Annotated in this window: 146 protein-coding genes and 7 pseudogenes (1 of these 153 running past the window's edge); 64 read left to right on the top strand and 89 right to left on the bottom strand. The window is 46.8% G+C overall.

The window, feature by feature from the left end:
- Positions 1-987 precede the first annotated feature (987 nt).
- Positions 988-1335 (top strand): helix-turn-helix domain-containing protein, encoded by a 348-nt coding sequence (locus RS881_RS25655; RefSeq protein ID WP_315823695.1) that lies wholly within the window; start codon positions 988-990, stop codon positions 1333-1335.
- Between the two features lie 258 nt (positions 1336-1593).
- On the opposite strand, the gene RS881_RS25650 is transcribed toward RS881_RS25655, so the two are convergent.
- Positions 1594-1893 (bottom strand): hypothetical protein, encoded by a 300-nt coding sequence (locus RS881_RS25650; protein WP_315823694.1) that lies wholly within the window; start codon positions 1891-1893, stop codon positions 1594-1596.
- Between the two features lie 131 nt (positions 1894-2024).
- Positions 2025-2195, bottom strand: coding sequence for a hypothetical protein (locus tag RS881_RS25645; RefSeq protein WP_315823693.1), 171 nt, complete (start codon positions 2193-2195; stop codon positions 2025-2027).
- Between the two features lie 575 nt (positions 2196-2770).
- On the opposite strand from RS881_RS25645, the gene RS881_RS60005 reads away from it, so the two are divergent.
- The 4 genes and pseudogenes from RS881_RS60005 to istB all read left to right on the top strand — a co-directional run bounded on the left by RS881_RS60005 (position 2771) and on the right by istB (position 5268).
- Positions 2771-2920 (top strand): helix-turn-helix domain-containing protein, encoded by a 150-nt coding sequence (locus RS881_RS60005; protein WP_350340250.1) that lies wholly within the window; start codon positions 2771-2773, stop codon positions 2918-2920.
- On the top strand, positions 2881-3741 hold the full coding sequence (istA, locus tag RS881_RS25640) for an IS21 family transposase (protein WP_315824615.1): 861 nt from the start codon (positions 2881-2883) through the stop codon (positions 3739-3741). The genes RS881_RS60005 and istA overlap by 40 nt, the downstream gene beginning before the upstream one ends.
- A gap of 19 nt (positions 3742-3760) precedes the next feature.
- Complete coding sequence (locus tag RS881_RS25635) at positions 3761-4321, top strand: Mu transposase domain-containing protein (RefSeq protein ID WP_315814182.1); 561 nt, start codon at positions 3761-3763, stop codon at positions 4319-4321.
- Between the two features lie 177 nt (positions 4322-4498).
- Positions 4499-5268, top strand: a pseudogene (istB, locus tag RS881_RS25630) (IS21-like element helper ATPase IstB).
- 412 nt (positions 5269-5680) lie between these two features.
- Here istB and RS881_RS25625 read toward each other — a convergent pair.
- From RS881_RS25625 to RS881_RS25580, 10 genes are all read right to left on the bottom strand, one after another.
- Positions 5681-6058 carry an immunity protein Imm33 domain-containing protein gene (locus tag RS881_RS25625; RefSeq protein WP_315823692.1) on the bottom strand — a complete coding sequence of 126 codons (378 nt, stop codon included), beginning with the start codon at positions 6056-6058 and terminating at the stop codon, positions 5681-5683.
- A 75-nt stretch (positions 6059-6133) separates the two neighbouring features.
- Positions 6134-8491, bottom strand: coding sequence for an RHS repeat-associated core domain-containing protein (locus RS881_RS25620; RefSeq protein ID WP_315823691.1), 2358 nt, complete (start codon positions 8489-8491; stop codon positions 6134-6136).
- A 38-nt stretch (positions 8492-8529) separates the two neighbouring features.
- Positions 8530-8691, bottom strand: a complete 162-nt coding sequence (locus tag RS881_RS25615) for a hypothetical protein (protein WP_315823690.1) — start codon at positions 8689-8691, stop codon at positions 8530-8532.
- A gap of 20 nt (positions 8692-8711) precedes the next feature.
- Positions 8712-9077 carry a hypothetical protein gene (locus RS881_RS25610; protein WP_315823689.1) on the bottom strand — a complete coding sequence of 122 codons (366 nt, stop codon included), beginning with the start codon at positions 9075-9077 and terminating at the stop codon, positions 8712-8714.
- Positions 9078-9083: 6 nt separating this feature from the next.
- Positions 9084-9215 carry a hypothetical protein gene (locus tag RS881_RS25605; RefSeq protein ID WP_315823688.1) on the bottom strand — a complete coding sequence of 44 codons (132 nt, stop codon included), beginning with the start codon at positions 9213-9215 and terminating at the stop codon, positions 9084-9086.
- Positions 9216-9617: 402 nt separating this feature from the next.
- On the bottom strand, positions 9618-9974 hold the full coding sequence (locus RS881_RS25600; RefSeq protein WP_315823687.1) for a group II intron maturase-specific domain-containing protein: 357 nt from the start codon (positions 9972-9974) through the stop codon (positions 9618-9620).
- Positions 9959-10894 carry a group II intron reverse transcriptase/maturase gene (gene ltrA / locus RS881_RS25595; RefSeq protein ID WP_315823686.1) on the bottom strand — a complete coding sequence of 312 codons (936 nt, stop codon included), beginning with the start codon at positions 10892-10894 and terminating at the stop codon, positions 9959-9961. Before ltrA ends, RS881_RS25600 begins: the two co-directional genes overlap by 16 nt.
- Positions 10895-12378: 1484 nt before the next feature.
- Entirely contained in the window at positions 12379-13515 is a 1137-nt protein-coding gene (locus tag RS881_RS25590) for an RHS repeat domain-containing protein (protein WP_315823685.1), read from the bottom strand.
- Entirely contained in the window at positions 13469-14266 is a 798-nt protein-coding gene (locus RS881_RS25585; RefSeq protein ID WP_315823684.1) for a hypothetical protein, read from the bottom strand. Before RS881_RS25585 ends, RS881_RS25590 begins: the two co-directional genes overlap by 47 nt.
- An 8-nt stretch (positions 14267-14274) precedes the next feature.
- Positions 14275-14445 (bottom strand): hypothetical protein, encoded by a 171-nt coding sequence (locus RS881_RS25580; protein ID WP_315823683.1) that lies wholly within the window; start codon positions 14443-14445, stop codon positions 14275-14277.
- 610 nt (positions 14446-15055) lie between these two features.
- Here RS881_RS25580 and RS881_RS25575 point away from each other — a divergent pair.
- The 7 genes and pseudogenes from RS881_RS25575 to RS881_RS59995 all read left to right on the top strand — a co-directional run bounded on the left by RS881_RS25575 (position 15056) and on the right by RS881_RS59995 (position 18835).
- Entirely contained in the window at positions 15056-15244 is a 189-nt protein-coding gene (locus tag RS881_RS25575) for a hypothetical protein (protein WP_315823682.1), read from the top strand.
- Positions 15245-15589: 345 nt separating this feature from the next.
- Positions 15590-15796 carry a hypothetical protein gene (locus RS881_RS25570; protein WP_315823681.1) on the top strand — a complete coding sequence of 69 codons (207 nt, stop codon included), beginning with the start codon at positions 15590-15592 and terminating at the stop codon, positions 15794-15796.
- A gap of 401 nt (positions 15797-16197) precedes the next feature.
- Positions 16198-16515, top strand: coding sequence for an IS66 family insertion sequence element accessory protein TnpA (tnpA, locus tag RS881_RS25565; RefSeq protein ID WP_315814461.1), 318 nt, complete (start codon positions 16198-16200; stop codon positions 16513-16515).
- 3 nt (positions 16516-16518) lie between these two features.
- A pseudogene (gene tnpB, locus RS881_RS25560) lies at positions 16519-16901 on the top strand (IS66 family insertion sequence element accessory protein TnpB).
- A gap of 176 nt (positions 16902-17077) precedes the next feature.
- Positions 17078-18516: pseudogene (gene tnpC, locus RS881_RS25555) on the top strand (IS66 family transposase); the annotation flags it as partial.
- Positions 18514-18663 (top strand): transposase domain-containing protein, encoded by a 150-nt coding sequence (locus RS881_RS60000; protein ID WP_350340209.1) that lies wholly within the window; start codon positions 18514-18516, stop codon positions 18661-18663. The pseudogene tnpC and the gene RS881_RS60000, both read left to right, overlap by 3 nt.
- A 22-nt stretch (positions 18664-18685) precedes the next feature.
- The gene (locus RS881_RS59995) at positions 18686-18835 is read left to right on the top strand and encodes a transposase domain-containing protein (protein WP_350340249.1); all 150 of its coding nucleotides are present in this window, start codon (positions 18686-18688) and stop codon (positions 18833-18835) included.
- Positions 18836-19547: 712 nt separating this feature from the next.
- Here the strand turns inward: RS881_RS59995 and RS881_RS25545 are convergent.
- The 5 genes from RS881_RS25545 to RS881_RS25525 all read right to left on the bottom strand — a co-directional run bounded on the left by RS881_RS25545 (position 19548) and on the right by RS881_RS25525 (position 22547).
- Positions 19548-19823: a hypothetical protein gene (locus RS881_RS25545; RefSeq protein WP_315823679.1), complete on the bottom strand. Its 276-nt coding sequence runs from the start codon at positions 19821-19823 to the stop codon at positions 19548-19550.
- A gap of 285 nt (positions 19824-20108) precedes the next feature.
- A complete protein-coding gene (locus RS881_RS25540) occupies positions 20109-20801 on the bottom strand; it encodes an RHS repeat-associated core domain-containing protein (RefSeq protein WP_315823678.1) in 693 nt (230 codons plus the stop codon).
- Positions 20735-21724: a hypothetical protein gene (locus tag RS881_RS25535; RefSeq protein ID WP_315823677.1), complete on the bottom strand. Its 990-nt coding sequence runs from the start codon at positions 21722-21724 to the stop codon at positions 20735-20737. The genes RS881_RS25540 and RS881_RS25535 overlap by 67 nt, the downstream gene beginning before the upstream one ends.
- A 245-nt stretch (positions 21725-21969) precedes the next feature.
- The gene (locus tag RS881_RS25530) at positions 21970-22161 is read right to left on the bottom strand and encodes a hypothetical protein (protein ID WP_315823676.1); all 192 of its coding nucleotides are present in this window, start codon (positions 22159-22161) and stop codon (positions 21970-21972) included.
- A 182-nt stretch (positions 22162-22343) separates the two neighbouring features.
- Positions 22344-22547: a hypothetical protein gene (locus RS881_RS25525; RefSeq protein WP_315823675.1), complete on the bottom strand. Its 204-nt coding sequence runs from the start codon at positions 22545-22547 to the stop codon at positions 22344-22346.
- A 315-nt stretch (positions 22548-22862) separates the two neighbouring features.
- Here RS881_RS25525 and RS881_RS25520 point away from each other — a divergent pair, with 315 nt between their 5' ends.
- Together RS881_RS25520 and RS881_RS25515 are read left to right on the top strand one after the other, a co-directional pair.
- On the top strand, positions 22863-23234 hold the full coding sequence (locus RS881_RS25520) for a hypothetical protein (protein WP_315823674.1): 372 nt from the start codon (positions 22863-22865) through the stop codon (positions 23232-23234).
- Complete coding sequence (locus RS881_RS25515; RefSeq protein WP_315823673.1) at positions 23191-24252, top strand: hypothetical protein; 1062 nt, start codon at positions 23191-23193, stop codon at positions 24250-24252. Before RS881_RS25520 ends, RS881_RS25515 begins: the two co-directional genes overlap by 44 nt.
- Before the next feature lie 568 nt (positions 24253-24820).
- Here RS881_RS25515 and RS881_RS25510 read toward each other — a convergent pair.
- From RS881_RS25510 to RS881_RS25495, 4 genes are all read right to left on the bottom strand, one after another.
- Entirely contained in the window at positions 24821-25000 is a 180-nt protein-coding gene (locus RS881_RS25510; protein ID WP_315823672.1) for a hypothetical protein, read from the bottom strand.
- A 358-nt stretch (positions 25001-25358) separates the two neighbouring features.
- On the bottom strand, positions 25359-25550 hold the full coding sequence (locus RS881_RS25505; protein ID WP_315823671.1) for a hypothetical protein: 192 nt from the start codon (positions 25548-25550) through the stop codon (positions 25359-25361).
- A complete protein-coding gene (locus tag RS881_RS25500; RefSeq protein ID WP_315823670.1) occupies positions 25507-25755 on the bottom strand; it encodes a hypothetical protein in 249 nt (82 codons plus the stop codon). The genes RS881_RS25505 and RS881_RS25500 overlap by 44 nt, the downstream gene beginning before the upstream one ends.
- A 176-nt stretch (positions 25756-25931) precedes the next feature.
- On the bottom strand, positions 25932-26222 hold the full coding sequence (locus tag RS881_RS25495) for a hypothetical protein (protein ID WP_315823669.1): 291 nt from the start codon (positions 26220-26222) through the stop codon (positions 25932-25934).
- Between RS881_RS25495 and RS881_RS25490 the strand changes: the two genes are divergently transcribed.
- On the top strand, positions 26202-26483 hold the full coding sequence (locus RS881_RS25490) for a hypothetical protein (protein WP_315823668.1): 282 nt from the start codon (positions 26202-26204) through the stop codon (positions 26481-26483). The genes RS881_RS25495 and RS881_RS25490 overlap by 21 nt on opposite strands.
- 335 nt (positions 26484-26818) lie before the next feature.
- A complete protein-coding gene (locus RS881_RS25485) occupies positions 26819-27148 on the top strand; it encodes an ArsR/SmtB family transcription factor (RefSeq protein WP_315823667.1) in 330 nt (109 codons plus the stop codon).
- A 25-nt stretch (positions 27149-27173) separates the two neighbouring features.
- Here the strand turns inward: RS881_RS25485 and RS881_RS25480 are convergent, their stop codons facing one another.
- The 3 genes from RS881_RS25480 to RS881_RS25470 are packed head-to-tail and all read right to left on the bottom strand — an operon-like array spanning position 27174 to position 28992.
- Positions 27174-28331, bottom strand: a complete 1158-nt coding sequence (locus RS881_RS25480; protein WP_315823666.1) for a hypothetical protein — start codon at positions 28329-28331, stop codon at positions 27174-27176.
- A gap of 50 nt (positions 28332-28381) precedes the next feature.
- Positions 28382-28660 (bottom strand): hypothetical protein, encoded by a 279-nt coding sequence (locus RS881_RS25475; protein ID WP_315823665.1) that lies wholly within the window; start codon positions 28658-28660, stop codon positions 28382-28384.
- Complete coding sequence (locus tag RS881_RS25470) at positions 28642-28992, bottom strand: hypothetical protein (protein ID WP_315823664.1); 351 nt, start codon at positions 28990-28992, stop codon at positions 28642-28644. The genes RS881_RS25475 and RS881_RS25470 overlap by 19 nt, the downstream gene beginning before the upstream one ends.
- Positions 28993-29278: 286 nt before the next feature.
- Between RS881_RS25470 and RS881_RS25465 the strand changes: the two genes are divergently transcribed.
- The 5 genes from RS881_RS25465 to RS881_RS25450 all read left to right on the top strand — a co-directional run bounded on the left by RS881_RS25465 (position 29279) and on the right by RS881_RS25450 (position 31878).
- Complete coding sequence (locus tag RS881_RS25465; protein ID WP_315823663.1) at positions 29279-30139, top strand: sensor histidine kinase; 861 nt, start codon at positions 29279-29281, stop codon at positions 30137-30139.
- The gene (locus RS881_RS25460; RefSeq protein ID WP_315823662.1) at positions 30136-30273 is read left to right on the top strand and encodes a hypothetical protein; all 138 of its coding nucleotides are present in this window, start codon (positions 30136-30138) and stop codon (positions 30271-30273) included. Before RS881_RS25465 ends, RS881_RS25460 begins: the two co-directional genes overlap by 4 nt.
- A complete protein-coding gene (locus tag RS881_RS25455; RefSeq protein ID WP_315823661.1) occupies positions 30266-30799 on the top strand; it encodes a LytR/AlgR family response regulator transcription factor in 534 nt (177 codons plus the stop codon). The genes RS881_RS25460 and RS881_RS25455 overlap by 8 nt, the downstream gene beginning before the upstream one ends.
- A gap of 33 nt (positions 30800-30832) precedes the next feature.
- Entirely contained in the window at positions 30833-30973 is a 141-nt protein-coding gene (locus tag RS881_RS59990; RefSeq protein WP_350340248.1) for a LytTR family transcriptional regulator DNA-binding domain-containing protein, read from the top strand.
- Positions 30974-31554: 581 nt separating this feature from the next.
- Positions 31555-31878, top strand: coding sequence for a helix-turn-helix domain-containing protein (locus RS881_RS25450; protein ID WP_315824614.1), 324 nt, complete (start codon positions 31555-31557; stop codon positions 31876-31878).
- A 964-nt stretch (positions 31879-32842) separates the two neighbouring features.
- On the opposite strand, the gene RS881_RS25445 is transcribed toward RS881_RS25450, so the two are convergent.
- Positions 32843-33493, bottom strand: coding sequence for an RNA polymerase sigma factor (locus RS881_RS25445; protein ID WP_315823660.1), 651 nt, complete (start codon positions 33491-33493; stop codon positions 32843-32845).
- 414 nt (positions 33494-33907) lie between these two features.
- On the opposite strand from RS881_RS25445, the gene RS881_RS25440 reads away from it, so the two are divergent.
- The 13 genes and pseudogenes from RS881_RS25440 (at position 33908) to RS881_RS25360 (ending at position 44937) form a co-directional block, all read left to right on the top strand.
- The gene (locus tag RS881_RS25440; RefSeq protein WP_315823659.1) at positions 33908-34282 is read left to right on the top strand and encodes an NAD(P)-dependent oxidoreductase; all 375 of its coding nucleotides are present in this window, start codon (positions 33908-33910) and stop codon (positions 34280-34282) included.
- Positions 34283-34987: 705 nt separating this feature from the next.
- A complete protein-coding gene (locus RS881_RS25435; protein ID WP_315823658.1) occupies positions 34988-35452 on the top strand; it encodes a histidine kinase in 465 nt (154 codons plus the stop codon).
- Positions 35453-35473: 21 nt separating this feature from the next.
- The gene (locus RS881_RS25430) at positions 35474-35626 is read left to right on the top strand and encodes a hypothetical protein (RefSeq protein ID WP_315823657.1); all 153 of its coding nucleotides are present in this window, start codon (positions 35474-35476) and stop codon (positions 35624-35626) included.
- On the top strand, positions 35599-36039 hold the full coding sequence (locus RS881_RS25425) for a LytR/AlgR family response regulator transcription factor (RefSeq protein WP_315823656.1): 441 nt from the start codon (positions 35599-35601) through the stop codon (positions 36037-36039). Before RS881_RS25430 ends, RS881_RS25425 begins: the two co-directional genes overlap by 28 nt.
- Positions 36039-36251, top strand: coding sequence for a LytTR family transcriptional regulator DNA-binding domain-containing protein (locus RS881_RS25420; protein WP_315823655.1), 213 nt, complete (start codon positions 36039-36041; stop codon positions 36249-36251). Before RS881_RS25425 ends, RS881_RS25420 begins: the two co-directional genes overlap by 1 nt.
- 287 nt (positions 36252-36538) lie before the next feature.
- A complete protein-coding gene (locus RS881_RS25415; RefSeq protein WP_315823654.1) occupies positions 36539-36856 on the top strand; it encodes a hypothetical protein in 318 nt (105 codons plus the stop codon).
- Complete coding sequence (locus RS881_RS25410; RefSeq protein ID WP_315823653.1) at positions 36835-37074, top strand: hemerythrin domain-containing protein; 240 nt, start codon at positions 36835-36837, stop codon at positions 37072-37074. Before RS881_RS25415 ends, RS881_RS25410 begins: the two co-directional genes overlap by 22 nt.
- 105 nt (positions 37075-37179) lie before the next feature.
- Positions 37180-37653 carry an SMU1112c/YaeR family gloxylase I-like metalloprotein gene (gene gloA2, locus RS881_RS25405; RefSeq protein ID WP_315823652.1) on the top strand — a complete coding sequence of 158 codons (474 nt, stop codon included), beginning with the start codon at positions 37180-37182 and terminating at the stop codon, positions 37651-37653.
- 739 nt (positions 37654-38392) lie between these two features.
- Complete coding sequence (locus RS881_RS25400; protein WP_315823651.1) at positions 38393-39187, top strand: NIDO-like domain-containing protein; 795 nt, start codon at positions 38393-38395, stop codon at positions 39185-39187.
- Positions 39094-41400, top strand: a complete 2307-nt coding sequence (locus RS881_RS25395) for a DUF8202 domain-containing protein (protein ID WP_315823650.1) — start codon at positions 39094-39096, stop codon at positions 41398-41400. Before RS881_RS25400 ends, RS881_RS25395 begins: the two co-directional genes overlap by 94 nt.
- A gap of 113 nt (positions 41401-41513) precedes the next feature.
- Positions 41514-42530: a threonine aldolase family protein gene (locus RS881_RS25390; protein WP_315823649.1), complete on the top strand. Its 1017-nt coding sequence runs from the start codon at positions 41514-41516 to the stop codon at positions 42528-42530.
- A gap of 294 nt (positions 42531-42824) precedes the next feature.
- A pseudogene (pgi, locus tag RS881_RS59985) lies at positions 42825-44473 on the top strand (glucose-6-phosphate isomerase).
- A 47-nt stretch (positions 44474-44520) separates the two neighbouring features.
- The gene (locus tag RS881_RS25360) at positions 44521-44937 is read left to right on the top strand and encodes a hypothetical protein (protein WP_315823644.1); all 417 of its coding nucleotides are present in this window, start codon (positions 44521-44523) and stop codon (positions 44935-44937) included.
- A 423-nt stretch (positions 44938-45360) separates the two neighbouring features.
- Here the strand turns inward: RS881_RS25360 and RS881_RS25355 are convergent, their stop codons facing one another.
- From RS881_RS25355 to RS881_RS25330, 6 genes are all read right to left on the bottom strand, one after another.
- Positions 45361-45615 (bottom strand): hypothetical protein, encoded by a 255-nt coding sequence (locus RS881_RS25355; protein WP_315823643.1) that lies wholly within the window; start codon positions 45613-45615, stop codon positions 45361-45363.
- Positions 45585-45767 (bottom strand): DUF3276 family protein, encoded by a 183-nt coding sequence (locus tag RS881_RS25350; RefSeq protein WP_315824612.1) that lies wholly within the window; start codon positions 45765-45767, stop codon positions 45585-45587. Before RS881_RS25350 ends, RS881_RS25355 begins: the two co-directional genes overlap by 31 nt.
- Positions 45768-45925: 158 nt before the next feature.
- Complete coding sequence (locus RS881_RS25345) at positions 45926-46375, bottom strand: ATP-binding cassette domain-containing protein (protein ID WP_425476368.1); 450 nt, start codon at positions 46373-46375, stop codon at positions 45926-45928.
- Positions 46261-47139, bottom strand: coding sequence for an ATP-binding cassette domain-containing protein (locus RS881_RS25340; RefSeq protein ID WP_315824611.1), 879 nt, complete (start codon positions 47137-47139; stop codon positions 46261-46263). Before RS881_RS25340 ends, RS881_RS25345 begins: the two co-directional genes overlap by 115 nt.
- A gap of 4 nt (positions 47140-47143) precedes the next feature.
- Positions 47144-47710, bottom strand: a complete 567-nt coding sequence (locus RS881_RS25335) for an ABC transporter transmembrane domain-containing protein (RefSeq protein WP_315823641.1) — start codon at positions 47708-47710, stop codon at positions 47144-47146.
- A gap of 302 nt (positions 47711-48012) precedes the next feature.
- Entirely contained in the window at positions 48013-48900 is an 888-nt protein-coding gene (locus RS881_RS25330) for an MBL fold metallo-hydrolase (RefSeq protein ID WP_315823640.1), read from the bottom strand.
- A 326-nt stretch (positions 48901-49226) separates the two neighbouring features.
- On the opposite strand from RS881_RS25330, the gene RS881_RS25325 reads away from it, so the two are divergent.
- Positions 49227-49493 carry a hypothetical protein gene (locus tag RS881_RS25325; RefSeq protein WP_315823639.1) on the top strand — a complete coding sequence of 89 codons (267 nt, stop codon included), beginning with the start codon at positions 49227-49229 and terminating at the stop codon, positions 49491-49493.
- A gap of 40 nt (positions 49494-49533) precedes the next feature.
- The gene (locus RS881_RS25320; RefSeq protein WP_315823638.1) at positions 49534-49686 is read left to right on the top strand and encodes a hypothetical protein; all 153 of its coding nucleotides are present in this window, start codon (positions 49534-49536) and stop codon (positions 49684-49686) included.
- A gap of 410 nt (positions 49687-50096) precedes the next feature.
- Here the strand turns inward: RS881_RS25320 and RS881_RS25315 are convergent, their stop codons facing one another.
- The 5 genes and pseudogenes from RS881_RS25315 to RS881_RS25295 all read right to left on the bottom strand — a co-directional run bounded on the left by RS881_RS25315 (position 50097) and on the right by RS881_RS25295 (position 53644).
- A complete protein-coding gene (locus RS881_RS25315; protein ID WP_315824610.1) occupies positions 50097-50690 on the bottom strand; it encodes an MFS transporter in 594 nt (197 codons plus the stop codon).
- A complete protein-coding gene (locus RS881_RS25310; RefSeq protein ID WP_315823637.1) occupies positions 50603-51172 on the bottom strand; it encodes an MFS transporter in 570 nt (189 codons plus the stop codon). The genes RS881_RS25315 and RS881_RS25310 overlap by 88 nt, the downstream gene beginning before the upstream one ends.
- Before the next feature lie 111 nt (positions 51173-51283).
- Positions 51284-52347 (bottom strand): annotated as a pseudogene (locus RS881_RS25305) (pectinesterase family protein).
- 188 nt (positions 52348-52535) lie between these two features.
- Positions 52536-53213, bottom strand: a complete 678-nt coding sequence (locus RS881_RS25300; protein ID WP_315823636.1) for an aminotransferase class V-fold PLP-dependent enzyme — start codon at positions 53211-53213, stop codon at positions 52536-52538.
- Complete coding sequence (locus RS881_RS25295; protein WP_315823635.1) at positions 53180-53644, bottom strand: aminotransferase class V-fold PLP-dependent enzyme; 465 nt, start codon at positions 53642-53644, stop codon at positions 53180-53182. The genes RS881_RS25300 and RS881_RS25295 overlap by 34 nt, the downstream gene beginning before the upstream one ends.
- A gap of 137 nt (positions 53645-53781) precedes the next feature.
- On the opposite strand from RS881_RS25295, the gene RS881_RS25290 reads away from it, so the two are divergent.
- The 4 genes from RS881_RS25290 to RS881_RS25275 all read left to right on the top strand — a co-directional run bounded on the left by RS881_RS25290 (position 53782) and on the right by RS881_RS25275 (position 56241).
- On the top strand, positions 53782-54243 hold the full coding sequence (locus tag RS881_RS25290) for an Lrp/AsnC family transcriptional regulator (protein ID WP_315823634.1): 462 nt from the start codon (positions 53782-53784) through the stop codon (positions 54241-54243).
- 356 nt (positions 54244-54599) lie between these two features.
- Positions 54600-54839 carry a hypothetical protein gene (locus tag RS881_RS25285; protein ID WP_315823633.1) on the top strand — a complete coding sequence of 80 codons (240 nt, stop codon included), beginning with the start codon at positions 54600-54602 and terminating at the stop codon, positions 54837-54839.
- Positions 54800-55840, top strand: coding sequence for a sensor histidine kinase (locus RS881_RS25280; protein ID WP_315823632.1), 1041 nt, complete (start codon positions 54800-54802; stop codon positions 55838-55840). The genes RS881_RS25285 and RS881_RS25280 overlap by 40 nt, the downstream gene beginning before the upstream one ends.
- On the top strand, positions 55798-56241 hold the full coding sequence (locus tag RS881_RS25275) for a response regulator (RefSeq protein WP_315823631.1): 444 nt from the start codon (positions 55798-55800) through the stop codon (positions 56239-56241). Before RS881_RS25280 ends, RS881_RS25275 begins: the two co-directional genes overlap by 43 nt.
- 103 nt (positions 56242-56344) lie before the next feature.
- On the opposite strand, the gene RS881_RS25270 is transcribed toward RS881_RS25275, so the two are convergent.
- From RS881_RS25270 to RS881_RS25245, 6 genes are all read right to left on the bottom strand, one after another.
- Positions 56345-56605, bottom strand: coding sequence for a hypothetical protein (locus tag RS881_RS25270; RefSeq protein WP_315823630.1), 261 nt, complete (start codon positions 56603-56605; stop codon positions 56345-56347).
- Positions 56602-56913: a terpene synthase family protein gene (locus RS881_RS25265; RefSeq protein WP_315824609.1), complete on the bottom strand. Its 312-nt coding sequence runs from the start codon at positions 56911-56913 to the stop codon at positions 56602-56604. Before RS881_RS25265 ends, RS881_RS25270 begins: the two co-directional genes overlap by 4 nt.
- Positions 56904-57050: a hypothetical protein gene (locus tag RS881_RS25260; RefSeq protein WP_315823629.1), complete on the bottom strand. Its 147-nt coding sequence runs from the start codon at positions 57048-57050 to the stop codon at positions 56904-56906. The genes RS881_RS25265 and RS881_RS25260 overlap by 10 nt, the downstream gene beginning before the upstream one ends.
- A complete protein-coding gene (locus RS881_RS25255; RefSeq protein ID WP_315823628.1) occupies positions 57047-57466 on the bottom strand; it encodes a hypothetical protein in 420 nt (139 codons plus the stop codon). The genes RS881_RS25260 and RS881_RS25255 overlap by 4 nt, the downstream gene beginning before the upstream one ends.
- A gap of 248 nt (positions 57467-57714) precedes the next feature.
- Positions 57715-58086 (bottom strand): hypothetical protein, encoded by a 372-nt coding sequence (locus RS881_RS25250; RefSeq protein WP_315823627.1) that lies wholly within the window; start codon positions 58084-58086, stop codon positions 57715-57717.
- Between the two features lie 34 nt (positions 58087-58120).
- Positions 58121-58429 (bottom strand): serine hydrolase, encoded by a 309-nt coding sequence (locus RS881_RS25245; RefSeq protein WP_315823626.1) that lies wholly within the window; start codon positions 58427-58429, stop codon positions 58121-58123.
- Between the two features lie 416 nt (positions 58430-58845).
- On the opposite strand from RS881_RS25245, the gene RS881_RS25240 reads away from it, so the two are divergent.
- The 5 genes from RS881_RS25240 to RS881_RS25220 all read left to right on the top strand — a co-directional run bounded on the left by RS881_RS25240 (position 58846) and on the right by RS881_RS25220 (position 60799).
- Complete coding sequence (locus RS881_RS25240; protein ID WP_315823625.1) at positions 58846-58998, top strand: hypothetical protein; 153 nt, start codon at positions 58846-58848, stop codon at positions 58996-58998.
- On the top strand, positions 58995-59198 hold the full coding sequence (locus tag RS881_RS25235) for a hypothetical protein (RefSeq protein WP_315823624.1): 204 nt from the start codon (positions 58995-58997) through the stop codon (positions 59196-59198). Before RS881_RS25240 ends, RS881_RS25235 begins: the two co-directional genes overlap by 4 nt.
- Positions 59174-59710 carry a hypothetical protein gene (locus RS881_RS25230; protein ID WP_315823623.1) on the top strand — a complete coding sequence of 179 codons (537 nt, stop codon included), beginning with the start codon at positions 59174-59176 and terminating at the stop codon, positions 59708-59710. Before RS881_RS25235 ends, RS881_RS25230 begins: the two co-directional genes overlap by 25 nt.
- A gap of 109 nt (positions 59711-59819) precedes the next feature.
- On the top strand, positions 59820-60359 hold the full coding sequence (locus RS881_RS25225) for an alpha/beta fold hydrolase (RefSeq protein ID WP_315823622.1): 540 nt from the start codon (positions 59820-59822) through the stop codon (positions 60357-60359).
- On the top strand, positions 60326-60799 hold the full coding sequence (locus tag RS881_RS25220) for an alpha/beta fold hydrolase (protein WP_315823621.1): 474 nt from the start codon (positions 60326-60328) through the stop codon (positions 60797-60799). The genes RS881_RS25225 and RS881_RS25220 overlap by 34 nt, the downstream gene beginning before the upstream one ends.
- Positions 60800-61009: 210 nt before the next feature.
- Here RS881_RS25220 and RS881_RS25215 read toward each other — a convergent pair whose 3' ends face one another.
- Positions 61010-61375 (bottom strand): SH3 domain-containing protein, encoded by a 366-nt coding sequence (locus RS881_RS25215; RefSeq protein WP_315823620.1) that lies wholly within the window; start codon positions 61373-61375, stop codon positions 61010-61012.
- Between RS881_RS25215 and RS881_RS25210 the strand changes: the two genes are divergently transcribed.
- Positions 61294-61947, top strand: coding sequence for a VanW family protein (locus RS881_RS25210; protein ID WP_315823619.1), 654 nt, complete (start codon positions 61294-61296; stop codon positions 61945-61947). The genes RS881_RS25215 and RS881_RS25210 overlap by 82 nt on opposite strands.
- Before the next feature lie 513 nt (positions 61948-62460).
- On the opposite strand, the gene RS881_RS25205 is transcribed toward RS881_RS25210, so the two are convergent.
- Genes RS881_RS25205 through RS881_RS25200 form a run of 3 tightly spaced genes read right to left on the bottom strand, consistent with a single transcriptional unit; the run spans position 62461 to position 63301 of the window.
- A complete protein-coding gene (locus RS881_RS25205; RefSeq protein WP_315823618.1) occupies positions 62461-62724 on the bottom strand; it encodes a hypothetical protein in 264 nt (87 codons plus the stop codon).
- Entirely contained in the window at positions 62610-62960 is a 351-nt protein-coding gene (locus RS881_RS59980) for an MBL fold metallo-hydrolase (protein ID WP_350340176.1), read from the bottom strand. Before RS881_RS59980 ends, RS881_RS25205 begins: the two co-directional genes overlap by 115 nt.
- Positions 62957-63301, bottom strand: coding sequence for an MBL fold metallo-hydrolase (locus tag RS881_RS25200; protein WP_315823617.1), 345 nt, complete (start codon positions 63299-63301; stop codon positions 62957-62959). The genes RS881_RS59980 and RS881_RS25200 overlap by 4 nt, the downstream gene beginning before the upstream one ends.
- A gap of 372 nt (positions 63302-63673) precedes the next feature.
- Between RS881_RS25200 and RS881_RS25195 the strand changes: the two genes are divergently transcribed.
- The 8 genes and pseudogenes from RS881_RS25195 to RS881_RS25155 all read left to right on the top strand — a co-directional run bounded on the left by RS881_RS25195 (position 63674) and on the right by RS881_RS25155 (position 72033).
- Positions 63674-64702: a LacI family DNA-binding transcriptional regulator gene (locus tag RS881_RS25195; RefSeq protein WP_315823616.1), complete on the top strand. Its 1029-nt coding sequence runs from the start codon at positions 63674-63676 to the stop codon at positions 64700-64702.
- Between the two features lie 63 nt (positions 64703-64765).
- Positions 64766-66465 (top strand): annotated as a pseudogene (locus RS881_RS25190) (glycosyl hydrolase 115 family protein).
- Complete coding sequence (locus RS881_RS25180; protein WP_315824607.1) at positions 66411-67256, top strand: hypothetical protein; 846 nt, start codon at positions 66411-66413, stop codon at positions 67254-67256. The pseudogene RS881_RS25190 and the gene RS881_RS25180 overlap by 55 nt, the downstream one beginning before the upstream one ends.
- A gap of 36 nt (positions 67257-67292) precedes the next feature.
- Positions 67293-68384, top strand: a complete 1092-nt coding sequence (locus RS881_RS25175) for a glycoside hydrolase family 43 protein (protein ID WP_315823615.1) — start codon at positions 67293-67295, stop codon at positions 68382-68384.
- A 28-nt stretch (positions 68385-68412) separates the two neighbouring features.
- Positions 68413-69012, top strand: a complete 600-nt coding sequence (locus RS881_RS25170) for a hypothetical protein (protein WP_315823614.1) — start codon at positions 68413-68415, stop codon at positions 69010-69012.
- Positions 68898-70352 carry a sialate O-acetylesterase gene (locus RS881_RS25165; RefSeq protein WP_315823613.1) on the top strand — a complete coding sequence of 485 codons (1455 nt, stop codon included), beginning with the start codon at positions 68898-68900 and terminating at the stop codon, positions 70350-70352. Before RS881_RS25170 ends, RS881_RS25165 begins: the two co-directional genes overlap by 115 nt.
- A 314-nt stretch (positions 70353-70666) precedes the next feature.
- Positions 70667-71932: an alpha/beta hydrolase family protein gene (locus RS881_RS25160; protein ID WP_315823612.1), complete on the top strand. Its 1266-nt coding sequence runs from the start codon at positions 70667-70669 to the stop codon at positions 71930-71932.
- Positions 71908-72033: a hypothetical protein gene (locus tag RS881_RS25155; RefSeq protein WP_315823611.1), complete on the top strand. Its 126-nt coding sequence runs from the start codon at positions 71908-71910 to the stop codon at positions 72031-72033. Before RS881_RS25160 ends, RS881_RS25155 begins: the two co-directional genes overlap by 25 nt.
- Here RS881_RS25155 and RS881_RS25150 read toward each other — a convergent pair.
- Positions 72023-72403 (bottom strand): helix-turn-helix domain-containing protein, encoded by a 381-nt coding sequence (locus RS881_RS25150; RefSeq protein ID WP_315823610.1) that lies wholly within the window; start codon positions 72401-72403, stop codon positions 72023-72025. The two genes, RS881_RS25155 and RS881_RS25150, sit on opposite strands and share 11 nt — an antisense overlap.
- A gap of 305 nt (positions 72404-72708) precedes the next feature.
- On the opposite strand from RS881_RS25150, the gene RS881_RS25145 reads away from it, so the two are divergent.
- The 8 genes from RS881_RS25145 (at position 72709) to RS881_RS25115 (ending at position 78161) form a co-directional block, all read left to right on the top strand.
- Positions 72709-74223 carry a ligand-binding sensor domain-containing protein gene (locus RS881_RS25145; protein ID WP_315823609.1) on the top strand — a complete coding sequence of 505 codons (1515 nt, stop codon included), beginning with the start codon at positions 72709-72711 and terminating at the stop codon, positions 74221-74223.
- Between the two features lie 175 nt (positions 74224-74398).
- Positions 74399-74536 carry a two-component regulator propeller domain-containing protein gene (locus tag RS881_RS59975; protein ID WP_350340175.1) on the top strand — a complete coding sequence of 46 codons (138 nt, stop codon included), beginning with the start codon at positions 74399-74401 and terminating at the stop codon, positions 74534-74536.
- A gap of 130 nt (positions 74537-74666) precedes the next feature.
- Positions 74667-75140 (top strand): triple tyrosine motif-containing protein, encoded by a 474-nt coding sequence (locus RS881_RS25140; RefSeq protein ID WP_315823608.1) that lies wholly within the window; start codon positions 74667-74669, stop codon positions 75138-75140.
- Positions 75134-75310: a hypothetical protein gene (locus tag RS881_RS25135; RefSeq protein ID WP_315823607.1), complete on the top strand. Its 177-nt coding sequence runs from the start codon at positions 75134-75136 to the stop codon at positions 75308-75310. The genes RS881_RS25140 and RS881_RS25135 overlap by 7 nt, the downstream gene beginning before the upstream one ends.
- Before the next feature lie 2 nt (positions 75311-75312).
- On the top strand, positions 75313-75672 hold the full coding sequence (locus tag RS881_RS25130) for a sensor histidine kinase (protein WP_315824606.1): 360 nt from the start codon (positions 75313-75315) through the stop codon (positions 75670-75672).
- Positions 75642-76718, top strand: a complete 1077-nt coding sequence (locus RS881_RS25125; protein WP_315824605.1) for a response regulator — start codon at positions 75642-75644, stop codon at positions 76716-76718. Before RS881_RS25130 ends, RS881_RS25125 begins: the two co-directional genes overlap by 31 nt.
- Positions 76715-76855: a helix-turn-helix domain-containing protein gene (locus RS881_RS25120; RefSeq protein ID WP_315823606.1), complete on the top strand. Its 141-nt coding sequence runs from the start codon at positions 76715-76717 to the stop codon at positions 76853-76855. The genes RS881_RS25125 and RS881_RS25120 overlap by 4 nt, the downstream gene beginning before the upstream one ends.
- A gap of 166 nt (positions 76856-77021) precedes the next feature.
- A complete protein-coding gene (locus RS881_RS25115; RefSeq protein WP_425476367.1) occupies positions 77022-78161 on the top strand; it encodes an endo-1,4-beta-xylanase in 1140 nt (379 codons plus the stop codon).
- 451 nt (positions 78162-78612) lie between these two features.
- On the opposite strand, the gene RS881_RS25110 is transcribed toward RS881_RS25115, so the two are convergent.
- The 19 genes and pseudogenes from RS881_RS25110 to RS881_RS25020 all read right to left on the bottom strand — a co-directional run bounded on the left by RS881_RS25110 (position 78613) and on the right by RS881_RS25020 (position 94526).
- Positions 78613-79107: a beta-xylosidase family glycoside hydrolase gene (locus RS881_RS25110; RefSeq protein ID WP_315823604.1), complete on the bottom strand. Its 495-nt coding sequence runs from the start codon at positions 79105-79107 to the stop codon at positions 78613-78615.
- A gap of 26 nt (positions 79108-79133) precedes the next feature.
- Positions 79134-79943 (bottom strand): family 43 glycosylhydrolase, encoded by an 810-nt coding sequence (locus RS881_RS25105; RefSeq protein ID WP_315824604.1) that lies wholly within the window; start codon positions 79941-79943, stop codon positions 79134-79136.
- Positions 79919-80289 (bottom strand): annotated as a pseudogene (locus tag RS881_RS25100) (family 43 glycosylhydrolase). Before RS881_RS25100 ends, RS881_RS25105 begins: the two are co-directional and overlap by 25 nt.
- A gap of 279 nt (positions 80290-80568) precedes the next feature.
- Positions 80569-81000 carry an endo-1,4-beta-xylanase gene (locus RS881_RS25095; protein WP_315823602.1) on the bottom strand — a complete coding sequence of 144 codons (432 nt, stop codon included), beginning with the start codon at positions 80998-81000 and terminating at the stop codon, positions 80569-80571.
- Positions 80969-81634: a carbohydrate binding domain-containing protein gene (locus RS881_RS25090; RefSeq protein WP_315823601.1), complete on the bottom strand. Its 666-nt coding sequence runs from the start codon at positions 81632-81634 to the stop codon at positions 80969-80971. The genes RS881_RS25095 and RS881_RS25090 overlap by 32 nt, the downstream gene beginning before the upstream one ends.
- Positions 81544-82596, bottom strand: a complete 1053-nt coding sequence (locus tag RS881_RS25085) for an endo-1,4-beta-xylanase (protein ID WP_315823600.1) — start codon at positions 82594-82596, stop codon at positions 81544-81546. Before RS881_RS25085 ends, RS881_RS25090 begins: the two co-directional genes overlap by 91 nt.
- A gap of 32 nt (positions 82597-82628) precedes the next feature.
- Positions 82629-83135 (bottom strand): DUF5627 domain-containing protein, encoded by a 507-nt coding sequence (locus RS881_RS25080; protein WP_315823599.1) that lies wholly within the window; start codon positions 83133-83135, stop codon positions 82629-82631.
- Positions 83132-83491, bottom strand: coding sequence for a DUF1735 domain-containing protein (locus RS881_RS25075; RefSeq protein ID WP_315823598.1), 360 nt, complete (start codon positions 83489-83491; stop codon positions 83132-83134). The genes RS881_RS25080 and RS881_RS25075 overlap by 4 nt, the downstream gene beginning before the upstream one ends.
- Before the next feature lie 207 nt (positions 83492-83698).
- Positions 83699-84112: a RagB/SusD family nutrient uptake outer membrane protein gene (locus tag RS881_RS25070; protein WP_315823597.1), complete on the bottom strand. Its 414-nt coding sequence runs from the start codon at positions 84110-84112 to the stop codon at positions 83699-83701.
- On the bottom strand, positions 84103-85458 hold the full coding sequence (locus RS881_RS25065; RefSeq protein ID WP_315823596.1) for a RagB/SusD family nutrient uptake outer membrane protein: 1356 nt from the start codon (positions 85456-85458) through the stop codon (positions 84103-84105). The genes RS881_RS25070 and RS881_RS25065 overlap by 10 nt, the downstream gene beginning before the upstream one ends.
- Positions 85459-85523: 65 nt before the next feature.
- Positions 85524-88343, bottom strand: coding sequence for a SusC/RagA family TonB-linked outer membrane protein (locus RS881_RS25060; protein ID WP_315823595.1), 2820 nt, complete (start codon positions 88341-88343; stop codon positions 85524-85526).
- Positions 88344-88626: 283 nt separating this feature from the next.
- On the bottom strand, positions 88627-88980 hold the full coding sequence (locus RS881_RS25055; protein ID WP_315823594.1) for a RagB/SusD family nutrient uptake outer membrane protein: 354 nt from the start codon (positions 88978-88980) through the stop codon (positions 88627-88629).
- A 14-nt stretch (positions 88981-88994) separates the two neighbouring features.
- Positions 88995-90506 (bottom strand): RagB/SusD family nutrient uptake outer membrane protein, encoded by a 1512-nt coding sequence (locus RS881_RS25050; RefSeq protein WP_315823593.1) that lies wholly within the window; start codon positions 90504-90506, stop codon positions 88995-88997.
- An 11-nt stretch (positions 90507-90517) separates the two neighbouring features.
- The gene (locus RS881_RS25045; RefSeq protein ID WP_315823592.1) at positions 90518-91120 is read right to left on the bottom strand and encodes a hypothetical protein; all 603 of its coding nucleotides are present in this window, start codon (positions 91118-91120) and stop codon (positions 90518-90520) included.
- Between the two features lie 50 nt (positions 91121-91170).
- Positions 91171-92217: a TonB-dependent receptor domain-containing protein gene (locus RS881_RS25040; protein WP_315823591.1), complete on the bottom strand. Its 1047-nt coding sequence runs from the start codon at positions 92215-92217 to the stop codon at positions 91171-91173.
- Positions 92208-92525, bottom strand: a complete 318-nt coding sequence (locus RS881_RS25035) for a hypothetical protein (protein ID WP_315823590.1) — start codon at positions 92523-92525, stop codon at positions 92208-92210. Before RS881_RS25035 ends, RS881_RS25040 begins: the two co-directional genes overlap by 10 nt.
- 95 nt (positions 92526-92620) lie before the next feature.
- Complete coding sequence (locus RS881_RS25030; RefSeq protein ID WP_315823589.1) at positions 92621-93265, bottom strand: TonB-dependent receptor plug domain-containing protein; 645 nt, start codon at positions 93263-93265, stop codon at positions 92621-92623.
- Positions 93259-93651 (bottom strand): carboxypeptidase-like regulatory domain-containing protein, encoded by a 393-nt coding sequence (locus RS881_RS25025; protein WP_315823588.1) that lies wholly within the window; start codon positions 93649-93651, stop codon positions 93259-93261. Before RS881_RS25025 ends, RS881_RS25030 begins: the two co-directional genes overlap by 7 nt.
- Positions 93652-94193: 542 nt before the next feature.
- The gene (locus RS881_RS25020) at positions 94194-94526 is read right to left on the bottom strand and encodes a hypothetical protein (protein ID WP_315823587.1); all 333 of its coding nucleotides are present in this window, start codon (positions 94524-94526) and stop codon (positions 94194-94196) included.
- Positions 94527-94866: 340 nt separating this feature from the next.
- Between RS881_RS25020 and RS881_RS25015 the strand changes: the two genes are divergently transcribed.
- Positions 94867-95187, top strand: a complete 321-nt coding sequence (locus tag RS881_RS25015; protein ID WP_315823586.1) for a hypothetical protein — start codon at positions 94867-94869, stop codon at positions 95185-95187.
- Between the two features lie 161 nt (positions 95188-95348).
- On the opposite strand, the gene RS881_RS25010 is transcribed toward RS881_RS25015, so the two are convergent.
- Positions 95349-95855, bottom strand: coding sequence for a DUF4983 domain-containing protein (locus RS881_RS25010; protein WP_315823585.1), 507 nt, complete (start codon positions 95853-95855; stop codon positions 95349-95351).
- Between RS881_RS25010 and RS881_RS25005 the strand changes: the two genes are divergently transcribed.
- Positions 95847-96077 carry a hypothetical protein gene (locus RS881_RS25005; protein WP_315823584.1) on the top strand — a complete coding sequence of 77 codons (231 nt, stop codon included), beginning with the start codon at positions 95847-95849 and terminating at the stop codon, positions 96075-96077. The genes RS881_RS25010 and RS881_RS25005 overlap by 9 nt on opposite strands.
- Positions 96078-96326: 249 nt before the next feature.
- On the opposite strand, the gene RS881_RS25000 is transcribed toward RS881_RS25005, so the two are convergent.
- From RS881_RS25000 to RS881_RS24895, 22 genes are all read right to left on the bottom strand, one after another.
- Positions 96327-96947: an alkaline phosphatase family protein gene (locus RS881_RS25000; protein ID WP_315823583.1), complete on the bottom strand. Its 621-nt coding sequence runs from the start codon at positions 96945-96947 to the stop codon at positions 96327-96329.
- Between the two features lie 161 nt (positions 96948-97108).
- Entirely contained in the window at positions 97109-97678 is a 570-nt protein-coding gene (locus tag RS881_RS24995; protein WP_315823582.1) for a discoidin domain-containing protein, read from the bottom strand.
- Entirely contained in the window at positions 97600-98649 is a 1050-nt protein-coding gene (locus tag RS881_RS24990; protein WP_315823581.1) for a M60 family metallopeptidase, read from the bottom strand. Before RS881_RS24990 ends, RS881_RS24995 begins: the two co-directional genes overlap by 79 nt.
- Positions 98646-99071 carry a M60 family peptidase N-terminal accessory domain-containing protein gene (locus RS881_RS24985; protein ID WP_315823580.1) on the bottom strand — a complete coding sequence of 142 codons (426 nt, stop codon included), beginning with the start codon at positions 99069-99071 and terminating at the stop codon, positions 98646-98648. Before RS881_RS24985 ends, RS881_RS24990 begins: the two co-directional genes overlap by 4 nt.
- Before the next feature lie 24 nt (positions 99072-99095).
- Complete coding sequence (locus RS881_RS24980; RefSeq protein WP_315823579.1) at positions 99096-99263, bottom strand: DUF4983 domain-containing protein; 168 nt, start codon at positions 99261-99263, stop codon at positions 99096-99098.
- A complete protein-coding gene (locus RS881_RS24975) occupies positions 99254-100756 on the bottom strand; it encodes a hypothetical protein (protein ID WP_315823578.1) in 1503 nt (500 codons plus the stop codon). Before RS881_RS24975 ends, RS881_RS24980 begins: the two co-directional genes overlap by 10 nt.
- Complete coding sequence (locus RS881_RS24970; protein WP_315823577.1) at positions 100747-100926, bottom strand: hypothetical protein; 180 nt, start codon at positions 100924-100926, stop codon at positions 100747-100749. The genes RS881_RS24975 and RS881_RS24970 overlap by 10 nt, the downstream gene beginning before the upstream one ends.
- Positions 100927-100954: 28 nt before the next feature.
- Positions 100955-101959: a delta-60 repeat domain-containing protein gene (locus tag RS881_RS24965; RefSeq protein WP_315823576.1), complete on the bottom strand. Its 1005-nt coding sequence runs from the start codon at positions 101957-101959 to the stop codon at positions 100955-100957.
- Complete coding sequence (locus tag RS881_RS24960; protein ID WP_315823575.1) at positions 101946-102491, bottom strand: DUF5008 domain-containing protein; 546 nt, start codon at positions 102489-102491, stop codon at positions 101946-101948. The genes RS881_RS24965 and RS881_RS24960 overlap by 14 nt, the downstream gene beginning before the upstream one ends.
- A 134-nt stretch (positions 102492-102625) precedes the next feature.
- Complete coding sequence (locus tag RS881_RS24955; protein ID WP_315823574.1) at positions 102626-103039, bottom strand: hypothetical protein; 414 nt, start codon at positions 103037-103039, stop codon at positions 102626-102628.
- Between the two features lie 62 nt (positions 103040-103101).
- Positions 103102-103377, bottom strand: a complete 276-nt coding sequence (locus RS881_RS24950) for a hypothetical protein (protein ID WP_315823573.1) — start codon at positions 103375-103377, stop codon at positions 103102-103104.
- Positions 103378-103403: 26 nt separating this feature from the next.
- The gene (locus RS881_RS24945; protein ID WP_315823572.1) at positions 103404-104771 is read right to left on the bottom strand and encodes a RagB/SusD family nutrient uptake outer membrane protein; all 1368 of its coding nucleotides are present in this window, start codon (positions 104769-104771) and stop codon (positions 103404-103406) included.
- Positions 104768-104962: a hypothetical protein gene (locus RS881_RS24940; RefSeq protein ID WP_315823571.1), complete on the bottom strand. Its 195-nt coding sequence runs from the start codon at positions 104960-104962 to the stop codon at positions 104768-104770. Before RS881_RS24940 ends, RS881_RS24945 begins: the two co-directional genes overlap by 4 nt.
- Positions 104963-105004: 42 nt before the next feature.
- The gene (locus RS881_RS24935; RefSeq protein ID WP_315823570.1) at positions 105005-107539 is read right to left on the bottom strand and encodes a SusC/RagA family TonB-linked outer membrane protein; all 2535 of its coding nucleotides are present in this window, start codon (positions 107537-107539) and stop codon (positions 105005-105007) included.
- Entirely contained in the window at positions 107475-107861 is a 387-nt protein-coding gene (locus tag RS881_RS24930) for a TonB-dependent receptor plug domain-containing protein (protein WP_315824603.1), read from the bottom strand. The genes RS881_RS24935 and RS881_RS24930 overlap by 65 nt, the downstream gene beginning before the upstream one ends.
- Before the next feature lie 2 nt (positions 107862-107863).
- Positions 107864-107995, bottom strand: coding sequence for a hypothetical protein (locus RS881_RS24925; protein ID WP_315823569.1), 132 nt, complete (start codon positions 107993-107995; stop codon positions 107864-107866).
- Positions 107992-109227 (bottom strand): DUF5007 domain-containing protein, encoded by a 1236-nt coding sequence (locus tag RS881_RS24920; protein ID WP_315823568.1) that lies wholly within the window; start codon positions 109225-109227, stop codon positions 107992-107994. The genes RS881_RS24925 and RS881_RS24920 overlap by 4 nt, the downstream gene beginning before the upstream one ends.
- Positions 109228-109262: 35 nt before the next feature.
- Positions 109263-109937: a hypothetical protein gene (locus tag RS881_RS24915; RefSeq protein WP_315823567.1), complete on the bottom strand. Its 675-nt coding sequence runs from the start codon at positions 109935-109937 to the stop codon at positions 109263-109265.
- A gap of 122 nt (positions 109938-110059) precedes the next feature.
- Positions 110060-110518: a RagB/SusD family nutrient uptake outer membrane protein gene (locus RS881_RS62310; RefSeq protein WP_484557637.1), complete on the bottom strand. Its 459-nt coding sequence runs from the start codon at positions 110516-110518 to the stop codon at positions 110060-110062.
- A 449-nt stretch (positions 110519-110967) separates the two neighbouring features.
- Positions 110968-111549 carry a RagB/SusD family nutrient uptake outer membrane protein gene (locus tag RS881_RS24905; RefSeq protein ID WP_315823566.1) on the bottom strand — a complete coding sequence of 194 codons (582 nt, stop codon included), beginning with the start codon at positions 111547-111549 and terminating at the stop codon, positions 110968-110970.
- 28 nt (positions 111550-111577) lie between these two features.
- Complete coding sequence (locus tag RS881_RS24900; RefSeq protein WP_315823565.1) at positions 111578-112315, bottom strand: SusC/RagA family TonB-linked outer membrane protein; 738 nt, start codon at positions 112313-112315, stop codon at positions 111578-111580.
- On the bottom strand, positions 112315-112501 hold the 3' end of the coding sequence (locus RS881_RS24895) for a TonB-dependent receptor plug domain-containing protein (RefSeq protein ID WP_315823564.1). Its footprint extends 2021 nt past the window's final position; 187 of the gene's 2208 nt are visible here — the last part of the coding sequence; its start codon lies off the right edge, out of view; it ends in the stop codon at positions 112315-112317. The genes RS881_RS24900 and RS881_RS24895 overlap by 1 nt, the downstream gene beginning before the upstream one ends.

Here is a 112501-nt window from a genome sequence, read left to right as displayed (position 1 = left end):
TGTAAGTTTTGAGTTATAATGATTGAAAAATCAATCATTATGCATCATTTCTTACAAAAATTGCGATTTCTATCAAAACGCATTTGGAGATGACCTTTCTCGCGTCGTACGTTTGTAAGGAAGAATTACTGAAAGACAAAATAAAGACAAGGAGGAAGAAGAAAAGCACAGAGAAGAAAAGAAAAGAATCTGTAAAGTAGGGAGTAATTAACAACCAGAGGCCGGCAATCAGACTAATAATTAGTAATCAATAATGAATAATCCGTAGCCCCTTTCAGTATAGCTTCTCTATAGCTTCAGTATACCTTCAGTATAGATAGAGTATGCTAATAGCACTAAACACAAAAACAGCCCATTTTTGCACAAAGTGGCAGGGAAGCTGGCGCCTCCCACCCAAAGCAACTGTGGATGTAGATAGGTTGTACCATGGGCAGCCGCTTCACAAAGTTCTTTGATCGGGTGGTCTCCCTGCATTCAACTGTTGCTCACCAGGCTTTGCCAAAGGCGCCTTCGGTATAGTCTCAAGGAGTCAGCGGTACACAGCAATAGAAAGACTACCTGATCAAAGGACTTCATTATAGTCATGTCTGCTAGTAACGTGCGTGCACAGCGTAAGGTTCTTCCTTTTCGTTTGTATGTTCCTTTACAATACCTGCCTTCCATAGCCAGGTGAAAAGTTGTACACTGCCAAACTAAAATACCCTAATCATTCTTTCTAACTTATCGGCTTCATAATAATAATAATAATAAATCCGCACTCCATTTACTACTTCAATTACCAGGTAGTCCAGCTTAGATGCCTCATATGGTATGCTCCATTTTAATCCGCTGATATTTAATAGGCGTAAGTGATATAGATAATGAGAAAAACAGAGCAGTAGTAGGCTTCATGCAAAGTTTAAAGAAAATAATAGCAAAATATAACTGCGCCATTGTACTGGTACACCTACTAAGAAGGGGACACAGTACCAGCGGCTTAATTCTGATATGCAATCCGGTGCTGGTGCCCTAACTGATTTGGCTGATGGCGACTTTTTATTGGGAAAGAGCAGCCAGAATATAAATTATCGCCTGTTGAAAAGGTTGAAAAGCAGGAATTGTGAAGAGCAGGAAGATGCCAAATTATTGTTTATGAATCCTGATACCTTATGGTTTGAAGTTAAAGAAGAAGCTGTAAATGAAATGGAGCATATTACTTTTGAAGACCGAGGTGCTGAAAGAAATAAACAGATTGAAGAAATGAAACTGATGCATTCACAGGGAATGAGCTTAGATGAAATAGGAAAACGCTTTGATATAAACAAGAGTACTGTAAGCAGGAGAATTAAAAAGTAATGGGATCTGCATTAGTTTCCGGGAGGGTGCTTCAGAAAAATGATGCCGGTATACCCTCCCGGTGAGCTAATGAGCCGGTAACTTCTTTTGCTTTGTGGGCTTGGGTTTTACCGGCTCAATGCCCTGTTGAGCCAATGATGAGCCAGTGAGCCGGTATTTGGCTTTTAAATCTTCCAGTACTTTATCTAGGATAGTGGCAATATTGGCCTGTAGTTGCTGATAACCCCGTGATCTGCTACGGTGTAAGAAAAACTCTTGTTATCCTCCCCGTAGGTCTTTTGCTGTATCAATTCTACCAGCACTCTTTTTATGCTGATAATCCATGATCCGGTTATCCTGCTGCTGGCTTTCATCGAGATAGAGCAGGAAACTCCTGTTGGCATTGTCCTCATAAACGGATTCTTTGGTGGTACAGCCTCCCACACAGACTGGGCCTTCCACCCCTAAAGTAGTGGTTTGTGTTTCTCCATTGGCAGCTTTAAACACCATGGTTTTATTGATCACCTTTTTACTTTGCAGTTCCCGGAGGGGATACAATACTTCCTGTGCTCCATCCAAATCCTCTATCAGTATCAATTTGTGTTTAGTTCCTGCTTACCGAAATAGTAAAAGGCATTTTCACTCAAAGCTGTGATCTCAATTTTATCCTCCGGGGCATCAGTTCTCCTACTTTCTCCTGCAAATGGCTTTTACCGGCCACTGCTACCAAGGCTGATAATGTGTAATGGTTGTTCCGTTTTCCGACTGGTGAATACCAGGTACATCAGTAACCTGTTGTTTTCTTCTCCTGTTACCCCACTCTCCCCTATCAGGTCATTGGTTCTTTGTAATAATTCAGGCTTTTTAAGAAAGGCTTCCACCTCCTTTTTCTCTCCGGCTTCATAGGTTCCCTCACTTCGGTTTTAAGCCCCTTTTTAAGCTCATGAAGCCGGTATTTTTCCAAGGTGTTGATCAGTGCTTCAAACACATCAGCCATGTATGCTGTGCCTAAAGAAAAGGTCTCTGCGCATTTTCTCACCAGTTTGTCCAGTGCAGGGCTGTTGTATAAATCCAGATTTTGCCTTACTGCCTGCTCTTTCCATTGGATTTTGAGGGTTACCTGTAGATACCGGAGCATGGTACCCCCATTCCGTTTTATGGTAACCCCTCATTCCGGTGATGGTAACCCCACCCCTCGGCTTCGTTTTTATCCTCCTGGATTTTATATCTCCCGTAACTTTTTCCCCTCTTTTTTTGGTGCACTGTAATAATTTTTCTTTTCCCCGCACTGTCATTCCGGCACATGGTAACCCCTTTCGTTACCCACTTGCGTAATAGTCATTCCGGAGCATGGTAACCCCTTCAGCAGAAGCCTCCAAAGAGTCAGTGCTATTTGTATTCATTTGCCCTTTTTAAGACGATTAAACAGGGAAAATGGCTCAAAAAAGCAGTTGATATGAACCAGATAAAACAAGTCAAACAATTAAAGCAAGACGGCGTTCCCATAAAGGAAATAGTCCGTCGAACGGGTATCAGCCGTAAAACGGTTAAAAATACTTGCGCAAAATGGAAGTCATCGATGATGATGATAGCCAATCATTATTAGCTAGTGATAAAGAGCTGGCAGCGGTTGTTTATAACAGCGATGATACAATCATCCGTGGTAAACGCTTCGAAGCCCTGCTGGCTCACGTTGAGCAGGCGCAGAAAGAACTACACAAAACCGGTGTTACCAAACAGTTGCTTTGGATAGAATATTGCCAGCAAAATGAAGAACCCTATCGCTATAGCCAGTATTGCTACCTGTTTAGAAAATATTTGAAAGACACTGACCCCGCTTTCCACTGGGAATATATTCCGGGAGAGTTCATGCAAGGTGATTTTGCCGGAAAGAAGCTCAGTTATGTAGACAGGCAAACTGGCGAAGTGATTGCCTGCGAAGTCTTTGTTGGTGTATTGCCCTTTAGCGGACTGATATTCTGCAAGGCTGTGCCATCACAAAAAACAGCCGACTTTGCCCATTGCATTAATGAGCACCTCAAGTACGTTGGTGGCGTTACCAAAACCATCCTGTGTGATAACTTCAAAACAGCCGTAAAACGCGCCGATAAATACGAGCCTGCCTTTACTGATCTTTGCAACCAGCTTTCTGAACACTACAATACCACGCTCAGCGCTACCCGCCCGAAAGAACCTACCGATAAGGGAATGGTGGAAAATGCAGTGAACATAGTCTATACACATATCTATGCCCGGTTGCGCAAAGACGTGTTCCATAGCATCGAATCGCTCAATCATCACATCCGCCTGCACCTGGATGTCCTTAATCGAAAACCATACAAGAACAGTTCGGAGAGCCGCATGGACATCTTTATGCGCCAGGAGCTTCCCGTGTTAAAACCGCTTCCCCGGAGCCATTCCGGGTGAAAAAGGCAAACAGGTAACGGTGCAATCAAACTATGCCATCCAACTCACCGATAACATGCATTATTACACGGTTCCATATCAATATGTCGGATACAAAGTATGGGTGAGCTATGATAGCAGGACAGTAGAAGTATTCTGTCAAAACGAACGCATTGCCTTCCATGTGCGCAGCAGCAACGAACCTAAGTTTAACCGTATCCATGAGCATATGCCTGCCAATCATCAGCATATGGTTGAGCTACGGGGATGGACGGTAGAGCAACTGCTTCAGAAAGCCGGATGGGTAGGCGAATATACCCGGCAGGCAGCCGACCGACTGCTGCATAGCAGCATATACCCGGAACAGAACTACAAGGCCTGTCACGCCATGATACGCCTGCAAGACGCATATGGGAAAGATCGTCTGGAAGCGGCCTGCCGCAGAGCAGCCAACGTTCCCAGGCCAACGCTGAAAATGATCCGTAATATCCTTGAAGCCGGACTGGATAAACAACCATTGCTTTTTGATGAAGAGCAGGACGAACAAAAAGAACAGTTGCCTGAACACGATAATATCCGAGGCCCTGAAAATTACAAATAGGGATCAAAACGATGATACAGCTATTACACACGCCAGCCCTCCGACGCCTGCCGCGGGCTTGCACTGTAGGAAGCATATGATTTTACTACCGGTATTGAATGAATGCTTTTATCAACCAATCATATGCTTCCTACAGCGCCAAACGATATTTTTAATCACTTATAAAAATCAACAACAATGAACACGACACAAACCCTTGAGCAAATGCAAGACTTAAAGTTAAACGGCATGGCAGCCAGTTACCGATGCCAATTGGAACTGCCGGTTAACCAGCAACTCGAAGGACACGAACTACTGGCTCATTTACTACAGGCTGAACAACTGCACCGTACCAACGAACGCATGGAATCCTTGTTAAAAGCCGCCAGGCTGCGTTTTAATGTCACGCCCCAGCAGATAGACTGTAGCCCTGAACGTAACCTCACAAAAGCCACCTGGAGCAGTTTACTGGAAGGCAACTACATCGGGGCCGGAGAAAATATACTGATTACGGGCGCTACCGGTTGCGGCAAAAGTGTAGTTGCCTGCGCCCTGGGACACCAGGCATGTATGATGGGCATTAAAACGCGCTATTTTAACATGAACCGGTTGATTGAAGCCATCCTCATGGCTAAAACTGAAGGAAGCTACGTAAAGCTGTTAAACCAATTGGAAAAGGTACCCCTGATCATTCTGGATGATTTTGGCTTACAGCATATCAACAAAAATATAAAGCTGGCATTACTTCAAATCATGGAGGACCGGTACGAAAAAAATCGCTCATCATTACCTCTCAATTACCTGTATCTGCATGGCATGATTACCTGGATGAACCCACCCTGGCAGATGCAATCCTTGACAGACTGACAGCCAGATGCCATCGAATTGAATTAAAAGGAGAATCACGCAGAAAGAAAAAAATAATAGTCCTTATCCCCCAAATCATATCTTTGAAATCTTCAAAATAGCTCTTTCTCTTTTGGGCCTTCTTGCAGGGGGTATCATGCCCGGAATGAGGGGTTACCATCAGCGGAATTTACAGGTTACCCGCATCCTGTCCAGCCCTTCTATTTTCAATCCTCCCAGTATTCCATTTGTAGTTGTTCATACTGCCAGGTGAAATATTCAGGATTATCTGTATTGAGTTCAGGGTTGTTTGTCATGGTGACTGTTTTAAATGAAAAAGGGAAACATTGGTGCTTCCCTTCAATTGGTTATAACAAAAAAGGACTGGCTTTTAACCAATCCTTTAGATATTTTAAATTTAAGCAGGTGATAAGTTGGACATGCCCAATCGGTACACTACCGTTAATCAACTCCCTTACATATCTTATTTCCTCGCAGGTTTCAATCGGTACATTGCCTTGCCCACTCTAGCATTTAGATGTGTAAAAGTTTTTCGTCGTACCAAACATCCTCATAAATGTTGTCAAACAGAAATCGCCAACCAGGAGCAAGGCCCAAATACTTTAATGCTTTAGGACAAAATTCAAGTAAATGCACAGCATGCACTGGTTTAAAAAAATCGCCAGCCTCGGAATAGTCTCCAGCCCAAATGTACCAGTTTGAAGAATGTTCACTTTGGATGGGGTGCCTCAACCCATTTATGGGCATATTAAATGTGCTAAAGCTTTCAAGTGCTATTCCGACAAGTTTGTTAAATGGTGACTCCAAGAACTCCGAGCCATATTTTTGGCACTGTTCTTTCTGTTTCTTAATGAATTCATTTTCAATTTGATCCATTTGTGTTTTGTCCATTTTGTTTCTCTTTTAATTTTTTCTGAACAGGTGCTATTGCATTCCGCATGTCATTTCCTTGCTGGTTAGAGCAATTTACACATTGTGGTTGTACCGCATTAATAGATCGCATCTTTTTTTATCAATTGTTCCAGTTGTAAGGTATTCAATAGCAAGAGGTGTTTTATGATCAGCATTAAATGGGCCGTTAGTTGTGCCACATGTTACACAACTAGCGTCAGATGGATTTACACTAATTCTTTGAACATTATTAGTTGCATTGTCTGGACGTTTATAAGGAACAGTAGCATTAACAACATAAGGCTGATTCTCATATCCAAAAGTTAGCTTGGAGGCCATAGGGATATTTGCAACTGAGCTAATTCCTCCAGATGACGGGCTTAATGTAGCAGTATTTACAACCCTGGCATTAGTGTTTCCGCTATTTGCAGCAATTGTTTTGGTATTATTCTGAATTGGGACATCAACATCAACAGTTACACTTTGTTTCGGAATAGATACATTTACAGGAACTTCTACTTCAGGCGCTTGAGGGGCTCTTTTAACAGTTCTATTTACTCCTCCTCCTGACATGAAAGCTCCACTGCAATACTCAGTATAGGCCTTTCCACTAATTGCAAATAACGATATTAAGGCATCTTCATTTGTATATTCTTTTTTTTTTTCTGCTGGAATCCCTGCTCCTTGATACCATGAACGCGCTAAAATAGTACTGCCTTTATTTGAAGAACCCAACCATTTCGTAAAAGCATTCCAAACTTCAAAGGCTTTTGTTCCACCTTCTAATCCATCAATATCAATTGCCCAAACAGGAGTATTACTTGCAAATTGGTAAGGTGTTAGTTCAGCGTATTCTTTTGTAATTGGGTCAACTGATAAAAACCTCCCCACCCTCGGATCATAGATCCGCATCCCATAATCCTGCTGATTCTGCGCACCCTTAACTTCGCTATCATACTCCTTGCCATTAAACCCGTAACGGTAATTCGTACCCGTACTGGCAGTAGCTACCCGGCTTAACATCCCAAAGGGATAGTAGTCATTGGCACTCACCATGTCCGGCTCATAATAATCTATCAAAGAACCTGTGCCTCCCGAAGATACGCCAATCTTTTTATCGCTGATGGTGGTAAGCACATTGCCCAGGTGGTTGCTTAATTCATATTGCTTCCAGCCCCGCTGAAAATAAGAACCGCTGTAAAACTGACGGCTTACAGGACCCCCATCCACACCTCCGCCATAGGCATACATGCCCAGCCGGCTGCTGCCATACACCATCTGTTCACCCAGGTTCACTGTAAGGCTGTCAAGCCCGGTGTCGGTAGCCATGCCGGTGGCCTTGTAGGAGGCGATCATATTGCCCTGCGCATCCCGCACATACCAGGTAAACTCCCGGACGGTAGTCCCGGCCTTTTCCACCACCTTACTGATCCGGTTGCCCTGCGCATCATAGCTATACCGGATACGTGTAGTGGGTACCTTATCGCCCAACACGGCATTGCGCGTAATTTCTGCGATCTTGCCGTATACATTCCACTTAATATTGGTAATGCCTTCCTTCTTATCCTGGATGATATTGCCTATCTCATCATATACATAATTGCTCGTGTCTCCCTGGTTATCCAGGTCCTGGATCTGATCCCAGGCATTACTGCCATAAGCATTGTCCGCTACCTGGTCTGTTACCTGCCGTAACTTATTGGTGCCGGGATAATACTTATAGCTCAGGTTATCCATTAAGGCGCCGTCACGCCCGATAGCATGGCGAACAAACGTTTGAATATTGCCATTGGCATCATAGGCCACCCGCTCCCGGAAAGTTGAATCGGCCGCCCAGCCGGTATAACTATTGCTGGCTGCATTGAAGTTAAAGTAAGCGTCCTGCCTTACATACCGGTTCAGCTGATCATACCGGTAATTATAGAAGATCGGTACGTGGCCCAAGGCGTCAAACAACCGGATATGCGTGGCCATGCTGCTGATATTGCCATTGTACAAAGGCCGGTATTCAGCATCAGGCATCGCATTGCTTACCATACGGTAAGCCGGGAATGGAGCTACCCCGGCATTGATGGCCTTATAATCCTGGTGATAATAATTGAGGTTGAAGCCCAGCGCATCACGCCCCACATATTGGTTGATGCTGCCCGCTTTTCCATCACCACCCATATCATGCGTGGCAGTAGCCCCCGTACTGTTCATACCCTTTAACCATCCCTGTAAAGTATAAGCATAGTCAATGCCCTGCACCAGTTGGTCACCAATTACTGTACGGGCCAGTGGGCCATGCAGGTAGTATTCATATTTGGCTTCCTTTTCCCAGGTATAACCATCCAGGCTGGTCTGCACTTCCGTTAGCCTGTTCTCTGCATCATAATAATACCGGTGCGTAAACTGGTCACTGTACTGCGGCTGGTATTTTACTTTGTTCACCTTGCCGCTGATCAGGTCGTACTCGTATACTACCTTTTTCAGCGGTTGGCATTTTTGTTCATCAGGTTGGCCCGGCTGTCCGACCGGCCATAGTCCTGCAGCAAAGTGTCTACATTGCCATGGATATCATAACTGTAAAAGCTGGCATGGTTAAAGGAACTGGTAACGCCCGGCGTATCGGTATACGTTACATAGCTCACCCGGTTGCGTACTGGCTTGTCTAATCAATATCACTAGGATATTCACTAAATTTTTGCATCCAACCTTGTGAGCCATATAGTTCGCCTGAAAGCCCATCAGATATATCATTAATAGACCTTATTCCTTGAGTGGGATTTGATATTAGCCAATTTTCTGTTTGCTCAAACATAAATAGTATTCGGTGTATTACAGTATCAATCATTGCAAAACAAGAATCCCGGACGACTTCAATATCATTTTCTGACATTTTAGTAATTCGGTGGTGCAATTCTTTATTCTCTGCACCTTTCATCTGACCATTAATTATTTTTTCTAAAATGGAAATACTTCCATCTCGAACTTCTTTAATAAATAATTCACCGAATTCATTTAATTCTTCTGCCATAGTTATTTAATTATAGATCACAAAGCACAACTTGCCAGCAACAGATGCATACAGCTCGTCTACTTCATATACTTGCCTGGATTCATCCAATACCGGCTGTTTTAGTTTATGGGCATTTCTGAAAATAAATACCTGCACTGTGCTCTTCGGCATTTTCAATATCCTGCTGATGGAGCTAATACTTACACCTTCGTTATTCAGTATTGTAATTTGCTGTTCAGTTTCCGGATTATATTTCCGCTGCCGGTAGGTGGGGCGCTGGTATTTATTACAGTTTTTACATTGGCATTTTTGTATTCCCTTATACTTTTCCTTTCGTTTACATGATCCTTTACAATACCTACATTTCATAACCAGGTGACAAGTTGTACGCGATAGATTTTAAAACTCAATATAGACGGCCTTTTAAGAGCCCAGACCTCTTGGCAATGCTTCTATATCAGTTACAAAACTACACCAAAATCGAGTAGGTTGTGAGGGATTAATTCCCTCACAGACCTCTCACACCACCGTACGTACCGACCGGTATACGGCGGTTTGTCAGAATAACTTAGTTTGGTGAGTTGTTTTCCAGTAATAGTAGTTTGCGAACCCTACGTATCCATGCCTGACAAGGTATTCATTATTTAATGCCCTTGTCAATATTGGACTGTGTGCAATGCGGCAATAGCCCCTACGGCTATTTGACCACTCATAGGCTTTCCCAGGATTGATTCCCAGCCTTTTCAGGTTAATCCACCGCGTTTTTGGTCTTTTCCATTGTTTCCATATTCCCATCCTTAGACGCGTTCTTACCCATCTGTCCAGTTCCTCCATTCTGCTTTTGGCTTTGGCTATCCTAAAGTAGTTCACCCAACCAACGATTGTCGCCTCCATCTTCTTTATCTTGTCTTCCACTTTACCGGGGATTTACGCTGAGTTCGCTCTTTCATCTTTTCTTTAATCTTTCTCAGCGATTTGGGCGCAATACGTATTTGCCAGCCCTTTTCGCTTCGGTAAAAAGAAAAACCCAGTAGCGTACTGTCATTGGGGCGGCTGACTTTACTTTTTGTGCGGTTTACTTTTAACTTTAGCTTCTTTTCTATGAACTCTGTGATTGTAGTCAGCACTCGAGCCGCTGACTTTTCACTTTTCACATAGATGCTACAGTCATCTGCATATCGTACATACCGGTGGCCTCTTGCCTCTAACTCTTTGTCCAGTTCATTTAAAACAATGTTGCTCATCAGCGGTGATAACGGAGAACCTTGAGGAGTGCCTTCTTTGCGTTCTATCACTACTCCATTCTCCATTATTCCGCAGTTCAGGTACGCTCGCAGTAGCTTCAGTGTCCGCTTGTCCGTTATCTTTTGGGCCAGCGCCGACATTAACCGGTCGTGGTTCACCCGATCGAAAAACTTCTCCAGCTCCAGCTCTACTACCCATTCATTGCCGTCGTTCAGGCTGGTTTGAGCCTGATACACTGCCTGATGAGCACTGCGATTCTCTCTAAACCCATAGCTATAATTGGAGAACTCCGCTTCATACTGCGGACTCAACCACTGGGCTATTGACTGCGTAATTAACCTGTCGATTACTGTAGGTATTCCCAACATCCTTTTACCGCCTCCGTTTTCCTTGTCTATTTCTACTTTCTTCACTGCCTGGGGGCGGTACGTGCCTTCTAAAATACTAGTACGCAGTGTTTGCCAGTTGGTATTCAGGTAGTCGCGAAGTTCATCGGTCTGCATACCATCTATACCTCCAGCCCCTTTATTGGCAGTTACCTGCTTAAAGGCTTTTTGTACATTGCGGATATCTAATATTTCTTCCAGCATACTATTACTTAAAAAAAAAAATCATCCCAGCGTTATTCCCATTGGTTGCATGATGAGGCTCAACTCCTCCTGTGTTTTACTTTTAGCTTCCGGCTTATCCTCACACAGGTAGTTTTCTAATGTTCTTCTATTGTAATCGCCTCAATCATAAACGTCTTGTTCATTTTCGCCATTCTAACATTCGGCCCTTCGGTTTGGCTGTGAGTCTTCCGTCTTTGCCCTTTACGGGGAGATGGCTCGTTTCCTTCCTACTACGGCTTCGGCTGACTTCTGCTCTAAGCGAAGAATCGCCTGCAGACCTCCCGGGGTAAGTATATCCGCTTTCCGTTCATGTAGCCTCTGCATTTACGTTCTGACAGTCTGCACAGTGTAGGGTTTCTGTTTGTGTTGCAACATCACCCATGTCAGCCCGCCTTGTATGCAATTTCTGTTCGTAGGCTCGAACGTTTGCCGCCGGCTTCTTTCAGATTCCACCTCGCGATGGACACCCTTGCCCTTGGCTAATACTATGCACTGTAACACGTATTCGGGACTTTCACCCTAGAGCTGATATACATGCCCGGCACACAACAAAAAGACTGGCTCAATGCCAGTCTTTTAAGTATATAAAATTTAAGCAGGTGATAAGTTGTACACTGCCCGATTATTTTAGTAATGAAGCAATTTTTATATCTATCGCTTCTGATTCATTTACTGACAAAGCTTTTGAACTGTCGATAATAATTATCCCATTATTGAAAAGCTCCACTTTCTCAATGTGTCCATTTAGTTTCTGAAATATTTCTTTTGGAGTTTTTTTAATGCATCTATACATAGCTGTTCATCCCAAAAATTTACCGGATAATATCGAAACATGGATTTCCTAAGATTAAGGTTTCTTGACTTTTCAAAGTCACCATAAATAAGGTCTTTGTTAAATATGCATGCTGAATAAGCTTGAAAAGCGAGTATGTAGTTTTTAAACCCATGGTCCAGTAGTTTAATGAAATCAATTTTGCTTGCATTGAACTCCATGTATATTCGATCGTCGTGGCCTGAATCGTCGTCAAGCAAACCTCTATATCGATATAGGACATCTCCTTTAATCCCTTTGCCAAGGATTTTATTTAAAGAAAAGACGGCAATTATTTCTAAAAAGTTAGGAGGTGCTAAATTGATGTCATCCTTAACTATTCCCCAAGGTGAATCTGTTTTTTTAAGCCGTCGATCAACTGCTGATGCTTTTGCTCCATTGACTGGGACATTGAGGTCCGAGCAGTTACTTCGAAAATATAATTCATTATTGTCGTTTTATGGTGCCGCTATTCGAACTGTTATATTAGTTACACCTGCTTTACTCATGGCGTTTATTGCATTACTATATGCTGCTCGATCTGGAACTTCAATCACACCCTTGTACCCCGGATTTTGTTTTAATGCTTCCTGAAGCCTTTTTAGCTGGTCCAATTGTTTGGGAAAAGTCGTAACATTCCACTTTCTATCAATTAGCTCGTTTGCAATGGCATCAAATCCATCAAATTTAACAAAATTCCTGCCTCTGGGGCTAGGATTATTATACCGTAGTGTTGGAACAATTCTTTTTCTTGTTGGGATATCACTTGCAGCCCCAGTAGTTCCATCTTCATAAGCTTGTGGAATTGGTTTCCTCTTTGTAACATCTTCAAGCTCAGTTCCGAGGCCATTGTTTGAGGTTTGTGCAGCGTTGTTTGATGTTGCCCTTGGGTTTCCATCATGTGCCCTTGCCGCTGGCCCATCTGTACTTGATTTAACTTCTTCTTGGATTGCCTTTTTGCTGCGCTTTTTGCAATTGAGCGCTCGGTTACTCTCATAGCAGTTTTGAGCCTCCCCGCATATGGAATAATTCCTGCAGCTCTTTCCGCTATTGACAACTCTCTGTCAGTAAACCATTCCTTGCCTGTAGCGGCTTGGTCAATTCCTTTAATTTCATTAAGCCAAGGTATCCAGTCTAAAAAATCTGTGAATTGTTGAGCCTGATCTTTTTCTGTAGTACTGGTAATACCAGTTTTCACAAATTGCTCATGCCCTTTAGGAAGCTGTTTTCTAGCCAGGTTATCCCCGGCAGGGGCTTCATGCCATACTCCGCTTTTGTCTTGCCATGCGTAAGATTGTTCTAGTCCATCTAAATCATTTGCCCAGATAGGTTGATTCCCTGCAAACTGATATGGCGTATACCATGGAAAGTCTGCCTGCAACGGATCCACACTCAAAAACCTCCCCACCCTCGGATCATAAATCCGCATACCATAATCCTGCTGACTACCCAATCCCTTCACTTCATTGTCATTCTCCTTACCATTGAACCCAAACCGGTAATTCGTTCCTGTACTGGCAGTCGCTACCCTGCTTAGCATCCCAAAGGGATAGTAGTCATTGGCGCTCACCATGTCCGGCTCATAATAGTCTATCAAAGAACCTACGCCTCCCGAAGATACGCCAAACTTTTTATCGCTGATGGTGGTGAGCACATTGCCCAGGTGATTGCTCAGTTCATATTGCTTCCAGCCCCGCTGAAAATAAGAGCCACTGTAAAACTGCCTGCTTACCGGTCCACCGTCAACACCATCGCCATAGGGCATACATGCCCAGCCGGCTGCTGCCATACACCATCTGTTCACTCAGGTTCACTGTAAGGCTGTCAAGCCCGGTGTCGGTAGCCATGCCGGTGGCCTTGTAGGAGGCGATCATATTGCCCTGCGCATCCCGCACATACCAGGTAAACTCCCGGACGGTAGTCCCGGCCTTTTCCACCACCTTACTGATCCGGTTGCCCTGCGCATCATAGCTATACCGGATACGTGTAGTGGGTACCTTATCGCCCAACACGGCATTGCGCGTAATTTCTGCGATCTTGCCGTATACATTCCACTTAATATTGGTAATGCCTTCCTTCTTATCCTGGATGATATTGCCTATCTCATCATATACATAATTGCTCGTGTCTCCCTGGTTATCCAGGTCCTGGATCTGATCCCAGGCATTACTGCCATAAGCATTGTCCGCTACCTGGTCTGTTACCTGCCGTAACTTATTGGTGCCGGGATAATACTTATAGCTCAGGTTATCCATTAAGGCGCCGTCACGCCCGATAGCATGGCGAACAAACGTTTGAATATTGCCATTGGCATCATAGGCCACCCGCTCCCGGAAAGTTGAATCGGCCGCCCAGCCGGTATAACTATTGCTGGCTGCATTGAAGTTAAAGTAAGCGTCCTGCCTTACATACCGGTTCAGCTGATCATACCGGTAATTATAGAAGATCGGTACGTGGCCCAAGGCGTCAAACAACCGGATATGCGTGGCCATGCTGCTGATATTGCCATTGTACAAAGGCCGGTATTCAGCATCAGGCATCGCATTGCTTACCGACGGTAAGCCGGGAATGGAGCTACCCCGGCATTGATGGCCTTATAATCCTGGTGATAATAATTGAGGTTGAAGCCCAGCGCATCACGCCCCACATACTGGTTGATACTGCCCGCTTTTCCATCACCACCCATATCATGCGTCGCCGTAGCACCTGTACTGTTCATGCCCTTCAGCCAAGGCGGGGCAAGCCTGCTTCAGTAATCAGTAAGCACTATTAGGTAGCCAGCTCCAGTGCTGCTATTCAGCCGCCGTTGTGTCACTCCCTTGTACGTCCGGATCATTATTCAGCTATATGTCAAAGAGCGTTTGCAAATATACAAATGTGCTGCGCTGTTAGTAATAAGGTAGGCTTAAAACTATGCAACTAATTATCAACAAGCGATCCCCCCTTGCTGAAGTAAACTTCCATTCAGTAGCAGCTTCTGTACTTACTATGCCAGGTTGTTCTTCAACAGCGTGCCCTGCTCGCCAGCCAGGCCCACTGCCCTGCTCCTTCCCGCCGCTGCACCTGGCCACCATCCCTTGCCTATACAGCAGCAAAAAAGCAGCACAGCAAAGGTAGGGCGGCATCCTGGCCCGCAGAGGCCGCCAAAAGGTACGGCATAAAGCTCCTGTGCGCGTATTCGGCTATACAACCTGCGCCAGCTGTAGCAAGCCAGTCAGCTCCACCCATCCACCCATTTATTCCGCTCTCCTTTTGGCTTTGCGCCCATGCCGCCCTGCTTGCTGCCCTGCAGCTTATGCTGCTCATTTTTTTACTTAACTGTATCGTCTATGCAAGTTTATTTAGTGGCCAGTTCCAGTTGCTGCCTCATCGGTATTGAACAGTGCCGCGCTTACATCGTCTTTCCGGCCCAGCAGGCCGCCTTCCTGCGGCAGTATGCCGGCTGCATTCTGCTGGCGGGCTGTTCCTTCAGTAGCCTGCCTTCCGTCACCATCTATGTATACAATAAGGGCTCCTAGCCCTTATTGTATACATAGATATTTGCTTAGTAGTACTACCGTAAGGTGGTTTTCGATGCAAAAGCTTAAGTGATCCTTTTGGATAATCCGGCTTTAAAAGTTAAATTTGCCTTACAACTTTGTAGTAATTAATTTATGGAACAACTTATTTTAAATATTAAAAACAAAAGCAAGCTTCCTTTTTTAAAGGAGTTGCTAAAACGCCTTGAGTTTGTAGAGGTAGTAGAACCCAAAAACTTACCTCTAAAGAGAAGAAACTGCTTGCCAACTTAGATGAAGCAGTGGATTTCGTAAACAAATACAAGAAAGGAGGCACAAAAGCCCGGACTATTAATCAACTTTTAGATGAGCTATAAGATTGTCCCTACTCCGCCATTTGAACGGGAACTCAAGCAATTGGTCAAAAAGTATCCTGCTGTAAAAGACATTGCTGCGCTTGTTCTTGAACTTTTAAACACCCGCAACTGGGCGTACCGCTTGGACATAATTGCTACAAAATACGTATGGCTATTGCCGGTAAAGGCCGGGGTAAATCTGGTGGCGCCAGAATAATTACTTATGTTCAGGTAACCAAGGAAACCATATTTCTGTTGTCGATCTACGACAAAGCCCAAATGGGAAGTATTACAGATAAGGATTTAATCGACAGGTTGAAGCATTTAAAATAATTATAGCGAATGAGATATTCCATAAAATATCGCCCAATTACCTCATGGATATTAAAGGGCTAAAACCATTGCAACTGTCACCAGGTGTATTATAGTTTTAATCCTGAATTCTTACCTTTCCCCTTATGCCAGGTCAGTTACCAACACCCACACATCCCGGCGAAGTCTTTTGTTTTTATCCCATCGAGATCCCCATTAATAATGCAGAAGCGTGTACCTCCGAGTAGCTAAAAATTAAGATATTATAAAAAGTTTACTTTTTGGGCTTATCAAAAATGTAAACGTATGGAACAAAAGCAATCAAGTGGCTTATCGAAGGAGCAAAAAATGTTCGCGTTGATAGCTGAACATGAAGCCAGTTCGATGACAGTAAAAGATTTTTGTGAGTTGTATGATCTTTCACCTGGTACATATCACTACTGGCAGAAGAAATATCACGCCCGGTTGGAAGATAAGCCGATGGAGAATCAAAGTAGTTTCACTTTGCTAACAGTGACAGGGCAGCAAGAGGTTTCCATTTCCCAGGATCTCTTTGCGGAATACCGGGGCATCCGTTTTTACCGGGAGCCATCTGTGAGTTTTTTAAAAGCTTTAATCAGTTAACTTATGTTACAGATCAACAACGGCACCCATTACTGGTTGTATCATAAGTGGGCGGATGTAAGGAAGAGTTTTGACGGTTTGAGCGGGCTTGTTACCAACGAACTGGGAATGGAAATTCAGACGGGTGATGTATTTATCTTTTGAACAAACGGCAAACGCACCTGAAGGCGTTAGAATGGGAAGGGGATGGTTTTAGCTTATACTATAAGCGATTAGAGGAAGGTACCTTTGAGTTACCGGCAGGTATTATGGAAGGCACTCACAGTAGTATTACGGCTAAACAATTAAGTATGATCTTACAGGGCGTTTCTTTGAAGAAAGCGTTTTTCGAAAGCGGTACATCGGTACGATGTAATCCTTATGGATCATGGGTTGAATATATTTGACGTTGCCATCGAAAAATGGCAACGTTTTTTATTTTAAGAAAAACAGGCCGGGTTATCCACATTTTTTGGTGCTGTTTTTTAAAATCATTTTTGAATGCGGGTTTATCCACGCATCGGCTGTATAACTTTCGGTTATACGATATAGCTTAAATGCATAGCCGGGCTATCTTTGTATAATGTCAGCAGCAGCAGAAAATATAGATTACAAAGCGCTCTATGAGCAACTGCTTCCAATGCTGCAACTACAGCAACAAAATAATGGACAATTACCACAAAACAACCAGGAGCTATTACAAAGCAATAAAGAATTACGCGATCAGGTAACGCAGCTTCAATATCAATTGTATCAACTAACGAAGTTACTGGGTGGTTTTAAGACTGAGAAGTTTGTTCCTTCCCCTTTACAGCAACAGCAGGAATTAGGCCTTTCCTTTGAGCAGGGGTATAAAGCAACCAACCTTGCTGATGTTCAAAAGATAAGTTACGTAAAGCAAAAACAGGTTCAACGGGAAAACGGGTTAGCCAATGCCTTTCCGGATCATCTACGGGTGGAAGAGACCGTGATAGAGCCTCCGGAAGATGTGAGCGGATGCGAGAAGGTGGGAGAAGAAGTAAAGGAACAGCTTGGCTGGAAGCCGGGAGAAATATTTCTCCAACGTACTATTATCCCTCAGTATAAATGCTCTGTAGCAGAACGGCCTGATCAGCATCGTATAGTGCAGGCGCATCTTCCAGAGCAAGCCTTGTCTAAGAGCATTGCCACGCCGGAGTTGTTAGCACAGATCATTATAGATAAGTTTATAGATCATAAACCGCTGAATCGTCAGTTGGACTGCTTCAAGAGAAGTAATGTCACCATTGCTTATTCAACCATTACCGATTGGGTACGGCAGGTTGCGAACGTGGTAGCGCCACTGGGCCATCTGCACCTGCATGAGATGTACCAATATGATTATTGGCATGGTGATGAAACAACCATACAGGTTCTGGACAGGAATAAGAAGAAAGATACCCACCAGGGGTATTACTGGACGTACTTAACGCATAACGGGCAACTGATCTACTTTGATTATCATCGGGGAGGGATACATTGGCAGCCAAACATATCTTACAACATTTTAAGGGTCACTTGCAGGTAGATGGTTATGATGTCTATGAAGAGTTGGACATCAAAGGAATACATGTGTTCTTTTGTATGGCCCATGCCCGCCGTCATTTTTATGAGGCGAAAGGCAATGATAAAGTTCGGGCAGAATATGCTTTGACCGAGATAGCGAAGCTTTATAAGATCGAGGAGCAATGTAGAGAAGAGCAGCTCAACCCGGACCAGATCAAAGTGCGGCGGACAGAACAATCTGTGCCTATTTTAAAAGAACTGGGAGAGTGGATGAAGCAGGAGTATGTAAAGCTAAAACCGAAAAGCCCTATAGCACAGGCTATAGCTTACAGCATCAAACGCTGGGACGGCTTAAGTCTCTATGCCTCTACTAATCATTTGCATATTGATAATAATCCCATAGAGCGCTGTATGAAAAACCTGGCTGTCGGACGCAAAAACTACCTGTTCTGTGGCTCGCATGAAGCGGCCAAAAGAGCAGGCCTCTTATACTCGCTGCTGGTTACCTGCAAACTTAATACCGTAAACCCTTATGAGTGGCTCCGCGAAGTGCTTAGTCATAACATCAACGAGATGACTACCGCGCAACTCAGGAAACTCTTACCCCACCAGTGGAAAAAAACACAAGCCATCACTACGGCTTAAAGCAAAATTAGGCAACTAAACAATACGATTTTTTAGGCTACTCGGAGACACACAGCTTAATGACGTAAACCCATATGAATGGCTCAAAGATATCCTGAGCCGAAATATCAACTCCATGCCTATCAACAAGGTCAAAGACCTACTCCCGTACAACTGGAAAATAAAGGGCTAATGTAGGGCCCCTGCAAAGTTAACTACTTCAATCAGTACATTTTTTTATTAGGCCGGACGGACACAACATTGCTGCTTCCCTTCAATTGGTAATAACAAAAAAGGATTGGCTTTTAACCAATCCTTTAGATATTTTAAATTTAAACAGGTGGCAAGTTGGACATTGCCCAATCGGTACACTGCCGTTAATCAACTCCTTTACGTATTTTATTTTTATGCAGGTATCAATCGGTACACTGCCGTCCACTACCACACTGCCTACCTGTATTCTCTTAAATAGTTGGAATATTCCAAGCCCCATGTGCCTTCCTTATTTCGAACAATATAAACAATCCTATATCCTAACAATGGCTCAAATTCTATACAGCTATTTTTGTCCATTAATTGTATTAGTATTATGGGTTTATTCTTGACTTCAGAATAGTCTATCATAAAATCATCTTCAACTACTGATAAGGTAGAAGATGATTTTATTCTTTTTCATATACTTTTTCTCATTTAGCGTAATCCGAATCGAGTCATCAAACCATAGTTCAAAAATTAGATCGATTTTTTTATTGACTGTATCATTTATTTTATAATAATTATCCTGGGAAGAAGCAGGGGGAACCCAAATTCCCTGACAAAATTTTATGGGACAGCATACAACGTGCTTATTTTGGCTAAATATTGTTTCCGCCAAAAACATAAACAATATTAACCCACAAATAGCTTTAATTACCATCTGGTCTTTCCGCATATTTAATATTGTATTTTTTTCTAATCTCCTCGTTTATCATATCTAAAGATATTTGCTTTTGAATCAAAAAGCCTTGATCTGGACTAAACTTATTTAGTTTTAACCGATCCTTAATAATATTTATGACTCGTGCTCCATTTACAGGATAAAACTCATACATCATTGCGTTGCTCAAGATCAATTTCATATTTGCTCCACTTGATGGTTTAAAATTAATCGTCCCTGACTTAATGCGTCCAAATACTTCCAAATGCACATCAGGTGCAGGATTTGCTGCATCATCAAATGGATGTTCTAGCCCCCCGTATGACCTATCTCATGCAAAATAGTATTTGAGATCCGTTTAGTGTTCATTTCACGAGGATTATTTTCATCTTCATAACGTTCTGTTGCGCCCACATTAATCGCATTAGTTTGTGTGTTGGGGGAGGGACTATACCCTGTTGATTTTAATTTTTGCTTTCTACTATAAACTAAATCGTTTAAGGCTACTCCGAATTCTCCATTTTTAGTTGTCCATTTATTATTTCATAACTTATATCCCCGAATAATTTATTCTTCTCCTGCTATCATAAACTCCATGAAAAGCGTTCTTAAAATCTTTTTGAAGTTGTTGACCTACTTCATTCAAATCACCAGAATATTGCGAACAATTGACGATTTTAAGTTTCACTTCGTAATGAATATTGAATTGTCCTTTTGCAATATCATAGGATATGTATTTCTTAAATTCTTCTCCATCCTGATCAATTCCATCGATTGGCCTATTACTTGCAAATTGATACGGTGTTAGCATTGGGTAGCTTTTGCTAATCGGATCCACACTCAAAAACCTCCCCACTCTCGGATCATACACCCGCATCCCATAATCCTGCTGGCTACCCAGTCCCTTCACCTCATTGTCATTCTCCTTGCCATTGAAACCATAGCGGTAATTTGTACCTGTACTGGCAGTCGCTACCCGGCTTAGCATCCCAAAGGGATAGTAGTCATTGGCGCTCACCATGTCCGGCTCATAATAGTCTATCAAAGAACCTACGCCTCCCGAAGATACGCCAAACTTTTTATCGCTGATGGTGGTGAGCACATTGCCCAGGTGATTGCTCAGTTCATATTGCTTCCAGCCCCGCTGAAAATAAGAGCCACTGTAAAACTGCCTGCTTACCGGTCCACCGTCAACACCATCGCCATAGGCATACATGCCCAGCCGGCTGCTGCCATACACCATCTGTTCACCAGGTTCACTGTAAGGCTGTCAAGCCCGGTGTCGGTAGCCATGCCGGTGGCCTTGTAGGAGGCGATCATATTGCCCTGCGCATCCCGCACATACCAGGTAAACTCCCGGACGGTAGTCCCGGCCTTTTCCACCACCTTACTGATCCGGTTGCCCTGCGCATCATAGCTATACCGGATACGTGTAGTGGGTACCTTATCGCCCAACACGGCATTGCGCGTAATTTCTGCGATCTTGCCGTATACATTCCACTTAATATTGGTAATGCCTTCCTTCTTATCCTGGATGATATTGCCTATCTCATCATATACATAATTGCTCGTGTCTCCCTGGTTATCCAGGTCCTGGATCTGATCCCAGGCATTACTGCCATAAGCATTGTCCGCTACCTGGTCTGTTACCTGCCGTAACTTATTGGTGCCGGGATAATACTTATAGCTCAGGTTATCCATTAAGGCGCCGTCACGCCCGATAGCATGGCGAACAAACGTTTGAATATTGCCATTGGCATCATAGGCCACCCGCTCCCGGAAAGTTGAATCGGCCGCCCAGCCGGTATAACTATTGCTGGCTGCATTGAAGTTAAAGTACGCGTCCTGTTTCACATACCGGTTCAGCTGATCATACCGGTAATTATAGAAGATCGGTACGTGGCCCAAGGCGTCAAACAACCGGATATGCGTGGCCATGCTGCTGATATTGCCATTGTACAAAGGCCGGTATTCAGCATCAGGCATCGCATTGGTTACGGACCGGTAAGCCGGGAATGGAGCTACCCCGGCATTGATGGCCTTATAATCCTGGTGATAATAATTGAGGTTGAAGCCCAGCGCATCACGCCCCACATACTGGTTGATACTGCCCGCTTTTCCATCACCACCCATATCATGCGTGGCAGTAGCCCCTGTACTGTTCATACCCTTCAGCCAAGGCGGGGCAAGCCTGCTTCAGTAATCAGTAAGCACTATTAGGTAGCCAGCTCCAGTGCTGCTATTCAGCCGCCGTTGTGTCACTCCCTTGTACGTCCGGATCATTATTCAGCTATATGTCAAAGAGCGTTTGCAAATATACAACTGTGCTGCGCTGTTAGTCGTGATACGGACTTAAAACTATTCAACTAATTATCAACAAGGGATCCCCCATTGCATAAGTAAACTTCCATTCAGTAGCAGCTTCTGTTCTTATTGTCCAGGTTGTCCTTCTGCAGCATGCCCTGTCGCCAGCCAGGCCCACTGCCCTGCTCCTTCCCGCCGCTGCACCTGGCCACCATCCCTTGCCTATACAGCAGCAAAAAGCAGCACAGCAAAGGTAGGGCGGCATCCTGGCCCGCAGAGGCCGCCAAAAGGTACGGCATAAAGCTCCTGTGCGCGTATTCGGCTATACAACCTGCGCCAGCTGTAGCAAGCCAGTCAGCTCCACCCATCCACCCATTTATTCCGCTTTCCTTTTGGCTTTGCGCCCATGCCGCCCTGCTTGCTGCCCTGCAGCTTATGCTGCTCATTTTTTTACTTAACTGTATCGTCTATGCAAGTTTATTTAGTTGCCAGTTCCAGTTGTTGCCTCATCGGTATTGAGCAGTGCCGCGCTTACATCGTCTTTCCCGCCCAGCAGGCAGCCTTCCTGCGGCAGTATGCCGGCTGCATTCTGTTGGCGGGCTGTTCCTTCAGTAGCCTGCCTTCCGTCACCATCTATGTCTACAATAAGGGCTCCTAGCCCTTGTTGTTGTTTTACAATATGCATTATCTATACATTTGCACCCTCATACAAAAGAATATGAACTTTGCCGTCTTTGTAAGATCCTTGCCCAAACAAAAAGACAGTGCCACCAACAAACTCATTGCCTTTGTAAAAAAAAGATGCAAGTTTCCCTACCACCAGTGAACCCTCCAAACTGGCTATTTACCTTTATCAACAATTGAATATTTCACAAACCACCGCTTTTCAAAAACTGTTGCTATTCTATGCCAGTATGCCATTTAATCAGCTTCCCGCCAAATGCCAGGACCATGACATGATGCTGATGGCCCTCAACATTATCGTTGGGCCTTCAAAACTTTGATGCAGATTATCCTTACAACTAATCTTTATAGCTGGTTGTCCTTCCGTCAACCCGTTTTTTTGACCAAAACATCACTTGTTTCTTGCACCATGCCCTTATCAGTTGCTCAATGGTCTGTAAAACCTAAACGTTCTTACCATCCCTATATCCTGTTGGGCTTTTATCTCGGCATCCTTCCACCAGATCATTTACTTCAACAGATCCCCTGCTCTACCCGGCACGACTGGAAACAACGCCATGCGTCCACCTTGTTTGGTTACGAGTGGTACCTGCAGCATCAGTCCTCTTTTACCGTCATGCAGCAGGTGTTTAATAACAAGCAGGTTGCTGAAGATCAACCGGGCCCTGCTCAGGATTATAGCCCTTAGCCGGTTTATGGATCGCTACCAGGTGCGGATAAAAGATAAGATAGGATCGGCCAATGCAGTTGTACTGGATAATATCGCCAAGGTTGCAAAAGTGCTTTCAGTAGCCACCACCCTAAGGTATCTTCAACTGCCTGCTGGCCGCTACCGCAGGATGCAGCAAACTAACCGGTGCAGTCAATCTCTTTTCAGCCAGTGCCGCAGCAGGCATCCTGCACAGCTTCTGCATAAAGAAGTAGCAGCTATTAAGGAGTATTGCAGCGATCAGCAATGGCAATCCTGGCCCTTATCAAGCGTGTACCACCAGATGATCCGTGATCGTGCTGCCGTGTGCACCATTGCCACCTTCTACAAGTATGTTCGTCTGATGGCTCTGCAAAGGAAACGAGCTGCTCACCGGCGTAAACATCACCAGGTGGGTATCCGTGCTGCTGGACCGCTGCAGATTTTGCACGTCGATGTTACGGTGTTCAGAACAATGGACAATGTCAGGAACTATATTTATCTCGTGGTTGATAACTATTCAAGAGCCATATTGGCCTGGGAGGTCGCGCTCGAATGCAATGCCCGGTATGTGTTCCGGAACCTGCAAAAGGTGATCCGTGAGCACCTGCAGCCCGCTGGCATCAGTACCTGCCAACTGATCAGCGATGACGGGTCTGAAAACTATGGCCCCGTCAAGTCGCTCGTTAACCAGCCTGGTCAACCTCACATCAGGCACCTGATCGCTCAATGCGATATTGCGTTTTCCAATTCCATGAGCGAGTCGGTCAATAAACAAGCGAAATACCATTATCTTTACCACCATCCTATAGCCGATCACGCAGCATTGCGGCGGCACATGCCACTATTCGTGGAAGCATACGCCAACCGGCCATTAGCAGCCTTAAAAGGCCTCACCTCCACAGAAGTCCTCGGTGGCCAGCGCTATGACCGTGACGGCTATCGACAACAAATAGCCACCGCCAGGGCAAACCGAATCGCGACCAACAAGAAGGCCACTTGTTGCTATAGCTTTTGATAAGCTGACTTTTTACAGGCTGCTGAATCAAACCAGCTATTCTCACCCCCCTGCACTATCAGAGGATGTTCAACCCTTACAGTTTATCCTCTTCAATACTTACCTGCTTTGCACCGCCAATAAAAAAATGACCGACACAAAAAGCTTTATTCACTCTTTGTGCCGGTCATTGTCTTTGTAAGGGGTTCACCTCTTAAGTGTTCCCTGCCGGTAAATCTTATTTTTCCGCTTTCCGGATATCCGGATCGCTAATCGTCAACACGTTGTGAAGGTTGCCCGGGATGCCGTTATACCAACAAGCACAAACCTATAAGTGTGCAGTTTAAACCCATAACCGTGCTAAAAATGCCTAAAACCGTGTAAGGGCAATACTGCTTTGAGGCAACTATTAACTTCACCTGGCAGAAGGGCGCGCAAGATAGGAACTTTAATAGGAGGTGTAAGTTATGCAATCAATATGTTTATGCACATCTTGTTCAGGTAGCCGTTGTAGTGAAAAGCAACCGTTTGAAGAAGTGGTGAAACTGGTATCCTGGAATTGTAGAAGGATAGTAAGTGGGTAGGCGATTTAGTCGTTATGGCTGGGATCTTCTTCCAGGTATTGTGTGAACGTTTCCCGCACTGATGTATTACCTGCTTTCTCATCCCGCCAGGCTTCTGCGTTTAAAACGATCTTGTCGGCTTCACGCAAACTTAAGCCCAGCAAGGCAATGAGCAGTTTGGCCGATTGCAATTGGGAACAGCCCATTTCTTTGAGTTTTTTAATGCAAGTTCCATACTGGCCGGATTGCCCTTCATATAGGTCGCATTAAAAGTATTATTCATCTCTGGCGTAATGTCACCAAATAAACTTTTCATAATGGCCTAATGTACTCCAAATTCGTAGAAAGTCATAATAGAAGAAACCTGATTTTTATGAGCCATTCAAGCCTAATGCTCCTCAAATTAAATAAACAAAGCTGCACCTGGGGAGGCGTGAGCCCGTCTGGCCGCCCGGAGGGACCGGGCCAGACTTGATCTTTGGTTCTTTTGCATCAAGGTAAAAGAACAGAAAAAAGTGCAAAGAACAGAAAAGCCGCCCTGCCTGGCAAGGCACTTACTTGTGTTCACACGTATCGTTCTTCTTTTCTCAATTCGCGGGTAATGCCATCAATAAGATCTTGCTGCATGAGCAGCTTATTATCGCGGCTTAGCGCTTTGAGTGAAGCGTATTGGATCACATTGATGATGGGTTCGCCGCTGATCCCGTAGACTTCAGCAATAGCAGGTAGCGATACATCGGGACCGCTGGTATTCAAAATACTTCAGCTTATAGCGTTTGTCGCCGGTTTTATTAACCGCCATATCCAGGGGCGATAATACATTGGCCAGGGTGGTTTCCGCATCAGGGCGGTAGCGCCAGCGGGCATAGTTCACCCATTTGTCTTTGACCATGTCTTCACTGTACTGCATTTTAACGCCATACCGTTGCTCAATATCGGCCAGTACTTCTTTGAGTGGCATCCTGAATTGATCATCGGAAGTTTGAGCAAGGAGTAGCCTCGCACAACTTATACCTGTAGCCTGGCGAAGGGCGGCTCACCCTATGGGTGCTGACGGTAGGCCGGTATACTCTTTCAGGAGGGTGTAACCGGTCATACGTATATCTCCCGGATAGTCAGTAGCATAACGCGGTAAATTTATTGCAAGCGGACTATTAACCCGTCCTTTACTATCATGACCAAAACTACCCACACGGCGCCTAGCGCTTCAGCAGCCGGACTAACAGCCGGTAAGCAGTCTTTTCCCATCATATTAAAAGCCGGTTTGTTGGCCGGCATCCTGGATATCTCGGGGCTTTTATAAGTTATTCTATCAAAACAGGCAGGAACCCCCTCCCTATCCTCAATTTTATTGCCAGTGGTGTATTTGGCAAAGAAACCGCCTATGGCGATAATACGGTGATGCGGGTGCTGGGATTGTTGTTCCATTTTTTAATTGCCCTCATTTTTGCCACTATTTTCTATTACGCCTGGCCCCTGATCAGGCGGGTCAGCACCAACTGGGTCGTTACCGGACTGGGTTATGGCGTGTTGGTGTGGATGGCTATGAACCTGGTGGTGGTACCGCTTAGCAGTACGCCTGGCATGAAATTCACTACATCGGGCATCATCATTGGCATGTTGATCCTCATGGTATGTATAGGTTTACCCATTGCCTGGGTGGTTTCCAGGGCCCGGCGCAACCAGTAGACTTAGGGCGCCGGAATGCACGGGAGATGCTGGTGGACCAGCCGGGGTATTCACTGGACATTCACTCCGAATTGCACTGGCCCCCTCTGTAGAGGCCCTTTTACCGGGTCCCAGTGCAATTACCAACGGATGTTCTGTGGCTTCCCAGCGTATCTGGAGCGCATCCGGCGTGTATTTGTGTACAGAATCAATACAATAGAAGGATTATGGGCTTGCAGTTGTAATTAAGCCAATGCAACTGTAGGCCTTTTTCGTTCAGGATACCGGAAAAACCTCGGCTGCTGACCTAATTTCCGGTATTTTTGTAACCAAACGGTTACTACAATAATATCCCCATGAGACGAGATGTTTTCCAGGCAATTGCGGACCCCACGCGCCGGCAGATCATTGGTTTGCTTTCGCGGCAAACGCTGACGCTGAACGGTGTAGCAGAGAATTTTGAGGTAAGTCGCCCAGCTATTTCCAAGCATATTAAGATACTAACGGAGTGCGGGCTCATCGTTATCCGCCAGCAGGGAAGGGAGCGTTTTTGTGAGGCCAACCTGGGCAAATTACAGGAAGTGAGTGAATGGGCGGAACAATACCGCTTATTCTGGTCTAAAAAGCTGGATGCGCTGGAAAACTTCCTGGCCATTGAACAACAGGCCAGGAAGAATGCTCAATAGCATTTCTAAGGAAGGTGGGCGCCGTTTAATCCTTAATAAATGTAAATATTTGCCGGGTAGTATTGCCCGCCACATCGGAAATGCTGATGGCCAATTGATGCCTGCCCGGTTTACAATGATGGGGAACAGCCAGGGTAAATTCATTACCCTTTCTTTCAAACAGCAGCCATTCTCCATCCAGCGCTGCCTCAAAACTGGCTACGCCATCGGTCTCATCTTTGCACACAAACTTCAGTGCATCTCCTTTAAATACCTGCCCTTGCTGTCCATTGATCCATTGCAGGGTGGGTGGCAAGGTATCGATCAATAGTTGTACGGTGCCCAATACATTAAAGGAGGCCGTACACCAGTTGTTATGCCAGGTGCCACGGACCGTGTATTTCTTTTTACCACTGTTTAATTGCATTACGGTTTTCTTTTTAAGCCGTTCATTCATCCAGGACGAGGCCTTGAGTGCAACCCGATAATTCTCATGCACAGGCACGGTAGCATGGTGCAAGCTTACCAGCGCCGATGCTTTACCCGGCCCCGTATTGGGTTGTTCCTTCAACGCAAAAAAGACGGTATCATAAAATGCTGCCTTGGTAAACAACACGGTACATTGTTTGCCATTCACCCGGTTTTCGCAACCAGGTAGTAACTTAAAACTGCCCGGTGCCAATGGTGAAGGGCTTTCAATGGCTCCACTGTATTGAACCTGGTTTTCAAAACTGCTCTTATTATCATTTACATCATACAGGCGGATATTGATGGTATGTACCCGTCCATCGGAAAGGTTCAGGATACCAGGCCCTTCCAGGGCAGGAAAATGATTGCCCGGCAACAGGGAAAGGTGTTGTACATAGAAGCCGGTACGTACCCATTTGGTATAATCCACAGTGGCATTGATGTAGCGACTATCGGCATTGGAGAAATCATCCAATTGGGCTTTGTGTACCAGGGAATCATCCAGCCTAAGTTCTACCCGGAAAATTCCAAAGCGAAACCGGTTGTCATTGTCCCTGTCTTCGGCCCTGATCCCCAAACTAATAATGGGCGATCTTACTTTGATCACGGGTTTAACGGCTTTGTAGTTGCCTTCTTTCCCTGCTAAAGTAATGCTGTTGCCCGCCATGCGATAGGTACTGTACTGCCTATTGTACCAATAAAGACCCTTCAGCACCGGGGGCTGATCATCGGCCATCTGGTAGCCATGTAAAAGTGGGTTAAGGTTATTCCCGGTACGGGTATCCCTTAATTCAAAATGCAGGTGGGGTGCTTCTGAACCGCCCGTATTACCGCTGAAGGCAATGAGTTGCCCCTGGTAACCGGGAAATCTGTGGCTGTAAAATGAAGGTCCTGCTCCCTTTGCCGGGCCTTCTTTTGGGCAGTTGCTACGGCTGTTTCCAGCGCCGGGTAAAAATGGTTGAGGTGGGCGTATACCGTGGTCGTTCCATTGGGGTGATTAATGAACACCGCCTTCCCCAATCCATATTCTTCAATGCTAATGCGGCTTACATAACCTGCGGCCACGGCATATACCGGCAGGTTTTCCTCTCCATTGGTACGAATATCAAGTCCCATGTGAAAATGATGGGGCGCAGCTCACCAAAATTGCCCGACAGCCGGAAGGGAACAGACAATGGCGTACTAAAACCAGCGCGGGGAAACCAATATATAGTATACACTACCATGCCTGCCATCAATAACAGGAATACGGGCCACCTTTTGATCAGGCCGCGATACGGGTGGCGCTTAATGCGGGTGGCAGTTTGCTGGGTAGATGTACCTGGCTGTTGAGGTGGCAGGGATAAGTGCATGGCCATTGGCCTGGAAGCCTTGCCCCCGGCTACAGGATTGCTCATATACATGTTTTTGGGAAAAATAACCGGTCAGCCAGGTACGTTCCACTTCAGTGCTATCTGTTTAAAACGTACTTTACCTGTAAGCGACGGATACAGGTAAAGCGCTCCTGTGGACCTGGTAGAGACCCTATCCTTGGGTGCACCTGGCTGCCGGCCCGGTTTTTGATGATGGAAAATTAGAACGCCCAGGGGCGGAATGCAATGGAATCGACAAACATGGCTTGCTCCTCTGCAAACAGGAAGGGGGCGCTGTGAGGCGATTGGCAATAAATAATACCTTTGGCCGATGCGAAAAAGATTGTTCCTGTTGTTCCTGATCTTTGTGGCTTTGTACATCCTGCTGCACCTGGCTTATAAACTGCCCGACCTTGCCAATGGGCGCATTCGGTTATTCGTCATGCCCGATCTGCCGGTTATATTGATAGAAATAGGCATGTATTTTTTGTTTGCCCTGGTACCCTATTTCCTGCTTCTCCATTTTTACCCCCGGCAGGTTTTAATGGCCATTGGTGTTATCCTGGTGAGCCTGCCTTGTATCTTTTATGTATGTTATAGAATTGATGAAATGATGATGGGGCAGGATATCCGGTTGAAGAACTTTTTTCTCCAGAATATCTTTTATGTATCCCTGTATACTGTATACGGCATGGTATTCTTTTTTATCCGATATGCCCAGCACAAGGAATTGGAACAAAGGGACCTGGTGATACAGAACCGCCAATCAGAGTTGTCCTTCCTGCGTTCACAGATCAATCCGCATTTCCTGTTCAATAGCCTGCACAATATTTATTCCCTCATGTACCAGAATGCCGCCGGTGCGCAGGAAGCCATCCTCAGCCTGTCGGACCTGCTGCGTTATATGTTGTATGATGCCAGTGAAAAAGTGCCTTTGCAAAAGGAGGTCGATTATATTGACCGGTATATTGCCTTGCAGAAGATACGGTTCGATCACCCCATTCATACACCGGTGCGTATTACCGGAAATATTACAGCAGTTCAGATTCCTCCACTCCTGTTGATCCCTTTTGTGGAGAATGCCTTTAAGCACGGCGATTTTTCAGGAAATACGGATGGAGTGGAAATTACACTGCACGGAGGCCCGCGCAGTATCTTCTTCCATTGTATCAATAAAAAGGACATGGTTTGAAAGATGCGGCAGGTGGTATTGGCTTGCAGAATGTAAAGCGCCGGCTGGTATTGCTGTACCCTGATAAACATTCACTTAAAATAGAGGACACAGACAATCAATTCACCATCAACCTGGAACTGAGCAATGATTAATACACCTCCTATTCGTTGTGTTATAGTAGACGATGAGCCACTGGCTGTAACCCTATTGGTGCAATACGTGGAAAGAACACCGGGGCTGGTGGTAGTATTCAAAACCACCCATGTTTTGGAAGCCCTGCAGGTAGTTGAAAAAGGAGAAGCCGACCTTGTTTTCCTGGATATTCATATGCCCGAACTGAGTGGCATGCAGTTTATGAAGATCATTGGCAACCGGTGTAAAGTGATCCTTACCACGGCTTATAGCGACTATGCCCTGGAGGGCTATGAGCATGGTGTAATAGATTACCTGCTGAAGCCTTTTTCCTTCGACCGGTATATGATGGCCGTGGTAAAGGCCCGGGAAAGGCTGGAGAAAAAGGAGCCGGCGGTAACAAAGGAAGTGCCCGACCATATTTTTGTGCGGGCCGATTACCGAATCCAGAAGATCAACCTGGATGCTATTTTTTATATAGAAGCATTGCGCGATTATATTGCATTCCATACGCCCGGGGCAAAATACTATCCCTGGAAAGTATGAAAAGATGGAGGCCACCCTTCCCCAGGTGTATTTATCCGTATTCATAAGTCTTACATTATCAACCGCAATAAGATTGATTTTTTAGACCGTGGCAAGGTGGTCGTAAATGGTCAGTACCTGCCAGTGGGCGAAACCTACCGGGAGAAGTTCATGGCACAAATCGGGATTATATGAATTGCGTTAGTTAAAGCTAGTCATAGGATAATAAATTGATTTCTTTCCTGTATAGATTCGAGGCTGTTTATAAGGTGTTGTTGATCAAGTGTAAGTATGTAGAAAGATGCTAGGGGTTTCCCATTAAATAATCATAAATTTTCTACCCCTGCACTATAACTGCAGCCATGCCTTTTATCTTTTCATCAAAGCGGCTATATTTGCGTTACCCCAAACAGTTACAACGAGTATTCAATATCGTTAAGTGTAACCGCTTTGTAGCTAGGCCAACCGCCCCTATAAAGACAAACCTTTCCATTGCCCCCACGAATTTCATGGGATGGCCTGGAAAAGGCCATGTTACTGCTTTGGCTTTGATTCCTCAGCAAATTGGACTTAACCGTTATTGAGTCTGTATTCTACAGCAAAATGAGTACCTGCGCAGATTTCACATCTATTGCGTGATGGTACAATATTTACATGCCTTTTGAAATGATTCTGTCCTGTGAAATGCATCGTAGCAACGGAATTCCGGCGATACGCTATGGATAGTCTTTGCCTAAAATAACGGAAATGAGTGCAAAAAAATTAAGTTGAAGCATGTGGACGTCCAACGCATTAGAGCGGTGAAGGATATCCTTAACCATAAGCAATTGCCACATACAACAATTCAACACCTGGCCATTGAAGCGGGCATGAACCGTACTAAGCTACAATATGGCTTTAAGAAACTTTTTGGCGTCAGCATCTATACCTACCAGGTACAAATGCGGATGGAAAAAGCCAGGAAACTATTAGAAGATACGGACAGACCCATTAAACAGATTGCTGCACTGGCAGGTTATAATACCATTAGCAGTTTCAGTGCGGCCTTTAAAAAAGCTTTTACAATATCTCCTTCTCAATGGCGAAACAAGCACCAATAAACAACGCGCAGCTGAGGGTAATCCTGGCAGCATTTTAAAACCCTGTTTTTCCGCCTCTTATGTATTTTTTTTACCTATACGATGATCTGTAAACGCTGTATTTGCGTGACTATAAGGATGTTATAACTGTTATGAATGATTGCAGATGGCTTTAAAATTTGTGCAGATAGGAAAACTTTTTGTGCAGATAGGACAAATGAGTGGAAGTAACTTGCAGGCAGGTTTGAATGTAAACTGTAGTTTATGGATGTTGCTGATGCCTGACCCTTCTGCTCCGGATTACACTTCGGCCCGGCAGAAGCTATTAGTCCGGGTCGTCAACTTCGTTGTAACACACCTGGAACCGGTTTGGGGGATTTCATAACCGGTTTCATTTTTTTCACTGCCTCCCGGCACCATCTTCCAGTCACTCCGAAGTACCACTTCGGACACCGGTCTCTGTAACAGTTTCCGGGTGGCTGTATCCTTATGAATACTATCCAATAGCTATCCGGTCAGGTATTTTATTTTGATAACGTATTCCTGTTTTAACAATAAGCCGGTTAAGGTTTCTGTCCAAATGCATTCCCCGCAATCTGCCAGGGATATAGGCATGATAAACCGGTAACCTGCTGAAGGGCCGTTACCTCTCTCCTATCCTATCCCTGACCCATTCAGGCGGGACGTAGCGGCTTCTACAGGTTCTCTTGGTAATAAAAGTGGGTGTGCTTGCAATATGTGGAAGAAAACAGGGTGCAGGAGAAGATACAATTGTGTTTTTTACAGGTAAAAGAATAGGATCTCTGGTTAAGCCTGATTGGTTTGTATTCCAAACAATCAATGATTCCATCAGCTACCTCCAGCCGGCTCCGTTATTCAACACTCCCTGGAATGCCTTACCAGGCGGAGCCGGCAGTAGCGGTGGATTACTTCCCCCAACTGCGGTTATACCGGGCAGACAATTTTAATTAATGCCTCCGATTGTTTAGTTCACCGTATTGTCATCAAATACGGAAACCGTATCCCTTACATGGCTAAGGGAGCCCGTTCTTACCATATTGAGACAAATGAGGGCAGCTTCGGGAAGGCGTTTCTCAAAGAGTGCAATACGTAATAATTTAATGGAGCGCCGTCGGTGGCCCCTGACTACCTGTTCAGGAATTGCCAGCAGCCTGGCAATGTCGGTTGTTTTTAATCCTTGCACATACGCCAGTTTGAATACTTTACCACATTCTTCGGGCAGGTGTTCCATGGCTTCAAATACCGCTTGCTGTAAGGTGTGAGCCGTTGATTCTTCTTTTATGGGATAAGTTTCCTGTCCGGCAAATACTTGTTCCAGGTCCTTTTCATAGGCCGGCCTGTGATGGGTAAAAGACAGGTAGTCATAACAGGCATTGCGGGCAGTGACATACAGGAAAGCCCGTATATTGGCCACATTATCAAAATTGCCGCAGAGGCGATAAAGCTTAACGAAAGTTTCAACGGCAATATCTTCCGCCTCCCGCTTGCGACAAGTAAGCCTTTGGGAGAAATAACGGAGTGAAGAATAATACCGGTTGTAAATGGTGTTAAAAGCGAGTGCGTCTCCTTGCCGGAAACGTTGCATCAGTTCCTTTTCCGTAGATGTTTTGCTCATGTGTAAGGGGTTTAATGCCAGTTGATCGATGGACCAACTGATCAATCATGATACAAGAAAATAAGGACACCTGGTAAGTGTTACAGTAAAAGTGCGTCTCGTTTAGCAGAACTGGTTTACGCTGATCTGGCAGTAATCTCATCATCTGTTCATGAGGCAGGAAATGGTGGGGGCTATCACCCAGGCCATCATGGAGGGTATGGATCATCATTTCAATAGAGTGGGATCAAAAACCGTAGTAGTTTGTAAAAATAAAATCAATGATGGAGTAAAGTAGTAATTTTTGCCATACTGCACAGGAATGCCATTCAATACACTTAATTATTTTTCCAGACAATACACACATTAAAGATTTTCGCAGGGCTGTATCCGCTGCCGGGATATTAATTATATTTATGATATAAATCGTACCATATGAAAATTGCGTTGATCGACGCCACTGGATTTGTAGGGTCACAATTGTTGAAGGAAGCATTGCAGCGTGGTCATGAAGTGACTATCCTTGTAAGGCATCCTGAAAAAGTTACTACAAAGGATCCGCTGCTTATAATAAAGCCAGGAGATATTTTGCAAGAAGGAACTGTTGCCAGTCTGGTCAAAGGGCAGGATGCTGTGATCAGTGCTTACAATCCTGGCTGGCAAAACCCGCGTATTTACGATGAGTTCCTGGAAGGGGCACAAGCCATACAAAGAGAACTAAAAGCAGCGGGCGTAAAACGTTTGCTGGTAATAGGCGGAGCCGGGAGCCTGTTGGTAGCTCCCGGTGTTCAATTGGTAGATACGGCCTAGTTTCCACCTGAATGGAAACCCGGTGCCCAGGCAGCGCGTGATTACCTCAATATCATCCGAAAGGTGGATCAAGTGTAGGATATAGTCCGATAGTCGGAAAGTCCGGTAGTCGGAAAGTCGGAAAGTCCGATAGTCCGATAGTCGGATAGTCCGGTAGTCGGAAAGTCCGAAAGACTGGCCTTTCTGTTTTTCAGAACTTCCGGTCTTCCCGACTTCCGGTCTTCCGGTCTTTCCAGTCTTCCCTGACTTCCGGTCTTCCCGACTTACGGTCTTCCGGTCTTTCCAGTCTTCCCGACTTCCGGTCTTCCCGACTTCCGGTCTTCCGGTCTTTCCAGTCTTCCCTGACTTCCGGTCTTCCCGACTTCCGGTCTTCCGGTCTTTCCAGTCTTCCCTGACTTCCGGTCTTCCCGACTTCCGGTCTTCCGGTCTTTCCAGTCTTCCCCGACTTCCGGTCTTCCCGACTTCCGGTCTTCCGGTCTTTTCAGTCTTCCCTGACTTCCGGTCTTCCCGATTTCCGGTCTTTCCGGTCTTCCCGACTTCACTCCATTTCACCCAAAAGAATCCTCAATTCATCCTCCTGAATCCTCATTCTGTAGAAACCCCTTAACTTGCCCTTTACAAAAGATGGTAATTTGTTATTATAATGACAGTAGACACCCATACCCCTCAAAGGTTTACACTGCCACAAAATTGAAAAAGGAATACATGCAAAGCCGGTTGTTGGGGCTTAAAAGCCAACTGAACCCGCATTTCCTGTTTAACTGTTTCAATACACTTTCATCACTGATAGCTGAAGACCCCAGGCAGGCGGAAAGCTTCCTGGATGAATTGAGCAAGGTATACCATTACCTGCTGCCTTCTCTTAGCCTGCAACTGCTGGTCGAAAATGCGGTGAGGCACAACGTCGTTTCCCGGCAACAGCCACTGGTGATCGACCTATTTACCATGGCTGGCAATCAACTGGCAGTGAATAATAACCTGCAAAGTAAAACGATCAAGTACCCTTCCAATAAGATTGGACTGGCCAATATCCGGTTGAAATATGAGCTATTGGAACAGCCGGGATTTCAGGTATTCTCCGATACCCGGAACTTTACGGTGATCCTGCCATTGATCTGGCATAGTGGGTATGAAAAGAAATTAAGTGTTGTACAAAAATATATACATTAACAACGCATAAAAGGTTTATATATGAAAATTCTAATCGTAGAAGATGAAGAGTTGGCAGTCAAAAAGCTACAGAAAACATTGGCTGGTGTTGATGCACAAGCTGAAGTGGTGGGTGTTACCGATAGCATCAAAGTACGGTCGATTGGTTGCAGGACAACCCCTCTCCCGACCTGATCCTGATGGATATTGAATTGAGTGACGGACAAAGCTTTGAGATATTCAGCCGGACGGCTGTTAAAAGCGCCGTAGTATTTACCACCTCGTACGACGAATACGCACTGAAGGCATTTAAAGTGAATAGCATTGATTATTTACTGAAGCCTGTCCAAAAGGAAGACCTGGAAACAGCGCTCAATAAATACCGCCAAATTAAAGACCTCTATGCAGCCGGTAGTTCGCATACCGACCTGAATGTAGAGAGCCTGGTGAAAGAGCTGCGCCAGAAACTGCAACCAAAGGAATACCGCAAACGGTTTCTGGTAAAACATGCGCAGAAACTGGTATCTATTGAAGTGGAGGAGATCGCTTATTTCTTCAGTGACGGCCGACTGAATTTTTCAAGACCTATGATAACCGCAAGTTTGTAGTGGACTATACCATGGATGAATTGGAAGATATGCTTGATCCGGACCGCTATTTTCGTATTAGCCGGGCTTTCTATATAGCGGTAGACAGTGTAGATCAGATCCATGACTATTTTGGCAACCGCCTGCTGCTGCATTTAAAACCGGCGGTAGACAAAGAAGTCATTGTAAGCCGGGAGAAAGTCAGTGATTTTAAGAAGTGGATGGGGAAGTGAAGGTTTCAGCATACAGTACCTGCTCATCTGCCAGGATGTCAATATTGGCGCCATGCCGGTTTATTAGGGCATCCATATATTCCAGCATCCGCAATAAAGTTTTTTCAGGGGCGGGCTTGTAATTGTAGCAAATCATGCTAATACTGCAACAATTCATCCCATTTATACTGGTTGCCCTGGTTACAATACCTGATATTTGATTCAGTAGCAAATTCGTATACTATGGAACGCTATAATATTTTCAATCAGGTACACAAAGGATTAAGGGCTTTTTATATGAAACGGCCATGACAATACAGCAAGCCGATTTTGCCATGGAGGAAGAGGCCAGGCTGGCTTTGGAAAGCATCAGCGAAGCTTTGTATTATTTCAGTCAGCACCACCTGCAGGTAGAATATTGCTTGTTTCCTTTCATAGTAGAATACAATCCCAACCTGATAACCGGTATCAAACAACAGTTCCGGTCCAATGCTGTGCAGATACAACGGATGCGTGGTGTAATGAATGCGTACCATCATGCCGTAACTACGGCAGAAAAAGAGCTGCTGGCAAACCCATTCTCAAAACATTTACCGCTTTCCTGGTGGATAACCTGGACGGCATGACCCGGGAAGATAACCTGCTCAACAGTTTATTATGGCGATACTACAATGATGCCGAACTGTTGGGGCTGGAAAAAGTCATGGTGGCCAAATTACCTCCTAAAGACCTGAATGCCCTCAGTAAATGGATCATTCGAGGCACCAACAATGCCGAGATCATTGCTTGGTTGAGGGCTATTGAGAAAACCTCCATTTCCCTGTTTTTACTTCTTTTTCAATAGCGCCCAGCAGGAATTGCCAGAGAGCCGCTGGCAAAAATACAGGAGGCCCTTGCCGAAGGCAATTCAGTTTAATAGTACATCCACTACCTTCGTACTATGTTACAATTGCAGCAAGTACATCATATTGCGATTATCTGTTCGGACTATGAGCGATCGAAGCGATTTTATACCGAAATACTGGGTTTTACCGTACTGCAGGAAGTATATCGCGCCGCCCGGCAATCTTATAAGCTGGACCTTTGTTTGAATGACCATTACCTGATAGAATTGTTTTCCTTTCCCGATCCCCCACCCCGCCCCAGTGGTCCGGAGGCCTGTGGTTTGCGGCATCTTGCTTTTGCGGTACCGGATATAGCGGTGGCAGTGAACTGGCTTACCAGTCAGCAAGTGGCTGTAGAGGCAATCCGGATCGATGAGTTTACAGGCAAGCGGTTTACCTTTTTGCCGATCCTGATGGTTTGCCGCTGGAATTGTATGAGGTCGTCAATCCTTCCCGCCAATAAGTGGGAAGAACCGGCCATGCGTTTGCTTAATGGGGCGGCCGTATGCCGACACAGAGCAAGGATTCACAATTGTTGACTATGATCAAGCATGTGGATATCCCAGGTGGGTAGGGTAACTACTATTTGTAGCGTGGTGCACAATAAATTAAATGGGTATGGATTGCTTGCAAAAGCTGACCGGTGCCAGTATATTGTACTTAACTAAATCCGTACTCTATGTTACTTACTTTAACCCTCCAGGTTTTCGTTGTTGTATTTGTAATAGCCCTGCTGTGGCATATTTTTGAAAAGGCGGGCCAGCCCGGCTGGGCCTCCCTTGTACCCGGTTATAATATCTACATACTCCTTAAGATTACCGGTTTAGTTAAAAGTAAATGCACCTGCATTACCACAGGTTCTGTCGTTTCCTCTTGCCCTCCTATCTGCTATCGCCCCGTTAACCAATTGGGACTTGTAAAAGAACGTACTTTTCCAGTGTAAAGAAAATAGAACCCCAGGGTCTTATAGTGTAAACACAACCCAAATGCACATGAGTATTACCGGTAATGCCTGCCGTAAAACTGCTTCGTGCTTTTTGCAGTGTGGATGCGGGTTTGACTATTGTCAAGGTTAAATAAACAGGATCTGTCAAGCAGCATTTTGCAGGAGGATTTTAGGGTCAGTATAAGGGCTTCAACCAGATTGGTTAACATATTGATCAATCATACTTTATTATTTTTTGCCATGCAGGAACAATCTGCATGTGAGAAAATCGTTTATGTAGCAAGTAACGTAGTTGACCCATACACTATAGGAAACCCTAAATCCAAATTCTCATGCAAAAATCTCTACGCTGGTGGAGGCTTGTATTCGTATTGACCTTAACGAGCTGCTTTAACAGTTTAAACACCAATGCCCAGATTGGGTTTACTTTTTCCACTTCCAATAATTCTTACAACTCAATTGGCGGGACAATCATTAATACAGCGGCTGCTGATGATGTAATTTCAACCAACCTTTTCCTTGGGTTTACCTTTTATTATGCAGGTGGCGCCTATACTGATTTTAGGGTAAGTTCAAATGGATTTATCAGTTTAGGGAACAATACCACCAACTCCATGCCTACCAATAACCTTTCTACCACTGGTAATGGGCCCATCATTGCTCCTTTGTGGGACGACCTGTTGGTGCCTGCCAATGGTATGTCTTACGAGGTAACAGGAGCGGTGGGCAGCCGGGTATTGACGGTTCAATGGGCCAATGTGCGTTGGAACAGAGCGGCTACCAATGCGATTATCTCTTTCCAGGTAAGGTTTTATGAAGGAACCAATGTAGTTGACTTTATTTATGATCAAACCAACAGAACACCCAATAATGCTTCAGCTTCAATTGGGCTGAGTGGCGGTGGGGTAATCAGCGATTTTTATTCCGTCTATATTGACGGTAATATTGATGCAACAGCTACTTATGGTAGCGAAACCAACTGGAATTACCGGAAGCCGTATGATGGGGATACCTATACCTGGACCCCAACAATATGTTTTATGTTTCTTCCACTACCGGGCAGGTTACCGGCAATGTGTCCAAATGCAACAACCTGCAACAAGCCATTATCAGCGTACAGATACTAACGCGGGGTACTTTAACCCCCATCTCGCTCACGCAAATGAAGTTTGATATTGTTACGACCAACGTAGCTAATTTAACCGGATTGCATGTTTATTATTCGGGCAATGCCGCAGGGTTTGCACCTGTTAATGAATTAGGTGGCGTAACCATTTCGCCAGTCACAGGTACCATTACCGTTAATGGATCGCAAAGGCTTGTTACGGGCACCAATTATTTCTGGATCACTTATGATATATCCCCGACAGCGGTTGCTACCCAAACCCTGGATGCGCGTTGCACGGAGGTTACTGTTGCCGGAACGGCCTATGCACCTACCACTACCAATCCCAGTGGTTGGAGAACCATTATTGATTGTACAGTGGGGCCAGGTGGTATTACAGGCGCCAGTCTATGGGTAAAAGCCAATGCCGGCACTTCTACTACCACCAATAATGGAAAGGTAGATACCTGGAACGACCAATCAGGGAATGCCCGGCATGCTACCAATACGGCTTCGAACAACCAGCCTACCTATTTGAACAATAGTACCAATAACCTGAATTACAATCCAGTGGTTGATTTTGATGCGGCTGCACAGAGTACTACTTATGCCGACTATATGGATATTAACAACAGTGGTATTTTGTCCAGCAGCAATAACCCCTACGAAGTATATGCTGTGATCGTACCAGGGGCTGGTAACCTTAGCGCCCCGGGTAAGTTCCTGTTTGCCGGTGAAGCAGGTATGAATAAATTCAACTCTTTTGATGTACGCAGCGGTTATGCGGTTAATGACAGTTGGAATATGAATGACCTGATCGTAAACAGCGTTTGGACTACCGATAAGCCGAGTATGTTTACGTTTGATTACAATTACAACCGGCGGGAAACCTTCAGTGCAGGTACTTCTATCGGAACCCTCAATGGCTCGGGCCGTACCACGGCCAATGCCAGCAATGCACTGGCCTATCAACGGACGGGCAACCTGGAGTTTTATGATGGCGGTATCGCAGAAATTATAACCTATGCCAATGCTTCTCACGGTACGACTACCCGTGAAAAGGTGCAGTCCTACCTGGCTATCAAATATGGCGTTACCTTGTCGCATAATTACCGGTCATCCGATGGTACAATTGTATGGAACAGGGCCACTAATGCTGCCTATAATAATAATATCATAGGTATTGCACGGGATGATAATGGCGGACAGTTGCAAAAGCAGTCTAAAAGCACTTCCAACTCACAGGATATCCTTTCCATCTATATTGGATCGGCTCAAACGATTGACCAGGCTACCAATAATGGCAGTTTTGCGGCTGGCGATAAGTCGTACTTCATGGTAGGCAGTAATAACGATTATCCATTGGGTCAATTCGGTGTACCTTCTGAGAAACCCACTGGTATCTGTTGCCGGATCCAGCGTGAATGGCTGATACAAAGGACCAATTTTACGAATGGAGATATTAAGTTGAAGTTCGATTTTAATTCCGTTACGCCGGGATATCTCCCTTTGAATGCTGCCGATCTGCGGTTACTGGTTGATGCCGATGGCAACTTTTCAAATGCTACTATCCTTAATACACCCACTATTACCATCACTGCGGCTGCAGGTGTGGCCACCATCACTGCACCAGCGAGTGTATTTGCCAGTACGCCCTATTTTACCCTGGCTTCTGTTTCTACCAACACGATACTGCCCATTCAGCTTAAATCATTTACAGGTACCTGTAAAGACCAGTCGATTCAATTAAAATGGTCTTCTCTTTTACCCTCGACCGATGATTTTACCATTGAGCGTAGCCCGGATAAGGTGAACTTCTCGCCGGTTGGAACAGTGAAAGATAATGTGACGGATAATTATAGTTGGACAGACCAGGCCCCGCTGCCGGGTACAGTTTATTACCGGCTAAAAACAACGCATGAGAACGGAACCCCTTTGTACTCAACAATGGTATCCGTGAACAGTTGTAATACAACAGCCATCCGGTTATATACCAATCCATCTACCAACGAATCGACGTTGATGATACAATTGTTGAAAAACGATCAGCCAGAGATCGGCCTGTATGACCTCATGGGCCGCCGTTTTGAAGTGCAAGGCCTCACCGGCAAACGGTCGATGGACAAAGGGGTTCACTATTTGCCTGTAAGGATCCCTGGTAAGGTTACAGGTATGTACATGCTGCATGTGGTGTTGAATGGCGAACAACATATTTACAGGGTATTAAAACGATAATAAATTTTTGTTGATCACTCAAAACCTGTTGGGTTTGCCACCGCTCCGGAATTTACCGGAGCGGTTGTCTTTTTATGCAATCTCCTGTACATTCGCAACTAACTCTATAGACTATGATAATAGACCTGAGATCAGATACGGTAACGCGCCCAACGGCTGGTATGCTGGATGCGATGATGAAAGCCCCTGTAGGGGATGATGTTTTTGGGGAAGACCCAACGGTAAACAAGTTGGAAGCCCTGGCGGCCGGCTTATTTGGTATGGAAGCGGCCTTGTATTGCCCTACCGGCACGATGTCGAACCAGATAGCCATTAAGGTACATACACAGCCCGGGGATGAGGTGATCTGTGATAGAACGGCCCATGTATACCAATATGAGGGCGGTGGTATTGCTTTCAATGCCGGGGCCCAGGTGAAACTGCTGGAGGGTGATCATGGCCGGATGACTGCCGCACAGGTATTGCAGGGCATCAACCCGGACGATGTGCACAAGGCGCGTACTTCGCTGGTTTGCCTGGAAAATACGGCCAACCGCGGCGGCGGCGGTTGTTATGACCTGCAGGCCATTCAGATGATACGGCAAGTATGTGATGAGCATCAATTACAATTGCACCTCGATGGTGCCCGGTTGTTCAATGCCCTGGTGGCCCGTAAAGAATCACCCCACGCGCATGGCGCCTTGTTTCACAGCATATCCGTTTGTTTGAACAAAGGGCTGGGTTGCCCTGTTGGTAGTATCCTGATCGGCCCGGGAGCATTTATCAAAAAAGCCAGGCGGATACGTAAGGTATTCGGTGGCGGTATGCGGCAGGCTGGCTATATGGCGGCTGCCGGTGTTTATGCCCTGGAGAACCAGGTAGAACGCCTGGCTGTTGATCATGAACATGCACTGATATTGGCAGAGGCATTGAGCAAAGCTCCTTTTACAGGGTCCTTATTACCGGTAGAAACCAATATTGTCATCTTTGAAGTAAATGGAAACCGGTCGGCCACCGGCATCGTGGCGCAGCTAAAGGAAAACAATATCCTGGCCATCGCCATTGCGCCTACACAGGTACGGCTGGTATTGCACCTGGATATTTCCCGTGAAATGGTAGAACATACTGTGCGGGTGATAGGAGGGATTTAGAATACAGCAGGAGGCATAAAAAGGGCGGCCAACGGCCACCCAATGCTACTAAACATAAAGAGCTTATTATTATAATTACACCTGTAAAAACCGAAGTATAAGCAGGTCAACGGTTGAGGGTCAGGCGGGCCTTGTATTGATCAAAAGGAAAAGGCGCTCTATGAAGGAAATCTTATTTCTGCTGGCAAACAACAGTTCGGCCCTATATTTTAAGATTATACAGGTTAGCACTTACAATTTTGTAAAGGATAATATTCAAACCCTTTATTACTTTTGAAATCAATTAAATGAATTATGCTACCAACTATTAAACCACATCGTACCAGGGCCTGGGGTAAGTTAGAAGACCATTATAAGAAAATGAACCGCACCCATTTGCGGGAGCTGTTTGCTGAAGATCCCGAACGTTTCCATAAGTTCTCTTTGCAACTGGAAGACATATTATTCGACTATTCCAAGAACCGGATCACAGAAAAGACACTGGAGTTGTTGCTGGACCTGGCAGAGGAATGTGAGCTGGATAAAGCCATCAGTGCCATGTTCTCCGGTGACCCGATCAATGCTACCGAGGACAGGGCTGTACTACATACTGCTTTGCGTAATTTTTCGGGCCAACCGGTACATGCGGAAGGCAGGATGTGATGCCCGATGTACAACGTGTATGGCAGCAAATGCGTGATTTTTGCCAACGGGTACATAGTGGCGCCTGGACCGGCTATACCGGTAAAAGATCCGCTATATCGTTAATATTGGTATTGGCGGTAGTGACCTTGGGCCCTATATGGTAACAGAGGCATTGAAACCTTACTGGCTGGAAGGTATGCAGGTTTATTTTGTATCAAATGTAGACGCTACTCATATCGTTGAAACCTTAAAGAAGGTGAATGCAGCGGAAACACTTTTCCTGATCGCCTCTAAAACTTTTACTACGCAGGAAACGATGACCAATGCGCATACCGCACGCAACTGGTTCCTGAAAACAGCCGTTGATGCGGCCTTTGTAGCCAGGCATTTCGTGGCGCTCTCCACCAACGAAAAGGAGGTGATCAAATTTGGTATTGATAAAGCCAATATGTTTGGTTTCTGGGACTGGGTAGGCGGCCGTTATTCTTTGTGGAGCTCCATTGGCTTGTCAATAGCCCTCACTATAGGATATGAAAATTTTGAACAGTTACTGAAAGGGGGCATACTACCGACAACCATTTCCGGGCTACCCCATTCAATAAGAATATCCCCGTGATCATGGCCTTGATCGGCTTATGGTATACTGATTTCTATGGTTCACAAACGGAAGCCATCTTACCGTATGATCAGTATATGCATCGTTTTGCTGCTTATTTTCAACAGGGTAATATGGAGAGTAATGGCAAGAGCGTAGACCGCAAAGGCAAAGCAGTGAATTATGCTACTGGCCCTGTGATCTGGGGCGAACCAGGTACCAATGGGCAACATGCTTTTACCAATTGATACACCAGGGCACCTTATTGATACCCTGCGATTTCATAGCGCCGGCCATTAGCCATAACCCTGTTGGTGATCACCATGCCAAGCTATTATCAAACTTCTTTGCACAAACAGAAGCACTGATGAATGGCAAGACCGGCAAAGAAGTAGAAGCCGAATTGGAGAAGGCTGGCAAAACGGATAAAGAAATGGAAGCCTTGACCCCCTTTAAGGAGTTTGAAGGCAACCGGCCTACCAACTCTATTTTGGTGAAAAAGATCACCCCTTATACCTTGGGGCAGTTGATTGCCCTGTATGAGCATAAGATCTTTGTACAAGGGGTGATCTGGAATATTTTCAGTTTTGACCAATGGGGTGTGGAACTGGGTAAACAACTGGCCAATAAGATCTTGCCCGAGTTAGAGCACGATAATACGGTAAAGGGGCATGATGCTTCTACCAATGGATTGATCAATGCCTGGAAAAAAATGCGACAATAGGTTATGTATTTTATGGGGTTTGTGCATCCGCTCAAAAAGCCCAGCTTATGAAACAAGGTATCATTTTAGCCTTTTTCCTGCCGCTAGCAGTGGCCACATACAGCCAGCAAACACCGTTGGATGATAAAACCAGGTTGCAAAAATTGAAAAAGGATAAATTCTTTTCAATTCCTTCGATGGAAAATCCTTTGGTATATAAGCTGCCTGCTCAGGATACTACCAAGGCCGATCTGTTCCGGAAGCTGGTAGAAGCACAAAGGTTAAGTAAGGGCGGTCTGATGGCTGGTACGTATTCACACCGGGCATTGAATGGGAAAATTTATACGCTTCAACCCGATAATATGCCCTGCCTGGTACCTGACATGAAGTCAGTGGCAACCATGCCCATTGCGGGCCAGGAGAACCTGGACCCGATGAATATCTGGCCCAAAAAGAAGGTGATTCCGGAAGGAAAAGAGAAGTGAGGATCGGCATCGTGAGTCGGCAATCGTCAATCAATGTTGCTGACTTAAGGAGTCAACATTTGATGGGCATTGAGCCCCTTTAGGGCTCCCGCTTTGTAGCAACATGTTCCGTTTTAGATGCGGCGCCGTAGGCGACGAACCTTCGGTGGTGCACCTACAGCGCACAATACTCCATGATTGCGTTTTCTACGAAGCGAAACCCCTAAAGGGGGTGACGAAGGCAGGAATAGGTGACATTGTTTACAGGGGCGCCGTAGGTGACGTTCTCCAAATCAATAATCATCGAGAGTGGATCGTTCGGTATATTGTCCTGGCGGGTCTGCCCTCTCTTTTGAGAACCTGGGAATTGCGGGAGTTGGCTCTTAGCAATGGGCATAAAAAGCTCCTGCGAAAGGAGCTTTACTATAGTAGTTACGTTCGTTCTTACCATTTGTCCACTTCATCACCAGCGTCAGCCACTGTTCCGTTGGTTGCGGGAGCAGCTGCAATTACGGGGCTTACTACGACTACCTCTTCTACCCCTTCTGCACCTTCACCGTCTACTGCAATTTCCTCTCCTTCGGCCACCTGATCATGGTTGTAGGCGTCAAAGTCGAAGTTGGGCATCAGGTCAGTTTTTACATAATCTACCGCTTCGGTCAATGCTTTCAGGAACTTGTTGAAGTCTTCTTTGTACAAGAAGATCTTGTGCCTGTCATAACCATTTTCGTTGAATTTTTACGACTCTCTGTAATGGTAATGTAGTAATCGTTACCGCGGGTAGCTCTCACATCGAAGAAATAAGTTCTTCTTTTCCCGGCCCTGATGCGTTTGCTGTAAACGCTTTCCATTCTTTTGTCATTGTTTTCGTACGCCACAGTCATTTGAATTTTGCAGTTTAATAATTGGCATTTTCACAAAAAAAAGCAGGCACAAATATAATATTGTTTTGGAACCGACAAAATTTCCGGGCATATAATTAGTGAATGACACAAAATAAATTGTATAATCAATTTTCGTCAGTCAGTTCTTCGCGCTCCTGTTGTTGTTGCTCATACAAATACGTGTAGTAACCGTTACGTGACAGTAATTCATTATGTGTGCCCATTTCCCGGATGGTACCTTCTTCAATGACCACGATCTGGTCAAAGTCAAATAAGGTAAAAATACGATGCGTAATGATGATAGCGGTCTTATCCTTAAGGAATAGACTAAGGTTGCCGAGTATTTCCTTTTCCGTTTTCGCATCTACAGCACTGAGGCAATCATCGAATACAACGATCTGCGGATCTTTGATGAGCGCGCGGGCTATGGAGATGCGCTGTTTCTGTCCGCCACTAAGCGTTACGCCCCGTTCGCCAACCATCGTGGCATAACCGCCATGAAAACCCTGTATCTCTTTTTCCACACTGGCATAACGCGCAGCTTGCTGTATCCTGGCTTCGGGCGTTTCTCCCAACCCAAAACTGATATTGTTGGTAATGGTATCACTAAAAGGAAAACGTCTTGCGGTACATAACTGATCTGTTTGCGCAGTTGTTGCAGGTTCATCTCGCTCACTTTTACCCCATCGATCATAATATTACCGGCAGTGGGATCATACATACGCAGGAGTAACTGGGCAATGGTAGTTTTACCCGAGCCGGTATGACCTATGATGGCTATCTTTTGCCCTTTACGGATCGACAAGGTAAACTGCTTCAGGGCTTGTATGCCAGTATTGGGGTATACAAAATCAACCTGGTCAAATACAATATGTCCTTCCAACACAGTGTTAACCGGTAGCGCTGGATTGTTAATGACGGGTTTTGTGTCGAGAAACTCATTAAGCCTTTTTTGGGAGGCGGCGGCCCGTTGTATCATGCTGGCCGTCCATCCAATGGCGCTCACCGGAAAGGTGAGCATGTTAATATACATTACAAATTCGGCAATGGTACTGATGCCTACATTGTGGCTGCCATAGATGGCATAAATGCCCCCGATCATAATGGTAAAAAGCGTACTAAGGCCAATGATAAGGGTCATCGAAGGGAAATAGATAGCTTCCATTTTGGCCAATCCGATAGCGTTGCGCTTATAGTCTTCACTGTTCTTTTCAAAGAACCCATACATGGCATCTTCCTGTACAAAGGATTTGATAACCCGGATACCGGAATAGGATTGCTGGGCATTGGTGGTGAGGTCGGATAAAAGACTTTGTATGTGTTCGCTTCTTTTATTAATGATGTTATTTACCAGGTAAATGGTGATGGCCAGTATGGGCAGGGGGCAAATACATAAAGCGTGAGTTCCGCATCTTTTTGATCATGTAAAAAAGGGCCAGCCCGATAAGGGTGATCAGGTTGATCAAATACATGATGGCAGGTCCGGTAAACATGCGCACCCTGCTCACATCTTCGGATATGCGACTCATCAGGTCGCCGGTATTGTGGGTTTTGTAAAAATTGATATCCAGTTTCAAATAATGCTGGAATACTTCGTTCTTTTGATCAAATTCAATATGGCGGCTCATTACAATGATGGTTTGCCGCATCAGGAACATGAAGATGCCGCGTATGAGGGCCAATACCAGGATCGTAACACCACAGAGCGCTACTACGGAAATGCCTTTGTATTGTTCGGCAAAACGAATGAACCAGTTTACCAACCAATCGTATTCGGGATGGAACTTTTCTTTTCCTATTACACCCAGCGAACGTTGTACTACTTCAAATACATAGCCGGTAACCTGGGGCGCCAGGATGGCAAAGTAGTTGGATACTACAATAAAAGGATACCCAGTCCCAACCTCCACCGGTATTTCCAGAAATATTTATTAATGGCCTTGAGATGCTTCAAGCTGATATTTTAGAAAGGATAAAATGCTGACTCCAGTGCGGTTGCAAAGATAATGGAGAATGGTGAGTGGCTGCCAGGAATTGATTTTTAACAAGCTGAGTAGCATAATAAATGGCCGATTGGTTTTCCCCACTAGCCATTTACTACTAACCACTGGCCTTTTCCCACCAATGATTTACGTACGGCGCTCCTGTAACCGTGGCCGGTTCCCCGGGCCGGGGTGCAAAAGTGGGATCCGCTGCTCCCCTGCTATTTTGATCAGCGTTTCAATGGGATCCTTCCAGCCATGAAGGGCCAGGTTGAAAGTACCCCAGTGAATGGGCATGAGCAGTTTGCCTTGCAGTGCCAGGTGAGCTTCGGCCGCATGAATGGGCCCCATGTGGATATCGGGCCATAAAAATTGGAGGCGCCTATTTCCAGCAGGGTAAGGTCAAAGGGCCCATAGGCCTGCCCTATTTCGGCAAACCCGGTATACCAGCCTGAATCAGCACCATAGTAAATATGGTGGCGGCCCGTACGGATGGCGAAGGATGACCAGAGGGTTTGGAACCTGTTGAGCAGCCCCCTGCCCGAAAAATGCCGGGCAGGAAGGGCCGTAAGCGTGGCACTCCCTCCAATAGCCACCTGACTGATCCAGTCCATTTCAGTAATGCGTTGGGCCCCTATCCCGTATTGCTGTAAATATTGCCCTACCCCAAGGGAGCAATAAAATGGCACCTGGCTATGAGCAAACCAGCGGATGGTAGCCGCATCGAGGTGATCATAATGGTCGTGCGAAATAATGATGGCATCCAGGGGCGGCAGGTCTTTGAGGGATATGGGAGGCGCAAAAAAGCGCCTGGGCCCTATAAAAGCCGAAAAAGAAGCACGGTTGCTCCAAACAGGATCGGTCAACAAGCGCAGCCCATCTATCTCTATAAGTAGGGAGGAATGACCTATCCAGGTGATCCGCAGTCCGGATACCGGTGGCGTGGCATACACTGCAGTATCCGTATGAAAGGGCCCCGGCAGGTGCCTGGGAAATGATTCATTTTTATTGAACAGGTAAGCGCCCAGGATCTTGCCGATGCTGCCGGAAGATACCGTTGTAGGCACCGGATTGAGGAATTTTTTGCCCTCTTTACGGGCAGGTTGCAATACACTCATACCGTAAAATAATGGTTTTGGAAGGAGAACAACGAAATCGACAGAAGGTTGGGGACATGAATCGGCAGACGCAATCGGGAATACGTCCCTGAGCATCCATCCACGTATTGGCTTTTCTTCCACCCCGCAATCCATTTATTACTCCGTAATCGGCGATTATTTGGAAACTTCTTCCGGATTTGGGAAGGGAGTTCAACCTATTTAAAGTATAACTGGGTAACTTATAATTACTTATAGTTTGGTATGGCCATTGTCTTCTCTGGCATGTTCACGGACAAAAGGACTTCAAAAACATTAACCTGGACAGTTAAAAAGACAAGGACATTATGCGTACCACATTTTACAATCAACCGGAGACATTGGAATCTGCTAACCTGATCAAGCAACAGATCATGACACTGGGATCTGCACTTTTTATTACTGAAAATGAATCATTGCTGAAGTTGCCTGTACATGTCATCAATAATGTACAAATGGATGACCAGAACCGTATCTGGTTCCTGATCCAGCGACCTTCCCAGGCGCTTACTGAATTTGACCAGGAATTACCTGCCAAACTTGATTTCTTTAAAAGGGTATTCCTTATTTTATAAAATTACTGGTACTGCTTCTATCGTCGATAATGCAGCGAAAGTGAATGGACTTATGGACAATGAAGGTGATTCTTCCAACCTGGTAGCCATTTGCGTTAAGATCCGTACCATCGATCATTTTGAAACGGGTGTAAAACCAACGCAGAACTGGTTACAACAAAGCAAGCAACAATTGAGCAGCCTGTTTTCTTAATGGTGATTTTTCTTCCATCTTATTCTTTTCACCGGCGTCCTGCCGGTGATTTTTTTTGTGGATACCCCTCCTGGTGGTGGATAGAATACGCTATTTGAGTGATAGGCTGGAATCTAATTGCCGGATAGTTTTGGCGTTTGAAAATTCAACACCATTAAAAATGAGATCCTGAAGGAAGCAATTTTTATTGCTTGCTATTTGTAATGATTAATGTACAGGCGTATCGGCATGTTTCCCCTTCCCTGCAATCACTTCTACCAATTCAGGATGCTCTTTTTCTCCTTACTGAGTACCTTGTAGGTAATAATAATGCTGGTTAACATACAAGCTGCGCCCAGCAAAAAAGTGGATACCTGGAAAATGAAAGGGCGCTTTATCCGTGGTAAAGTAAGCAAAGGTGCTATTCATGATCAGGGGCCAATAATGGTGGTAAGGCTCATCAGGCTGGTGAGGGCGCCTTGCAGTTCGCCTTGCTGGTTGGCCGGCACATGACCCGAAATAACAGATTGTAAAGAAGGGCCGCAGATACCACCCAGGCAATAAGGTACCAGGAAGGCAAACATCATCCAGGTCTGTGTGGCAAAAGCAAAGAGGATCAGGCCAAGTGTGTACAGCGATAACCCCAGGTAAATGCTCTTTTCATTACCAATCCGGGGATTGACTACCCTGGTTAAACCGCCTTGTACCGCTCCTACCAATACACCTACTACAGCCAGGGAAATACCTACCATCTTTTCACTCCAGTTAAAGCGGTAAATGGTAAAGAAGTTCCAGTTGCCCTGTACCGCCTGGCTACCCAGGTAAATGAGGAAGAAACTCAAAGCCAATCCACCGATCTCCGGGTGACGGGTCAGGAACTTGAGGGAGCCAAACGGATTGGCGCGTTTCCATTCAAAAGCACGGCGGTTTTCTTTGCTTAATGATTCGGGCAGGAAGAAATAACCATATAAACAGTTGAGCAGGCAAAGCGCAGCAGCGGCATAAAAGGCGCTCTGATACCCCAGGTGGCCAATAGGGCGCCCAGTGCAGGCCCCAATACAAAGCCCAAACCAAAGGCAGCACCGATCATGCCAAAATTTTTAGCCCGGGTAGTTTCATCCGTACTTACATCGGCTATATAAGCAGCAGCTGTTGTAAAGCTGGCGCCGGTAATGCCCGCAATCACACGGCCCACAAATAACCAGCCATAGGTAGGGGCCAATGCCAGGATGATATAATCAATACCAAAACCCAACAATGAAAACAGCAAAATGGGCCGGCGGCCATATTTATCGCTGAGGTTACCAATGACGGGTGCAAATACAAATTGGGTGATTGCAAATACAGATAAGAGCAGGGCCCCATAAGTGCTGGCCTGGTTGACTGGAATGTGTTTTAATTGAGCTATAAGATCGGCCATTACCGGAATAATGAGCCCCCATCCCATTACATCAATAAGCAGGGTGATAAAGATAAAGCCAATGGCTGCCTTGTTGGATGTACGCATAGAGTTGTGTTAAGTTGGATCTAAGACGCAGCAAAACTATGCTAAAATTTCTAGTAAAAAAGGTATAAATAGGTCAATTAACAGGGGTATTTACGGCATTCACCGATTTGCTTACCGGATCCCGTATGCACCAGGTGGCCAACTATTCTTGAGTTTGTCGGAATACTGATCACCGGGGGCAATGGGAACCCAACCATCCCTGCCTCCCAGGATATTGGACAATGTATATTGGTGGACCTCCCTGGTCGATAATTGCCTGGACCAGCTAAGACGGGCGGATGGATTGGCGCCAGGTCCCCGGCTTTCGTATTCGGCATAGAAGGTGGTCTTCTCTTTATCCGGGAACATCGCATCTCCCTTCCACGGATTCCATCCTTCCGGAAGGATATGGGCCCCCAACTCGCAATGGATGAGTACCGTTTTGGCATACGGCCGCCAGGGACGGCCCAGGTAAACCTTTTGAACTGCCGTATCAGCAATGAGCTGGCATTCGATCAATACATATCCAAATGGTTGGCGCTGAGTGGTGGCCGCTGCGGTGATATAGGAATTGACCAGGCTTTTAATCATACAGTGCTTAAATACAGCAGTTGCCTCGCCAAAAATGAAATCAGTAGTTCCTTCTATATAACAATCCTGGTAATACTGACGGCTGCTTTCCCTGGCGGCATACAAGGTATCCTGGTTGCCCAGTATGCGGCAATTTTTAATGATCACCCGGTCGGCTTCTACATGCAGGGCCACGGCCTGCCCTACCCTCCCTGCCGTATTTTCGATCGTGAGGTTTTCGGCTATAAAATCATTGCCTTCCACCAATAAGGTATAAGAAGTATACGTGCTGAATTTATCCCTGCCCAATCCGTCTTTTCCACCAGGCACCGGTTTGCCCGAATAATCATTACCGGTAATGATGGTACTGTCCCTGCTTTCACCTACCAGCGAAATACTTGTTTTCCAGGAAGGCACGATTATTTTCTCGCGGTAAACGCCCTTTTGATATGGATGGTCACCCTTCGTTGGGCCAGATCACGCACCGAATTCACGGCTTCCTGAATGGTTTTGTACTGACCACTGCCATCCTGTGCCACCGTGATGGTGCTTGGGTATTCGGTTTGCCGGGCCTGTAGATGACCAAAGACCAGGAATAAACCAATAACAACAATAACCTGCTTCATGCCAATAAAGATAAAAACTTTATAAACAGTTTATCCCATTGGTAAAATACTTTATAGTATTTCCTGCAGCGCGCCTATGAAAGTGTCTATTTCATCTAATGTATTATAATAATGCGGGGAAACCCGTACTGCCCATTGTACGCCTTTTTCATCAAAGTCAAGAAGGCCAAATGCGCGGTAGCTGGGTACTACATTGATTGTACGTTGCAGTAATTCATGGACAATTTTACCGGATCACCTCCAGCCACCGTAAAAGTGACCAGCCCGCCCTGTTGCGGCCCCCGGTCCAATACCCGCACCCCATTGAGGCGGGCAAGTTTTTCGCGGGTAGTCTTGGCCATTAGTTGTACCTGCTGCCAGATCTTTTCTTCACCAATGGCCCGGCAATATTCAATGGCGGCCGTAGTACCTACTACCGTAGCATAGGCAAATTCCCAGTCTTCAAATCTTTTGGCGCCGGGCTGTTGTTCATAGGCGTCTTTTTTTTGTCCAGGTGGCTCCCCGCATGTCAATGAACAGCGGTTCCAATCCCGCTTGCAGGGCTTTATCGGAGATATAAAGGGCACCCGTACCCCGTGGCCCCTGAGGAATTTCCGGCAGGTAATACTTAAGAAATCACAATGCAATTTTTGTACATCCAGTTTCATTTGTCCGGCCGATTGGCAGGCATCGAGTATATACCAGGTCTTTCCAGGATAGCGGTTGATATATGCTTGGTAGATACCGGCAATTTCCTCCACCGGTTGTACCAGGCCCGAGTTGGTGGGAATATGGGTAATGGCCAACAGTTTGGGTTGGTATTGATGCAGTTTTGTGCGCAGGTCGTCCAGGTCTACCCCACCAATAGGGGCATTGTTGATATGCATGATCTGTATGCCCCATCTTTTTTTTGCAAAGAGAGGAATTGGATCTGGTTAGATACAAAGTCATCCGCATCGGTGAGGATCAGGTCACCTCTTTCAAAGGGAATGGACGACAGGGCGCGGGTATACGAATCGGTGGCGCTGGCGGTAAAGGCGATATTATGGGGTTGCGTATGGAAAAGGCCCGCCGCTTGTTCATAAAATGCCTGGACCAGGCCGGCATTCCTGGCCGCGGCTTCATAGCCCCCTATTTGCGCCTCTAACTGGATATGTTGCAGCTGTGCCAGGGTCACAATATCAGGCATCAGGCCGGCGCCTGCATTGTTGAGGTGAATGACATGCTGCGTACCCGTTGTTTCATTCCTGAATTGTTGTACTGCTTCCTGTGTAAATACACTGCCTGCCGGGAGTTGAAAAGAAGGTTTGTTGTTCATGGCTATCTTTTATTTGGCTTTATTATTTGACTACTTATTAACCGTGTAAAATTACCTGCAGCTTATTGAACAATCTGCGCGTTTTGCAACAAATGGCGCATGATTTATGCTATTTTTACCCGGTAAACGGGATAATTATGCATGTGCTGGATGAATACGATAAAAAGCTGTTGCGCCTGCTTCAGCAGAATAACCGCTTAACGACCGAACAACTGAGCAAGGAAGCCAGCTTGAGCCCCAGTGCCGTTCAAAGAAGGATTGCCAAATTGAGGGAGGAAAAGATCATTGAAGCCGATGTGTCCATCATTTCACCGGCAGCTACCGGTATGGGTATTGTTTGCGTGGTCGATGTGGTCTTGCAGGAAGGGCATGCCGCTTTTATCGACCAGTTTAAGAAATCGATGGTAGAATGTGTAGAAGTGTCACAATGTTATTATGTAACGGGTACCTATGACTTTGTTTTGATCGTCAATACCACCGATATGGCACATTTTGAGGCCTTTACCCGGAAGTACCTCATGGATAATCCCAACCTGAAGCATTTTTATACCCATGTAGTGATGGATAAGGTAAAACTGCGGTATGGAGTAAATGTATAAAATATATGGTTAACCGGTTCTTTCAAACGTTTTAATAAAGGTTGCGGTTAAAAGCTACCATAAAATGGCCCCAAAATCACCCATCTGGGTATTTTGGGGCAGGATATGTATATTGTGGTAAATAATATAACATTGGTTCCATAGCTTTCTATTTATATTAGCATAGTAGATGCAACGTATATACCCGACCAACTCAGTTTCACATTTTAGTAACTAGTCCATAGGACAGGTACACCACATGATGGTAGTTGGGCGAACGATCTCCCTGGTCGGGGCCAGCGCCCATTTGTAATACCCTTTAATGTACCCTAAAACTGTATGTATTTCTAACCTGTTACTTACTTAAAACGACTATTATGCTGAAGCAATTACTTAGTTTGGGAACAGCAGGACTACAGGATGAAGCACAAATCAGAAGAGTGACATCTATTAATATGATCAATCTGGCGCTGGCAGCTTTGATCCTGACGGTAGGTTCCGTATTCGTTGCTTTATACTTCCGCTTATCTGTGATCATTCCAATTACCCTGGAGTTCTCCTTGATTTTGTTGGCTTTATGGTTCAGTGCTCAGAAAAACATGAGCGGGCGGCACTAACCACCTATATTACCCAATGTGCAGCCTGTATTTATTTCGGGTTCCTGTTGGGAAATATCGTTGAGCTATTGCCGATGGTATTATTCTTAATGTCTACCATTTACCTCCTGTTTCCTGTAGAACAATACCGTTTGCGTCAATTCTGTTTCTGGCTATCTATAGTTTCTTTTGTATTCCTGGAAGCTGCCAACCAGTTTGGCTGGGCTGACCCTGTGCCATTAGATCCCCAAACACGACTTATTTTCCGTGAACTTTCATTACTGGGAATTCTTCTTTTGATCATCATTGTATCCAAGCCTTATGTTGCCAGCAACGATTCCGTTAAAAAACTCACCCTGGCCAATAGGAATAACCGCTTATACGTAAACCAGGTAACACATGATCTCAAATCGCCGCTGGCCCTTTGCCGGCAGGTAGCCAATATGCTAAAATCCAAAGCAGATAATAATGCACTCATAGGAAAAGAGGTAGACAAGTTATCGGCTTTAATGATGCAGGTAACAGACAATGCCAATGACCTGATCAATAAAGCACTGTCCTATTCAGAAATTGAAGAGGGCAAAATGGAGCAGTTGGTATTAAAGACGGTAATAGTAGAAGACTATTTTACCGATATTGTAAATGCCTATCAACTGGCGGCCAATCGCAAAAACCTGAAGATCCGTTGCTTTCTTGCTACAGGTATGCCGGAGACCATTAAAACCGACCCTGTGCACTTGAGTCAGATACTCATTAATTTATTGACCAACGCGATCAAATACTCCAATGAAAATTCTTATATCCTGCTGCGTATTGAATCATTCCGTACTGAATGGCAAATGAAAGTAACCAATGAAGGAGAGGGTATCCCGTCAGAGATCAAGGGCCGGATCTTTGAACCCTTTGTGAAAGGCAGGCATGTAGGTGATGAAGGGGGAATGGGCTTGGGCTTTTCATTGTTCAATCCAAAGTACGTACCATGGCTGGTCGCATCACTTTTGAATCAGTTCCCAATGAACTGACCAGCTTTACAGTTACCTTCCCCTTATATAGAACCCAAAATGTGCCCACAAGTAATTTTTCTTTTCTTCCTGAAGAACCAGATTCCATTGCCAGGTTGGACGATAATCCTACCATCTTACTCGTCGATGATGATAAGTTACAGGCCAAGTGGTTGGGAAATGACCTGCGAATACTGGGTTGTCAGGTTTCCATAGCCAATTCCATAGAACAGGCAAACGAGGTATTGAAGCTGCGGCAGCCTGATGTAATACTTCTTGATTCTTTCACCCCCAAATTCACCGAGGCACTCGGTTTTGTAAAACAGTGCGCGGTAGCCTGCAAAATAATACCATTCCCATCATTGTGGTCAGTGGTAACCTATTCAAAGAAAGCAGGGAAATGTTTATCCATGCGGGCGTAGATGGCCTGCTGGAAAAACCGCTCCGGCTGACCATGTTGCGCAATATGATTGAGCAACAGTTACGCCTTATCAAATAAGGCGCAACTGTTTTGTTCCATAGGGATTATGCCCTATTCTTTAAGGTAGTTTCCATCCAGATAGATCCTGTTCTTTTATACCTGGGGGTATATACCTGCCATTTCCAGGCGGCCTGTATACATCTTTCTATTCCTTCTAAATAAGCGTATACCCGGTCTCTTACTTTAGGATGCGCCAGCGTAGATGCGGCTATTGACTCCCTGATCTGCCGGGTCAGGTAATCCTGTTCAATCAATAGGTTCAGCACAATTTTAGCTGCCTGCCGGATAGCTCCTGTTAACTTCAATACGGGTGGTTCAAGGCGATACTCGCAATCAGGTTGGAATCGCAATTGTTGTCAATAACCTCTTTTTCAAAGCTAAAGATATCATTCATCAGACAGCCAATCAGGGCCACTGCCCAATTCAATTGGTTAAGCAGTTCTGATACCCCAATCTCGCGTAAGACATGCCAGTCCAGGAAGCCATCGGCATATTCAATCAGGGCCACCGTATGCGGCATGCCGGAGATATGACAGCGTAATTCGATGTACTCCTCCACCGTCAGCAGGCGGCCGTGTGCGGCGGCATTGCTATCGGTATGGGCTACTTCCAGGTGGTAATTGTAAAACCCCAGGAAGCGCTCAAACCATTCGGGGTAGAGGTTTCGGCAATCTCTTTCAGCATTTCCAGGTTGGCTGTGTCTACCAGGCCAGGCTGTAAAGCAGGTTGTAGGTCAATCCCCACACTCACCAGCCGGTCTTTAAGCGCATCGGCCTTGTTTTTTCGGCTTGGGATAGCCGGGGGTATACCTCGCGCCCCATCACATCATTGAGGTAAAAATCGACGGCACAATTCTTTACAATCGGATACATCCGGTACAAAGGAGCATGCGGAAATAAATACATGCAACAGGTAATGTACTGCTCCGCATTGGGAAGCCAGATCCCATAACGTTCACTATACTCCTTCGCATTAGCAATAAGGCCCGGTGCATTGGGATGTGGCGTAAAGGCTGTGCAGAATTGATTTAAGTTAAAGTGCCCGGAGCTGAGCAGTTCGTGGATTGAAAAAGTAGTAGCGTTGTTTTTCAATTCCAGGTATTCGCTTTGAATACGATTCAAAGTACAGGCAGCTGCTGCCACCTGAACGGCATGTTCAAGATGCATAATGAATAGGTTTAATGATTAATGATATATATAGCCGAATCTTCTTGCCTGGGTTACCAATGCAGGAAGACCTGGTTTAGTCTGAAAGCTTTAATAAGGATTGGATTGGTACGGGGAGAGTTGACCAAATCCATGACAATAATAAGTGGTTTCAGCAAACTAAAAATTAACTGAATATGTGTACTTCAAAGAGAAGAAGTTTTACATTAGGTAATATTTAATTTGTAGTTGTTTAAGGCGCCTGGCCGTCATGGCTTCACTTTTTCATAACGCAAATATTGTACCCGGCCGGCATTCACTTCAAAGGCTAGCACTGCTCCTTTTGTATTCCTGATGAAACGGATATGGTTCATCCACCAATGAGGACAGGTAAACTGGCCGGGCGCAATGTATTTTACAGGTACACTGGTATATTTTCGGTGTTCCGGTGTTAACTGGTTGTCCTTAACTGTTATAGAATAGAAGCTTCCGTTTCGCCGCCATACAAAGGTACGAACACCGGCATCTGCACCGCCATGTCCTATCTGTTTCCATCCTTTGTATTTTCCCATGTTCAGTGCAAAAGCATAGTTGAGCTTCCGGCCATCGTTCAATAAGCCCTGCTGGTACATTTTTTCCACCAGGTCCTTCCCACCTACGGTGCCGGTTTCATAATTATGCAGCCATTTTTTGTTTGGCTACCAGTTTGATAATATGTTCCTGAGTAATTACATCATCCAGCTGCCAGCCTGCATTGGCCAGTAACTGCCACTGATCGCGCAAACCGCTGGTATGGTGAATGAGGTGACGGATGGTGATGGTGGGGCCAAAGTTGGGCATATAATCCAGGTATTTCCGGATATCATCATCCCGCGAGAGCCTGCCTTCTTTTTCCAACAAGCGTATACAAAAGGCCACGTATTGTTTTGATTCGAGGCTATAAGGAATCGAGGTAATGCAGGAAGGGTAATTTACGGGTGGCATAATTGGCGGGTGAAATACCATTGAGCGGAATGTTCCCAATGTGTAACACCTATTCACCTACCCTGAATAGCTAATGGTCAATCTGCTCAAAATCTTACAAATGTGGAGCCAACAGTAGTTCCTGTTCCATTCTACCCATCCGCCTCCTTCCAGGTTGCTAATTAGAGGGTGGTATATATATGCTTCTGGGATACAGTATTGTAACTAGTTGGAATACACTAATATAAATTAGTTATAAGCCATAGATAAACCAGAGATAATCCAGCTATAAGCCACCTCTCAAAGATCTGGTTTATATCTGAATTATTTATATAATAATTATTTTATATTATTCATATATATCCTAACTTAGATACTACTTACTATGTATGTTCTATAGATCATACATACACTTAACCACAAAAAAACTTACTACTATGGCAAAATTACATGGCGCCTTGGGCGACGGCCTGCGGGGTAAATTAGGAGGGCTGTCTTATTACAAAATGCGTGGAGTGGAAGGAACCGTTGTGCGGGAAACAGGTGGGCCTTCCAAAAGAAGATCAAAAAAGATCCTGACCTACACATGATCCGGCGTAATAATGCTGAATTCAGTGGTCGCTCTACAATGGGTAAATGGATTCGCCGGGTGCTTCATGCACAACTGCCGATGGCGGATTATAATATCTCGGGGCCGCTGGCTTCTTTGCTCACGATAGTACAGCGGTTGGATACCCATGCCGAAATTGGCAAACGTACCATCCGTTGTCGGCGAACCCGCTTGTATTAAAAGGGTTCTCATTCAATAAAAAGAAACTCTTCGATTCTGTAGTGCGTAGCCCGGTGGAGTATACCATTAGCCGGGAAACGGGTTCCGTCAGGGTGCAGATACCTGCCCTGATACCGGCCATCAACCTATTTGCGCCCGATAATTATGCTATGTTCAGGCTGGTTATTACCTGGGGCGTGGTGCCCGACTTTTATCCCGATGGCAGGAAGGACCAAACGTATAATTACAATCCGGGATTGTTAATTGACAGTGCTTTTTATAGCAAGATTGTGTATCAGCCTTCTAACAGGGAATATAAAGCTATCCCTATCGAGGTTTTCGAATCCAACTGGTATCCTATTACGAAAGGGGCTCCTGCCATTGATCAGGAACTCAGCTTGCGCGTTTTACCGCCTGATACAGATTTTACACTGATGTTGTCCATAGGCATTTGCTACGGTATCATGGAGTCGGCGGATTACGTGCGACAGGCGCCCTATGTGGGCAGCGCCAAGATATTGGGGGTGGGATAACTGCAGGTAACTGGTTTCGGAAAGAAACGAATTCTTATATATACTTTTTCAATCCGGCGAATGGTAACTTAGTCTACATTATATCTCCTCCCCTTTAAATTGATGGAATATGAAATTGCTACCTATACTCCTTGTATTTACGGGTATTGTTTTGGGAATGGCTTGTGGTCAGTCCACTAACCAAGGTGAAGCAACAAGTGGCACGGTACAGGCAGGCAATTTATCCGTATTTTATACCCGTACAGGTAGCGGCTCCCCCATCCTATTGTTGCATGCAGGATTGTTGGACCATACGATGTGGGCTAAACAGGTAGCAACTTTGTCGGCGAAGTATGATGTGATCACGCCCGACCTTCCCTTCCATGGTAAAACAATGGGATTGGATTCCATCATTTTATCGGCCGATGTGATCAGGATATTGATGGACAGCCTCCATCTCTCCAAGGCTTCCGTAGCAGGGCTTTCCATGGGATCGGGGGTGGCGTTGGACCTGGCCATCGATTACCCGGAGCGGGTGGATAAAGTGTTCCTGATCTCGGCAGGGTTGAATGGGTATGAAAAAGAGCATGTATTGGATTCTGTCAGTATGGCCTGGGATACACGTTTTTCAAAGCCTTGGAAAATAAGGATACCGTGCAGGCTGCTGTAGAGTTTACCAAAGCATGGGCAGAAGGCATCTATCGGAGTAAGGACAGTTTACAGGCGCCGGTATCGCAATTTGTATACAATAAGGCATTGGCCAACCTACGGCTGCATAAAATGGAAGGCTGGCCCCGGTATCAATACAATCCTCCCGCCATTAAAAGATTAAATACGATCAAGGCGCCCGTGTTGATCATTGACGGTGATAAAGACCTGCCCCTGATCACGGAATGCTCAGATTATATGGAAAAGCATATACCCGGAGCACAACGGGTAACCATCAAGGAGGTAGCGCACATGCTCAACCTGGAGAAGCCTGACGAAGTGAATCAATTGTTACAGGGCTTTTTACAAAGGGCAAGCAATAGTTATTGCTTCACTGGTGTGAGCTTTCCTGCTACCCCATCCCAGGTATACGCAGCACTTTTTTGCTGGTTATCTTCATAATATTCTCGCCATTTTTGTCTACTGCATCCGTGGCTTCTTCCACTTGCATATCCCAAAGCAATATACCGGGTTTGCCATTCTTTTCATTGGGGAAGGTGAATGTTCCCATGCCACTCATGATCCTGCCGCCACTGGAATTGGCACTTTCATCATCGGGTGTTGTAAAGGCTGTTTTGGCGAGTACTATTCCATTTTACACTACTTTCAGCCTCACCAGGTACCGGCGTAAGGTATCCCTGTTTTTCCCGTGCCGGAAATACTATCGGCCCGTCGTTCAATACCGTATACGAATTTAAGGTCGCCACGGCGTAGGGGTTGACAACTTACCAAACCCTGCCAGATATAACCGTTTTTGACTTCCCCATTTTTAGTATAGCTGATCTTTAACCAGGGGCCTTTGATGCCGCGAATGGTGAAGGCATTGGTGATAGTGCCGATAACGGTGATATTGTCGCCCGCCAGGAGGGTATCAATGGCTGGCTGTTTGGTGTCGGGTGAATTGCGGATATAAGCAGTATCTGCAAAGATGTAGCGGTCGATGGAGTCCTGGCCGTTGTAGATCGTCCAGGAGCGCATATCCGGGAAATAAGGTTCATCCTGGTTGGTCTACCCACCAAAAGAAAAGGATACCTGTTGGGTATGGAATTGTCGTTTGGGAAGCGCGAGCTGGAATTGGTGGCGGCATTTGCCAGATATCCAACCTGATCCATTGGCTGGTGATCCATAGCCCGCTGACGGTTATAGAACGGTATCACCATTCCTTTGATCCATTTCCCGATGATGGACGGGTATTACCCTTTGGCAGTGGCGCCACTGTATTTTACAATTACCGCGACTATCAATTCAGGAATGATACTACGCATACTTTTCAGATCAACTTATGGTTTTCGGAGAAATGCCTGGAAGGAGAGCTGCGAATAGACCAGGAGTTGGATTATGCTTACCATGTATTTGAAAAGGAACACCAATTCCTAAAAATAGATAATCAGTTTTTCAGAAAGAACGAAATATGGCGGGAAAAGATACTGAAATTTGAAAGCGGGAAAGTCGTAGATACGGAGCTGCTGACAAAAAACTTTGCCCGGGTAACTTACACACCTGAGCAATACGTGGAAGCTACGACCAGGCAGGCCGATCATCAGGGATAACGATAAGGGGTCCCTCTACCTATAAACGGGGCAGCCAAAGACGTCTTTGGCTGCCCCGTTTTCAATGAAGCTGTATGACTGTGAGCGATTACTGGTTTTGATCAGCTTAAGCATAAACTGCTCTCCCCACCTTCTACCTGTACAAATATGTGTTGGTTTCTGTTATAGGATTTGGAGCGCTTACAAATAAAGTTAGAAAAGTGATGCGATCGGTTATTTACCGCCAATTGGAATGTTAAAATCAACCTGCCTGGGCGGCAGACATTCATGGCCGTTACATACTATGTATACTTATAAGACTACTACAGCCGTAGCAACCTGGCCATTAAGGATCACCGTTTGTTTGAACACAACTTTGTTTTCATAATATTTAAGCCCGGAACTGAAATTTCAGTCGTAGGCTTTGCGTAGTTTACCGTTTTCTTTCATTTTCCACTTTGTAGCCACCAAGGCATTTGGGGCGAATTTGAAGATGGTGGATGCGGGTTGATTGGGTGTTTTTCAATATAGCTATTAAAAAGGCCAGTTCCTATAGTCCCTGGGTAAATAAAAGGAAAAGCCATCAAATGATAAGGCCAAAAAGTCGGCCTTCATTACTCCCTGATTGCTATGATCTTTAACAGCAGCAATGCCTTGTTTTACTTTATGAATGAAATCGGTACCTACACAATATTCATTGTGTGCCGGCGAAAGGTGCTGTATGGGATGTGGCCAGGATTGCAGGAAATTGACGGATTGTATAAAGCTGTCCCAGTTGGATTCTTTTGGTGCAGCCATATACCGCCCGGATGTAGCAGATCGCCAGTGAAAAAGATATGGTGCAAATCATCATACAAGGATATAGCGCCGGGAGTTTCCCCAGGCGTAGGGTGAACGGTCAACGTACGGCCGCCCAGGTCGATCTTATCGCCCTGGTGTAGATACCTCGTAATACGGGTACCCTTTACCGAGAATGTCTGGAGATCAACAGTTACAGGCAGATTTTTATACGAACCCTCTGTGAGGTAGGTCATGCATTCCTGGTGGCTAAAGCCCTTTTCAATGCGGCTGTTCTCAAAGGATGCTCATAACTCCATATCTCTTCAAACTGGTGATTGCCGCCAATATGATCATAGTGACAATGGCTGTTGACCACCACAATGGGCAAACTGGTAATGGCTGTTACTTCGGCACGAATATCGCCAATGCCCATGCCCGTATCAAATAGTATGGCCCGGTGTTGACCCATGATGAGGTAACAAATGACCTCTTCTACATGGTGGGGTTCCTTGAAGGCATAGGTCTTGTCATTGAGCTGGTATATTTCAAACCAGGGCGACCGGCTTTTTAATTGGGGAAACCATTTAATAGTCATCGCGTTTGTATTTTATAGGATGGTTATAGATCAATTTTAGCATAAGGTGAAAGATAAGCATTCTATCAAATTACACCCGGCGGTAAAAAAAGGAAGGATGAAGAATCATCCTTCCGTACACTTGCTTGCTTTACTTAGAACCTGCTTACGAGAAGCTTTATTAATTCTTTGTTGCCTATAATGATATTGGTATAGGGGCACCGGGAATGTATGAGACCGGGGTCTTTGGGCGGTGGCTTTCATGGATATTGGCGCTGCAGGTGTCATTCCGACAACTAAAAACAGGTCGTTTTTAAATTAATGCAACCGATTGTATTATATTTTACAAAAAGTAGATTAATTTAGCCTTATTCCCTGGCTGCAAACGATTGTATGACAAACGACAAAGAAGTTACGATTTATGATATTGCCAAAAAGTTGCATATTTCAGCTGCTACCGTCAGCCGTGGGTTGCAGGACCATCCCCTGGTGAGCAAGAAGACGAAAAAGAAGATCTTCGATCTGGCTGATGAGATCGGTTATCGTTCCAACCACTTTGCCCGCAACTTACGCAGTCAAAAGACCAATACCATTGGGGTGATCGTGCCCAGGCTCAACAGCAGTTTTATGTCGTCGGTAATTGCTGGTGTAGAAAACGTAGCCAATGAGCAGGGCTTTTCACTGATCATCAGTCAGTCGTCGGAAACGGCAGAGAAAGAAGCGGCCAATGCGAAAACGATGTTCAACAGCCGGGTGGATGGTCTACTGGTATCATTGGCTTATGATATTACGGAATTGAATCATTTTGATCCTTTCTTCAAAAAGAATACGCCCGTTATCTTTTTTGACCGGGTGATGGAACATGAGCATTCCACCAGTATCCTGATCGATAACCGGCAGGCTGCTTACCATGCTACTCAGCACCTGATCGGGCAAGGATGCAAACGACTGGTACATATTACGGCCCCGCCAAAACAAAACGTATACAAAGACCGGTTGCGTGGCTTTAAAGACGCGTTGGCCGATGCCAAGCTGAAATACAAAGATGAGCAAACGATCATTACGAACCTCACGCAAGAGGCAGGCGCCGAAGCTGCCAAAAGCATCCTGAAGATGAAACCTTTGCCCGATGGCATTTTTGCAGCCAACGACAGTTGTGCGGTAGGTTGTATGCTGGCCCTGAAGCGCGGGGGTATTCAGATACCTGGGGATATTGCTTTTGTAGGGTTTAATGATGATCCTGTTTGCACTGTAGTGGAACCCAACCTGACCACGATACATTATGGTGGGTATGAAATGGGACAGGTAGCGGCCCGTCACCTTATCAATCATTTGAATGGCACCTTCCCTATTGATAGTACCAATACCATCATCCTGCGGTCGGAGTTGGTGGTCCGGGAGTCTTCTCTGAAAAAGAAGTAAGCGCCTTTACTCAAAATAACCCTGCTTTTGTATGAAACGATTTGCCTGCCTCTTCCTTTTTTGATGTATTGCCTGACGATCGATGCGCAAAACTTTGTGCGCTGGCAGGATGGAGGGCAGGATTTCCCGGTGTCCTCTCCCGGTACCTCTATTTATGTAGATGGGCAGGATGATTGGCTGGTAGCTAAAGTGGCATCCCTACTACAGGAGGATATTGGCTTGGTTACCAATAGGAGGCCTGCTATTGTACATGGGCCGAAGGCTGGTTCGCGTCATTTGATCATCCTGGGAACGGTTGGGCACTCTTCTTTGCTGCGTACACTGGTGGCCAATAAGAAAATTGACCTGCGTGGTATTGAAGGTAAATGGGAGGCTTTCCAACTGCAAACGGTGATGAACCCGATGCCGGGAGTAGACCGTGCGCTGGTGATTGCGGGCAGTGATAAACGGGGCCTTGCCTATGGGGTGTTTGAATTGTCCAGGCAAATGGGTGTATCTCCCTGGTATTGGTGGGCCGATGTACCGGTAAAAAGAAAAGTAGCGGTATATGTAAAGGCGGGTAAGTATACCTATGGTTCACCTGGTGTTCAATACAGGGGTATCTTCATCAATGATGAAGCACCGGCTTTTTCGGGTTGGGCAAAAGAGAAATTTGGTAAGGTAAATCACCTGGTATATACAAAAGTATTTGAGTTGCTGCTGCGGCTGAAGGGTAATTACCTATGGCCGGCGATGTGGGACAATGCCTTCAATGACGATGATACGCTTAACCCGGTGATGGCCGATAAATGGGGCATTGTAATGGGCACTTCGCACCATGAACCCATGTTGCGGGCTCAGCAGGAATGGAAACGGTATGGCAGGGGGCATTGGGATTATACGCGCAATGATACGGTACTGCGCAGCTTCTGGCAAAAGGGTATTGAAAATATGGGCAGGCATGAAAGCATTGTAACGGTGGGCATGCGGGGTGATGGCGATATGCCCATGACGCAGGGAACGGCCACGGCCCTGCTGGAGCGCATCGTAAAAGACCAACGGCAGATCATTGAAAAGGTTACGGGCAAGCCGGCTGCTCAAACGCCGCAGCTATGGGCCTTATACAAAGAAGTACAGGATTACTATGATCAGGGAATGCGGGTACCCGATGATGTAACCTTGTTGTTGTGTGATGATAACTGGGGCAATATCCGCCGCCTGCCCAGGCCGGGCGACAAGCCGCGCAGTGGTGGTTATGGTATTTATTATCACTTTGACTATGTAGGCGGGCCACGCAATTACAAATGGCTCAATACAAACAATATTGCGCGGGTGTGGGAGCAAATGCACCTGGCGTATGAACATAGGGTCAACAAGGTATGGATTGTGAATGTAGGCGATCTGAAACCCATGGAGTTTCCCATCTCCTTTTTATGGATTATGCCTGGAATGCCAAGGCCTGGACGGAAGATAACCTGGCGGGTTATTATACCAGCTGGGCAGGTGAACAATTCGGCCCCGGCTATGCTGCTGCCATTGGTGACCTGCTGCGAAAATATGCGCTGTATGCAGCGCGGCGAAAGCCGGAATTGCTGGATGCCGATACGTATCGGTTGGACGGTTATGGTGAAGCAGACCGGGTTTTGGAAGGGTGGACGAACCTGCTGGCACAGGCTGAAAAAATAAACAAAGGCCTACCCGGGGAATACCAGGATGCTTTTTTGAATTGGTGCTTCACCCGATTAAAGCGCTTACCAACCTGCACCAGTTATATTATGCCGTAGCGCAAAACAAACGGTATGCTGCAGTACAGGATCCACAAGCCAATGGCTGGGCCGATAAAGCCAGGGAATATTATTTACAGGACTCCCTGTTGACCATCCGGTACAACAAAGAACTAACGCATGGCAAATGGAATCATTTCATGGACCAAACGCATATTGGTTATACCTACTGGCAGCAACCACCGAACAATGTGATGCCGGCAGTGACTTATGTTGACAGTAATGCCGCAGGCAAGGCTGCCGGGGCTGTGGATACGCCAGCCGCCAATATCAATAGGAATGACCTCACGGTTTCATTACTTGCCGGCCAATATACCAAAGCAGTGAACAGTAATGGCATTACCTGGAAAAGGATCCCGGATATTGGCCGCGAAGGCGATGGTATGACCAGTTTCCCGGTAACCGCCAGCATTGGTTCGGCCACAGGTAATAGTCCTCACCTGGAATACCTGGTTTCGCTAAAAGATACGGGTGTGGCAAACCTGGCATTGTACTTCTCCCCTACTTTAAATATTTACAATGAAGGAGGACTGCAATATGCTGTTTCGGTAGATGATGAACAACCGCAGGTAATAACACTTAATAAAGATGATAATAACCTGCGCACCTGGGAAGGATGGGTGGCGAACAATGTAATTGTGAAAACCTCGGAACACCGGTTGCGCAAGCCTGGCAGGCATACCATTCGTTACTGGCTGCTTTCGCCAGGTGTGGTGCTGCAAAAGTTAGTCATCAGTACAAGGGTGGTGAAGCGTAGTTACTTGGGGCCGCCTGCTACTCCTCAACCTTAATTAGTTATTTCATTTTTCAACCAATAAAGTCTTTATATGCATTTCCGGAAACGTCCTTTGTTTGTTACGATGGCTTTCTTTTCGCTGGCAGCAGTAAGCTGTAATGACAATGCGCCTGCCACAGCAGCAGGTACCGGCACCAGCGCTACTGCCGTACCTGCTAAAGAGTACCTGTCGCAACCACTGGTAAAACATATTTATACGGCCGATCCTTCGGCCCACTTATTCAATGGGCGCATTTATGTATATCCTTCGCATGATACGTCTACAGGTACCAGGGAGGACGACCTGGGCAGTCATTTCGATATGCGGGATTATCATATCCTTTCCATGGATTCGGTGGGGGGTAGTGACCGATCATGGTGTGGCGCTGGATATAAAAATATTCCCTGGGCAGGCCGCCAGTTATGGGCGCCCGATGCTGCTTTTGCCAATAATACTTATTATCTCTATTTCCCGGTAAAGGACAAACAAGATGTATTCCGCATGGGAGTGGCTAGCAGCAAGCACCCGGAAGGGCCATTTATGGCAGAAAAGGATCCCATCAAGGGCAGTTATAGCATTGATCCCTGTGTGTTCAAAGATAAGAACGGGACTTACTATATGTATTTTGGCGGCATCTGGGGCGGGCAGTTACAGCGCTGGAACAATAACCAATACGATTCTACTGCTGGCAACCGCCAACCCGATGACCTGGCCATTTTACCACGTGTAGCGAAGCTGAGTGCCGATATGAAAAGTTTTGCCGAACCAGTGCGCGAGATCAAACTGGTAGATGCACAGGGTAATGGCTACAAGGAAAAAGACAATGACCGCCGCTTTTTTGAAGGTTCCTGGGTGCATCAATACAATGGCAAATATTATTTCTCTTACTCTACGGGCGATACGCACAATATCTGCTATGCTACCAGCGACAATCCCTATGGCCCCTTCACCTATCAGGGTATTATCCTGAAGCCAGTAGATGGATGGACCAATCACCATTCGATCATTGAAAAAGACGGCAAGTGGTTTTTGTTTTATCATGATGTGCAATTATCGGGCAAGACTCACTTGCGCAATGTGAAGGTGACGGAATTGCATTACAATGCGGATGGCAGCATACAAACCATTACCCCTGTTAGATAGTATCGGTTACTCAAAAGAAATGGCCCTTATGAACAGATCATTTTTACTGGTAAGTTGCCTGTTATTGGTTGCATTCATAGACAACAGTACTGCGCAGGTAAGGTTACCGCAATTGGTGCGGGACAGTATGGTATTACAAAGGGATACGCGGGTTAGGATATGGGGTTGGGCCAGCGCCAGCGCCCGGGAAAAAGTATCGGTACAATTCAACAACAAAACGTATAAAGCTACTACGGGGCCGGATGGGAAATGGCAGGTGTATTTGCCGCCCATGCCTGCAGGTGGGCCCCATACCATGCGTATCAAGGGCAGTAATCAACTGGAGCTGAAAGATATCCTGATCGGTGATGTGTGGATCTGTTCGGGTCAGTCAAATATGGTACACCAAATGATCCTGCACCGGGAATTGTATGAGCAGGATATTGCCAGCGCCAACAATCCGCTTATCCGTCATTTCTGGATACCTACGATGACCGATCTGCAAGGTCCGCATGATGACCTGCCAACGGGTTATTGGAAACCTGCTACCCCGCAGGATGTACTACAATTTTCAGCGGTGGCTTATTTCTTTGCCAAAAGATCTATGACCGGTATAAGGTTCCCATTGGCCTTATCAATGCCAGTGTAGGCGGTACGCCCATTCAGGCCTGGACAAGTGAAGAAGGACTGGCAGCCTTTCCGGATATTACCAGCCTCATTCAAAAAAATAAAGACACAGCCTATACCAATGGCTTTGCCCGGCGGGCTATGGCTGCTACTGCTAACCGGCCTACAACTCAGGACAAGGGATTAACGGGCAGCACTAGCTGGTTTGATGTGAACTATGAGCCTGCAGGCTGGCGCACGATCAATGTGCCCGGTTATTGGGAAGACCAGGGTATCCGTGACCTGGATGGTGTGGTTTGGTACAGGCGGGAGATCACTGTGCCGGCATCGATGGTAAACAAGCCGGCTAAAATGGCCCTGGGCCGCATCGTAGATGCTGATATGGTGTATGTGAATGGCAAACAAGTGGGCATTACTACTTACCAATATCCACAAAGAAGATACACCCTGGCGCCTGGTATTTTGCAAGCCGGCAAAAACACCATCGTTGTACGCGTTACGAACAATAGCGGCAAAGGTGGCTTTGTACCGGATAAACCTTATTACATCAGTGCCGGGCAAGATACGCTTGACCTCAAAGGCACCTGGCAATACAAGGTGGGTGAAGTGTTCACACCTCAAACTGGTGGCGGTGGCGGGTTTTCGGCCCAGAACAGTCCCACTGCTTTGTACAATGCCATGCTGGCGCCTGCAACGCCGTATACCATTAAAGGGTTTCTGTGGTACCAGGGCGAAGCCAATACCTTTAATGCGGCAGCCTATACGGCCTTAATGCCGGCGTTGATCAAAGACTGGCGCAAAATATGGGGACAAGGGGAGCTGCCTTTTCTCTATGTACAGTTGCCCAATTTCATGGATGTACAATACCTGCCTTCCGAAAGTCAGTGGGCAGCTACCAGGGAAGCGCAGTTGAAAACACTTGCGGTACCCAATACGGGTATGGCGGTAGCCATTGACCTGGGAGAATGGAATGATATCCACCCCGACAATAAAAAGGAGGTGGGGGAACGATTGGCTTTGTGGGCGCAGGGGATAGCTTATGGTGATCAACACCTGGTTGTTTCGGGACCGCTCTTTGATACGGCCATCATCGGGAATGACCGCATCATCATTCGATTTACGCATACCGGAAGTGGGCTCATCACCAACGATGGTGAAGCACCCGGCAGCTTTGCCATTGCCGGAGCTGATAAGAAGTTTGTGTGGGCTAAGGTGAAGATAGCGGGCAACCAGGTGATTGTGTGGCAGGATGGTATTACTCATCCGCAATACGTGCGGTATGCCTGGGCCGATAATCCCGATCATGCCAATTTGTACAATAAAGAAGGATTGCCAGCTTCTCCTTTCAGGACGGATAAGTGAGGAAGGCGGCAGTCGTTTGCACCAGGGGGCTAAGAGGTGACACCTTTCCCTTGCCAAGAAAACGAAAGGTGTCACCTCTTTCCTGATGAAGATGAGCCGCTCTCCAACGCTGCTTTCGCCGGGCGACAGAGCGACCCACCTTTATTCCTTGCGCCAGCCATAATAAATTTGGATGACAGTTCCTTGCGCCAGGATCGTGTATTTGGCCCCCTTTAGGGGTCCCCGCTTTGTAGCAACAGGTTGCGTGTTCGATGCGGCGCCGTAGGTGACGCTACGCTCGCAGATAAAATGGTCTTTGTTTATAAAATAATTGTATGCAAAAATGTATTCCCTTTCTCCTGTTGGTGATAGCGTTGTCTCCTGACAGCCATGCACAATTTGGAAGAATGCCGGCAGCCGATAGTTTGCGGCGCGACAGCATCAACCGGGTGACGCAGCTGGATTATAAAAACATGCTGGCTGCTTTGCAGATCAGCAGCACCCGGCCGGGTCCATCGGGCAATCCACAAGCGCCCAATGCCGCTAATATTGACGAATCGAAGGCTTCTCCATACACTACCCTACCTGATCCGCTGGTGCTTAAAAATGGAAAGAAAGTAACCGATGCCCAAAGCTGGTGGCAGCAAAGGCGTCCGGAGATCGTGGAAGATTTTGACCGGGAGATCTATGGGAGGGTGCCTGCGCATGTACCCAAAGTAACCTGGGAAGTAACCAGCACGCAACAGGAAATGGTGGGCAGCTTCCCCGTGATCGTTAAAAAGCTATTGGGGCATGTTGACAATTCAGGGTATCCCTCCCTCAACGTAGCTATTCAACTAACGCTTACTACGCCTGCCAATGCTGTAGGTCCGGTACCTGTGATCATGGAATTTGGTTTTGTATTTCCACCTGGTTTTAATCCACCCAGGGATACTTCCAAAAATGCTCCACTCACTTGGCAGCAACAAATACTGGCGAGGGGTTGGGGTTATGCCATCCTGGTGCCTACCAGCTTTCAAGCCGATAATGGGGCGGGGCTTACGCAGGGTATTATTGGCCTGGTGAATAAAGGACAATCGCGCAAACCGGATGATTGGGGTGCTTTGCGGGCCTGGGCCTGGGGCGCCAGCAGGGCCATTGATTATTTTGAAACAGACAAAGCAGTAGATGCAAAACGATTGGGTATTGAAGGTTTATCACGCTATGGCAAGGCTACCATTGTTGCTATGGCGTATGAACCAAGATTGGCAATAGCCTTTGTGGGTTCTTCGGGAGCAGGTGGCGTTAAACTATTGCGCCGGGTGTATGGCGAGCAGGTGGAGAACCTGGCAGCCTCGGGCGAATACCATTGGTTTGCCGGCAACTTCATCAAATATGCTGGGCCACTTACCCCCAATGACCTGCCGGTAGATGCGCATGAATTGGTAGCGCTTTGTGCGCCGCGGCCGGTATACATCAGTGTTGGCTCGCCCACGGTAGAAGGCCGCTGGGTAGATGCAAAAGGTTTGTTCCTGGGAGGCGTACATGCCGGGCCGGTATATAAGCTATTGGGTAAAAAGACCTGGGTACTTTGGAGATGCCGGAACAGGAAACAGGATTGACCAATGGAGATATTGCTTTCCGGCAACATGCCGGTGGCCATACCACCGGACCTAACTGGCCCAGCTTCCTGGAGTTTGCCGGGCGTTATTTTAACCGTTGACCTTAGCAATCACCAATTTATTCATGCGCCGGTAAGTGGCAGGTGTTACCTTGAATTGCTTGAGGAAAGACTTACCGAAACTACTTTGAGAGGTATAACCAACCATGCGGGCCACTTCAAAAACCCGGTATTCGCCTCCTGCCAGTAATTCAGCGGCCCGGTTTAACCTGGCCTCATTAATCAGCTCATTGGGCGTTCTGTCGGTGATGGTTTTCATTTTCCGGTACAAGGTGGGGCGGCTCATGTGCATCAACTTGGCCAGCAAGTCTACATTCAGGACCTCGTCACGCTCCTGGCCAAACAGGCAGTCATTGAGCTTTTGTTGAATAACTTCTTTCTCCCGGGTATTCAATAAAATGGTACTGGCCATGGCAAAATCGCTTTTTTGAAGCAGTGATGGTGATAAAGGATTGAAAATAAAAGTCATATTAACACAAAACAAATGTAGCGGGGCCAGGTAGCAGGAAATGGTTCATTTGTTGAAATTGATGATACTTATGTTTTTGATGACCCGGAATGGAATAATAGCTGTACTGTGAACAATTATTATTCTATTCCTGCATAATTGTAATCGATTTCATTCCTACATTCGATCAGCGCAAATGAAGCCCACCTTGCTTTAAGAACTACTGGTTTGGTCAGCCCTGCTTCCTTACTTTAACGATGGCTACCTATATGATAAAATATATCTACACGGCACTCACCTGCTTGTTGCTGTTTGTATTAACAGGATCGGCCCAGTCTGACCCGATAAAATTCACTTTCCTGTCGGCCAGGGATGGTCTTTTATCCAATTCAGTAAATGCGATCCTGAAAGACCATTACGGATTGATGTGGTTTGCTACCGATGACGGCTTGAATAAGTTTGACGGTACTAATTTTACGGTTTACCGACATACCCCCGGCGATAGCAGCAGCCTGCGGGCCAATGAAATACTGGCACTTCATGAAGACAGGGCTGGCAACCTGTGGATTGGCACGAGTGGTGGCGGATTGAGCAAGTATGACCGCAAAAGGGATGCCTTTATCCATTATCCCCTGCAATCGCAAACACAGGAACTTCCAGGCAATGCCGTGATCATGAGTATTTGCAGTGACCTTTCGGGCAAGGTCTGGATCGCGCAGTTTGAATACCTGTTTGTGTTTGACCCTGCCAATAATACCCTATCCCGGCTCAAACTGCAAGCCGCTGCCGATGCCAATCATTCTCCTGCTTCTCCCGTATGCGTTTTTGCCGATAGCAAACAGCGTATTTGGGCCGGCACCATAAATGGCCTTTACCTGTATACAGGCGGGTCCAATCTGTTTAAAAAATACGTTCATAATGATAAGGACTCCTTTAGCCTGGTAGGCAACAAGATCAGGGCCATTACGGAAGACAGCAAAGGGTTTATCTGGGTGGGTACCAGTGCCGGCCTTTGCAGGTTGCGGCCCGATGGTGCGGGATTCAATTCACTTCGCCAACTCAATGGCAATACTTCCCGGTTAAACAGCCATGAGATCAATTGCATTGAACCCGATGCCGGAGGGCATTTGTGGATCGGCACCTCCGAAGGGTTGAACATTCTCAATACCCAATCCTTAACAGTCAGCACTTACCTGCCTGAAGAAAATAATATCCATAGCCTTACCAGTAAATACATCCGTTGTGCCTATATCGACCGCCAGGGCATCTACTGGTTGGGCACTTTCCGTGGAGGGATCAATAAATACGATAAAAACCTGAACCTGTTCGACCTCAAGCTTAGCAGTACTTTCCGGGAACAAGGATGCAACACCACCATTGTCAGCTCTTTTGCTGAAAACAGCAATGGTCTTATTTACTTTGGAACGGATGGCGGTGGTATGTATGAATTCAATCGTACAACCAGTCGCATCAAGCCGGTTGACTGGAAGTTGCCGGTGAAATACAGTGGCAAGATGTCTATATTGGTACTGCTCCAAAGCAGGGAGAACAAACTTTATATAGGTTCTTATGGACAGGGGCTGATGGTGGTAGACCCAGCCACTGGTATGGGGAAACAATTTGTGCAAGGCCCCGGGCCAGATAACCTCAGCGGTAATGATATCTTTTGCATTAAAGAAGACCGAAAAGGAAATATATGGGTGGGTACCAATGGCCAGGGTGTCAATGTGCTCAAAAATAACAAGGTTATTGCCAGGTATACCCCCTGCCTACACCCGGCATAGCCAACGAATACCTGCTGCCCTTTAATGGTTATGCCAGGGCGATAGAAGAAGACCAGGAAGGCAATTTTGGATCGGCTCGCATGGCGGTGGTATCGCCCTGTTTGAACCTGCCCATAACCGGTGGACTGTTTATACGCAAAGCAATAGTAAACTGCCCGGCGATAAAATTGAGTGCATGTTATACGATAGCCAGGGCAATCTATGGGTAGGTACGTATGGCGCAGGACTTAGCTTATTTGACAAAAACGCCAGGAATTTATTACCTTCTCCGAGAAAGACGGATTACAGAACACCACGATCTACCAGATCGTAGAAGATGTGAAAGGGCAGATATGGCTTACGACCAATTTAGGTATCAGCAGTTTTGACCGAACCACTAAAAATTCCGGAACTATACGCATTACAATGGGGTTCAGAACAACAATTTTGTACATAGTTCAGGCTTGCGCCTGTCCAGCGGAGAGCTGATCTTTGGCGGATTACAAGGCTTCAATTATTTTGATCCGGCCAACTTAACCATTAACAAGAATGTGCCAGCTGTTTTGTTAACTGATTTAAGGATCTCTAATAAATCGGTATTGGCGGGAGAAGAGGCGCCCATCAAAGCACATATTTCTGTAGCAGAAAGTATTCAACTGGCCTATAAGCAAAACTTTGCATTAAGTTTTGTGGCGCTCAATTATACCATCCCCAAGCAAAACCATTATGCCTATAAGCTGGAAGGGTTTGATAAAGACTGGAATTATACGGGCACTACCAATACTGCTTCTTATACGAACCTCGATCCGGGTGAGTACCTTTTTCATGTAAAAGCCAGTAACAATGATGGTGTCTGGAGCGCTAATGATAAAGTGATCCACATCCTTGTACGTCCCCCTTTTGGCGTACTACCTATGCCTACTTGTTTTATATGGTAGCGGTAAGTGGCCTGCTGCTCTATAGTCGACACCTGGGTATTACCCGCATCAGAAAGAAATTCCTGTTGGAGCAAGAACGGCAGGAAGCCAAACGTATTCAGGAACTGGATCGGTTAAAGATCAAATTCTTACCAACCTTAGCCACGATTTCAGAACACCGATATCATTGATCATGGGACCGGTGGAGCAACTGATAGCCGGAGAAAAAACGGGCAGCAACCTGGATAAACTGAGCATGATCAAACGGAATGCGCGCAGGCTACTCAACCTGGTTAACCAACTGCTGGATTTCAGGAAGGTGGAAGAACATGAACTGAAATTGCAATTGACCGATGGGGAGTTTGTGTCCTTTGTAAAAGAAACGTCCGACTCCTTCAGGGATTTTGCCGAAAGGAAACATATTCAATTCAGTTTTACCAGCAGCTTGCCAAAGCTGGATGTTCGCTTTGACCATGATAAAATGGAACGTATTCTCTTTAACCTGCTGTCGAATGCTTTTAAATTTACCCTGGAAGGGGTACGGTACGGGTAGTACTGGAACTAGCTGCCCAGGCTACAAATGAGGCAGGTATCCAATGGGTAACCATTCAAGTGATCGATACAGGGGTTGGTATTCCCAAAGAAAAGCAGGAGCTGATATTTGAACGTTTCTATCAAACCAATAGCAATAATGCAGTACTGAACCAGGGATCGGGCATCGGCCTATCGATTACAAAAGAGTTCATTAAAATGCACGGCGGTGCGATCCTGGTAGACAGTGAACCCGGCCTGGGAGCTGCGTTTGTGATACAACTGCCTCTGGCGTTGTCTGTTAAACAGGCGACCATTGAACAAACCGGCCTGCCGCTGGTTCCTTCAACACCATCATGGTTGCCGGGAATAACACCTGCGGAAGTGACACCTGCCATTAGAGCGACCAACGGCGGCACCACCGAACTTCCGTTGGTATTGTTGGTAGAAGACAATGAAGATTTCAGGTTTTACCTCAAAGACAACCTCCAGTATAACTATAAGGTGCTGGAAGCTTCCAATGGAAAGGAAGGTTGGCAAAAAGCGCTCGCCCACCATCCACTGCTCATTGTAAGTGATATTACCATGCCGGAAATGGATGGTATTGAATTGTTGCAAAAACTAAAAGGCGATAAAAGGACGAGTCATATACCGGTTATATTGCTCACTGCCCTCACTACGGAAGAACAGCAACTGGCCGGATTGGCAACGGGGGCCAATGACTATATTGCCAAACCATTCAACTTTGAGGTACTCCATGCCAGGATCAAAAACCTGCTGCACCTTAATAATACCCTCAAAAATACTTATACCAGGCAGATCAGGGTGCAGGCGCCGGTAATGGAAATTGAATCGGCCGATGAGAAATTGCTGAATAAGATTGTATGTTACCTGGAAGACAACCTGACGAATTCACAACTATCGGTGGAAACATTAAGTAAAGAGGTTGGCATGAGCCGCAGTTCACTCTATAATAAATTATTGGAGTTGACGGGCGAAACGCCCGTAGAGTATATCCGTTCTTACCGGCTCGATAAAGCAGCCGGCCTTATGGAAAAAGCGATATGACGATTGCCGAGATTGCCTACCAGGTAGGATTCTCCACCCCCAACTATTTTGCCAGGTCATTCAAGAACAAATTCAACATGCTACCTTCGGAATTTATTACACGGATGCGGAAGAGCCATCCAAACAGCGATAATTAAGGACGGCCAGGTATTGGCAAAGGTGAGTCACCCTGCAGCCCGGCATTGCAGTGCGGCAGGATGGCCCACCTTCAGGGGCCTTGCACAATCGTAAGCAGAAATTGAGACGAATAAACCATTTGGCCAGGCTGGTTTATGTATGATTTTTCGACTTTTATACATGCGATTGAATCATTACATCCTGATCATAGCCACTTCGCTGTTAGCCGGCAACACTGCCTGCGGACAGAACGAAATACCCCTGCCGTCTCTGAAAACGATCTTTAAGAATGATTTCCTGATCGGTACGGCGCTCAATATGGAACAAGTACAGGAGAAAGATGCAGCCATTGCTACAATGGTTCCCCAACAGTTCAATGCCATTACCCCTGAAAATATCATGAAGGCATCCCTGCTACATCCCGGATGGGACAAGTATAATTTTGAAGCTGCTGATCAATTGGTGGCGTATGCTACAAAATACCAGCTCAAGGTCAATGGTCATACGCTTATCTGGCATAGTCAATTGCCTGGGTATGCACGGAAATTGAAAAATGCCGATTCTGTACGGCAGTTCTTTACCAGCCATATTACTACGGTAGCAGGCCGTTATAAGGGAAAAGTGTATTCCTGGGATGTGGTGAATGAGGCATTGAATGAAGATGGTTCCCTGCGCAGATCGGTGTTCTTACAATACCTCGGCGATGACTATATTGTAGAAGCATTCCGGCTGGCCCAGCAAAATGCACCGGATGCAGAACTGTATTACAATGATTACAATATTGAGCAACCCCAAAAGAGGGCAGGCGCCCTGGCCCTGATCAAAAAGATACAGGCTGCCGGTGTCCGCATCGACGGCGTGGGTATACAGGGTCATTGGCGTATTAACAACCTACCCCTGAGCTATATAGAAGAAAGCATCCAGGCATTTGCAGCCCTGGGGGTGAAAGTAATGTTTACTGAGCTTGATCTCACTGTATTACCCAATCCCTGGGAAGGCAATACGGCCGATATTAACCGCACAGCCGATGGCAAAAGACCCGGTATTAATCCTTATACCACCGGTTTACCCGATTCGGTACAACTCAAGTTGAGCAAAGCGTATGAAGACCTGTTCAGGTTATTTGTCAAATACCAGGATAAAATAAGCCGCGTTACATTTTGGGGTGTAAATGATGGTCAATCCTGGCTCAACAATTTCCCCATCTGGGGCCGTACCAATTATCCCTTACTGTTCGACAGGCAAAACAAACCCAAACCTGCCTTCTATACTGTCATTGCCACCCATAAAGACAACCAAGCCACTGATACTCCCGCGTCGCATTGAAGTGGAGCACCTTTCGACTGTCTGGCCCCCTTTAGGGCTTAAGCTTTGTAGAGGCAACATGATGCGCGTTCAACGCGGCGCCGTAGGTGACGAACCACAGCGCTCACCGGGTTGTGCGCTTACAGCGCACAAAACCTTTACCTACATTTTTCTACAAAGCTTAAGCCCCTAAAGGGGCTCACAGAAACCAGCTTCGACAATTCCTATTAACGCTTCGGCAGTGTGCATGGAAGGCGCATTTCGGCGGACGCCTTGATCTGACAAGCGATGACACCTTTCCCTGGCGACGCAAGTGAAAGGTGTCACCTCTGTTGGACAAAAATATCTGTCTTTCGGACCTCCCGACTTTTCCAACTTCCGGACTTTTCCAACTTCCGGACTTTTCCGACTTTCCAACTTCCCGGCTTTTCCAACTTCCCGACTTTTCCGACTTCCCGACTTCCGGACTTCTTTACTTATACATCGGATCATTACCATTGTACTGTAAATATTGATATTGAGCGGCATTGTTCACTGGCATGCCCGATGAAGTAGCATACAAGGCAAAAAAGCAACCGGTAAATCCACCTGCCTGCCGGGTGCTCACATATTTGGCATCCAGGCCGCCTTGCAGTTTAATCCAGTTATTGGCTTTTATTGCATAATAAAAATCGTAGTGGTCTCCCTGGGCATCTATCTTCAGTTGCAATTGTTTGCTGTTACCTGTTAAAGGAGTTGCGGTGATCAATTCCATGCCTTTATCTCCTTCTTTGCCCTTATACAATTGTATTACTGGCTGCCCCTTATCGATGGACTTACAGAGGTAGTAAAAATGGGTTTCATCATAGTACACCATAAAGCCTGCTTTTTCGTTTTCCGCTTTGGCGGTAAAACGCAGGGAGGTTTCGGCACTGGCATACAGGTGTTGTTGCCGTTTACCAATAAAGGAAGGTACACCGGTTTCCATTACGGTAGCAGGCTTCAGTTGCAGCGTTAACCCCGTTTTTTATTCAACGAAAAGGAACTGCTGTCGCAGGAACGCAGGAACAACAGCGAGGGGTCAAGCACTTTGTCAAAGGTTATCCTGTACGAAAAGTTGCCACTTTGTGGTGTTGTGCCAGGTTGCTTTACTTCCGGGAAATTGGCAGTGTAGTGATACTGTACTTCTTTATGCCCAGGATCAATCACGGGCCAATCGTTGATCCATTCCACCGGTGCAATAAAGGTTTCCCTGCCGGTATTGTAATAATCACCCGTGTAAGGCCGGCAGGCCAGGAAGATGGCATAGGTTTTACTATCGGGACCTTCTACCAATTGCGCATGGCCGGTGCTGGTGACCGGATATTTACGGTCGTCCGGCAATCCCCGTTGGGTAAGGATCGGATTGTTTTCATAAGGCGTATAAGGTCCCCAGACGGATTTGCTGCGCAATACCACTTCCGAATGATTCACCGAAGTACCTCCTTCGGCTGCATAGAGATAATACCAGCCATTTCGTTGTAACAAATGCGGCCCTTCTATCCATACCGGTTTCTTACTAATGTCTACTCCACCGTTTACCAGGATTTGTTCTTCACCCACTACTTGTAAAGCTATCGGATCAAATTCATACATACGAATGGTTCTATGACCCGAATACAAGGGTCTATTTTCGGGTGGATCGCTATTGTAAATGATATAGGCTTTATCGTCTATGAAATGGATCGACGGATCGATGCCCCGCACTTTGCGCAACCATACGGGATCACTCCAGGGACCAGCCGGATTTTTCGCAGTGATCACAAAATTGCCCCCGTCATCAATATTCGTGCAGGTAATATAGAAGGTGCCATTGTAGTAACTGATGCCGGGTGCAAACAGCCCCTGGTGGTACGTTGCTTCAGGAATTGTAGCTGGCTGGTACGGTCAATAGCACTGCCGATCTGTTTCCAGTTCTTGAGGTCTTTGCTGTGAAAGATGGGCAGGCCGGGGAAAAACGAAAAGTAGAATTGACGAGGTAATAATCCGTCTCCACCTTTACGATACTGGGATCGGGATAAAAACCTTTGAGTACAGGGTTTACCAAAGTAATGGATTGTGCTTGCGCCACATGGCTAAAAAGCTGGAGCAGATCAAAAACAAAATAATTACATAAGGTACAAAACAACATTTCTTCATGTATACTTCTTTTATGGTACTGTGTAAAATCAATCCCCGGCCACACTTGCCAGGGATTGTTATTAATTAGGGATTATATAATTATTCAATCTGCGAAATCTGTGTTTCTAAATCAGCGTAATCTGCGATTCAATCTGCGATCCTTATTTCGTGTTTGCTTTTAGTGCCTCTGCTACCGATGCATAAGCCAACTTACGCACATAGGCTTCATTCCAGAGGCCAATGGGCTCACCGGGCCGCCAGTAAGAATTGACCGGACTATCCAGCGGACTCAGATAGTAATACCATACCGTTGTTTGGCGGGGATCAACTCAAAATATTTATCAATCACGAATTTGTACAACGCTGCTTGTGCCTTATAATGTTCCGTGGTAGCTGCGGTAGTCTTCACGCCTACGCCCATGTCCAGTTCCGATATTTTGATCAGCTTGCCCGTTGCTGCCAACAACTTGAACATCTCTTCTATCTTTTGCTTATCCGTACTGGTGGTGATGTGCATTTGCGAACCAATGCCATCTACTTTGGCGCCCTTGCTTTCAATGTATTTCACATATTCTATCAGCCCACGGCATTTATCCAGGTTGTATTCCAGGTTATAGTCATTGATAAAATGAATATCAGTGGCATTGCCGTATTGGCGGGCCAGTTTGAAGGCCGTTACCCCATAATCCTTACCCAGGTAGTCCTGCCAAAAAGAATTCATCAGCAGCAATATTTGTACGTCCAACTGCTGTCTTCAACTCATAAGGTTTGCCATCGTCCATGGGCTCATTCACAACATCCCAGGCTTTTACCGAAGCCTTGGTTACTTCCTGCATACCCTTGATCCACTTCTCCAGCGACTCGGTGAGGATCACCACTTTCTCTACAGGTGTTTTCTCGGCAATCGTGGTCACACCGCCGGTGGCCTTACTGCTTTTGAGCACTACATCATCAATATAGACAGTGCCCGCAAACTCACCATAACTGAAGATCAACCGGCTCCGGTCGGCAGCGGTAGTAGTGGTGGCAATGGTGACCAGTTTCCAATCGGTGGTTACTGGTACCTGCCCAAAACCGTTGGAGCTGTAATTGGCGCTTTGCAGTTCGGGACGAATGATGCCAGCCGCTGTACCCTTTACCCAAAAACTCAGTTCATACTGCTCCGCATTATTCAGGTTGGCAGCAAAAGAGTAGCTGGTTTGCACATCCCAGTAATTGGCCGTTTTGGTGGGGTTGGTTACATAAAATGCTTTCCCTTTATTGCCTACGCCCATACCATCGGCTGTAATGCCCCGGGTGGAACTGCCACCCCAGCCGCCCCAGCCACTGCCTGTTTCAAAGTCGCCATTGGCCACCAGGTTATTGATGGCGGGTGTGCCCTGGGTATCGTATACATACAGGTTGTTGACATCAATAAAATAAGTAACCCCGGTTTATATCCCAGGTCAAATCGCAGCTTGATCTTATCACCGGCAAAATCTGTGACAGTAAAACGGATCTCCTTCCAGGATATGCCTGTTTTGAAAGTAGCGGTAGCCGTGCCCGACCTGGTCCAGTCGATGGCAGGCGTATTGTTATTCAATCCTTCAAATGAAATACGGCCTTCCCCGGCTATGTCCGACTTGATGTACAGCACCACTTCATATTTGTGTGTTTTGTTCACGGTAATGAAAGGGGTGATCAATTGCAGGTCGGTAGGGGCTGAGGAACTGGCAGCAGAAACCAGCTTGATCGCTTTGGTTCCGGCGCCCATGCCATCGGCATCTGTTACTGTAATACCAGCGCCGGGATTGGCGAGTGTCCAGCCGGTAAAACTTTTATCCTTGAGGCCGGCCAGGTTCAGGTCATTGGCATAAGCGGGTGAGGTGGCCACCAGCGGCGAAAGCAACCCTTTTAAGTAGGCTGCATTCTGATTGGCATGCCACATCAATGTGTGACCATATACCGTCATATTGGCCTCTGCAGCCTTTTGCAGCAGGTCCTTCACCTTGGCAAGGTTCAGGCTGCCATCGGCTTGTACTACAGCGCCATGTTTCATTTCATACCCCAATACCAGTTCGTCAAAGTTCTTATTGACCAGGCGGTATTTGACTCCCTTGTCCAGGTATTCCTGTAAACCAAGCGCTACGCCCCATTTGAAATTGGGATGGGCTGCCCGGTTGATATAACTTTTTAATGGAGGATAAGCGTCGATATCCTCTTGGGTAGCTACCGGTTCCGGTTTATCTACCGTAAAAGCCGGTGCTTTGTATTTATTGCAAGCTGTCAGCATGGTCAATGCCGTGAGGCCTGCTGTGATGGTAAATAGTTTGTTCATAACAAAACAAAGATTAAAGATGGCAGAATGTATTACTTGCCTACTGGCGTAAAGGTTTCCATGGTTACCGAACGGTCGCGCATCACCAGTGTATCCGTAGAGGCCACCTGCATATCTGTCAACGTAACCTGGTAATTGAGGTACAATCCGTCCCGGTCTTTGGCGCCCCAGCTGTTCTTTTCGCCTTTCTTCACAAACCGGCCGCTGCCACTGGCGGTGAAACTGGCATTGGCAGCGGTGATGGTGCATTTCCCGGCATCATCAAACCGCAGCAGGAGCGGGCAGTTTACGTTGATACCGTCCTTGTTCTTCAATACCAGTGGAAATTCAAGCTCCTTCATCCCTACTGTATTCAATTTGTTTACCTCATCATTTTCAACGTAGGGTTTATGGCGTACAATGGTTTGGTTCATGCTGCCCGTCACCACATCTTTGCCCCGGCGCAGGTAATTGCCATGCCAGGGGTTTACATACTTGATGGCATACAACGTAAATTCCTTTCCGTACAGGATCGAGTCGGCGCCTGTCTTACCCGTCATCCGCAGGGGATCACATAGGTGTTTTTGATCGCTTTCGGATCATTGAAAAAGGCAGGTGTCAACTGCACTTCCACTCCTCCGGCCAGTTGCCCCTTGGGAATGGTGATGCTATTGGTGGCTAACGTGAAGTAACTGGCCGGCATGGGCAATACCTCCTCTTTGCCTGCGCCAAACAACAGGCCATTGCCCAGCAGGCTATTGTCTACAATGACCGGGATGGTTACATCCTGCTTGCTATAGTACACGCCACCTGTAGCAGCCATGATCTTACATTTGCCCTGGTTGTCCAGGTCGGTATTGAATACGTCTTCCCCAAAAGTGATGGTGCGTACCGGATATTGGTAAGCGAAATACACCGTTTGGTACTCATAGTCCGGGAACTCGGCTTTTTATTGCAAGCCCCCAACACCAGGCCCCCTATGATTGCTAACAGAAACTGTTTCATAATTACTATTTTCAGTTAAATACTAATCATTGTTTATGCCTCACTCGCCAATGTTCCGTTTCTCCCACTCGCCAGCGTCCCGCCGGTGAGCATATTGGCAAGCCTCCGGCTTGCTCCCCTACCTCCATCCCTGGTTCTGTTCCAGCATACCAAACTTCAGGATCTCTCCATAAGGAATAGGTCCATAGATCATGAAGGGTTGAAACTGACGCGCCTCCACATTGATATAGGAAGGCGTATTGCTTCGGATGCTAACCCCTTTGGCTGCTTCAGTAAGGCCCAGCTTCCAACGGCGCAGGTCCCAGAAACGGAATCCCTCAAAGCATAATTCCAGCCTGCGTTCATTGCGGATCAATTCACGCAGTTGGTCTTTGTTGCCCTTTACTGATTCCAGGTAAGCGTCATTATTGGTGGTGCCCACACCCGCCCTTTTGCGGATGGCCTTGATCACCTCATAGGCCGAAAAAGTATTACTGCCGGTACCCATCGGACCCCAGGCCTCATTGGCTGCTTCGGCATAGTTCAGCAACAATTCGGTATAGCGGATATGCGGTTTGTAATGACGTTGATTGTTGGCCGAATGGGATTGAGGTTTACATCCTGGCGCAGCAATTTGCGCAGGTAATAACCGGTACGGGTGGAAGTCTCAACTTTGTTCAGCCCATCGTTGGTAGTACCATCTGCTGTTGTATTGATTGCCGTATTGTTGGGCCCCGCTGTTCCTCCATTGACCAGGATGAACAATTTGAGCCTTGGATCACGGTTATTATAGGGATTGGCTGCATCGTAATTGGCAGCGGGATCTGCGATGGGATAACCATTGACCATGGGGAAAGCATCTACCAGGTTCTGTGTAGGATTGATGCGGCCGCTTCCAAACTGACTGGGTGGAAAATTGGCCTGCTCCAGGTCGCGGCTGTCACCATGGTTATTTCTCCACAACACTTCCGCCGGGTTCATGCCATCGGCCAGTGCGGTGATCTCTGTTTTGTCCCAATACCAGTTGAGCCCATTCGTAGCTACGGCTGCTAAGCCGCCTTTGAGGTTTAATACTTCAGCCGTATAGTTGGCGGCATCGGCCCAGGTGGTGCTGTTGCCACTGCTGAAGGCCGGACTGGCAGCCAGTAAAGCACATTTGGCGCGGATGGCTTTTACAATGCGGCCCGAAAGCAATCCGCGAAAGGTAGCGCCCATGGCCCGGTCGTATTCCACCTTGGTTACGGTGCCAAACCTGGCGGGTATCTGTGCAGCGCTGGGAATATTCTCGAAGTCCAGTGGCAACAAGGCATCCGCCTGCGCCAGATCACTGTAGATCTGCTTCATGCAATTGTCAAAAGAAGCACGAGGCTGGTTGAAGTTAGCATCAGACCCCAGCACTTCCAATATCAATGGCACGCCCAGTAAGGAGGCGCCTTCTCCTACCCCTCCATGTGTTTGCAACAGGTGGTAATAGAATAAAGCCCTTAACCCATAGGCCTCGCCTTTTATGCGCATCCCAAATAATTTACTCACATTTTTATCGGCAGCCCATTGTACTGTATCCACATCGCGTAAAACGATATTGATATACTGGATCGCCGCATAGGAATTGGTCCATTGGCTCACCGGATTGTTATTGGCCGTCCACTGGCCATTGGCCATTTTCAGAAAACCATTGGTTTGATCATTACTCACCGCATCATCCGTGGCCACATCATTAAACGACCAGCTATTGGTAGGTATCCGGTTATACCCATTCAGCAGGATGCCAAAAGGAAACCGTGCATCGTTGGGAACATACTGGTTGGGGTCCAGGCTCCGGTTATTTTCAATGCCTGGCGTCAGCAGGTCCTTGCAACTGCTTAGTAGCACTAAAAAGCCAGCAATAAGGTTATACATCTGTTCATATTCATTTTCTTAATAGTGATATATAATTTCGCATCTCACGTTTCACTTCTCACCTCTTAAAACAGCGCTTTCACACCCAGGTTATAAAAACGGGTTTGCGGTGCACTGCCTACATTGGTTTCCATAAGCTGGCGTTCGGCCGATATCGTCAGCAGGTTGGCTCCGCTCACATATACACCCAGTTCCTTCACAAACTTCCTGGCGCCCAGTATACTACTCAGGTCATACGATACCTGCACTTTGGCCAGGTCGAAGCGGTTGTTTTTATACAGCCAGAAATCAGACGAGCGGAAATTGTTGTCACTATTGAAAGTTGTCAAGCGGGGATACTTGGCCGTTTCAGCCGTTGCCGGTGTCCAGCGGTCACGCACCACGATGGAGTATTTATCTTCTCCGTCTACCCAGAAATAAGAACTGTTCTTCATGCCATAGGCGCCAAAGCGGCCCACTCCCAATGCCAGGAAGGACAATTGCTTCCATTGCGCACTCAGGTTGATGCCCAATGTCATCGGCGCACCATACCAGCCGCCACGGCCCAGGTATACTTCATCCCGGCCATCAATTACACCATCACCATTCTGGTCTTTGTACTTCATATCACCGGGTTTCACCTGACCAAAGGTTTGTGTGGGCGAGTTGGTGATATCGGCTGCATCCCTGAAGAAGCCAAGACTTTGGAGGCCCCAGATCGCATCCAAGGGTTTGTCCTTCCGGTATTGGTAGGCATCTTCGTACACTTCTGCCCGTTTGATGGCTGTAGTTTTGTAATAGGAACCCACTATACCCAGCCTCCAGTCTACCGCTCCCAGCTTTTTATGAACGCTGACATTGAAGTCGAAACCCATCCGCTTGTCATCATTGTAATTCACATAAGGTATAAAGGAAGAAACAGGCCAGCCTGTTGTGAAGAAGGAAGGGAATAAAACCCCTGCCTGGATCAGGTTGCCCGTGATCTTGTTGACGAAGAAATTACCTTCCGCTTTCAACAGCCCTTTGAAGAAAGAGCCTTCCAGGCCCACGCTGATCTCTTCCCGCTTAGGAAAGGTCATATCGCGGTTATCACCTCTTCTTGATTCAGTTGCCTGTATACCACTGCCATCTTTCCATCCATACCAACTGCCCAGTACCGTATACACTCCCTGGTACAGGTAATAATTGGCTATATCGAGGTCGGTATGAAGGATGCCTGCCGATGCCGTCAGCCGCAGGTCGTCCACTACCCCACTGCCCCGTAGAAAGTTTTCATTGCTCAGGCGCCAGCCGAGTGATACGGTGGGTGAAATGGCCTGGCGTTTACCTTCGGGCAACTTCGCACTGTGTACCACGGCCCCACTGAAATCAACATAATAGGTTTGTTGGTAATTATAACCCAGTTGCAGGCCCAGGTTGGCATTGCTGGTGGCATGGTATACCTGAGATTCGGATTGCTGCCAGCCATTGACCAGCAACACTGCCGACAGGTTATGTTTTTCACGGATCGAGTTTACATAATTGAACTGACCAGTGGCCGATAAGGTTTGGCGGTACCAGCTATTACTCACTGTTTGCACGCCCGTAGTGGCATCCTGGTTATACCGGGTGAGGTTACTGATCAGGTCTTGCCCGGCATAATTGTTCCAGGTGGGTGCATACACGGCATAAGAATTGTTGAAAGCCAGGTTGTAAGAAGTGTTGTAATCGACGGCCATCGTACCGCGAAAGCTCAGTCCCTTCAACACACGGCGCAGGTCGGCATGCACGCCGGTATTGAATTGGAATTGGCGGCTGGTATACTTGTTATTACCGCCTGCATAGATGGCTGCAATAGGATTCGATTGGTCGAGCTGAGTGCCTCCCAACAGGTATTTGCCGTCGATAAGGTTATTACTGTTCTTTACATAGATCTGCGAAGCCTCATCTTCCGGCTCGATCATATCAATAGGCAACAGCGGGGCAAACCGGTGCGGCCGCAAACTGGCGGCGCCGCCCCAATAATTGGTGTTGACCCCTTTGCCCGTATAGAAGATGGCGGAGGCATCCACATTACAACTGATGAAGTCATTCAGCGTAATGTCTACATTACCCCGCAGGTTCAGCCTGTCGGCCCGGTCATTGCGTTTCGCTTCACCAAAGTTGAGTAGTGAACCTGAAGTTTGGTATCCGATATTGGTATAATACCTGGCCTTTTCATTGCCCCCTGTAATCTCTGCTGTGGCATCATAGCGACCGAAAACCTTGCTGAGGTATTCATCTGAATAATAGTCCACATTGGGGTAACGGTATTTATTATTGCCCGAAGCATGGTTGTAGATGGTGGCTGCACTGTACTGATCTGTCAGCCCATCATTGCGGCGGGCTTCATTGTATAAGCTCATGTATTCGGCCGAGCCCAGGTATTCCGGATACGCCCTGGGTACATGCATGCCTGCATTGACCCGGATATTGATCTGTTGTTCACCTGCCTGTCCGCGTTTGGTGGTAATATACACAACCCCTTTCGCAGCACGGCTGCCATAAAGCGCCACTGCATTGACGCCCTTTAGAAAGGAGATACTGGCGATCTCTGTTGGCAATACATTGGTGGCTTCCCGTGGCACGCCATCGATCACCAGCAGGTAACTGCCCATGCCCCACATGCTGTTGCCATTAAAGCCATTGGCCCAGGCGTCCATATTCTCCAGGCTATAGGTCATATAGTTCCGGTTCATTTGGCCGGCTACGTCTACTATCGATATGCCGCCCGGCAGGTCTTTGGGATCCACTTTGCGGAAAGCCACCTGTACGCCTTCTTTAACGGGCACTTTGGCTTCCCTCGTATCGGTAGTATCCTGTGCCTGTGCTGCCGGCATGGCGGCCGCCAGCCCTCCGCACAACCACATTATTTTTATATACTTCATCTTTTCAATTTTTACAGTAATAACTCGTTTTATATAGTCCGAAAGTCAGTAAGTCTGTGTAGTCCGAAAGTCCGAAAGTCAGTAAGTCAGTAAGTCGGAAAGCAATACAGTTCTTGCCGCAGTTGTTCTTCCAGTCTTCCGGTCTTTCCGTCTTCCGTCTTTCGGTCTTCCGGTCTTTCCGTCTTTCGGTCTTTCCGTCTTCCAGTCTTTCCGTCTTTCGGTCTTTCCGACTTCCGGTCTTCCGGTCTTCCGGTCTTTCGGTCTTCCAGTCTTTCCGACTACTTTACCATCCCGGATTCTGTGGAAACTCCAGGTACATACTGGCATCTGTATTTTTCAATGGAAACCAATAATGCTTTTCGGTAAACTTGCGTTCCAGGATCGTTACTTCCCGCAGATTGAGTACCCGGTTATTCTTCGGATCGGCATTATTGAATCCCGGCGCCCGGTCAAACTCTAGTGACTTCTTCAGTGTATAAGGCGCGTTGATCAACAAGAGCCAGCGGCGCAGGTCGTTGAACCGGTGACCTTCAAAAGAAAGCTCTACGGCACGCTCGCGGCGCATTTCAGGCATGAAGGCGTCCAGCGAACCTGTGAATTGAGCGGCTATATGTCCTGCACCCGCCCGGTCGCGCAATACATTGAGCGCTTCTACGGCTGTGCGGCCATAGTTGGAGGATTTACCGGCAGGTGTTCCATACCCTGGGCAGCCGCTTCGGCATATAGCAGGTATACATCTGCCAGCCGCATATACGGAACGTGGATGTTCAATCCTTTGTCGTACGAATAACCATTGTCATGTTTGTTGGAAGTGATGGGGATGAACTTGTACAACAAATAACCTGTACGGCTGCCTGTACTGATGTCGCGGTAACTGCCACCGGTAAACAGGTTGGCATAGCGATCTGATTCTATCGGCGCCACCCCTTGTATACATTTAACGCCATCGTACACGAAATCATTATAAAACCGGGGATCGCGGCCTCGCCAGGGAAAGTTGGGATCATAACCCGATTCTGCATCTGGCTTGGTAATATCCTTAATAGGCAGCCCATTGGCCATGCCATAATAATCTACATAATTGGCGGTGGGAGCAAAAGTTACTGCTTCATCTACCAGCACATTGGCCGGCCCATATTGTTTGGCGGTATTGTAGGTGGATTGGTGGGCTGCATAATAAGGACCCCGGAAGATGGCTTCTGTACCACCCGGCATGGCGAAGTTTTGTCCGGTCGTATAAAAGTTAGTAGCATACCTGGCAAACTCCATCAGCTTGTAAGGCGCTTCCCCCACTTCACACAGTTGCAGTACTTCGCCCAATGCTTCAGCAGCCTTCTTGCAATACTCCGCATTATAGGTCTTGTTGCCGGTAGATACATAGTTCATCAATGGACTACCGGCCCACAGGTAGTTTTTACCCAGGTAGCTCAATGCCATGATCTTATTGATGCGCAACTGGTTTTTGCCCAACGTGCGTTTACCGGCTGTTGTATTGTCCCAATTGAGGGGTAATAATTTGGCCGCCTCGGCAAAATCGGCCCCGGCTTTATCAGCGCATTCACTGTATTTCAGTCGTGGCAGGGTCAACTTCTGATCGCCGGGCAGCACTTTGTCTATATAGGGCAGGCCACCAAAGTATTGGATGAACATGAAGTGAAACCAGCCGCGGAAGAACAACAGTTGCCCCTTGATCAGGTCTTTTTCCTCCTGTGTGGCATCCGTCAGTTTATCCATATTCTCCAATCCCATATTGCATTTTCGGATACCATACCAACCCAGTTTCCAAAGTGACTTTTGAAACCGGTCGTCATTGGTGCTCGTATTGTTGCGGTCCATCCAGCCGGCTTGCCAGCCATCGTATTGAGCCTGCCAGCCCCAGAAATCACCATTGTCGATCTTGATCACAAAGTGGAAATTTTGTGCCGTACCCTGTATTTCATCTTCTCCCCAGTTCCAGCAATTTGTCCAGTAAGCATTGGTAAAATCGGGGATACAATGATAAAGCTCTTCCGTAAAGCCCTGGAAATTCGTAAAATCCTTAAAAGCATTGTCTGCCGATACGATCGATTGCGGCTCCCGGTCCAGGAACCGTTTGCACGATGCCAGGTTCCACAAACCAACCACCACACCCGCTGCCAGCAAAGTCTTGATATATTTATTCATAACTGTCATGTTTAGAAAGTGATGTTTGCACCCAGGTTATAACGCTTTACAGTAGGGTAAGCACCCTGGGAAGCCCAACCTGTTCCGGCGAAATTCGATTCCCGGTCATCCGGCATCTTGCTCCAGGCTGCCAGGTTGTTGCCATTCAGATAGATCCGTAATGATGCCAGGCCCACCCGTTTTACCAACCCACTGCTGAATGTATAGGCCAGTTCGGCATTCTTCAGGCGTACATACGAACCATCAAACAGGTATTGTGTTCCCCGGTAATAACCCGCTGGGGTAGATAGCCATCGTGGCATGGGCACATCTCCATTGAAATTGTCCCTTGACCAATAACTGCCTTCGCTATATACTACATGGTTTTGACCCGATAAACTGTTCAGCACCACCTGGCGTGTTACATTGTTTACCGCATAGAACTGTACAAAGAAGGTGAGTCCTTTCCAGTCTACCCCAAACGTGGCATTGTAGGTATTTGAAGGCCAATTGCTATGCCCATAGGGTATTTCATCCCGTGCATCGATCACGCCGTCGCCATTGTAGTCAACGATATAATAATTACCGGGCAATTTCTGGTTGTCGTTCGTATTGTGCATGGCGCTGCCATACAATTCATCCCAGGTATTGTAATATCCCTGGCTTACATAAGAAACTGTCTGGCCTATCTGGCGGCCATCTGTTTTTGGTAGGCTGGTAACAAGGATGGATTGTCGCCGTCTATGATCTTGTTTTGCGTATGCGTCATATTCAGGTCGGCCCATAACCGCAGGTTGTGAGCTGTCATATAATTGATATGCAGTTCCAGTTCATATCCTTTTGAGTTAACCTTGCCCAGGTTGGCTACAGGCGCATTGGCGCCAAAATAAGAAGGCACAGAAGTACGCGTACCCATCAATATCTTGCTGCGCTTGTCCTGGAATAGATCGACCTTGGCCTTGATGAACCCTTTGAACAATTCGATGTCGGCGCCTATATTGTACTTCTCTGCCTGTTCCCATTGTACATTCGGATTGCCAACGGTATTCTCCCGGTACCAGGTAAAGGGACTTTGCTCGGCTTGCTCACCATTCATACCTAGGCGCGAACGGCCGCCATAAGCCCACTCTGTCAGGTACAGGAAACGGGAGCCTACATTATCAAACCCCGTCTGTCCATAGGAAGCACGCAGTTTCAGCAAGTCCAGGAACCCAATATTTTTCATGAAATTCTCCCTGGATACGATCCAGTTCAAACCACCTGAAGAGAAGAAAGCAAAGCGATAATCGGGTGCAAATTTCTCTGAGCCATTATAAGCGCCATTGTATTCAGCGGTATATTTTCCGTCATAAGAATAAGTGGTGCGGAATACCCAGTCCTCCCGGTAAGAAGGAATCTCACTGCCATTGGCCGTAATATTGCGGTTAAGCAAACCCATCGCAGAGATAGCATGTTTCCGGGCTATTGTCCTGGCATAGTTCAGTTGCAATTGATAAAACAGCCTGCGTTGGTTGCCGGTAATGGTACCGCCGGCCGGTGACCATTTTGCCCCTTCCTGGAAATCGAAGGAAGTAGGCGGGTCCATTGTTTCTTTGTAAGTGGGGATGCCCGTATTGGGATCTATCCATTTACGTTGTACACCATTGTACAGGTCATTTACACCACGGTCGCGTTCAATGAAGGTATTGTCCATCGACACTGTACCATTGAAACGCAATCCCTTTACCAGCATGTCCAGGTTTTGTTCCAGCGAAAAGTCCGTGTTGATGCGTGTAGTGGTCTGGTATTGAATGCCCCTACCGACAGCGTACGTGCCGAGTTCTCGGCCCTGCCCTCATTGGGTGCATAGAATCCCCAGGAGCCATCGGCATACTTGGGTAGAAATACATCTGGCGCGGTGGTATAGGCATCTATCCAGGTACCATATTCATTCCCGGTAAACCCCCAGGGGCTTTTCCGGGAACCGTAGGAACCCGATAGGTTTACTTTAAATAAGGTAGAAGGGGTTAGTTGAAAATCGAGGTTCGTACGCACATTCATGCGCGTGAACCCGAAGCCAGGTTTATAACCCCGGTTATTGTCATAGATCCTGAACAGGTCGCCCTCATGCAGGAAGTCGGCACTGGTGAAGTATTTTACATAACGGGTACCCCACTGATATTGAGGTTCGCATTTTGCGACATGGCATAGTCTTTAAACAGCGTCCTGGCCCAGTCTACATTGGGGTAACGTTCAGATTCTTCCAGGCTGGCTGGATACCGGTATTTGTTGATGATATCCATTGGCGTATAATTGTTCCAGCCAGCCGGCTTTAGGGCCAGTTCATATTCAATAACATCATTGATGGTGCGAAAGGCATCATAAGAATCAGCCTTGCCCGGTAATTTGGAAGGCACTTTCATGATGGTATTTACCGTACCACGTATAGAAGCCTTACCGGTTTTACCCCTTTTAGTGGTAATGAGAATTACACCGTTGGCCCCACGCGATCCAAATACGGCCGTGGCCGATGCATCTTTCAATACCGTGACCGATTCTACTGAACCTATGTCTACGCTCGTCATCGGGCGTTCTACCCCATCTACCAAAATCAGCGGGCTGCTGCTGTTCCAGGTACTGCGGCCACGGATAATGATCTGCGGGTCTTCTTCACCAGGCAGGCCCGTACTTTGTGCCGTGATAAGCCCTGGCACATTACCTGTGAGCGCCGCGCCGATATTCGATACCCCTCCTGCCCGCTCCAACACAGCACCCGTGGTTTGTGAAATGGCTGCTACCACACTTTCTTTTTCTGCCGGCCATAACCCACTACCACCACATCTTCGAGACCAATGACGCTGTCTTTTAAAGCGACCAACACACTGGTTTGGTTGCGGATATTCACTTCCTGCGCCACCTTGCCGATATAACTGAAAATAAGTACCTGTTTATCGGCTGGTACACGCAAAGTGAACCGGCCATCATTGGTGGTACTGGTACTGATATTGGTTTGTTTTACCTGGACTGTAGTACCGGGAATGGGTGACTTCTTTTCGTCAAGCACCACTCCCTGCACCACACGGGCATCCTGTGCCCGCAGGGACGAAAAGACGAGGCCAACAGACAGTGTCACCGCCGTTGCCAAAAGCCTTTTCCATGACTTGTTCGTAAGGATCATTTTGAGCATGGGTATTGTGAATGTTTAAAATATGAGGACAAAAAGAAACCAGCGTGGTCTTCAACAGACCACTTCACCAAAGCTCAAACCAGATCAGGTGGCCGAACTTCAGGCAACAAAAAGTCATAGCTCCCGGAGAGAACTATTGACTGCTACAATAAAAAAGGTAGTAATTGTGGGTGGAGCGGTCGGAAAGAAGATGGCCGACCCAGGGGCATTTCAATGTCATAAGCAATCATTTTAGTCTTTTAATAAGCAATTATCAGCACCTTAACGGTAAGTTGATCAGATGGCACAGTACACAATAAATAACGCACAAAAATAAAACTGTCACACTGACACCTATAGCACGAATTGCCAAAAGGATGGAAATAATGTATGAAGGATTCCCTGTTTCAATGTTCTCTTCTAGTTAATATATTGATTATCAATGAGGGTTCACCTTGTAGCAGTAGTTGATCAACTATAACGGGCAGGAAGTTGGCCTAAAATACAAATGCCCACTGGCGCGGTCACCAATGAGCATCTGCCGGAGTGCAATTCATTTCCTCCTATTTGGCCAGTATCGTATTGATTATCGGTTTAAAGGTCATGGAAGCCCAGCTTGATCCCCTGTTCGTTGGCGGATATTTTTTCTTTGTCATTCGATCATAAAAGTAAAAATCGAACATGCCCACTGTTACGAACCTGCCGGTACTCCCTGTTTGCATGGTATGGGAACTAAATGTATTCAGGATAACAAAACGGTATTTTGAACTGTCGGGATACTGGGTATTGACAGAAGTATAAGGCTCAGTAAATACATATTGGTAATTATATTTTTGTTTCATGTATTCTTCTATCAGCTTTTGTTGCCTGGGTGGCAAGGATAGCTTTTCGATCACCAGGATATCTTTTTTGAAGTCAAAACTGGGGCAACCAATTAGCTGCGTTATTAAAGGTTTTGTTTGAAGCAGAACAACTGGTCAGAACAATGCCAACAAGGAGCAGTAGATAAGGTCTCATATATTATTATCCGTTTAGGGGTTTAGTTGCAGATGTTATTAATAACGAACCGCCCGATGGTTAATTGTTCCTTTTACATTTTAAGGACGCCGAAGCACACGGTCAGCTTGTTTTTGGGTCTATCTGTATGAAGGCCGGCTTATCCTCCTGGGTACCTGTGAAATGGGAAGAAGACTGGTAACATATCCCGCACCCCTATATATTAAAAAATAAACCTAAGTGGCAAGATATTATGTAATTGTTGGAATTGCTTTGACCCTGGCTTCCTGTTCTTCCAATACGCCCGCCAATAAAACCGATGATGATTCGGCAGCAATAACAGATAAACAACCAACAGGAATCACCAAAAACTTACCGGCCGACACCATCAGTGTTAAACAATGGTTGACGAAGGTTATTGAAAAATACAGGAATAGCCAGGAAAAAGAAGGATTTGATACTTTACGGCAGGCGCTTACAGATGATTATTACCATTATAAGCGAGGCGCCATAGATCTGGAATACAAAGATCATAGCACAAAACGGCAGACTGCTCATTGACGATATTGTGGAATATGATTAATTGATTATATCATACAGGGTTGAATGACTACAGTGAATACAAAGAAATGGCCCGCATCATTTGATACGAGCCATTTTGAGCTTATAAAAGATTTTAATATATCGCCTCCTGTATTCCCTCTCTATGCTGTATTCTTTTCTTACAGTTTAATAAATTCCCTTTCAAAGGTCTTGATCCAGGCGCCGCCATCCAGGCCCCAGTCGCTACGGATATTGATCCGCAACCAGTAAAAGAGCTGGGATACGATGTCCACATTGGCCGGCTGTACGGCTATCTGGTTAGCAGCCAGTGCGTTTACCGAGCAAGGCACATCGGTGAGCCCATTCCACTTATAAGGGCCTTTCAACACAAAATTATTAGTCTGTGCAGGTGCTTTGTTGAGAAACTGACCACCATAACCATCTGCAGCAGGCCAGTACCCTACCAGGTTGGCATATTTGGGATGCTGGCTCACATCTTTCAGGCAACTATTGCTTTTGATCTCGCTGTCTGTCAGGGCTGTATTGAATACCATCACATCAGCCGCGTAGAAATTTACCCCGGCATAAGTTGGGTCGGCGCCAAAGCCGACAGTGATGGGGGAAGTGGTTGTAATAGAACCCCCATTATCATAATTGGTCGTAATATCTGTCTGGTCATGCCGCACGCCATCGGTATACCTGCGCAGCCATTTTTGGAAGTGCTGTCGGCAAATACGATGGTGAGTGTATGCCACTGGTTGTCGAATACATTGGGAGAACCTGGCTGTATGCGTCTTTCGCCACTGGTGGTAGACCGGATGGAAATGGCCCATACCCCACCAGCCGCAAAACAGGACCAGCCGGGTGTAGAAGGCCAACGCTCCATTTTGGAAAAAAAGTGGGGGTAATACCCGCCCGTTCCCTTTACTTTGATCTGCACTGTTTGCTGGTTCCTTTCAGGGTTGTACGCATTGCCATTGGCCAGTTTGGCCGAAATAGCGGTGGCATCTTTTCCTGATAGCTGTACACCGGCAAAGCCGCCGCGGATCAGTTCCTGTTTTTGATGTTCTCATTGTAGTACAAGGTGAATACGCTGGTCTCTGCTGCGGAACTGCCACCATATTGTTTGCCGGTACCGCCATGTGAGGTGGTGACTACTACCAGCCATTCTTCTTTTTATTGTATTCCTTCCTGGCCTTGAGTGCTGTCATCACTTCACCGATATAAGCATCTACTTTCAGGATCGCTGCCTTGTATTCCGGAACAGCCGCATCGAACCCAAATTCCCTACCCGCGATACTGATACCATTAAAATGCGCGATCATGAGATCGGGATTGCCATTCTTTAACCGTGATACGGCACTGTCCTTTACTGCCGCATCATTGGTCACCGCAATGGGCTTCTCCACTTCGGGGAACAATTTATTGATCATATATCCCCAGGGACTGATCACGGTGGTTTCGATATCGGCCCGGCTGGAGGTGAGGATGTATTGCATGAAAGAAGGATAGTTGGCCGGCGCGTCGTGCTCATTGCCGCCCACAGGGGCAGTAAATACCAGCGAACTGTCGGAGATGCCGTGGCGGGTTTGCGAAATGCCAGAGGCAAGGGATTTCCAGGAAGCGCCATCGGTAGAAACATCTTCTGTACGGCCGGTGTAAGTATACTTACCATGGTCGAGCATAGCCGTAATAGTGGGCGGAGCGATGGTCCTGAATGCTTCTGCCACGCCCCCATCGATCACTACCAGCAAGGTCTTGCGGGTGGTGAGCACCACCGAACTATCTTCCTGCTCGAAGAAGGGCGGTGGGTCGTCGTATTTTTACAGGCCGGGATGGTAAGTACGCTTGCGAGGGCTACTGCCAGTAAAGAGATCCCTGTAATGAGTTTCCGGTTGTTCATATTCATGTATGATTCAGTAAAGGAAATTTGTTTGGTTTATGGCTGTATCACGTCGATCTCCGCCATACTGGTATTCATGGTCCCATCGGTGTTGTACGTATCGGCCGGGCCATTGATGGTGATCCTGAAGTACCGTGCGCGTACTACCGAAGGCAGGGTAAAGTTTTGCTGCGCGTCGATCTTCTGCAATAACAGCGGACTTCCATCTACCGGTGTCCAGTTGGTATTGTCGGTACTGATCTCCACCTTCAGGTTCTTGATATTCCGGTTACCGCCCTGCCGTTGGGTGAACCTGAAACCTTTGATATCGAGTTTCAGGCCCATATCGATCGTGGCCATCACTGGTGCAGTAGGACCATAGGCGCTATGCCAGTAGGTCGCCACGTTGCCATCTTTCACCGCATCCTTACCACCTCCTTCGGGGTTCACCGAATTGACGGTAACCGTCCAGTTGGCCCTGTTGTATACATTCGCATAGGTATCTCCACCGGTACGTGTAATGGGATTGTATTTCCAGATCTCCTGGGTCAGCAGCCGGTAGCCTTTGGCATCAATGGCATTGAGCGATACGGTACTGACATTGATACCCCAGGCTGCAAAGAACAATTTCCAGTCGGTCCTGGTGAAATCGCAAAGCGTTTCATATACAAAATCCCTTTTATCCTGGTCGTTGTTGGATACATGCACTTCACGACGGGCTTTTTATACAGCTCTGTCATGAAAGCCCAACCATCTGGCTGGCCGGGATATCCCCAATTCGCGGGTATCTTATCAAACACCTGTACAAAGGGGGTAATGCGGGAAAAGGGATCGTTGATCCGCGCATCTGTACCATCAAAGTTCTTCGTGCCTGTTGAGGCGGCATAAGCCAATGCCTGTGGGAACATGGAATTAACAGCCGGGTGATAAGGAGGCCAGGCCGTTGGGTCATTCTTCTCTATGCTTTGGCGGTGAGATACTTTAAAAGAAAAGAGGTTATTGGATGTTTCAATCAGGCTGCCCCAACTCCAGTAGTCCCCTTGCTGGTTGTTGTGCCCGATCTCGTGAAAAGTGCCCCAGGCCCATCCCTTCTTAATATCATTGAGATCGGTAAATTCATCAAACCAGCCATAGTCATTGTAGGTAACCACTGGAAAACCACTGTGCCCATATCCTACCGATGGTTTGATATCCTGCACTACACGCCACGGCAATACCGGCGCCAGGTCATACGCTTCCGCGGGGTTTTCAGAAAGGCCTTCCCATTGGTAATAATCCAGGTCGATGGCCCTGTCCCACTCTTTCATAATGCTTTCGGGGTCCTGTATATTGCGGGATACACAATAATCGCGGGGTACCACAAAACAGATATTCTTGCTGCGCAGTTCCAGGTAAGGCACACAGGAAGTTCTGATCGCCGCTGTCCAGGCTGCATTGGTGGTTTTGCCCAATTCAAAATCGGGCGACTTGACCGCACCGCTAAAAGTAATCGTTACGGGGGTGGGCACAGGCCTTGCTGCAAAGATGTAAATATGGCCGCCATATAAATTACGCACATAGTTGCGGCCCGGCGCCAGTTGCATGCGTGTATAGATCAACGGATCGCGGGGGCATTCAACACCGAGGAGAGATTATCCTGCCAGGCGCCTACCTGTATCGACAAGCTATAATCGGCTGGCACATCAATGGTCACCAGTTCACCCGGCGCGGCATAGAGGCCCGTGCTGAATTGAGGCTCCGGCGGCACAGCCATGCGCAGGTGCTCCTTCACGTAATTATAATTCAGGTTCATCGTCACGGCATGGTTCTTCAGCCGGGCTTCGGTATTGCATACCAGCCCGGGGAATACCCGTGCTTGTGCATATTTGCTTACGTCGATCACCGCACTGTTGGTATCTATCGTGACGGAAGGCGCCGGGTACCCGCCTTCATCCCTGCCGTCTTTAAAAGTTTCCTTGTTCTTGACGCAATGCGCCAGCAATACAACAGTGCAGGCTATCAGTAATAATTGTTTGTTCATATCGATAGTTCTACTGTTTCGTGATTATAAATTCATAAAAGAAGTTAACCAGGTGCTGCCATCCAATCCCCAGGTGGCAGTAGGATTCACACCCATCCAGCCCAATACCTGCGTCACCATATCCACTGAGTTGGGAACCACCTTAAAGGAATTGGCATCGGGCGTGGGGCATACATTGTTCACTACTTCCACAAAACTGCTGCTGCTGTAATTGCCATTGAGGAAAAGGGCCAGTTTATCATTGGTATAACCAGGATAAGCGGGATCCCCGCTTTGTATTTACCGGAGATGCCTGCCAACACTTTCTTTTCGCCGGTTGGGGTAGCCAGGTTGGATATCTCCCGGCAGGACCAATAGCCCACGAGCCTGCGGTTGTAAGGATCATCAGGAGCAGGTGATGTTTTGCAACTGTTGGCCAGGATATAATCGCGGCCAAAAGCCGTATCATAAATTTTCACATCCGTAATGCTGTAATTGGCCAGCCCTGTTACATTATCAGTTGCCAGCTGGCCGATATTAAAGGCGGCCTGGCTGTTAAGATTGCCATAGGAATTGATGTTACGGGTGGCATCGCTAATACCTCCATCCCAGTATACGCCATCGGTAAAGGTCTCTACACGGCGGGTGGTAGCATTTTGCTGGTTGATGGTTACCGTCAGCGTATGCCACTTGCCATCTGAAATGGAAGCGCCACGGATTTGCCGGTTATCAAGTGCGGCTTGTCCGAAATTGACCATCCAGAAATCTCCTTCCAGGAAGAAAACCCACCCTACTGTGTAGCGGGAGAAAGAAGCTCTTTTCCCAAGAATGGCGGGATAATAATAGTTGCCGGATGGGATCTTCACCTTGCACTCGATCGTATAGCTGCCGGAAGCGCCTATATCGAGCAGGTTTCCGGCATTTTTACCTTCTGCTTTGGTGGCCGCTGCCGAGCCGCCCTGGTATACCGGCGTGGTGCCGGAATAAGGCAAGGAACCGGGTTTATAGGATACTTTCATATTCGGCGCATAGCAAATGAAAAAGGTATTGCGACGCGAGTCATCATAAGCCAGTTTATCAGCTGCTACAGGATCAGAGGCCAGTACGGAGCCCTTATTGGAAGTAACGATCACCATCCAGTTTTCCAGTGCATAACTGTCGCGGTGCGAAAGTGTTTCAACAATTGCCTGGATGTATTCATCTGTTTTCAGCAAGGCAGCTTTATAGCCGGCATTATCGGCATTGTAGGCCCCTGCGATGCCTGCAGCATCTACTGCGTGAAATTGAGCCACTACCAGGTCCGCATTCCCTTGCTTCAATTCAGCTACTACAGCATCTTTCACTGCCACATCACTGGCCAGCGTTTTCTTGTCCGTGGCATCGGTGGCCAGGTTTTGTATAAAGTCGCTGGAAGCGCCCAGCGCTACGGTTCTCCAGGTAGGCCTTTGTTGTTTTAAGCGGGTAAACAGCGAAGGATAGGTGGTCAGGTCATTGCCGGTAAAATCCTCGCCGGTTACCTTATGTTTGTCGGCTGTAACACCGGTGAGCAGCGTGGTCCATCCCATGGCATTTGTCACGGGATTTTTACGGGTATCGGTAAGCCCATCAAAGGAGTAAATGGCATTGTCGGCCAGCACTGTCAAATAAGGCGCCTGTACCCGCTGTACTTCTCCCCCAACAGCTCCATCTACGAGTATCACCAGCATTTTTGTTTCTTACCCGCTCCACCATCAGCTCCATAATCCTGTTGCAGCTTATTGTCGAATGTTTTATTACAGGCAATAAAAGCAGCAGTGGCCATCAGGAAGCCAAGCAAGACCATAGGTCCCCATCCCCTTCTGCCCTGGCTGCTGTATTTCATCTTTTGTGCACGCATGGTATTAAATTGAATGTCTGTAGTTGGTTTACTTCCTGATCTCCAGGTATACAATATTGTTGACGTCGGTATTGTCGAATTTGTTGAAATCACCCACCAGTATCACACCCGGGTAACCGAGGTCGGTAGTCCTTTCGATCATTTTATAGATCCTGCCGTTGAAAGTACCGGTGTTGTTGTAACCAGTAATGGCCTTGCCATCACTACCCAGGTAAGCAAAACCCGGGCGCACCTTTTCATCATACTTTTGGAAACTGCCGGAAATGATCACATCGCCGGAGTTGAGTTGCGCGGCATAGGTCACTTTACCATCGGTGGTACTCCGCAGTTGGAAAGTCTTGTCCACACTGCCATCGGGCTTCAGCATCACCACGCCATTGGCGGCAACACCATTGAAAGAGTGGAAGCTGCCTGTAAGCAGGATGCGGTCGGTATTTTCGTTGTAGGTAACCGATGCAATCACATCGTCGGCACCCGAGCCCGTATTGAAGTCGGTACTGATGGTGCCGTCCCACTCGTCGAGGCAAACGATCCGGTTGGCAGTTTGCCCATTAAAGGTGGTGAAGGCGCCCACCAGTAATACCCGGTTGCCTGAAATACGGATGGCCGTTACTATCGGCCCATTGCCCCCGGGATTGCCCTTGTGCAACGTGAGGTTATAATTGAAATTGGAATCGAGTGAACCATCGGCATTCATTTTGAGCACCTGGTTCATCAATACGCGGTTGGCTACCCTATTGGCCTTGGTAGACCTTTTATAAAAATTACTCCGGTATTCGGTAAAATTGCCTACCGCAATGATCTGGTTATCATCCGTCTCATAAGCATACTGAATAGCGCCATTGACGCCGCCATTGAAAGTAGCCACGGTATCCCTGCTATCATTGGGGTTATTGATCGGATCAGGATTTACCAACTCCACCGTCATCGTATCCAGTTGTGCGCGTTGGTACAGGCGGGCAACAGAATAGATGCCTCCCCGCTCATTGTATTTGGAAAAGAAACCACTTGCCAGGTAATTACCGCTGGCCAATGGGGTGAGCGAGTAAATAACGCCCCCTCGGTACCCGTGCGGGTGAGCATTTTATTGGAGGCGGTAAGCGTGCCCGTTTTATCAATCTTGGCAATATCAAAGATCGGAGCAGCGGGGCTGGCCAGGCCATTGTAATTGGTGAAAGAACCGGCAATGATGTAGGAACCGGCCACATTGCTGGCATCCACAATATCAAGTATTGGCCCCGGGCGCCATTGAAAGCAACAAAAGAAGGGTCGATGATGAGGTTGCCGCGCACGCGGAACTCGGGACCAAAGAAATACTGGTTGTCAAATTCAACGGCGGCGCCGCCAGTGATGGCATCGGCAGGGATACGTACCGAAATGGTGCTGTCGCCCACGGTTATCACTTCTGTTTCCAGCTGACCGATGAGGAACTTGAACTTGCTTTCTTTTCCTTTTAAGCCCATTACTTTAAAAGTAACAATGGTACCCGCCCTGCCTTGTGAAGGAGCAGGAAGCCCATCCAGGAATTTGATCGGCGCTTTCGGACCATCGGGATAAAGCTGCACACGGTGGTCGTCAACTTTTTGCAGCCCGCCAGTAATAGGATGGCCAGTACAGGCAGCAGCCAGTTTGTTTTCTTATATCGTTGATGCAATATTTTCATAAGCTTCCTTTGAATGTGTTAGTTGTAGTGAGCTGTTTATGGATCGATACCATAATCCAGGGCGTCGTTGTAAAACAGGAATGGATCAAACCCGAAATAATGATCAGTAAAGTCGAGCACGATAAGACTCCCGGAAAATGTAATGCTAAGGTTGGTGGTAAACCTAAGTACATGTACATAGCCGTTGTTGGTGGATATATTGCTGGTGGCTACGGCCGCATTGATCCAGGAATTGGTAGGCGATGAAAGCGAGCCGATAAACGAAAGGAAAAGACTCCTTTCTCCCGCATACTGCACCCCACCGGCATCTCCATACTTTACCCCAATGTTCATGATATCACCCCCATTAGAAACATAGGACTGACCGGGGAATACAGGCACATTCAAAAAGTCGACCTGCGGATAATCTGTCAGCGACTTTTTGTGTTTGAAAATATAGCGGTTCAGCATTTTCTTCCATACCGCCGGTTTTATCTGGCGCAGGTTGTAAACGGTATCCTTGCCATACTGTTTCAGCAGGAGGTTGACGATCCGGATGGTCTTTTCAATCGTCTGCTGTGGTGGGGCGAAAAAGTCACCTCTTCACTTTTCAGCGTTTGTTCAAGTCCTGCCAGGCGGATCACCTTGGTGAGGGAATCGAATAGCTCGGGCCGTGATGCCAGGTAATCCATGGTAGCGCCCTTGAATGCAGGATCCAGCGTGCCCCCATCCTGGTAATTGCTCTTGTTGCAACTGCTGATCACCAGGAGCAGCAGGGCAAAGGGTAGTATTTTATTGATGACGTTCATAATGTTGTTGTTGAGCCGGAGCCGGATCAGTTCCAGTAGTTATTTAAGGTGATGGAAGGATTATTGGCGCGTACGGCATTGCTGAGGGGCCAGGTCCAGGCGCCATTCTTATAGTCCTCTACCGATATGGAATTGCCAAAGGAAAGTTTGGGATCCAGGATATTTTTGGTGCGGATCATGTCATAAGAGAAATGCCCCTCCCCGATCAACTCCTTACAGCGTTCGTGCCAGATGGCTTTCTTCAGGTCATCACCAGGCTGACCGGAATATACCGTAGCGCCTGCGCGGGTGCGGATGATATTCAGGGCCGTGATGGCTTCCGGTGCGCGGTCTACATTGGCATAAGCCTCTGCCAGCAACAGGTATGATTCGCCGAGCCTGAATACGATCTGGCTATCGTCCACATAACTGGAGTTGTTCTCCGTCTGGAAAATATTACTGTACTTGGTCAACCAAAACCTGCCGGTAGTGGAATAGATATCCTCATACCACTCACTCCGGCGGATATCGGGCTGGCCTGGGGGATAGATCTCGTCGAGGTATTTTTGTTCGTAATAGAGATAGGTATTCCTGGTCTCTGTAGCATTGATGCGGTACCGGGTAATATGATCTGAATAGAAGGACCAGCCAAAGCTTTCACCATAGTTTGAGTTCTGCGGCATTTCAAATAATCCCTCTTTGGAGCGGCCACGGAATACCGTGCGGTACTGGCGGTTGGTATAGGGTATCAGCTCATAGGCGCCGCCATTCTGTTTGATCAGTTCTTCGCCAAAGGCAATGGCCGCATTGTAATGGGTAAGGGCATTGCCGCCATCGAAAGAAGCGAGCCACATATTCATGTGCATCAGCAGGGCCAATGCCCCTCCGCGCATACCGCGCACCGCACGGCGGGCTGCATCATCATAGGTCCAGGGCAGGTCCTTTTCGTAAGCGGCCATATCTGCCACACAGCTCTTCAGCACATCCACCATGGGTGTTCTGGGCAGGGCTTTTGAATTATAAGCGTTGGTATAATAAGGAACATCGCCAAACACGCGCATCATGGTGAAATAAGCCATATTGCGCATAAATACGCCTTCGGCCTTGTACTTGGCTTTCTTCTCAGGCGTTAGCACCTTCACTTTCTCAATCTCTTCCACCAGGATATTGGCGCCGGCCACTACCTTGAAAAGACGGTCCCAGTTCATGAAACGGCCTGTAGTGAATATATCCGACCAGTCATTACCCTGCCAGTTATAGGTACCTCTTACGATGGGATTGAGGTTGTTGGTGCGCAGGAACTGTATATAGGTACGATTCCAATTGCTATTGGATGGCTCATAAATGGGCGCAAAGCGCATATCGCCGGAAAAGGCGAAGAAAGGAAATTCGTCGGTGCCTCCGCCTGCCTTCATATTGCTGCGGAAAGTAGCAGCCCGGTATAATTCAAAAGGCCATTGGTATAATTGTCAACATCCGCTTCTGTTTGCCAGAAGTTATTGCCCGACAGGTTGCTAAGGGGATCGAGGTTGAGAAACTTCTTACAACCGGCCCCTGCCACCAGCAGTGTCAGGATGGTAATGGAAAGGATGAGCGTCTTTTTCATGTTCTGCTTTTACTTGTTTTCGTTGATGCTATACAGCCCTTATCAAAATTGGATATTGGCCCCCAGTGCCATGCTTCTCCGGTTGGGATAACCACCCGAATTGTCCCGGCCCAGCGTTGTTACCAGTTCGGGATCGGGTCCTGAATAGTTGGAGAACGTGTACACATTGTTGAACGTTACGTATACGTTGGCGGAGGTAATACCCATTCTTTTGGTCCAGTTGCGGTTGAAATTATATTTGAACGTAATGTTGTTGATCTTCCAGTAAGAGCCATCTTCCATAAAGAGCGTCTGATCGGCCCGGTAAGGATTGATAGCTCCTGCCCTTCTGAAATCAAAGGGATTGGGATATTTGGCCACATTGCCCGAAGTTTTATCAGCGCCTGGTTTCCAGAAATCATATTCACTGATCGGTACCAGGGCATTGGGCTCTGTGGGATTATAAAAGTTCTGGAAGGTTTTGGCCTGTGTTACATTCAGCAGGTCCCTCATCAGGGTATAGCTGGCATTGATCGTAAGCGTCCAGTTTTTGTAGGTAAGCATGGAATAGATACCGCCGTTTATTTTAGCTATCGGATTGCCGGCCGATACCAGGTCCTGCTCATCGATCACGTAATCGCCATTGATATCCGTCCAGATGGGATCACCACCCTGGAAGAAGACGCCCGAGTTACGGCCGTTCTGCAGGCGCAGGCCCGTCTGCGGATTTACCGGCACATCGGCTGTGCTGGCATATACTCCTTCGTTGTGGAGTACCAGGTTGGAGAAAGGCGCTTTACCCAGCCTATATACGAGGGGCACATTCACCCCGTCATTATCCTTGAATGGCTGGATGAGCTGGCGTCCATTGTTGGGCAGTTGCGTAAGTACTACGTTATTGATCGCCCCGTTTACCGATAGGGTCCATTGCAGGGGTTTACCCTGTGGCAACATGCGGCCTGTGACCATCCACTCAAAACCATAGTTCACTTTGCTGCGGGCGTTTGATTTGATCGTCGTAAAGCCATTCTCCGTGGACAGGCTTACATCCACCACTTCATTGTCCATTGACTCATAGTAGGTTTCAAAAGTAGCGTTGAGGGCATTGTTGAAGAGGCCTATTTCGGTAGCCAGGTTAAACTTCGTCTTGGTCTCTGGCTTGAAATTGTCATTGGGAATATTGCCCCAGTCGATATACACCGTAGGATCATCGTTGTAATTATTACCCACCCGGTAAGTACCAAATACATCGAAGATGCTGCCCGTAGGCACAATGTTCTTACCCCAGCTTCCCCGGATCGATCCATAGCTAAGCCAGGATTTATCTGCAAAGAAATTCTCGCGATTAAAGTTCCAGCGGGCGCTGATAGAGGGATTCTGCGTATAACCGGTAGAAGGACCATTGGTAGAAGTTCCATCCAGGCGATAGCTGAAGTCGACCACATATTTCGTATCGAAATTATACTGGATCGTTCCTCCATAACCATGTATCCGCGTGTCCTTCGCATTGTTAAGCGTGCCGCCCTTGGTGCGCGTCCAGTTGTACCCTACCGGACCCTCTATCTGGTCATTGGCTGTTTGTGACAGCAACATCGCATTCGCCCGGAAGCCATAAGAGGATATTTCATTAAATGCAAAGGCATTCAGGTTGTGCCGGCCAAAGGAACGGATATAGTTGATGGCCGACCGGTCGTACAAAGTATAGGTCTTGTCGTTATAACTGTAGTATTCAGGAATATTGTTGTTGATGAAAGATGGCCTGAACTTGCTGGAGCTGCCTGTAATGATATTGTAGGTAAACAGGTTCGACAGTCGCAGCCCTTTGATAGGCTCATACTGGATATCAAGCGAGGTCGATATATTGATGCTTTTGTTGTCATCCTTTACTTCTTTGCCTGCCGCCGCCTGGTTGAAGTCGGCATAATAAGCGGGTGACAACAATGAAGACAGGTTCGATGCTTGCTTGATGTCCACCTGCTCCAGGCCAAGACCACTGCCATTATTGCGCTGTCCCATGGACCCCTTCAGGTTGGTCACCATACGGAAACGTTCGGTAGGCTGGTAAAGGGCGTCCATACCAAGTGTGTATCTTTTAAAACCCGTATTGCGCATGATGCCCTCTTCTGAATAATAGTTGAGGTTGGTTTTATAGTTGAAAGACTGGTCGCCACCGGAAATATTCACGTTATGCGACTGGTTCCTGGTAGAACGGAAGAAGAGGCTCTGCCAGTCGGTGGAATTATTATAATACGGATTGAGCGAGTCAGACAGGAAAGAGGTGGAATTGATCAGGCGCATCGCGTTGGTATACGAGGTATCGTAGTTCAATATCTGGTTGATCCTTGCGCGGCGTTCTTCATTACCACCCATCACCTTGCGTTGCGGTGGTGCATAATTTACAAAGAAAGAACCGGAATAAGAAACGATGGGCACTTTGGAGCGGCCGCGCTTGGTCGTCACAATGATCACCCCGTAAGCTCCGCGTGAACCGTATTGAGAAGTGGCCGCCGCATCTTTCAGGAACTCCATTTGTTCAATATCCTCGGGTGGTATCAGCGCCAGGGGGGCTGATGCCAGGTCCGCCACCCTGAAATCCATATTCATAATTGGTATTGGCATCCACCGGCACACCGTCAATAACGAATAGTGGTGAAGTGGGCGTCAGAAAACCATTGGCGTTTACCTGCGTACTGGAAATACCCCGCAGGTTGATGGTACCCATGGAGCCGGGTGAACCTGTATTGTTCTGGATATTCAAGCCGGGTACTTTACCCTGCAGCAATTCCATAACGTTGGAAACGGGCACATCCTGCAGTTGTTTACCGCTGATCACTACAGTAGATCCGGTTGTGGTTTCACGGGTGGCCCTTTTAAAACCCGATACTACGATCTCTGTCATGGCCTCATCTTTGGGCGCCATCACTACATCAAGCCGTATAGTAGTTTTCGTGACCAGTTTTTCTCTGCACCAAAGCCGCTAAAGCTAAAGATGAGGGTAGTGCCGGGCTCTACCGAAACAATATAGGCGCCGTCCTTATCAGTGGTGCCTATCACCTTTTGCCTACAGAGATGGTAACACCCGCCTTGGTCGTATTATCGACCTTGCTGGTCACCACGCCCTGTACTTTGATCTTTTCCTGTGCCAATACCCCCAATGGGCTAATGCCACACAGCAACAACAACAGGAGGATGGTTATGGATGGTCTCATAACGTTGGTATTGAGTTTCTTTGTTAAAGTGGTTGGATTAGTCATTGGTGAATTTGGGGTTGTCTTTTTAAATGCAAACACGATCTCCCAGTTGCCCCCTTCGTAGATGGCAAAATCCAGGCCCAGTACAGCCTTCTGCTGCATACCACCGAAGCCGATGCGCGACCAGGAAAATCTTACACTGCACCTTCTGCCATCAGCCGTGGTATAGCGGGTAGGCAATTGTACCAGTGGCATAGGAAAGGCTACATCATAAGTGACCCGGGTAGCTGTCTTCTGCATATTGAATCCATGCAATAAGTTGTTCCAGTCGGTCAACGCAAATTTGGCTGGGTTGATGGGCTGGAAATATTTATCGAGGAACATAAAGGAAATGGAATTGCCACCCGGTTTACCGTCATTGGCTTTACGGATATACACATCGATATCAGCCGATGACAGGTATTGATTGCTCGAATCACCCTTGATATTGCTGGTAACGGATGGATAAATACCATTGGATACCGACTGCCCGGTGATGGCATTGAGGTTGGAGGGTTCATAAGGCCTTTCGCGGTAAGGCATGAGCCGCATGTTGCGGAAATAGCGACGCCCGCCCCCATTGCTCATCTCAATATCAAAAATATAGCCCGAGTCGGCCTGGCAGCGCAGTATCCTGGAGTTGGAAGAAGACCACATCACAAAATCACCCGAGTGCTGTCGAACCTCAAATACGTTGTGGTATTCTGTAGCTCTTTTTTTCTCTATCTCTGCCAGTGATACCTCATTGCCCGTATAGGCTTGTTTCCATACCAATACCGGGAAGATATCGGTCAACTCCGGCGCTGCCTCGCCACTAAAACGGCGGGCATTGACGATCTTGAAATCGATTGGATAAGAGGAACTGTTGTTGGGATTGGAAAATACGTTGGAGTACATCGTGGTGCGCCCTGTAACCGGTTCAAAAGTCGTTTGGGAAAAACCTGCGTCAGCACTAAGTGCTTCCCGGTATTCCGGAACCAGTTTCTTACAGGCGCCAATGACCAGCATGCCCGTGGCCAGGATGTAAAAGCTTAGCCGCCATGGAGTATAGTTCATAAGTCGTTTGTTTTGGCTGTTGATGGGTGATGGAATTACCGGTTCATTCTTTCTACGAATTCATTGCCGAAGCCGAAATCGTGACCGGAAGAAAGCACATGAACGATACCGTTGTTGGTTTTTACGTTCACGATCTGTGTTTTGGTGGTCACCCAAAATACCTCGAAGGGGGTTTGCTTGGGATCGCTGAAGAACAACTGCTGAGGTCCACCACCCTGGTATCCGGCGGCATTGACCCGCTCATACAGCAGGTTCATCTGGTAGCCATACTTGATAGCCGGCGCCTGGATACCATCGGCATTGCCTACCACCCGCTCGGTAGCATATACCCCGTTAAGGATGTAGCGGCAGGCCAGTGTATCCAGCTGGGTGGAGTCCAGGGTGGCTAGTGAAAGCGGCGGCCTTGCGGGCACCATGGTAGCCCTGCGCAGGTTGAGGTTTTTCATGGCCAGGTTAAAACTGTTGTTGTTGATGGCAAACAAAGTGACCTGGCCCTTCAGCAGTGAATCTTTCAGCCCGGTACAGCGATTGATCACCAATAACATGGAGTCGAACAAACCGCCGCCCGATTGCAGGTACTGGTAACTATTGCCATTGAACACGCTGGTCTCTTTATCGTAATTGTAATACGTATTGTCTTTCTTACAACCGGCCAGCAACACCAGCGCTATCACGCCGGCCAGTAAAACTGATGTATGATGGATCTTCATGTGCAGGTTCTTTTTGGTGTATGATTTTTCTGGTGGCTATTTCCAGTAACTGTTCTGAGTGATATTGGGGTTGTTGTTCATCACTTCGCGTGCTACCGGCCAATAGATGCCACCCTGGCTGATCAAATTATTGAAGGCCGGATTGTTCTTTTGATCTTGTGGTAGCGCACCAGGTCGTACCAGCGCCAGCCCTCTCCCACCAGTTCACGGCGGCGTTCTTCAAATATCTCTTTCACCAGATCTGCACCCGGTACCGCCGGATCGAATGCCTTTACCCCTCTCCTGGAGCGGATATTGTTGAGCAGCATGGCCGCATCGTCTTCATGGCCCAGCACGGCCAGCGCTTCTGCCCGCAATAAGCTGATCTCTTCCAGGCGTGTAAAGAGAATGGCGGAAGTGAATACGTTGAATTGTTGCTCCCCGGCAATACCCCCATTGATCGATTTGATCTTGCTGAAGATGGGGATCTCTTCACCATAACTTGTGATATAGGCATTTCGGTAAAGCGTAGGCGTGCCCTGGTCCACACTGGAAGTATCCGTACCAAAGCGAAGGTCCTGCCCATTGCTGGTAGGGAACATCGATGCCAGCGAATCATTGGTGATATAGATATCTGGCAATTGTTTCGATACCAGCGGGTAGGCCAGCGTCAGTTGTTCTATATGGCCCGATACGGATGATTCACCCATTCCCTTGATGAAGTTGAAAGAGATAAACTGGTTCTGATCATTGGCCAGGTCGCCTGCCAGTTCATTGAAGATGCCCGTTTTACCCGTCAGGTCGGCTACCGACAGGTAATTGATGGCGATCTTATTATAGTTCTGCATCACGAAGTCGGTATAACCGGCCGTTGCATAGTAGTTGCCCTGCAACGCGGTAATATGGGCCAGGATGGCATAAGCTGATACTTTATTGATCAGCATATTCCTCCATTGATCATAGGTTTTTGTATGGTATATCAGGCCGGGCAATACCGGGTCGCCGTTACCATATACATAAGGCAGCAGCGGCGCTGCTTCTTCGATCTCCTTTACGGCAAAGCCGAGTACATCCTGTTGAGAACTGCGGCCGAATGTTTTAAAACTGCCATTGTCGTATGACTTGGTGAGCAGGGGCACATCACCCCAAATGCGAACGATATAATAGTACATGAAAGCGCGTAGTACACGTGCCTGTGCCACATCGATCTTATGGTTGATCTCCGTGTAACGGGTATCGGCCATAGCCTCCCCGAACGTTCGATGAAAAGATTGCAGGCATTGATGGCGGCATAAAAGCGACGCCAGTTGGTAATACTTTCAATAACGGGATAAGAAGCATTGAGCTTACCTTCTATGATCGCTTTCAGGTCGGGGCGCTTCAGCGCAGTGAAATCGCCATTGCGCAATTCTCCCATCAGCCAATGCGTATTGTTGTCGGCCACTGCCGCCCGAAACAGGCCATAGATGCCCATCAGGCCCGAGCGGGCATCGTCGATGCTCTTCCAGCTATTCGCTTCATCCGATTGACGGGTGGAGTTGATGTCCAGCTGTTTGTTGCAGGCGCTGAACGGCACAGTAGCGGTAAACAGAAGAGCTGTGAGTGAAACTGTTATTATTTTTTTCCCGGTCATACTATGGGGAGATTATGATGTTGAAAGATTATAACGCTAATTTGAAACCAAGGATAAGGGAACGCTGGATAGGCAATCCTGCACCTGTATACAAGCCATTGTATTGCACCAGTTCCGGATCGTCGCCTTTGAAAGAGGTAATGGTAAACAGGTTGGCACCGGTTACATATACCGTCGCATCCTTGAATACCTGGCTTTTCCCTTTGCCTTTCCAACCGGTGATCAGGTTGTACGACAAGGTGACCGACCGCAGCTTCACAAAAGAAGCATCGTCCAGGAAGAGGTCCTGGTCAAGCCGGTAAGGGATCGTATTGCTCCAGGGATTGTACATCGGATAACCGGAGAGGTCCATTTTCTTTTCCCAGTACGTGATCTCTTTTACCCCGTCAATACCCGAGGACGCATCTGTGTTGATGAAGTCGAGCCGCTGGGCAGCGTATTTATTCAGTAGCTTATGACCCAGCGCAAAATAGAAATGGAAATCGAGCTGGAAGGAACCGTAAGCCAGGTTACCGCCGAATCCACCGGTTAGTTTAGGCAGTGAATGGCCTACCAATACTTTATCATCTTCGTTGATGGTGAAATCGCCGTTCACATCCTGCCAGCGGGCATCACCTGCTTTCAGCGCCACACCCTGGTAGGTCAGCGGTTGTGAGGTGCCGGGCTTCACCGGTACTTCGGCATCACTGTTGTAAATACCTTCATTTTTATATACCCAGAAGGCATCGATAGACTTGCCCACCTGCAGCAGGTGATCGTTGATCACTACTTTTGCAGCCCGTTGGGAAGGGCTTTCAGTTCATTCCTATTGTAGTTGAGGTTGGCATGGAGGCTAAGGGCGGGGCGGTTCTTACCGGGAGCCAATACAGCCGCCTGCACAGTAAGGTCGAGGCCACTGTTGTTGACATCCATACCAGCTGCATAAGCTGATCTATAACCGTATTCTGCCGGC

This window comes from Paraflavitalea speifideaquila (assembly GCF_032395985.1).
Taxonomy (GTDB): domain Bacteria; phylum Bacteroidota; class Bacteroidia; order Chitinophagales; family Chitinophagaceae; genus Paraflavitalea; species Paraflavitalea speifideaquila.
Note: the sequence above shows the minus strand (reverse complement) of the source record. Positions and strands in the feature narration are given on the sequence as shown.

Bases quoted from the DNA above. Each gene is read 5' to 3' on its own strand.
- RS881_RS25275 (WP_315823631.1), top strand. From the start codon at position 55,798: ATGGCTGGTCGCATCACTTTTGAATCAGTTCCCAATGAACTGACCAGC.
- RS881_RS25110 (WP_315823604.1), bottom strand. From the start codon at position 79,107: ATGGAAACCGGTGTACCTTCCTTTATTGGTAAACGGCAACAACACCTG.
- RS881_RS24985 (WP_315823580.1), bottom strand. From the start codon at position 99,071: ATGAACAAACAATTATTACTGATAGCCTGCACTGTTGTATTGCTGGCG.
- RS881_RS59980 (WP_350340176.1), bottom strand. From the start codon at position 62,960: ATGACCTACCTCACAGAGGGTTCGTATAAAAATCTGCCTGTAACTGTT.
- RS881_RS25080 (WP_315823599.1), bottom strand. From the start codon at position 83,135: ATGACGGGTAAGACAGGCGCCGACTCGATCCTGTACGGAAAGGAATTT.
- RS881_RS24970 (WP_315823577.1), bottom strand. From the start codon at position 100,926: ATGCGTGCACAAAAGATGAAATACAGCAGCCAGGGCAGAAGGGGATGG.
- RS881_RS25005 (WP_315823584.1), top strand. From the start codon at position 95,847: ATGCCGCACGCCATCGGTATACCTGCGCAGCCATTTTTGGAAGTGCTG.
- RS881_RS25470 (WP_315823664.1), bottom strand. From the start codon at position 28,992: ATGAGCAATCCTGTAGCCGGGGGCAAGGCTTCCAGGCCAATGGCCATG.
- RS881_RS25095 (WP_315823602.1), bottom strand. From the start codon at position 81,000: ATGAATTCTTTTTGGCAGGACTACCTGGGTAAGGATTATGGGGTAACG.
- RS881_RS25570 (WP_315823681.1), top strand. From the start codon at position 15,590: ATGAGCTATAAGATTGTCCCTACTCCGCCATTTGAACGGGAACTCAAG.
- RS881_RS25390 (WP_315823649.1), top strand. From the start codon at position 41,514: ATGATAATAGACCTGAGATCAGATACGGTAACGCGCCCAACGGCTGGT.
- RS881_RS25200 (WP_315823617.1), bottom strand. From the start codon at position 63,301: ATGACTATTAAATGGTTTCCCCAATTAAAAAGCCGGTCGCCCTGGTTT.
- RS881_RS25060 (WP_315823595.1), bottom strand. From the start codon at position 88,343: ATGAAGTATATAAAAATAATGTGGTTGTGCGGAGGGCTGGCGGCCGCC.
- RS881_RS24940 (WP_315823571.1), bottom strand. From the start codon at position 104,962: ATGAAAAAGACGCTCATCCTTTCCATTACCATCCTGACACTGCTGGTG.
- RS881_RS24920 (WP_315823568.1), bottom strand. From the start codon at position 109,227: ATGAACTATACTCCATGGCGGCTAAGCTTTTACATCCTGGCCACGGGC.
- RS881_RS25285 (WP_315823633.1), top strand. From the start codon at position 54,600: ATGCTGAAGCAATTACTTAGTTTGGGAACAGCAGGACTACAGGATGAA.
- RS881_RS25415 (WP_315823654.1), top strand. From the start codon at position 36,539: ATGACAATACAGCAAGCCGATTTTGCCATGGAGGAAGAGGCCAGGCTG.
- RS881_RS25290 (WP_315823634.1), top strand. From the start codon at position 53,782: ATGCATGTGCTGGATGAATACGATAAAAAGCTGTTGCGCCTGCTTCAG.
- RS881_RS25500 (WP_315823670.1), bottom strand. From the start codon at position 25,755: ATGCCACTCAAAGAAGTACTGGCCGATATTGAGCAACGGTATGGCGTT.
- RS881_RS25160 (WP_315823612.1), top strand. From the start codon at position 70,667: ATGCAAAAATGTATTCCCTTTCTCCTGTTGGTGATAGCGTTGTCTCCT.
- RS881_RS25525 (WP_315823675.1), bottom strand. From the start codon at position 22,547: ATGCATATTGTAAAACAACAACAAGGGCTAGGAGCCCTTATTGTAGAC.
- RS881_RS25035 (WP_315823590.1), bottom strand. From the start codon at position 92,525: ATGAATGTGCGTACGAACCTCGATTTTCAACTAACCCCTTCTACCTTA.
- RS881_RS25295 (WP_315823635.1), bottom strand. From the start codon at position 53,644: ATGAACAACAAACCTTCTTTTCAACTCCCGGCAGGCAGTGTATTTACA.
- RS881_RS25610 (WP_315823689.1), bottom strand. From the start codon at position 9,077: ATGGCAGAAGAATTAAATGAATTCGGTGAATTATTTATTAAAGAAGTT.
- RS881_RS25510 (WP_315823672.1), bottom strand. From the start codon at position 25,000: ATGGGCTGTTCCCAATTGCAATCGGCCAAACTGCTCATTGCCTTGCTG.
- tnpA (WP_315814461.1), top strand. From the start codon at position 16,198: ATGGAACAAAAGCAATCAAGTGGCTTATCGAAGGAGCAAAAAATGTTC.
- RS881_RS25430 (WP_315823657.1), top strand. From the start codon at position 35,474: ATGAAAATTCTAATCGTAGAAGATGAAGAGTTGGCAGTCAAAAAGCTA.
- RS881_RS25040 (WP_315823591.1), bottom strand. From the start codon at position 92,217: ATGCTGGTAAAGGGATTGCGTTTCAATGGTACAGTGTCGATGGACAAT.
- ltrA (WP_315823686.1), bottom strand. From the start codon at position 10,894: ATGCTGGAAGAAATATTAGATATCCGCAATGTACAAAAAGCCTTTAAG.
- RS881_RS25130 (WP_315824606.1), top strand. From the start codon at position 75,313: ATGGGACCGGTGGAGCAACTGATAGCCGGAGAAAAAACGGGCAGCAAC.
- RS881_RS24905 (WP_315823566.1), bottom strand. From the start codon at position 111,549: ATGACCGGGAAAAAAATAATAACAGTTTCACTCACAGCTCTTCTGTTT.
- RS881_RS25485 (WP_315823667.1), top strand. From the start codon at position 26,819: ATGAGACGAGATGTTTTCCAGGCAATTGCGGACCCCACGCGCCGGCAG.
- RS881_RS25360 (WP_315823644.1), top strand. From the start codon at position 44,521: ATGAAACAAGGTATCATTTTAGCCTTTTTCCTGCCGCTAGCAGTGGCC.
- RS881_RS24930 (WP_315824603.1), bottom strand. From the start codon at position 107,861: ATGGCGCCCAAAGATGAGGCCATGACAGAGATCGTAGTATCGGGTTTT.
- RS881_RS24945 (WP_315823572.1), bottom strand. From the start codon at position 104,771: ATGAAGGCAGGCGGAGGCACCGACGAATTTCCTTTCTTCGCCTTTTCC.
- RS881_RS25150 (WP_315823610.1), bottom strand. From the start codon at position 72,403: ATGGCCAGTACCATTTTATTGAATACCCGGGAGAAAGAAGTTATTCAA.
- RS881_RS25235 (WP_315823624.1), top strand. From the start codon at position 58,995: ATGATCCGGCGTAATAATGCTGAATTCAGTGGTCGCTCTACAATGGGT.
- RS881_RS25325 (WP_315823639.1), top strand. From the start codon at position 49,227: ATGCGTACCACATTTTACAATCAACCGGAGACATTGGAATCTGCTAAC.
- RS881_RS25455 (WP_315823661.1), top strand. From the start codon at position 30,266: ATGATTAATACACCTCCTATTCGTTGTGTTATAGTAGACGATGAGCCA.
- RS881_RS25440 (WP_315823659.1), top strand. From the start codon at position 33,908: ATGAAAATTGCGTTGATCGACGCCACTGGATTTGTAGGGTCACAATTG.
- RS881_RS25400 (WP_315823651.1), top strand. From the start codon at position 38,393: ATGCAAAAATCTCTACGCTGGTGGAGGCTTGTATTCGTATTGACCTTA.
- RS881_RS25215 (WP_315823620.1), bottom strand. From the start codon at position 61,375: ATGCGCTCCTGGACGATCTACAACGGCCAGGACTCCATCGACCGCTAC.
- RS881_RS25255 (WP_315823628.1), bottom strand. From the start codon at position 57,466: ATGCATCTTGAACATGCCGTTCAGGTGGCAGCAGCTGCCTGTACTTTG.
- RS881_RS62310 (WP_484557637.1), bottom strand. From the start codon at position 110,518: ATGTTCCCTACCAGCAATGGGCAGGACCTTCGCTTTGGTACGGATACT.
- RS881_RS25535 (WP_315823677.1), bottom strand. From the start codon at position 21,724: ATGAACAGTACAGGGGCTACTGCCACGCATGATATGGGTGGTGATGGA.
- RS881_RS25175 (WP_315823615.1), top strand. From the start codon at position 67,293: ATGCATTTCCGGAAACGTCCTTTGTTTGTTACGATGGCTTTCTTTTCG.
- RS881_RS25145 (WP_315823609.1), top strand. From the start codon at position 72,709: ATGATAAAATATATCTACACGGCACTCACCTGCTTGTTGCTGTTTGTA.
- RS881_RS24935 (WP_315823570.1), bottom strand. From the start codon at position 107,539: ATGGATTTCAGGGTGGCGGACCTGGCATCAGCCCCCCTGGCGCTGATA.
- RS881_RS59975 (WP_350340175.1), top strand. From the start codon at position 74,399: ATGTTATACGATAGCCAGGGCAATCTATGGGTAGGTACGTATGGCGCA.
- RS881_RS25135 (WP_315823607.1), top strand. From the start codon at position 75,134: ATGGTAGCGGTAAGTGGCCTGCTGCTCTATAGTCGACACCTGGGTATT.
- RS881_RS25330 (WP_315823640.1), bottom strand. From the start codon at position 48,900: ATGAGTGTATTGCAACCTGCCCGTAAAGAGGGCAAAAAATTCCTCAAT.
- RS881_RS24915 (WP_315823567.1), bottom strand. From the start codon at position 109,937: ATGAAGATCCATCATACATCAGTTTTACTGGCCGGCGTGATAGCGCTG.
- RS881_RS25065 (WP_315823596.1), bottom strand. From the start codon at position 85,458: ATGTATAACCTTATTGCTGGCTTTTTAGTGCTACTAAGCAGTTGCAAG.
- istA (WP_315824615.1), top strand. From the start codon at position 2,881: ATGGAAGTCATCGATGATGATGATAGCCAATCATTATTAGCTAGTGAT.
- RS881_RS25170 (WP_315823614.1), top strand. From the start codon at position 68,413: ATGAACAGATCATTTTTACTGGTAAGTTGCCTGTTATTGGTTGCATTC.
- RS881_RS25310 (WP_315823637.1), bottom strand. From the start codon at position 51,172: ATGCGTACATCCAACAAGGCAGCCATTGGCTTTATCTTTATCACCCTG.
- RS881_RS25465 (WP_315823663.1), top strand. From the start codon at position 29,279: ATGCGAAAAAGATTGTTCCTGTTGTTCCTGATCTTTGTGGCTTTGTAC.
- RS881_RS25495 (WP_315823669.1), bottom strand. From the start codon at position 26,222: ATGGAACAACAATCCCAGCACCCGCATCACCGTATTATCGCCATAGGC.
- RS881_RS25120 (WP_315823606.1), top strand. From the start codon at position 76,715: ATGACGATTGCCGAGATTGCCTACCAGGTAGGATTCTCCACCCCCAAC.
- RS881_RS25225 (WP_315823622.1), top strand. From the start codon at position 59,820: ATGAAATTGCTACCTATACTCCTTGTATTTACGGGTATTGTTTTGGGA.
- RS881_RS25480 (WP_315823666.1), bottom strand. From the start codon at position 28,331: ATGGCCGATGATCAGCCCCCGGTGCTGAAGGGTCTTTATTGGTACAAT.
- RS881_RS25280 (WP_315823632.1), top strand. From the start codon at position 54,800: ATGGTTCAGTGCTCAGAAAAACATGAGCGGGCGGCACTAACCACCTAT.
- RS881_RS25240 (WP_315823625.1), top strand. From the start codon at position 58,846: ATGGCAAAATTACATGGCGCCTTGGGCGACGGCCTGCGGGGTAAATTA.
- RS881_RS25155 (WP_315823611.1), top strand. From the start codon at position 71,908: ATGCCGGAACAGGAAACAGGATTGACCAATGGAGATATTGCTTTCCGG.
- RS881_RS25085 (WP_315823600.1), bottom strand. From the start codon at position 82,596: ATGAACAAACTATTTACCATCACAGCAGGCCTCACGGCATTGACCATG.
- RS881_RS25350 (WP_315824612.1), bottom strand. From the start codon at position 45,767: ATGGAAAGCGTTTACAGCAAACGCATCAGGGCCGGGAAAAGAAGAACT.
- RS881_RS25445 (WP_315823660.1), bottom strand. From the start codon at position 33,493: ATGAGCAAAACATCTACGGAAAAGGAACTGATGCAACGTTTCCGGCAA.
- RS881_RS25540 (WP_315823678.1), bottom strand. From the start codon at position 20,801: ATGGTGTATGGCAGCAGCCGGCTGGGCATGTATGCCTATGGCGATGGT.
- RS881_RS25300 (WP_315823636.1), bottom strand. From the start codon at position 53,213: ATGCATATCAACAATGCCCCTATTGGTGGGGTAGACCTGGACGACCTG.
- RS881_RS25590 (WP_315823685.1), bottom strand. From the start codon at position 13,515: ATGGCAGCAGCCGGCTGGGCATGTATGCCCTATGGCGATGGTGTTGAC.
- RS881_RS25195 (WP_315823616.1), top strand. From the start codon at position 63,674: ATGACAAACGACAAAGAAGTTACGATTTATGATATTGCCAAAAAGTTG.
- RS881_RS25245 (WP_315823626.1), bottom strand. From the start codon at position 58,429: ATGCCACCCGTAAATTACCCTTCCTGCATTACCTCGATTCCTTATAGC.
- RS881_RS25395 (WP_315823650.1), top strand. From the start codon at position 39,094: ATGTTTTATGTTTCTTCCACTACCGGGCAGGTTACCGGCAATGTGTCC.
- RS881_RS25625 (WP_315823692.1), bottom strand. From the start codon at position 6,058: ATGGACAAAACACAAATGGATCAAATTGAAAATGAATTCATTAAGAAA.
- RS881_RS25025 (WP_315823588.1), bottom strand. From the start codon at position 93,651: ATGCTCAAAATGATCCTTACGAACAAGTCATGGAAAAGGCTTTTGGCA.
- RS881_RS25655 (WP_315823695.1), top strand. From the start codon at position 988: ATGCAATCCGGTGCTGGTGCCCTAACTGATTTGGCTGATGGCGACTTT.
- RS881_RS25575 (WP_315823682.1), top strand. From the start codon at position 15,056: ATGCAAGTTTATTTAGTGGCCAGTTCCAGTTGCTGCCTCATCGGTATT.
- RS881_RS25580 (WP_315823683.1), bottom strand. From the start codon at position 14,445: ATGAACAGTACAGGTGCTACGGCGACGCATGATATGGGTGGTGATGGA.
- RS881_RS24975 (WP_315823578.1), bottom strand. From the start codon at position 100,756: ATGCTGGTGATACTCGTAGATGGAGCTGTTGGGGGAGAAGTACAGCGG.
- RS881_RS25585 (WP_315823684.1), bottom strand. From the start codon at position 14,266: ATGCCTGATGCTGAATACCGGCCTTTGTACAATGGCAATATCAGCAGC.
- RS881_RS60005 (WP_350340250.1), top strand. From the start codon at position 2,771: ATGAACCAGATAAAACAAGTCAAACAATTAAAGCAAGACGGCGTTCCC.
- RS881_RS25435 (WP_315823658.1), top strand. From the start codon at position 34,988: ATGCAAAGCCGGTTGTTGGGGCTTAAAAGCCAACTGAACCCGCATTTC.
- RS881_RS24950 (WP_315823573.1), bottom strand. From the start codon at position 103,377: ATGAACGTCATCAATAAAATACTACCCTTTGCCCTGCTGCTCCTGGTG.
- RS881_RS25205 (WP_315823618.1), bottom strand. From the start codon at position 62,724: ATGGCTGCACCAAAAGAATCCAACTGGGACAGCTTTATACAATCCGTC.
- RS881_RS25050 (WP_315823593.1), bottom strand. From the start codon at position 90,506: ATGAATAAATATATCAAGACTTTGCTGGCAGCGGGTGTGGTGGTTGGT.
- RS881_RS25530 (WP_315823676.1), bottom strand. From the start codon at position 22,161: ATGCCGTACCTTTTGGCGGCCTCTGCGGGCCAGGATGCCGCCCTACCT.
- RS881_RS24955 (WP_315823574.1), bottom strand. From the start codon at position 103,039: ATGCTGAACCGCTATATTTTCAAACACAAAAAGTCGCTGACAGATTAT.